98 protein-coding genes, 1 pseudogene and 1 riboswitch (1 of these 100 only partly in view) are annotated in these 115,343 nt (G+C 73.0%); of the genes and pseudogenes, 66 read left to right on the top strand and 33 right to left on the bottom strand.

Features of this window, described 5'->3' with window-relative positions; all coding sequences use genetic code 11:
• The first annotated feature begins 550 nt into the window (after positions 1-550).
• The 11 genes from rpe (at position 551) to HDA32_RS18635 (ending at position 11,138) form a co-directional block, all read left to right on the top strand.
• Entirely contained in the window at positions 551-1,219 is a 669-nt protein-coding gene (gene rpe / locus HDA32_RS18685; RefSeq protein WP_179644428.1) for a ribulose-phosphate 3-epimerase, read from the top strand.
• Between the two features lie 132 nt (positions 1,220-1,351).
• Positions 1,352-2,353: a phosphatase PAP2 family protein gene (locus HDA32_RS18680; protein ID WP_179644426.1), complete on the top strand. Its 1,002-nt coding sequence runs from the start codon at positions 1,352-1,354 to the stop codon at positions 2,351-2,353.
• A gap of 85 nt (positions 2,354-2,438) precedes the next feature.
• Positions 2,439-2,569, top strand: a riboswitch (FMN riboswitch).
• Between the two features lie 101 nt (positions 2,570-2,670).
• Complete coding sequence (locus HDA32_RS18675; protein WP_179644424.1) at positions 2,671-3,288, top strand: riboflavin synthase; 618 nt, start codon at positions 2,671-2,673, stop codon at positions 3,286-3,288.
• A gap of 107 nt (positions 3,289-3,395) precedes the next feature.
• Positions 3,396-4,919: a GTP cyclohydrolase II gene (gene ribA / locus HDA32_RS18670; RefSeq protein ID WP_179644422.1), complete on the top strand. Its 1,524-nt coding sequence runs from the start codon at positions 3,396-3,398 to the stop codon at positions 4,917-4,919.
• A 48-nt stretch (positions 4,920-4,967) separates the two neighbouring features.
• Entirely contained in the window at positions 4,968-5,483 is a 516-nt protein-coding gene (gene ribH, locus HDA32_RS18665) for a 6,7-dimethyl-8-ribityllumazine synthase (protein ID WP_179644421.1), read from the top strand.
• 73 nt (positions 5,484-5,556) lie between these two features.
• Entirely contained in the window at positions 5,557-6,030 is a 474-nt protein-coding gene (locus HDA32_RS18660) for a PH domain-containing protein (protein ID WP_376766970.1), read from the top strand.
• A 491-nt stretch (positions 6,031-6,521) separates the two neighbouring features.
• The gene (locus HDA32_RS18655; RefSeq protein ID WP_179644419.1) at positions 6,522-7,028 is read left to right on the top strand and encodes a hypothetical protein; all 507 of its coding nucleotides are present in this window, start codon (positions 6,522-6,524) and stop codon (positions 7,026-7,028) included.
• A gap of 118 nt (positions 7,029-7,146) precedes the next feature.
• On the top strand, positions 7,147-8,088 hold the full coding sequence (locus HDA32_RS18650) for an AAA family ATPase (RefSeq protein ID WP_179644417.1): 942 nt from the start codon (positions 7,147-7,149) through the stop codon (positions 8,086-8,088).
• A 3-nt stretch (positions 8,089-8,091) separates the two neighbouring features.
• Positions 8,092-9,231: a vWA domain-containing protein gene (locus HDA32_RS18645; RefSeq protein ID WP_179644416.1), complete on the top strand. Its 1,140-nt coding sequence runs from the start codon at positions 8,092-8,094 to the stop codon at positions 9,229-9,231.
• Positions 9,224-10,348 (top strand): XdhC family protein, encoded by a 1,125-nt coding sequence (locus HDA32_RS18640; protein WP_179644414.1) that lies wholly within the window; start codon positions 9,224-9,226, stop codon positions 10,346-10,348. Before HDA32_RS18645 ends, HDA32_RS18640 begins: the two co-directional genes overlap by 8 nt.
• Positions 10,349-10,535: 187 nt before the next feature.
• Positions 10,536-11,138, top strand: coding sequence for a nucleotidyltransferase family protein (locus HDA32_RS18635; RefSeq protein ID WP_179644413.1), 603 nt, complete (start codon positions 10,536-10,538; stop codon positions 11,136-11,138).
• Positions 11,139-11,509: 371 nt separating this feature from the next.
• Here HDA32_RS18635 and HDA32_RS18630 read toward each other — a convergent pair whose 3' ends face one another.
• Both HDA32_RS18630 and HDA32_RS18625 read right to left on the bottom strand, forming a co-directional pair.
• The gene (locus HDA32_RS18630) at positions 11,510-12,442 is read right to left on the bottom strand and encodes an aldose 1-epimerase family protein (protein WP_179644412.1); all 933 of its coding nucleotides are present in this window, start codon (positions 12,440-12,442) and stop codon (positions 11,510-11,512) included.
• Positions 12,442-15,081, bottom strand: coding sequence for a protein kinase domain-containing protein (locus tag HDA32_RS18625; protein WP_179644411.1), 2,640 nt, complete (start codon positions 15,079-15,081; stop codon positions 12,442-12,444). The genes HDA32_RS18630 and HDA32_RS18625 overlap by 1 nt, the downstream gene beginning before the upstream one ends.
• 243 nt (positions 15,082-15,324) lie before the next feature.
• Here HDA32_RS18625 and HDA32_RS18620 point away from each other — a divergent pair, with 243 nt between their 5' ends.
• The gene (locus HDA32_RS18620; protein WP_179644410.1) at positions 15,325-16,527 is read left to right on the top strand and encodes a CaiB/BaiF CoA transferase family protein; all 1,203 of its coding nucleotides are present in this window, start codon (positions 15,325-15,327) and stop codon (positions 16,525-16,527) included.
• A 122-nt stretch (positions 16,528-16,649) separates the two neighbouring features.
• Here the strand turns inward: HDA32_RS18620 and HDA32_RS18615 are convergent, their stop codons facing one another.
• Positions 16,650-17,195, bottom strand: a complete 546-nt coding sequence (locus HDA32_RS18615; RefSeq protein ID WP_179644408.1) for a YceI family protein — start codon at positions 17,193-17,195, stop codon at positions 16,650-16,652.
• Between the two features lie 126 nt (positions 17,196-17,321).
• Here HDA32_RS18615 and HDA32_RS18610 point away from each other — a divergent pair, with 126 nt between their 5' ends.
• From HDA32_RS18610 to HDA32_RS18595, 4 genes are all read left to right on the top strand, one after another.
• Complete coding sequence (locus tag HDA32_RS18610) at positions 17,322-17,798, top strand: MarR family winged helix-turn-helix transcriptional regulator (protein WP_179644406.1); 477 nt, start codon at positions 17,322-17,324, stop codon at positions 17,796-17,798.
• 62 nt (positions 17,799-17,860) lie between these two features.
• Positions 17,861-18,565 (top strand): SseB family protein, encoded by a 705-nt coding sequence (locus tag HDA32_RS18605; RefSeq protein ID WP_179644404.1) that lies wholly within the window; start codon positions 17,861-17,863, stop codon positions 18,563-18,565.
• Between the two features lie 215 nt (positions 18,566-18,780).
• The gene (locus HDA32_RS18600) at positions 18,781-19,347 is read left to right on the top strand and encodes a maleylpyruvate isomerase mycothiol-dependent enzyme family protein (protein WP_312863238.1); all 567 of its coding nucleotides are present in this window, start codon (positions 18,781-18,783) and stop codon (positions 19,345-19,347) included.
• A 107-nt stretch (positions 19,348-19,454) separates the two neighbouring features.
• Positions 19,455-20,258, top strand: a complete 804-nt coding sequence (locus tag HDA32_RS18595; RefSeq protein ID WP_179644403.1) for a prepilin peptidase — start codon at positions 19,455-19,457, stop codon at positions 20,256-20,258.
• A 195-nt stretch (positions 20,259-20,453) separates the two neighbouring features.
• On the opposite strand, the pseudogene HDA32_RS32110 reads toward HDA32_RS18595, so the two are convergent.
• Positions 20,454-20,888 (bottom strand): annotated as a pseudogene (locus tag HDA32_RS32110) (DedA family protein); the annotation flags it as partial.
• A 199-nt stretch (positions 20,889-21,087) separates the two neighbouring features.
• Here HDA32_RS32110 and aroC point away from each other — a divergent pair.
• The 8 genes from aroC (at position 21,088) to HDA32_RS18550 (ending at position 28,127) form a co-directional block, all read left to right on the top strand.
• Positions 21,088-22,266, top strand: coding sequence for a chorismate synthase (aroC, locus tag HDA32_RS18585; protein WP_179644402.1), 1,179 nt, complete (start codon positions 21,088-21,090; stop codon positions 22,264-22,266).
• A gap of 205 nt (positions 22,267-22,471) precedes the next feature.
• Positions 22,472-22,996 (top strand): shikimate kinase, encoded by a 525-nt coding sequence (locus tag HDA32_RS18580; protein WP_179644400.1) that lies wholly within the window; start codon positions 22,472-22,474, stop codon positions 22,994-22,996.
• Positions 22,993-24,072: a 3-dehydroquinate synthase gene (aroB, locus tag HDA32_RS18575; protein ID WP_179644399.1), complete on the top strand. Its 1,080-nt coding sequence runs from the start codon at positions 22,993-22,995 to the stop codon at positions 24,070-24,072. The genes HDA32_RS18580 and aroB overlap by 4 nt, the downstream gene beginning before the upstream one ends.
• A 208-nt stretch (positions 24,073-24,280) precedes the next feature.
• Positions 24,281-24,844: an elongation factor P gene (efp, locus tag HDA32_RS18570; protein WP_179644397.1), complete on the top strand. Its 564-nt coding sequence runs from the start codon at positions 24,281-24,283 to the stop codon at positions 24,842-24,844.
• Between the two features lie 40 nt (positions 24,845-24,884).
• Positions 24,885-25,298: a transcription antitermination factor NusB gene (gene nusB / locus HDA32_RS18565; RefSeq protein WP_179644396.1), complete on the top strand. Its 414-nt coding sequence runs from the start codon at positions 24,885-24,887 to the stop codon at positions 25,296-25,298.
• 37 nt (positions 25,299-25,335) lie between these two features.
• Complete coding sequence (locus HDA32_RS18560; protein WP_179644394.1) at positions 25,336-26,121, top strand: methyltransferase domain-containing protein; 786 nt, start codon at positions 25,336-25,338, stop codon at positions 26,119-26,121.
• A gap of 64 nt (positions 26,122-26,185) precedes the next feature.
• Positions 26,186-27,457 (top strand): DNA polymerase IV, encoded by a 1,272-nt coding sequence (locus tag HDA32_RS18555; RefSeq protein ID WP_179644392.1) that lies wholly within the window; start codon positions 26,186-26,188, stop codon positions 27,455-27,457.
• Positions 27,458-27,731: 274 nt separating this feature from the next.
• Positions 27,732-28,127 carry an SCO2097 family morphological protein gene (locus tag HDA32_RS18550; RefSeq protein WP_179644390.1) on the top strand — a complete coding sequence of 132 codons (396 nt, stop codon included), beginning with the start codon at positions 27,732-27,734 and terminating at the stop codon, positions 28,125-28,127.
• A gap of 238 nt (positions 28,128-28,365) precedes the next feature.
• Here HDA32_RS18550 and HDA32_RS18545 read toward each other — a convergent pair whose 3' ends face one another.
• From HDA32_RS18545 to HDA32_RS18535, 3 genes are all read right to left on the bottom strand, one after another.
• Positions 28,366-30,705 (bottom strand): transglutaminase TgpA family protein, encoded by a 2,340-nt coding sequence (locus HDA32_RS18545; RefSeq protein ID WP_179644389.1) that lies wholly within the window; start codon positions 30,703-30,705, stop codon positions 28,366-28,368.
• Between the two features lie 29 nt (positions 30,706-30,734).
• Positions 30,735-31,955, bottom strand: coding sequence for a DUF58 domain-containing protein (locus HDA32_RS18540; protein WP_179644387.1), 1,221 nt, complete (start codon positions 31,953-31,955; stop codon positions 30,735-30,737).
• Between the two features lie 135 nt (positions 31,956-32,090).
• The gene (locus HDA32_RS18535) at positions 32,091-33,083 is read right to left on the bottom strand and encodes an AAA family ATPase (RefSeq protein ID WP_179644386.1); all 993 of its coding nucleotides are present in this window, start codon (positions 33,081-33,083) and stop codon (positions 32,091-32,093) included.
• Positions 33,084-33,424: 341 nt separating this feature from the next.
• Here HDA32_RS18535 and mraZ point away from each other — a divergent pair, with 341 nt between their 5' ends.
• The 19 genes from mraZ (at position 33,425) to HDA32_RS18440 (ending at position 55,481) form a co-directional block, all read left to right on the top strand.
• Complete coding sequence (gene mraZ, locus HDA32_RS18530; protein WP_179644385.1) at positions 33,425-33,856, top strand: division/cell wall cluster transcriptional repressor MraZ; 432 nt, start codon at positions 33,425-33,427, stop codon at positions 33,854-33,856.
• A gap of 359 nt (positions 33,857-34,215) precedes the next feature.
• The gene (gene rsmH, locus HDA32_RS18525) at positions 34,216-35,172 is read left to right on the top strand and encodes a 16S rRNA (cytosine(1402)-N(4))-methyltransferase RsmH (protein ID WP_179644384.1); all 957 of its coding nucleotides are present in this window, start codon (positions 34,216-34,218) and stop codon (positions 35,170-35,172) included.
• A gap of 99 nt (positions 35,173-35,271) precedes the next feature.
• On the top strand, positions 35,272-35,838 hold the full coding sequence (ftsL, locus tag HDA32_RS18520; protein ID WP_179644383.1) for a cell division protein FtsL: 567 nt from the start codon (positions 35,272-35,274) through the stop codon (positions 35,836-35,838).
• Between the two features lie 67 nt (positions 35,839-35,905).
• Entirely contained in the window at positions 35,906-37,876 is a 1,971-nt protein-coding gene (locus tag HDA32_RS18515; protein WP_179644382.1) for a peptidoglycan D,D-transpeptidase FtsI family protein, read from the top strand.
• Between the two features lie 69 nt (positions 37,877-37,945).
• On the top strand, positions 37,946-39,556 hold the full coding sequence (locus HDA32_RS18510) for a UDP-N-acetylmuramoyl-L-alanyl-D-glutamate--2,6-diaminopimelate ligase (protein WP_179644381.1): 1,611 nt from the start codon (positions 37,946-37,948) through the stop codon (positions 39,554-39,556).
• Positions 39,557-39,822: 266 nt separating this feature from the next.
• Positions 39,823-41,235 carry a UDP-N-acetylmuramoyl-tripeptide--D-alanyl-D-alanine ligase gene (locus HDA32_RS18505; protein WP_179644380.1) on the top strand — a complete coding sequence of 471 codons (1,413 nt, stop codon included), beginning with the start codon at positions 39,823-39,825 and terminating at the stop codon, positions 41,233-41,235.
• Entirely contained in the window at positions 41,232-42,287 is a 1,056-nt protein-coding gene (gene mraY, locus HDA32_RS18500) for a phospho-N-acetylmuramoyl-pentapeptide-transferase (protein ID WP_179644379.1), read from the top strand. Before HDA32_RS18505 ends, mraY begins: the two co-directional genes overlap by 4 nt.
• Positions 42,272-43,720, top strand: coding sequence for a UDP-N-acetylmuramoyl-L-alanine--D-glutamate ligase (gene murD, locus HDA32_RS18495; protein WP_376766969.1), 1,449 nt, complete (start codon positions 42,272-42,274; stop codon positions 43,718-43,720). The genes mraY and murD overlap by 16 nt, the downstream gene beginning before the upstream one ends.
• Positions 43,721-43,966: 246 nt before the next feature.
• Positions 43,967-45,265 carry a putative lipid II flippase FtsW gene (gene ftsW, locus HDA32_RS18490; RefSeq protein WP_179644377.1) on the top strand — a complete coding sequence of 433 codons (1,299 nt, stop codon included), beginning with the start codon at positions 43,967-43,969 and terminating at the stop codon, positions 45,263-45,265.
• On the top strand, positions 45,262-46,422 hold the full coding sequence (murG, locus tag HDA32_RS18485; RefSeq protein ID WP_179644376.1) for an undecaprenyldiphospho-muramoylpentapeptide beta-N-acetylglucosaminyltransferase: 1,161 nt from the start codon (positions 45,262-45,264) through the stop codon (positions 46,420-46,422). The genes ftsW and murG overlap by 4 nt, the downstream gene beginning before the upstream one ends.
• Positions 46,419-47,879, top strand: a complete 1,461-nt coding sequence (gene murC / locus HDA32_RS18480) for a UDP-N-acetylmuramate--L-alanine ligase (RefSeq protein WP_179644375.1) — start codon at positions 46,419-46,421, stop codon at positions 47,877-47,879. Before murG ends, murC begins: the two co-directional genes overlap by 4 nt.
• Positions 47,880-47,928: 49 nt before the next feature.
• Positions 47,929-48,645: a cell division protein FtsQ/DivIB gene (locus HDA32_RS18475; RefSeq protein WP_179644373.1), complete on the top strand. Its 717-nt coding sequence runs from the start codon at positions 47,929-47,931 to the stop codon at positions 48,643-48,645.
• A 387-nt stretch (positions 48,646-49,032) separates the two neighbouring features.
• On the top strand, positions 49,033-50,463 hold the full coding sequence (gene ftsZ / locus HDA32_RS18470; RefSeq protein WP_179644372.1) for a cell division protein FtsZ: 1,431 nt from the start codon (positions 49,033-49,035) through the stop codon (positions 50,461-50,463).
• Positions 50,464-50,581: 118 nt separating this feature from the next.
• Positions 50,582-51,304: a peptidoglycan editing factor PgeF gene (gene pgeF / locus HDA32_RS18465; RefSeq protein ID WP_179644370.1), complete on the top strand. Its 723-nt coding sequence runs from the start codon at positions 50,582-50,584 to the stop codon at positions 51,302-51,304.
• 1 nt (position 51,305) lies between these two features.
• Positions 51,306-52,052 carry a YggS family pyridoxal phosphate-dependent enzyme gene (locus tag HDA32_RS18460; RefSeq protein WP_179644369.1) on the top strand — a complete coding sequence of 249 codons (747 nt, stop codon included), beginning with the start codon at positions 51,306-51,308 and terminating at the stop codon, positions 52,050-52,052.
• 121 nt (positions 52,053-52,173) lie between these two features.
• Entirely contained in the window at positions 52,174-52,698 is a 525-nt protein-coding gene (locus tag HDA32_RS18455; RefSeq protein WP_179644368.1) for a cell division protein SepF, read from the top strand.
• A gap of 39 nt (positions 52,699-52,737) precedes the next feature.
• Positions 52,738-53,031 carry a YggT family protein gene (locus HDA32_RS18450; RefSeq protein ID WP_179644367.1) on the top strand — a complete coding sequence of 98 codons (294 nt, stop codon included), beginning with the start codon at positions 52,738-52,740 and terminating at the stop codon, positions 53,029-53,031.
• 128 nt (positions 53,032-53,159) lie between these two features.
• Positions 53,160-54,035 carry a DivIVA domain-containing protein gene (locus HDA32_RS18445; RefSeq protein ID WP_179644366.1) on the top strand — a complete coding sequence of 292 codons (876 nt, stop codon included), beginning with the start codon at positions 53,160-53,162 and terminating at the stop codon, positions 54,033-54,035.
• Between the two features lie 54 nt (positions 54,036-54,089).
• Positions 54,090-55,481, top strand: coding sequence for a hypothetical protein (locus HDA32_RS18440; RefSeq protein ID WP_179644365.1), 1,392 nt, complete (start codon positions 54,090-54,092; stop codon positions 55,479-55,481).
• Between the two features lie 339 nt (positions 55,482-55,820).
• On the opposite strand, the gene ileS is transcribed toward HDA32_RS18440, so the two are convergent.
• The gene (ileS, locus tag HDA32_RS18435; RefSeq protein WP_376766968.1) at positions 55,821-59,021 is read right to left on the bottom strand and encodes an isoleucine--tRNA ligase; all 3,201 of its coding nucleotides are present in this window, start codon (positions 59,019-59,021) and stop codon (positions 55,821-55,823) included.
• A gap of 380 nt (positions 59,022-59,401) precedes the next feature.
• Here ileS and HDA32_RS18430 point away from each other — a divergent pair, with 380 nt between their 5' ends.
• From HDA32_RS18430 to HDA32_RS18415, 4 genes are all read left to right on the top strand, one after another.
• Positions 59,402-59,662 carry a divalent-cation tolerance protein CutA gene (locus HDA32_RS18430; protein ID WP_179644363.1) on the top strand — a complete coding sequence of 87 codons (261 nt, stop codon included), beginning with the start codon at positions 59,402-59,404 and terminating at the stop codon, positions 59,660-59,662.
• Between the two features lie 228 nt (positions 59,663-59,890).
• Positions 59,891-60,295, top strand: a complete 405-nt coding sequence (locus HDA32_RS18425) for a TraR/DksA family transcriptional regulator (protein ID WP_312863237.1) — start codon at positions 59,891-59,893, stop codon at positions 60,293-60,295.
• Positions 60,296-60,345: 50 nt separating this feature from the next.
• A complete protein-coding gene (locus tag HDA32_RS18420) occupies positions 60,346-61,101 on the top strand; it encodes a signal peptidase II (protein WP_179644361.1) in 756 nt (251 codons plus the stop codon).
• Complete coding sequence (locus HDA32_RS18415) at positions 61,094-62,020, top strand: RluA family pseudouridine synthase (protein WP_179644360.1); 927 nt, start codon at positions 61,094-61,096, stop codon at positions 62,018-62,020. The genes HDA32_RS18420 and HDA32_RS18415 overlap by 8 nt, the downstream gene beginning before the upstream one ends.
• 17 nt (positions 62,021-62,037) lie before the next feature.
• Here the strand turns inward: HDA32_RS18415 and HDA32_RS18410 are convergent, their stop codons facing one another.
• From HDA32_RS18410 to HDA32_RS18390, 5 genes are all read right to left on the bottom strand, one after another.
• On the bottom strand, positions 62,038-63,072 hold the full coding sequence (locus tag HDA32_RS18410; protein WP_179646787.1) for an alcohol dehydrogenase catalytic domain-containing protein: 1,035 nt from the start codon (positions 63,070-63,072) through the stop codon (positions 62,038-62,040).
• Positions 63,073-63,277: 205 nt separating this feature from the next.
• Positions 63,278-64,942 carry a thiamine pyrophosphate-dependent enzyme gene (locus tag HDA32_RS18405; RefSeq protein ID WP_246335088.1) on the bottom strand — a complete coding sequence of 555 codons (1,665 nt, stop codon included), beginning with the start codon at positions 64,940-64,942 and terminating at the stop codon, positions 63,278-63,280.
• 106 nt (positions 64,943-65,048) lie between these two features.
• Entirely contained in the window at positions 65,049-65,363 is a 315-nt protein-coding gene (locus HDA32_RS18400; RefSeq protein ID WP_179644358.1) for an AzlD domain-containing protein, read from the bottom strand.
• Entirely contained in the window at positions 65,360-66,082 is a 723-nt protein-coding gene (locus HDA32_RS18395; protein WP_179644357.1) for an AzlC family ABC transporter permease, read from the bottom strand. The genes HDA32_RS18400 and HDA32_RS18395 overlap by 4 nt, the downstream gene beginning before the upstream one ends.
• Positions 66,083-66,167: 85 nt before the next feature.
• The gene (locus HDA32_RS18390) at positions 66,168-67,031 is read right to left on the bottom strand and encodes an AraC family transcriptional regulator (protein ID WP_246334411.1); all 864 of its coding nucleotides are present in this window, start codon (positions 67,029-67,031) and stop codon (positions 66,168-66,170) included.
• Between the two features lie 220 nt (positions 67,032-67,251).
• Here HDA32_RS18390 and HDA32_RS18385 point away from each other — a divergent pair, with 220 nt between their 5' ends.
• From HDA32_RS18385 to HDA32_RS18375, 3 genes are all read left to right on the top strand, one after another.
• Complete coding sequence (locus tag HDA32_RS18385) at positions 67,252-67,653, top strand: GNAT family N-acetyltransferase (RefSeq protein ID WP_179646786.1); 402 nt, start codon at positions 67,252-67,254, stop codon at positions 67,651-67,653.
• A gap of 168 nt (positions 67,654-67,821) precedes the next feature.
• Positions 67,822-68,481, top strand: a complete 660-nt coding sequence (locus tag HDA32_RS18380; protein ID WP_179644355.1) for a PaaI family thioesterase — start codon at positions 67,822-67,824, stop codon at positions 68,479-68,481.
• A gap of 143 nt (positions 68,482-68,624) precedes the next feature.
• Entirely contained in the window at positions 68,625-70,430 is a 1,806-nt protein-coding gene (locus HDA32_RS18375) for an AMP-dependent synthetase/ligase (RefSeq protein WP_179644354.1), read from the top strand.
• 60 nt (positions 70,431-70,490) lie between these two features.
• On the opposite strand, the gene HDA32_RS18370 is transcribed toward HDA32_RS18375, so the two are convergent.
• Entirely contained in the window at positions 70,491-70,772 is a 282-nt protein-coding gene (locus HDA32_RS18370; protein ID WP_179644353.1) for an isoamylase early set domain-containing protein, read from the bottom strand.
• Positions 70,773-71,617: 845 nt separating this feature from the next.
• On the opposite strand from HDA32_RS18370, the gene HDA32_RS18365 reads away from it, so the two are divergent.
• The 3 genes from HDA32_RS18365 to HDA32_RS18355 all read left to right on the top strand — a co-directional run bounded on the left by HDA32_RS18365 (position 71,618) and on the right by HDA32_RS18355 (position 74,608).
• The gene (locus tag HDA32_RS18365) at positions 71,618-71,956 is read left to right on the top strand and encodes a hypothetical protein (RefSeq protein ID WP_179644352.1); all 339 of its coding nucleotides are present in this window, start codon (positions 71,618-71,620) and stop codon (positions 71,954-71,956) included.
• Between the two features lie 373 nt (positions 71,957-72,329).
• A complete protein-coding gene (locus HDA32_RS18360) occupies positions 72,330-72,716 on the top strand; it encodes a hypothetical protein (protein WP_179644351.1) in 387 nt (128 codons plus the stop codon).
• Positions 72,717-72,979: 263 nt separating this feature from the next.
• Complete coding sequence (locus tag HDA32_RS18355) at positions 72,980-74,608, top strand: CHAT domain-containing protein (protein ID WP_179644350.1); 1,629 nt, start codon at positions 72,980-72,982, stop codon at positions 74,606-74,608.
• A 20-nt stretch (positions 74,609-74,628) separates the two neighbouring features.
• On the opposite strand, the gene HDA32_RS18350 is transcribed toward HDA32_RS18355, so the two are convergent.
• The 3 genes from HDA32_RS18350 to HDA32_RS18340 form a co-directional block, all read right to left on the bottom strand.
• Positions 74,629-75,249: an FMN reductase gene (locus tag HDA32_RS18350; RefSeq protein WP_179644349.1), complete on the bottom strand. Its 621-nt coding sequence runs from the start codon at positions 75,247-75,249 to the stop codon at positions 74,629-74,631.
• A complete protein-coding gene (locus tag HDA32_RS18345; RefSeq protein WP_179644348.1) occupies positions 75,246-76,379 on the bottom strand; it encodes an LLM class flavin-dependent oxidoreductase in 1,134 nt (377 codons plus the stop codon). Before HDA32_RS18345 ends, HDA32_RS18350 begins: the two co-directional genes overlap by 4 nt.
• A gap of 510 nt (positions 76,380-76,889) precedes the next feature.
• Positions 76,890-77,237 carry a CU044_2847 family protein gene (locus tag HDA32_RS18340; protein ID WP_179644347.1) on the bottom strand — a complete coding sequence of 116 codons (348 nt, stop codon included), beginning with the start codon at positions 77,235-77,237 and terminating at the stop codon, positions 76,890-76,892.
• A gap of 435 nt (positions 77,238-77,672) precedes the next feature.
• Here HDA32_RS18340 and HDA32_RS18335 point away from each other — a divergent pair, with 435 nt between their 5' ends.
• Complete coding sequence (locus HDA32_RS18335; protein WP_246334410.1) at positions 77,673-77,960, top strand: DUF397 domain-containing protein; 288 nt, start codon at positions 77,673-77,675, stop codon at positions 77,958-77,960.
• Between the two features lie 77 nt (positions 77,961-78,037).
• Here HDA32_RS18335 and fxsT (HDA32_RS18330) read toward each other — a convergent pair whose 3' ends face one another.
• From fxsT (HDA32_RS18330) to HDA32_RS18315, 4 genes are all read right to left on the bottom strand, one after another.
• Positions 78,038-82,678: an FxSxx-COOH system tetratricopeptide repeat protein gene (gene fxsT / locus HDA32_RS18330; protein ID WP_179644346.1), complete on the bottom strand. Its 4,641-nt coding sequence runs from the start codon at positions 82,676-82,678 to the stop codon at positions 78,038-78,040.
• Positions 82,675-83,883, bottom strand: a complete 1,209-nt coding sequence (locus tag HDA32_RS18325; protein ID WP_179644345.1) for a MoxR family ATPase — start codon at positions 83,881-83,883, stop codon at positions 82,675-82,677. The genes fxsT (HDA32_RS18330) and HDA32_RS18325 overlap by 4 nt, the downstream gene beginning before the upstream one ends.
• A gap of 23 nt (positions 83,884-83,906) precedes the next feature.
• Entirely contained in the window at positions 83,907-86,132 is a 2,226-nt protein-coding gene (locus HDA32_RS18320; protein ID WP_179644344.1) for a VMAP-C domain-containing protein, read from the bottom strand.
• A gap of 154 nt (positions 86,133-86,286) precedes the next feature.
• Entirely contained in the window at positions 86,287-87,003 is a 717-nt protein-coding gene (locus HDA32_RS18315; protein WP_312863236.1) for a YdcF family protein, read from the bottom strand.
• Positions 87,004-87,206: 203 nt separating this feature from the next.
• On the opposite strand from HDA32_RS18315, the gene HDA32_RS18310 reads away from it, so the two are divergent.
• Positions 87,207-87,494, top strand: a complete 288-nt coding sequence (locus HDA32_RS18310; RefSeq protein ID WP_179644343.1) for a DUF397 domain-containing protein — start codon at positions 87,207-87,209, stop codon at positions 87,492-87,494.
• Between the two features lie 41 nt (positions 87,495-87,535).
• Here the strand turns inward: HDA32_RS18310 and fxsT (HDA32_RS18305) are convergent, their stop codons facing one another.
• From fxsT (HDA32_RS18305) to HDA32_RS18285, 5 genes are all read right to left on the bottom strand, one after another.
• The gene (gene fxsT, locus HDA32_RS18305; protein ID WP_179644342.1) at positions 87,536-92,422 is read right to left on the bottom strand and encodes an FxSxx-COOH system tetratricopeptide repeat protein; all 4,887 of its coding nucleotides are present in this window, start codon (positions 92,420-92,422) and stop codon (positions 87,536-87,538) included.
• Entirely contained in the window at positions 92,419-93,558 is a 1,140-nt protein-coding gene (locus tag HDA32_RS18300; RefSeq protein ID WP_246334409.1) for an AAA family ATPase, read from the bottom strand. Before HDA32_RS18300 ends, fxsT (HDA32_RS18305) begins: the two co-directional genes overlap by 4 nt.
• Complete coding sequence (locus HDA32_RS18295) at positions 93,558-95,102, bottom strand: VMAP-C domain-containing protein (protein ID WP_179644341.1); 1,545 nt, start codon at positions 95,100-95,102, stop codon at positions 93,558-93,560. Before HDA32_RS18295 ends, HDA32_RS18300 begins: the two co-directional genes overlap by 1 nt.
• Positions 95,099-95,479: a hypothetical protein gene (locus HDA32_RS18290; RefSeq protein ID WP_179644340.1), complete on the bottom strand. Its 381-nt coding sequence runs from the start codon at positions 95,477-95,479 to the stop codon at positions 95,099-95,101. Before HDA32_RS18290 ends, HDA32_RS18295 begins: the two co-directional genes overlap by 4 nt.
• 442 nt (positions 95,480-95,921) lie before the next feature.
• The gene (locus HDA32_RS18285; RefSeq protein WP_179644339.1) at positions 95,922-96,920 is read right to left on the bottom strand and encodes an effector-associated domain 2-containing protein; all 999 of its coding nucleotides are present in this window, start codon (positions 96,918-96,920) and stop codon (positions 95,922-95,924) included.
• Between the two features lie 368 nt (positions 96,921-97,288).
• Between HDA32_RS18285 and HDA32_RS18280 the strand changes: the two genes are divergently transcribed.
• The gene (locus tag HDA32_RS18280; protein ID WP_179644338.1) at positions 97,289-97,600 is read left to right on the top strand and encodes a chorismate mutase; all 312 of its coding nucleotides are present in this window, start codon (positions 97,289-97,291) and stop codon (positions 97,598-97,600) included.
• 22 nt (positions 97,601-97,622) lie between these two features.
• Here the strand turns inward: HDA32_RS18280 and ligD are convergent, their stop codons facing one another.
• The 3 genes from ligD to HDA32_RS18265 form a co-directional block, all read right to left on the bottom strand.
• Positions 97,623-98,537: a non-homologous end-joining DNA ligase gene (gene ligD, locus HDA32_RS18275; RefSeq protein ID WP_179644337.1), complete on the bottom strand. Its 915-nt coding sequence runs from the start codon at positions 98,535-98,537 to the stop codon at positions 97,623-97,625.
• A 442-nt stretch (positions 98,538-98,979) separates the two neighbouring features.
• The gene (locus tag HDA32_RS18270; protein WP_179644336.1) at positions 98,980-100,254 is read right to left on the bottom strand and encodes an endonuclease/exonuclease/phosphatase family protein; all 1,275 of its coding nucleotides are present in this window, start codon (positions 100,252-100,254) and stop codon (positions 98,980-98,982) included.
• A gap of 156 nt (positions 100,255-100,410) precedes the next feature.
• The gene (locus tag HDA32_RS18265) at positions 100,411-101,415 is read right to left on the bottom strand and encodes an AraC family transcriptional regulator (protein WP_179644335.1); all 1,005 of its coding nucleotides are present in this window, start codon (positions 101,413-101,415) and stop codon (positions 100,411-100,413) included.
• A 562-nt stretch (positions 101,416-101,977) separates the two neighbouring features.
• On the opposite strand from HDA32_RS18265, the gene dnaE reads away from it, so the two are divergent.
• Together dnaE and HDA32_RS18255 are read left to right on the top strand one after the other, a co-directional pair.
• Complete coding sequence (gene dnaE, locus HDA32_RS18260) at positions 101,978-105,502, top strand: DNA polymerase III subunit alpha (RefSeq protein ID WP_179646782.1); 3,525 nt, start codon at positions 101,978-101,980, stop codon at positions 105,500-105,502.
• Positions 105,503-105,671: 169 nt separating this feature from the next.
• Positions 105,672-106,469, top strand: coding sequence for a PadR family transcriptional regulator (locus tag HDA32_RS18255; RefSeq protein ID WP_179644334.1), 798 nt, complete (start codon positions 105,672-105,674; stop codon positions 106,467-106,469).
• 89 nt (positions 106,470-106,558) lie between these two features.
• Here the strand turns inward: HDA32_RS18255 and HDA32_RS18250 are convergent, their stop codons facing one another.
• Entirely contained in the window at positions 106,559-107,077 is a 519-nt protein-coding gene (locus HDA32_RS18250; protein WP_179644333.1) for a DinB family protein, read from the bottom strand.
• Between the two features lie 145 nt (positions 107,078-107,222).
• Here HDA32_RS18250 and HDA32_RS18245 point away from each other — a divergent pair, with 145 nt between their 5' ends.
• On the top strand, positions 107,223-107,789 hold the full coding sequence (locus HDA32_RS18245) for a hypothetical protein (protein ID WP_246334408.1): 567 nt from the start codon (positions 107,223-107,225) through the stop codon (positions 107,787-107,789).
• 27 nt (positions 107,790-107,816) lie between these two features.
• On the opposite strand, the gene ybaK is transcribed toward HDA32_RS18245, so the two are convergent.
• From ybaK to HDA32_RS18230, 3 genes are all read right to left on the bottom strand, one after another.
• Positions 107,817-108,311 carry a Cys-tRNA(Pro) deacylase gene (gene ybaK / locus HDA32_RS18240; RefSeq protein WP_179644331.1) on the bottom strand — a complete coding sequence of 165 codons (495 nt, stop codon included), beginning with the start codon at positions 108,309-108,311 and terminating at the stop codon, positions 107,817-107,819.
• A gap of 100 nt (positions 108,312-108,411) precedes the next feature.
• Complete coding sequence (locus tag HDA32_RS18235; protein WP_179644330.1) at positions 108,412-109,089, bottom strand: LON peptidase substrate-binding domain-containing protein; 678 nt, start codon at positions 109,087-109,089, stop codon at positions 108,412-108,414.
• 102 nt (positions 109,090-109,191) lie between these two features.
• Positions 109,192-109,752 carry a ferritin gene (locus HDA32_RS18230; RefSeq protein WP_179644329.1) on the bottom strand — a complete coding sequence of 187 codons (561 nt, stop codon included), beginning with the start codon at positions 109,750-109,752 and terminating at the stop codon, positions 109,192-109,194.
• A 281-nt stretch (positions 109,753-110,033) separates the two neighbouring features.
• Here HDA32_RS18230 and hisD point away from each other — a divergent pair, with 281 nt between their 5' ends.
• The 7 genes from hisD to hisF all read left to right on the top strand — a co-directional run.
• On the top strand, positions 110,034-111,338 hold the full coding sequence (hisD, locus tag HDA32_RS18225; RefSeq protein WP_179644328.1) for a histidinol dehydrogenase: 1,305 nt from the start codon (positions 110,034-110,036) through the stop codon (positions 111,336-111,338).
• Entirely contained in the window at positions 111,335-112,429 is a 1,095-nt protein-coding gene (locus HDA32_RS18220; protein WP_179644327.1) for a histidinol-phosphate transaminase, read from the top strand. Before hisD ends, HDA32_RS18220 begins: the two co-directional genes overlap by 4 nt.
• 63 nt (positions 112,430-112,492) lie before the next feature.
• Entirely contained in the window at positions 112,493-113,086 is a 594-nt protein-coding gene (gene hisB, locus HDA32_RS18215; protein WP_179644326.1) for an imidazoleglycerol-phosphate dehydratase HisB, read from the top strand.
• Positions 113,086-113,244: a CG2302 family histidine operon protein gene (locus HDA32_RS18210; RefSeq protein ID WP_179644325.1), complete on the top strand. Its 159-nt coding sequence runs from the start codon at positions 113,086-113,088 to the stop codon at positions 113,242-113,244. The genes hisB and HDA32_RS18210 overlap by 1 nt, the downstream gene beginning before the upstream one ends.
• 32 nt (positions 113,245-113,276) lie before the next feature.
• Positions 113,277-113,912, top strand: a complete 636-nt coding sequence (gene hisH / locus HDA32_RS18205) for an imidazole glycerol phosphate synthase subunit HisH (RefSeq protein ID WP_179644324.1) — start codon at positions 113,277-113,279, stop codon at positions 113,910-113,912.
• Between the two features lie 94 nt (positions 113,913-114,006).
• A complete protein-coding gene (gene priA / locus HDA32_RS18200) occupies positions 114,007-114,735 on the top strand; it encodes a bifunctional 1-(5-phosphoribosyl)-5-((5-phosphoribosylamino)methylideneamino)imidazole-4-carboxamide isomerase/phosphoribosylanthranilate isomerase PriA (RefSeq protein WP_179644323.1) in 729 nt (242 codons plus the stop codon).
• Positions 114,736-114,936: 201 nt separating this feature from the next.
• Positions 114,937-115,343, top strand: partial view of an imidazole glycerol phosphate synthase subunit HisF gene (gene hisF, locus HDA32_RS18195; RefSeq protein WP_179644322.1) — the 5' portion only. 364 nt of this gene lie beyond the right edge of the window; the window shows 407 of its 771 coding nt (coding positions 1-407); it begins with the start codon at positions 114,937-114,939; its stop codon lies beyond the right edge, outside the window.

Below are 115,343 nucleotides of genomic sequence, written 5' to 3'. Positions count from 1 at the left end.
CACCATGGTTTCGGCCCGCGCCCAAAGCTGCGGCGTGCGGTTGTGTCCTTGGGCCGGGGTTCAAACTCCTGTGGCCGAGGTCGGCGGGCGCGGCGGCCCGCCGCCTTGGGCGCGCACCGAAACCCCGATTGTGGCCTGGAGCCCAAGCAGGCGGCGTGGGTGGCGCGGCGCCGGGGTGATCCCTGTGGGGGGCCTTCGGCCGCGCGAGAGGATCGCCCGGTCACCGCGGACCCCTCCTTCGGCTGAGGCTTCAAGACCCCCGGTGGTCGAGGTTGAAACTCAAGGTCAAGATCGACGAGACGACCACTGCAAAACGGACATCGTGCGTGCCGTCCCGGACCCGCCACCGGCCTCGGCGCCGCTTTTCCCTCAAGGCCACCCGTCGCCCGACCGACCGGCAAGGCCGCACAGCGGACCTTGGCCGCCTGACCACCGGCCACCACCCGACCCCGCTTCCGCGAACCTCGGTGGAAGACCGCTGGAGGTCCTGCCGGGTGCCTCAGGCTCGGCCGCTGAAGGCGGCCACGGTGGCCTGGCTAGACTCGGAATCGTGGCAATCCAGATCTCACCCAGCATCCTCTCCGCCGACTTCGCCCATCTCGCCGATGAGGCCGCGGCGGTCGCGGACTCCGCCGACTGGCTGCACGTCGACGTCATGGACAACCATTTCGTGCCGAACCTGACGTTGGGGCTGCCGATCGTGAAATCCCTGCGCAAGGCCGCCGCGCTGCCGCTGGACTGCCACCTGATGATCGAGGATCCCGACCGCTGGGCCCCGGCCTACGCCGAGGCGGGCGCCGGCAGCGTCACCATCCACGCCGAGGCGGCCAAGGCGCCGGTGCGCACGCTGCGCACCATCCGCTCCGAGGGGGCCAGGGCCGGCCTCGCGCTCAACCCGGCCACGCCGGTCGACCCCTACGCCGACCTCCTGCCCGAGCTCGACATGCTGCTGCTCATGACGGTCGAGCCGGGCTTCGGCGGGCAGAGGTTCCTCGACGTCGTGCTGCCGAAGATCCGCCGTGCGCGCGAACTGGTCGGCACCCGCGACGCCGCCGTGTGGCTGCAGGTCGACGGCGGCGTCAGCGCCGAGACGATCGAGCGCTGCGCCGAGGCGGGCGCCGACGTGTTCGTGGCCGGCTCCGCGGTCTACGGGGCGCAGGACCCCTCCGCCGCGATCGACGCCCTGCGCGCCCAGGCCGAACAGGCCGTCGGCCGGTAGCACGCCGGCCAGGCGCGCGTGACCGGCGCCACCGTCGATCCACTATCCTCGTCTCCTGCTTGGTTTGCCCGTGAGGGGTGGCGGCAGGCCACCGAGGCGCGTCCCGGGCCCCGACGATGCGCGAGGTGAGGAATGGAAGCGATCTGGGAGGCCGAGAGCGGGGCCGTAAGCCGGCTGCAGGAGATCGGCGGCTGGTCCGCACCGCCGTTCTCCGCGCTGTTCGCGAACGGGTTCGACCTGCTCTACCTGGTCGCCGTGCCGCTGCTGCTCTGGTGCGTCAGCACGGGCTGGGGAACCCGGCTCTCACTGCTGCTCACCGGCGGGTCACTGGTCAACGGCCTGCTGAAGACCGCCCTGCACGCCCCTCGGCCCTCGTGGTACACCCTCAGGGTGAGCCCGCTGGTGCCGGGAACGACTTTCGGCGCGCCCGCCGGTGCGGCGCAGGGCGCGGTGACGCTGCTCGGCTACGTCGGGCTCAAGACCGACCGCCGGTGGGCCCGCCCCGCGGCCGCCGCGCTCATCGTGCTGGTCGCCCTGGCAGGCGTCCACCTCGGCGCCGCCTTCTTCAGCGGCACCCTGCTCGGCCTGGTCGTCGGCGCCGTGCTGCTGTGGCTGGTGCTGCGCTACGAGGCCGCACTGCTGCGGTGGTGGCGGGCGCGCCCGCTGCGCACCCAGATCGCCTGCGCGCTCGCCCTCTCCCTGGCGGTCCCGGTGACCGCCGCGGTCTGGCAGGCGGTGGTCTGGGGCGGCTGGACGGCGCCGCGCGGGTGGACCGGGACGGTCCCGCCCGACGCCGCGACCGCCACGCTGCAGCACGTCTTCGTGCTCGGCGGGGCGCTGTTCGGCCTGCTCGCAGGTTTCTCGCTGCTCGCGGCGCGGGGCTGGTACAGCGCGGAGGGATCGCTGGTGTCCCGCGCCTCGCGCTATGTGACGGGCAGCACCGGGATCCTGCTGATCCTGGTGCTGCACGTGCTGGTCCCCGTCCCGGGAGGCGCCGCAGGCCTGCTCGTCTCCTACGTCCTCCACGCGCTGCTGTCGCTGTGGATCGCCTTCGGGGCCCCGGAGCTGTTCGTCCGGACCCGCCTGGCCGACCGCCCGCTCCGTGCGGAGGCCGGGGAGCCGGTCCCGCACTGAGGCCGCGGGGCGCCGTTCCGGCCGACCCCGGTGGATGCCGGGAATACCCCCGCATGGCACACTTGTTCACAGAGACGTTCGAAAGACGCGTGCTCCGGGGTCGGTGAAAATCCGAACCGGCGGTGACAGTCCGCGACCCGGCCGAAGCCATCGGCCGGTTGAACCGGTGAAATTCCGGTACCGACGGTGAAAGTCCGGATGGGAGGCAGCGCGCGCGGGACCGCTCGACCCTGCGATCACGGGTCACCGGTCTCTCGACGGCATTCGCCGTCCTGCAGCATCCCCGGAGCCTGACCAGGTAAAGGGGATGGCTCCACGTGTTCACCGGAATCGTAGAAGAGCTGGGCGAGGTCGTCGCGATCGAGCCCGTCGGCGACACCGCCGGCGAGGCCGCCAGGCTGACGATCCAGGGCCCCACCGTCACCTCCGACGCCGCCCACGGCGACTCCGTTTCGGTCAACGGCGTATGCCTCACGGTCACCGAATCCGCCGACGGGCGCTTCAGCGCCGACGTCATGAAGGAGACGCTGGACCGTTCCAGCCTGGGCGACCTCGCCGCCGGCTCCCCGGTCAACCTGGAGCGCGCGGCCAGGATCTCCGCCCGCCTCGGCGGCCACATCGTGCAGGGCCACGTCGACGGCACCGGCCGGATCCTGGAACGCGTCCCCGGAACGCGGTGGGAGACCGTCCGGATCTCGCTGCCCGACGGCCTCGCCCGCTACGTCGTGGAGAAGGGATCCATCGCCGTGGACGGCGTGAGTCTCACCGTCGCCTCCGTCGACCCGGGATCCTTCACGATCAGCCTGATCCCCACCACCCTCGACCTCACCACCCTGGGCCGCAAGGCCGCGGGCGAACCGGTCAACCTGGAGGTCGACGTCGTGGCCAAGTACGTGGAGCGGCTGGTCACCGCGGACGAAGGCGGCGCCCGATGAGCGGCGCGCCCACCGGAGCCCTCCGGCGCACGCGCGCCGGGGCGCAGGCCAGCGAGCACACCCCCGACCGGCAAGTCCCGACCAGCAGCACAGCCCAAGGAGCAGCCATGTCGATCGCCGAGGAGCAGTCCGAGGCACTCATCCCGCTGGACGACGTCACCGAAGCGGTCGCCGACATCGCCGCCGGCCGCCCGGTCGTGGTCGTGGACGACACCGACCGCGAGAACGAGGGCGACATCATCTTCGCGGCGGATGCGGCAACGCCGGAGCTGCTGGCCTTCATAATCCGCTACACCTCCGGCGTGGTGTGCGTGCCCATGCTCGGCGAGGACCTGGACCGGCTCGACCTCCCGCTGATGACCTCGGTCAACGAGGAGAGCATGCGCACCGCCTACACCGTCACGGTGGACGCCCGTTCCGGCGTGTCCACCGGCATCTCGGCCGCGGACCGCGCCCACACCATCCGGCTGCTCGCCGACGCGCGCACCGTCCCCGGCGACTTCGTCCGGCCGGGCCACATCCTGCCGCTGCGCTACCGTCCCGGCGGCGTGCTCGTCCGCCGCGGTCACACCGAGGCCGCCGTGGATCTGGCCCGGCTGGCCGGGCTGCGGCCGGCCGGCGTGCTGGCCGAGGTCGTCAACGACGACGGGACCATGGCGCGGTTGCCGCGGCTGCGCGAGTTCGCCGATGAGCACGGGCTCAGGCTGATCTCGGTGGAGCAGCTCGCCGAGCTGCGAGCCGACGAGCGAGCGGAGGCGTCGGTGCCTGTTCGCGGAGCGAGTGTCGCTGCGGCGGTGGAGCGGAGCGAGGAGGTGAGCGCGAGTGGGGGTGCCGAGCTGCGAGCCGACGAGCGAGCGGAGGCGTCGGTGCCTGTTCGCGGAGCGCGTGTCGCTGCGGCGGTGGAGCGGAGCGAGGAGGCGGACTCGTCGCGGGCCGACACCCTTGTCGACCGGGTCGTGGAGACCCGCATCCCCAACCGCTACGGGGAGTGGCGGGCGGTGGGCTACCGGAGTCCGAGCGACGGCGCCGAGCACGTCGCGCTGGTCTACGGCGACCTCGGCGACGGCACCGATGTGCTGACCCGGCTGCACTCCGAATGCCTCACCGGTGACGCCTTCGGCTCGCACCGCTGCGACTGCGGCACCCAGCTCGACGCCGCCATGGCCGGCATCGCCGAGGAGGGCCGCGGCGTGCTCGTCTACCTGCGCGGCCACGAGGGGCGCGGCATCGGGTTGCTGCACAAGCTGAAGGCCTACCGGCTGCAGGACTCCGGGATCGACACCGTCGACGCCAACCTGGAACTCGGCCTGCCGGCCGACGCCAGGGAGTTCGGCGCGGGAGCCCGGATCCTGGCCGACCTCGGGGTGCGCTCGGTCCGGTTGCTGAGCAACAACCCGGGCAAGGTCGAGGGGATCTCCCGGTACGGCGTCAGCGTCACCCGGCGGATCTCGATGCCCACCGTCGTCACCGCCGACAACCTGCGCTACCTGCAGACCAAGCGGGACCGGATGGGGCACGACCTGCCCGGCCTGTTCGCCGAACCCCGGCGGGCCGCGGCGCAGGCCGACCCGGTGTGGCCGGGAGCGGCCGGCGGACGGCCTCCGTCCTCCGGCGAAGCCGCGGTCAACTGACCGCACCCGCCATCCGATCATCCGACACCTGCAAGGACCGGGAGAATCATGAGTGGAGCCGGACGCCCCGAGCTGGCGGTCGACGCCTCGGGGCTGACCCTGGGCATCGTCGCGACCCGGTGGAACGCCGAGATCGTCGACCCCATGCTGGAGCGCGCGCTCGCGGCGGCCGAGGAGTGCGGCGCCGCCGCGCCGACCGTGGTGCGCGTCGCCGGTGCCGTGGAGATCCCCGTCGTCGCCCAGGAGCTCCTGCGCGGCCACGACGCCGTGGTCGCCCTGGGCGCGGTGATCCGGGGCGGCACCCCGCATTTCGAGTACGTCTGCCAGTCGCTCACCCAGGGGCTCACCAAGGTCGCGCTGCGCGAATCCGGCCCCGTTGCCAACGGTGTGCTGACCTGTGACACGCTGGAGCAGGCGCGCGATCGGGCCGGCCTGCCGGGGAGCCGCGAGGACAAGGGCCGGGATGCCGCCGTCGCCGCGCTCGACACCGCCCTGGTGCTGCGCGGGCTGCGCCGCACCGGCGTCCCCGCCGGCCGACCGGCGCGGGATGCTTTGCAACGGTGATCCGCGGTGGCACCGTGGGCAGGAGGAGTTAGGGAGAGCCGTGCGGCCGGGAGACGTGGGGAAAGAGGACGCCGTGGACGAGGCCGCGGACCGGCCGGTGCCGGAACTGCCCGTGACGTGGCGGCCGCGCAACATGCGCGTCGTCGCCTACGGCCTGGCCGCCCTGTCGCTGGTGACCATGGCCGTGCTGGCGGTCATCATGCCGCCCGAGTGGGGGCTGCAGGACCGCGTGCTGCTGTTCCTGTTCGGCGTGCTGTGCGTGGGGGTGCTGCACCTGCTCGCCCGGCCGCGCGTGGCCGCCACGGAGGAGGGGGTCACGGTGGTCAACTGCATCAGGACCCATGTCCTGGTGTGGCCCGAGATCATCGACGTGCGCATGCCGGTGGGGGAGCCGTGGCCCACCATCGACCTGGCCGACGGCTCCACGCTGGCGGCCATGGGCATCCAGAGCAACGACGGCGCCCTGGCTGAGCGCAATCTGGCCCGGTTCCAGGTGCTGCTGCACGAACGGGGCGAGGCCGAGGAGCCGGGGCGGCGCGGATTCTGACCGGTGTCCGGCGATCGGGTTCGCGCAGGGGGCGGCTGTCGCAGTGTGCGCAAGCCGCCGGCGGCGCAGCGGATCCGGGCCTCGAAAGTCCCGCCTCGCCTCGCGGACGCAGTGGTCGGAGCTCGGTGAGGAAGCCGGAATGCGAAAAGGCGGACGTGGAATTCCCGCCTTTTCTTGAATTCTCCGAAACCGAATCGGCGCGGGCCGCGTCATACGGTTATGGACGTCGAGATCCGGGACAGAAAGCATCGCCGGTACCGCAGGGTCGACCGAGTGGCCGCGCTGATCTGGTTCGTCATCGTGGTCCTGGCCGTCATCTCGTTGATCGTCGACTGACGAAAGACCGACCCGCACCGGGGCGGCCGCGCCGCGGCCGCTCTTTTGCGTTGCCGAGCCGCCTCGCCGGGTTCTCCGCGGAAGTCCCACCGGAGCAGAAAGGGGAAGGCGCCGTACGGGTGCGGCGGGCAGGGACCGAGGAAAGGAATCGGAGAATGCGCGACCCCGCAGCGGAGCCCGAGCGGCCGGCGTTCCGCATGACCGATACCGCCAGGCTGAAGGCGCAGGCGTGGAGCGCCGTCGGGATCGGGGCGGTGTTCGCGCTCATGGGGGTGCTGATGGCGGCGGTGGTCCTCACCGGCGTCGACCCGGCCGCGCTCGCCGCCGAACCCGTCGCGGTCGCGGTCGTGGCGCTGGTCTTCCTCGGCGGGGCGTCGCTGCTGCCGCTGGGACTCCTCCAGGCGCGCGTCGTGCGGGAGGCCGAGGTCCGGCTGACGCCTGAGGGCGTCGTCCAGCGGGCGACGCGCACTCGGGTGATCCCGTGGCCGGAGATCCTCGACGTGCAGGTCGTCTCCCGCGGCTTCGCCTGGAGGGTGCGCCTGACGCTGACGCAGGGGCGCACCGCCACGCTCGTCGCGCCCATGACCCGGCGGCCGCCGCCGGACCGGCAGTTCGCGCGGGAGGTCGGCACGCTCCGCGAATGGTGGGAACGGCACCGCTGAGGGGTAGGTGCCGGACTGTGCCGAACTACGAGTCCCGCACGCCGATTTTGGAGGAACATGATCATTACCGGTGTGCTCCGCAGCGCATAGCCTGGCTTCAAGCGGCAGGAGGGTGCGCATGAGCAGTGTGACCGAGACGGCGACCGCCGCGGTCGCCACGCCGGAGCGGCTGGCCGAGCTGCTGGACGACCAGGACTACCTCGCCGATGACGGCGCGGCCACCGCCTGCTTCCTCGCCCTGAGGATGGGCCGCCCGCTCTTCCTCGAGGGCGACGCGGGAGTGGGCAAGACCGAGCTGGCCAAGGCCGTGGCCGCGGTGCTGGGCGGCTCGCTCATCCGGCTCCAGTGCTACGAGGGCATCGACGCGGCCCAGGCCCTCTACGACTGGGACTACCCCCGCCAGTTGCTGCACCTGCGTGCGGCCCAGGCGGCCGGCGTCGAGGAGGTCACCGAGCTGGAGTCCGGCCTCTACGATCGCCGGTTCCTGCTCGCCCGTCCGCTGCTGCGCGCGCTTGAGGGCGGCGGGAACGCGCCCGGCGTGCTGCTCGTCGACGAGATCGACCGCGCCGACGACGAGTTCGAGGCGTTCCTGCTGGAGTTCCTCTCCGACTTCACCATCTCCATCCCGGAACTGGGCACCGTGCGCGCGGCCGTCCCCCCGGTCGTGGTGCTGACCTCCAACCGCACCCGCGAGGTCCACGACGCGCTCAAGCGCCGCTGCCTCTACCACTGGATGCCGCACCCCGACTTCCGGCGCGAGGTCGACATCATCCGGCGCCGGCTGCCCGGGGCCACCGAGCGGCTGGTCCGCGATGTCGCGGCGGCCGTCCAGCGGCTGCGCGACCCGGCCGCCTCGGGCGTCGACCTGCTCAAGCCGCCCGGTGTCGCCGAGAGCATCGACTGGACCGCGGCGCTGCTCGCGCTGGGCGCGCGCGAACTCGATCCCGACCTCGCGGCCCGCACGCTGGGCGCCCTGGTCAAGCACCGCGAAGACCACGAGGGCGTGCGGCGCCGGCTCTCGGCCCTGCTCAACGGGCACGGCTCCGAGGCCGCGGGGTAGCCGATGCCCACCGGAGCCCGCGACATCACCGAGACGATGCTCGGCTTCGTGCGCGCGCTGCGGGCCGGCGGGGTGCGCTCCGGCACCGGGCGGGCGCGGGCGTTCTTCGACGCCCTGGACGCGCTCGACGTCACCGATCCCGAGGCGGTCTACTGGGCCGGCCGCCTGACGCTGTGCTCGGGCCCCGCCGACCTGCGGCGCTACGACGCCTGCTTCGCCTACTACTTCTCGGCCGACCCGCTGCGCCCCGCGGCCCGGACCCCGCCGGTCACCGTGCTGCGCCCGGTGATGTGGCCCTCGGGGCGCGACCGGACCCGGGGCGAGGACGACCCCGACCCCCAGCACCTGGCCGCGGCCAGCGACGCCGAGGTGCTGCGCTCCCGCGACATCGCGACCCTCACCGAGGGGGAGCGGGCCGAGGTCGCCCGGCTGCTCGGCCTGCTGGCCACCCGCCGCCCGCACCGCCGCACCCACCGCACCGCCCCGGCCAGGCGCGGCCGGCTCGATCACCCGCGCACCCTGCGCGCCACCCTGCGCCAGGGCGGCGAGCCGCTGCGGCTGCTGCGGCGGGACAGGACCACCCGGCCGCGCCGCGTGGTGCTCCTGATCGACGTGAGCGGCTCGATGTCGCCCTACGCCGACGCCCTGCTGCGCCTGGCGCACGCCGTCGCCCGCGGGCACCCCGGCCACACCGAGGTCTTCAGCGTCGGCACCCGGCTCACCCGGCTCACCCGGGAGATGCGCGTCCGCGACCCCGATGTCGCCCTCGCCGCCGCGGGGGCGGCCATCCCCGACTGGAGCGGCGGCACCCGGCTCGGCGTGGAGCTCAAGGAGTTCCTCGACGTGTACGGGCAGCGCGGGATGGCGCGCGGCTCGCTCGCGGTCATCGCCTCCGACGGCTGGGAGCGCGGGGACGCCGCCCTGCTGGGGACCCAGATGGCGCGGCTGTCCCGACTGGCCCACCGGACCGTCTGGGCCAACCCGCACAAGGCGCAGCCCGGCTACGAGCCGCTGACCGCGGGGATGCGGGCGGCCCTGCCGCACGTCGACGACTTCGTGTCCGGCCACAGCCTGGACGCGCTGGAGGAGCTGGCCACCGCCGTCATCGGCGGGCGGGTCAAAAGAGGAGGAGCAGGTGCGTGACATCCGCAACGCCATCGCCGATCTCTACGCGACCGGTGAGACATTCGCCCTCGCCACGGTGATCGACACCTACCGCAGTTCTCCGCGCGAGGCCGGGGCCGCCATGGCGGTGAGCGCTTCGGGGGAGGTGATCGGCAGCGTCTCCGGCGGCTGCGTGGAGGGCGCGGTCTACGAACTGGCCCAGGAGGTCATCCGGACCGGGACGCCGGTGCGCGAACGCTACGGGGTCAGCGACGACGAGGCGTTCGCCGTCGGTCTGACCTGCGGCGGGACCCTGCACGTCCTGGTGGAGCCGATCGACCCGCCGCGCCATCCGCAGCTCGGCGAGATCATCGCGGCGGTCAACGAGCACCGGCCGGTGGCCGTGGCGACCGTGGTCTCGGGGCCGGGCCCACTGGGTGCCCGCAGGATCGTCTGGCCGGAGCGCGCCGAGGGCGGACTGGGCACCGAGCGCCTGGACGCGGCCGTCGACGACGACGCCCGCGGCATGCTCGCCCAGGGACGCACCGGGACCCTGCGCTACGGCGCCGACGGCCAGCGCCGCGGCGACGAGCTGGAGGTGTTCGTGCAGTCCTTCGCCCCGGCCCCGCGCATGCTCGTCTTCGGCGCCATCGACTTCGCCGCCGCCGTCGCCAACATCGGTTCCTACCTGGGCTACCGGGTCACGGTGTGCGACGCGCGACCGGTCTTCGCCACCTCCAAGCGCTTCCCGCAGGCCGACGAGGTGGTGGTCATGTGGCCGCACCGATACCTGGCCGAGATCGAGGCCGAGATCGACGAGCGCACCGCGATCTGCGTGCTCACCCACGATCCCAAGTTCGACGTGCCCGTGCTGGAGGTGGCGCTGCGCTCCCGCGCCGGCTACATCGGGGCCATGGGCAGCCGCCGCACCCACGACGACCGGATGGCCCGTCTGCGCGAGGTCGGCGTGGCCGAGCGGGACCTGGCGCGGCTGCGCTCGCCGATCGGGCTGGACCTCGGCGCGCGCACGCCGGAGGAGACCGCGGTGTCCATCGCCGCCGAGCTCATCCAGACCCGCTGGGGCGGCAGCGGCCGGCCGCTGACCGCGGTGGACGGGCCGATCCACCACACGCCCCTGGTGGCGGCCCCGGTCTGACCGGGCGCGGGGCGGGGGGAGCCCCGCACGCGGAACCCGGCGACCGGAAGCGGTCACCGGTGCGGGTGAGAAAGTGGACGGCCCGGGGTAACCGGTCACGTCATCGGGTTGATAGGGGAGGTAACGGGCGCTCTGTCCCGATCGGGGCCGCGCTCCGGCACCCCGCGGACCGTGGCATCATCGCGGCATGACGACACGCGATCGCGGGGGAGAGGGCCGATCGGTCGCCGGTCTCCTGCTCGCCGCCGGCCGGGGCAGCCGACTGGGACGGCCCAAGGCACTGGTCGAGCTGGCGGGGGAGCGCCTGGCCGACCGGGGCGTCCGCATCCTGCGCGAGGGCGGTTGCGCGCCGATCTACGTGGTGACCGGCGCCGCCGAGGTCACCGTGGAGGGCGCCGCCGGGGTGCACAACCCCGACTGGACCAGCGGGATGGGGTCCTCGCTGCGCGCCGGGCTGCGGAGCCTGCCCGAGGGGGTCGACGCCGTGGTGATCGCACTGGCCGACCAGCCGCTGGTGACGGCGGCCGCGATCGAGCGGCTCGTCTCCGCCTACGAGGGGGGAGCCCGGGCCGCCGTGGCCACTTACGCCGGCAACCCGCGCAACCCCGTCCTGCTCGGCCGGGAGCACTGGCCCAGCGTCCACGCGCTGGCCGAGGGCGACGTCGGGGCCCGGCCGTTCCTGCGCGCCTACTCCCACCTCATCACCCCGGTCGCCTGCGACGGGGTCGCCCGCCCCGACGACATCGACACCCCCGAGGACCTGGACCGCCTGCGCGAGCTGCTCTCCTAGGGCGGCCCCCGCCCCGTTCCTGCCGCGTCGATCTTGACCTTGGGTTTTGACCTCGGCCATCGGGGGTCGTGAAGCCTCAACCACAGGAGGGATCCGCGGTGGTTGGGCGACGGTGCACGCCGTCCCCGGCCTCAGGGGGTCGTGAACCTCAGCCCAAGGAGGGACCCGCACGCCATCCCTCCTGGGGCGGGCCTACACGACCCCCCGGAGTCGAGGTGGAGGGGATCCGCCCGCACGCCGTCCCTCCTGGGGCTGGACTTGAAGACCCCCTGGGGTCGAGGTTAAAACTCAAGTTGGCCTTATGGGGGTTATCGCAACGTTTTCAGGCCCGATAAGGACAAGATCGGCGAGTCTCGGTAAGCCCCCGGAGACTACTCCAAAGGATCGGTGCGCAGGATTCCGTAGGTCGACTCCGACGACGCCCCGGGGGCCAGCACGATCAGGTCCTCGCCGGAGGCGAACGCGTTCGGCGGGCAGGTCATCGGCTCCACCGCGATGCCGCGCCGGTTGATGCCCGACTCGGGCCGGTCCGCGCTGAACACCTGCAGCCAGCCGTAGCTCGCGTCGGCCCACAGCGCCACGCAGATCGTGTCGTCGGAGAGGAACGCCCACGCCCGGCCGTCGGACTCGCGGACCAGGTCGGTGAACGCCGTGTCGAGCTGCGTCCCGCCGAACCGCCGGGGCCGCAGGAAGTCGCAGGGGGTCCCCTCCACCGGGCGCGGCGGGCCCGCGGGCAGCAGCCGGTCGTCCACGGGCAGGTAGGACGAGGCGGGCAGCCGCAGGACGGCGTCGTCGACCGGTTCACCCAGGGTGAGGAAATCGTGCGACCCGTTGCCGTAGGGGGCGGGGGAGTCGCCGATGTTGTGGGCGGCGATGCGCACGGTGAGCCCGGTGTCGGCGGCGAGCTCGTAGGCGACGTTCAGTTCGAGTCGGAACGGGTACCCCCGCGCGCCCTCGAGCGTGTAGCCGAGCTCGACCCGGTTCTCCGTGTGCTTCAGCGGCTCCCACGGCTTGGTGCGGGTGAGCCCGTGGATCGCGGTGTCGTAGGCCGGTTCGGTGATGTCGAGCCGGTGGACGGCGCCGCCGAAGGCGTAGCGCCCGCGGTCGATCCGGTTCGGCCAGGGCAGCAGCACCTGGCCCTGGGAGAGTTGGGGGCCGTCGGCGGGGCGGTAGCTGAGGATCAGGTCGCGGTCCCGCCACGTCAGGGAACGCAGCGTCGCTCCCCGCCCGTCCACGATCGCCTGGTAGCCGTCGGCCTCGATGCGGTACTCGCCGGGCGCTTCACCTGCTGAATGCGTGTCCATCAACCAGTGATCATACTCACTGGGATCAGCACGCCCGTACCCAGGTAGAACAGTCCGCCGGCGAGCAGGCGCACGGCCATCACGATCGAACCCGCCACGGCCAGGCGGTAGGCCATGAGCTGGGTTCTGGCCTTGCGGCGCCGGTTGGCCGCTGTGCGGCCGAGCAGCCACAGGGCGAGGCCCAGGGCCACGGAGAACCACCACACCAGGCCGACCCCGCCGGGGATCAGCGCCATGGCGCCGCGGGCGAGTCCGGACAGCGCGCTGATCGGGGCGCTGCCGGCGAACGCGGTCAGCGCGTCCAGCGCCGAGGTCAGGGCGGGCGTGTCGCCGGACAGGCCGCGGGACTCCCACAGCCACAGGCCGACGCCGTCGAGCACGCCCAGCAGCCCGGCCGGGTAGGCGAACCTGCGGCAGCGGCCGGCGCCCATCGCGCGCTGGATCTGGCGCATGCCGCGGTTCACCCGCTCGGCCTCGGCCGCACGGCGGCGCTCGGCCCGGCGGTGCTCGGAGGCGGTCAGCGGCCGCCCGTCGGCGGAGTAGGGCGGAGGACCCGCGGGGTCGTGCGGCGGGGCGCCGCGGGGCCCTGACAGCCGTTCGCGCAGGCCCGCCCACCCGGCGCCCGCAGCGTTGACCGTCCGTTCCCACAGGCCCCGGCGGCGCGCGCGGCTGTCCTCGCGGTCGCGGTCCCGCTGCAGGGCGCCGGCCCGCGCCGCGCTCGGCAGCAGCAGCACGGCGGTGACCAGCGCGGCGTTCGCGGTCACCTCGCCCCGCCGCCCGCGCAGGCCGATCCCGCGCTGCTCCCGCCACCACGGCGTGCGCGGGGCGTCGCTGCGCTGCGCCGGGTGCCAGGACTGCGCGCGCAGCAGCCGCCGGTGGCGCGCAGGGGCTTCGGGATCGAGGACGAGCTCGACGGCGCGCGCCCACGCGGCGTCCCATTCGTGCGCGCCGGGCCGGTCCGGCCCCTGGGCATCGGTGCGCGCCAGCCGGTCGACGGTCGTCTCGACCTGCCGCATCACCAGCGGGACCTCGTGCTGGACCCGCTCCAGCAGGGCGCACCGGTTGGTGCCCTCGGCGCGGCATCCGGGATGGTCGCACCAGTGCCGGGCGGCGAAGCCGAGCGCGCCCAGTTCGACGGCCTCGCGCAGCGCGGCGTGTCGGCTGCCCTCGCCGGTGGCGAGCGCGAGCACGCCCTCCGCGCTGACCTCGTGGCCCCGGTAGCGTGGCGGCATGCCCGGGACGAACCGCGCGGCCAGCGCGCTGATGGCCAGGTGCGCGCGCTCGGGGTGCTCCTCCAACTGCGTCAGATGGCCGCGGTCGAAGGTGAAGTCGCGGACCTCGCGGTCCAGCCAGGTGCGCAGGATCCGGCTGTGCGTGCGCAGCCACACTTCGCCCTTGTCGGAGCGGTCCAGCAGGTCGAAGGCGAGGCTGGGCGGATCGTCGTGGGAGACGTCGGCGAACCTGATGGGGGCGTGCCTGCGCGCCTTGACCACCTGCGGGCGCTCGCCGGCCAGCCACTGCACGACCTCGGCGTGGCCCCAGCGCGCATCGGGCACGGGGGTGAGCAGGCCGCGCGCCAGCAGCCGCCAGCGCTCATCGGTGATGGCGGAGACGTCGACCTCGGTGGTGCGCGCGGTCAGCCAGTTCTCCCCCCGCGCCGGCCGCCGGCCGGTCATCAGCTCGTGCACCATCACGCCCAGCGACCACCACGCCGCGGGCGCCTCGCGGCGGCCTTCGACGACCTCGGGGGCCGCGTAGTCCTCGGTGATGGCCAGTCCGCCGTAGACCCGGCTCATGGTGGCGCGGACCGCGCCGCCGAAGTCGGTGAGCGCGAAGACCGGCGGGTCGAGCCGCCGCACCAGCAGGTTCTCCGGTTTGACGTCGGTGTGGTTGTGCTGCAGCGACTCCTGCCAGTGGTGCAGGCACTCGGCGACCGCGGCGACGATCAGGCGGGCTCGGTCCTGCGGCAGGGGCGCCTCGTCGATCAGGGCGCGCAGCGATCCGTCGGCGAAGTACTCCTGGGCCTCCCAGGCCAGCTCCTCGCCCCAGGAGCTGCGGGCGTGGCCGTAGCCGTGGATGGCGGGGGCGTGCGGGTCGGCGGTGCCGCGGGCGCGCAGCCGGTCGAGCAGCTCCCGGTTGATGTCGTGGCCCGGGCGGTAGACCTTGAGCGCGATCCTGCGCGCCGGGGCGCCGTCGGCCCGCCCGGCCGCACCGGTCCTCTCGACGGGCTCGGCGAGGTAGACGACGGCCTCCCCGCCGGAGCCGATGTGGTCCAGGACATCGTAGTCGCGCCGCAGTTCGGCGGGGATGGCGTAGTCGAGCTCCCCGGCCGGGCCCACCACGACCCGGGAGACCAGTCTGCTGAACCACTCCAGCAGCGGGCGCAGCACGCGGCGCCACCACGGCGGGTCGGCCGCCGCGCCGCGCGCGGGGGTGTCGAGGCGGCGGGTGCGCGGCTGCGCGGGCAGCGTGGCCGTGCGTTCGGCCTCGACGGGAGCCGCGGCCCTGGCGCCGCCCGGCCGCAGCACGGCGGTGACCCAACGCGTCCGGCCCTGACCGCGGTCGAGCCTGGTGGTGGGCGCCACGGGTTCGACCTTGCGCGTTGGCGAGGTCGGGTCGGAGGGCTCGGATGTGGCCATCTGCAGGCGCTGTCTTTCGGCTGGTCGGCTGTTGGACGCGAACGTCGGTGCTCTCCAGGGTAGGCGAGGCCGACTCGCCGGGTCGCGCGCGATCGTCCGGGTATTTCCCTTAGGGGACCGGCCTTGTCGGGGGATGGGGGCGTTGGTTACATTGGCTCATTGGCTAGGCCAATTTTCCGGCGCCGCGCCGCGTCCGGAAGAACCCGGGGTCCGGCCGGAGTCTTCTTCGAGGAGGGGTTGTCAATGACGAACGCCGGCGGACCGCTGTCCGGCATCGTGGTGCTGGATCTGTCGCGCGCCCTGGCCGGGCCGCACGCCGCGATGCTCCTCGGCGACCTGGGCGCACGGGTCATCAAGGTGGAGCAGCCGGGGACCGGCGACGACACCCGGGGCTGGGGGCCGCCGTTCGTCGGACCCGACGACGAGCCGATCAGCACCTACTTCCTCTCGTGCAACCGCAACAAGGAGTCGGTCGAGCTGGACCTGAAGTCCGACGACGGCCGCGAGCAGCTCACCCGGCTGGTGCGGGCCAGCGACGTGCTCGTGGAGAACTTCCGCCCCGGCGTGCTGGACCGGCTGGGCTTCTCCATGGAGAGGCTGCACGAGCTCAACCCCCGCCTGGTGATCTGCTCGATCAGCGGGTTCGGCCACGACGGCCCCGAAGGCGGGCGGGCCGGCTACGACCAGATCGCCCAGGGCGAGGCCGGCCTGATGAGCATCACCGGTCCCTCGCAGGAGGAGCCCACCAAGGTCGGGGTGCCCATCGGCGACCTGCTCGCCGGGCTGCACGGCGCCTACGGCACGCTCAGCGCCCTGTACGAGCGGGAGCGGACCGGAGAGGGCCGGGTGGTGCGCACCTCGCTGCTGTCCTCCATCGTCGGGGTGCACGCCTTCCAGGGGACGCGTTGGACCGTGGCGGGGGAGGTCCCCCGGCCCATCGGCAACCACCACCCCTCGATCGCGCCCTACGGCGCCTACTCCTGCGCCGACGGCATGCTCCAGGTGGCGGTCGCCAGCGAGGGGCAGTGGGCCAAGTTCGCCGGCCTGCTCGGCATCGACGCGGCCGACCCGCGCTTCGCCCGCAACGCCGACCGGGTCGCCAACCGCCCGGACCTCAACGCCGAGATCGAGGCGGTGCTGGCCACCGCGCCCCGCGACACATGGCTGGCCCGCATCGGCGAGGTCGGCATCCCCTGCGGCGCGATCCGCACCGTCGACCAGGTCTACGAGTGGGACCAGACGCGCTCGCAGGGCCTGCTGCTCACGGTCGACCACCCGGTGCTCGGCGCGATCGACCTGCCCGGCCCCGCCGTGCGCTTCGACGCCCGCTCGCAGGAGGGCGCCGAAGGCGCTGCCGGCCGCTCCGAGCACCTGCCGCCGCCCACTCTGGGCGAGCACAACGACAGCGTCCGCGCCTGGCTGGACGAACTCGACGCCCGCGGCTAGCGCGGGAACGCGCGGGCTCCCCGGTCCGCGGAGAACGGCTGACGGGGCCGCCGGTGCACGCACCGGCGGCCCCGCTGCGCGCAGCGGGGCCGTCACCGGGCCGGAGCCGCAGGGAGAGGGGCTCAGCCGTCCTGGCGGGTGAACTCGGCGTCGATCTCGATCTTGATCTTGTCGCCCACGACCACGCCGCCGCTCTCCATCGGCGTCTCGATGTCCACGCCGAACGCCTTGCGGCTGATCTCGGTCTCGGCGTGGAAACCGGCGCGCTGCATGCCGTAGGGGTCGACGGTGGCGCCGTTGAACTCCATGGCGAGCTCGACCGGGCGGGTGTTGCCCTTGATGGTGAGGTCGCCGGTGACGACGAGGTCCTCGCCGTCCTGGCGGATCCCGGTGGAGACGAAGGTGAACTCCGGGTGGTCGGCGGCGTCGAAGAAGTCGGCGGAGCGCACGTGCTCGTCGCGCTGCTCCTGGTTGGTGTTGATCGAGGAGGCGTCGATGGTGGCGCGCACCGAGGACTGGGCGGGGTCCTCGGGGACGGTCAGCGTGGCGTCGAACTTCTCGAACCGGCCGCGCACCCTGCTGACCATCATGTGCCGGACCGAGAAACCGACCTCGGAGTGGGCGGCGTCGATCTGCCAGGTGCCCGGGAGTATCTGCTGCTGGACCATGGTGTCTCCTGTGGTCGTCGGAGTCGGGCGGGACGTCCCCGCCGCCGGACGCGGCGGCGAGAAACTTTCTTCGAAAGAATCTTTCTAGGAAAAAGGATAGTCGGAAATCATGGACGCGCAAGTACGATGTCCGACATGAGCGAGGTCGACTGGCTGGACGCCGACGAGCAGCGAATCTGGCGGAGCTACCTCGTCGTCAACTCCCTGCTGGAGGAGCGTCTCGACCGCGATCTGCAAAGACGCAACGGTCTCACCCTCGTCGAGTACGGCATCCTGGTGCACCTCTCGGAGGCCGAGGGGCAGCGGATGCGCATGCGCACCCTCGCCGACACCGTGATCGTCTCCAAGAGCCGCCTCTCCCATCAGGTGGCACGCCTGGAACGCGACGGCCACGTGCGCAGGGAGAGCTGCTCGGAGGACCGGCGCGGCTCCTGGGCCGTGCTCACCGCCCAGGGGGAGAAGGCGCTGCGGGAGGCCGCGCCCGGCCACGTCGCCGCCGTCCGCGCCGGCCTCTTCGAGCGGCTCAGCGACGAGCAGGTCAAGCGGCTCGGCGAGATCATGGAGATCGTCGAACGCGGCCTGCGCGGCGACGAACCGCGGTGACCGCCCTCTTTTGACCTGATCCGCCCACCCGCGCCCACCCGGAGCAAGTAGAGTCACGTGTCGTGACGGGACCCAGCATCATCGGCGCACGCAACTTCCGCGATGACGACGGAAGCGCCGACCCCCAGGTGAGTGAGAAGCTGGCGGCCTACGCCGAAGGCGCCGTCGGCGACCGCCAGGTACTGGCCGTGCTCGCCCCGTCCCGGCTCCTGGTGCCGGTGGTCACCGTCCCGACGGAGGTCGAAGAGGGCGCCGACGGCCTCAAGCGGGACAAGAAGAGCGAGGTGGCGCTGCCGATCCTGGTCGGCAAGGACGGCCGCAGGGGCGTGCTCGCCTTCACCTCCGTCGAGACCGCCGGACTCTGGCGCAAGGACGCCCGGCCGGTGCCCACGAGCACGGTGGAGGCGTGCCAGGCCGCCGTCGAAGAGGGGGCCGACGCCCTCGTGGTCGACATCGCGGGCCCGGTCACCTACGCCGTCCAGGGCCGGTTCCTCACCGCCCTCGCCGAGAAGGGGGCCGTCCCGGCGCCCAAGGAGGACCCGCAGGTCCTGGCGATGATCTACCGGATCACCCACACCGAGTTCGGGATCGAGCGCGTGCGCATCCACGACTCCGAGCGCGCTGACATCGGCGTGCGCCTGGAACTGGACCGGCGCGACGACGAGTCCCTGCGCCGGGTCGCCCAGCGCCTGGCCGACGAACTCGCCCCGATGCTCCCCGGGGGCGTCGAACTCAGCGCCGTGGTCCGCGCCAGGCGCGAGGACTGACCGGGCCGGAGGGGCCGCGGCTCCGGCGGCGCTCCGCGGCGGCCGATCCGCGGGGATCCCCGAACCGGGCGGGGCGGGGCCCCTCTAGCCTGTCGCCCATGCGACGTCGCGCAGTACTGTCCGCGCTGAGCGCGGAGACCGGGATCCTGCTCGAACGGCTCGCGGCCCTCGGCGCCGCGGACTTCCGCCGACCGACCCGGTGCGAGCCCTGAGACGTGGCGGCGCTGGCCGCGCACACCCTCGGCGCGCTGCACCGGGTGGCCGTGATGCCGGCCGAGCCGGCCCCGGAGCGCGCGGAGAGGTCCGCGGTCGACTACTACAGCCCGGACGCCCGGTTCTCCTCCGAGGTCAACGACGACCGGGTACGCAGCGCGCAGGAGGCTGCGCGGGGCCACGCCGACCCGCGCGGGATCGTCGCGCGGGGCGAACGGGTCTGGCGGGAGCTGCGGCCGCAACTCGACGCCGCGCCCGAGAACCGGGTCGTGCGGACCCGGCACGGCGATGCGATGCTGCTCACCGACTTCCTGGCGACGCGGGTCGTCGAGCTCGTCCTGCACGGCCTGGACCTGGCCGACGCGCTGGAGCGCGCCCCGTGGACGGCACCGGAGGCCCTGGCCGTCGTGGAGGGGCTCCTGACCGAGCGGGCCGACAAGGAGGCGCTGGCGCGCACCGGGCTCAGCGGGCTGCGCCTGGTCAGGGCCGCGACCGGCCGTGAACTCCCCGGCGACCCCGGACGTCCGGCCCTGGCCGGAACCGGCGTGCACGACCTGGCCCTGGGGTGAGTCTTCACGGCAGGCGGGTTCCGCCGATCCCGGCCTTACCTTTTCCGGCGCCCCGGCACGGAGGAAGCGGAGGAACCGGTCGGCCGCGATGTCCTAGAGTTCGGCCCATGCCCCCCTCCCTCGCGGCCGTCCTCACCGCCGTGGTCCTGGCCGTCCTCGGCGGCGCGGCCGGCGCCTTCGCCGGGCGCGTGGTCCCGCTGTTCCACGACTACGAGCCCGGACCCGACGACGCGGGGCCGCCGCCCCCGTGCTGCCCGCACTGCGGCGCCAGGGTCGCCTGGCGCCGGTGGGCCCCGCTGCCGGGGCGCCTGGTCGGCACCGGGCGCTGCGCGGCGTGCGCGGTCCGGGTGCGCGCACCGATCGCCGCGGTCGCCTCACTGGCCGCCGCGGCACTCGGTCTGCTGGGGCTGCTGCGCCCGGAATGGTCCCCGCTCGAACTGCTCGCGTTCGCCTTCTTCGGACTCTGGGGCGTGCTGCTCGCCGTCATCGACGCCCGCACCCGCCGGCTGCCCAACCCGCTGGTCCTTCCGGCCTATCCCGTGGCGCTGGTGCTGGTCGGCCTGGCCTCGCTGACCGCGCGGAACGGATACGGGCACCTGGTGGGCGCGCTCATCGGGATGGCCGGCCTCGCGGCGTTCTACTGGCTGCTGTGGTTCATCTACCCGGCCGGCATGGGCTGGGGCGACGTCAAGCTGTCGGGGCTCCTCGGGCTGTACCTCGGCTGGACCGGGCTCGGCGCCGTGGTCTCCGGCACCTTCGCCGCGTTCCTGCTCTCCGCCTGCTTCGGGCTCGTGCTCATCCTGCTGGGCAGGGCCACCCGCAAGACCCAGATCCCGTTCGGCCCCTTCATGCTCATCGGGGCGTTCGCCGTCATCCTCCTCGGCGACCCGCTGCCCGCGCTGCTGGGGTAGCCGCCGGATCCGCGCGCCCCCGCGGCCCCCGCCGCGGACGCCGCCGGTGAACATCAGCCCCAGCCCCAGCACCAGCAGCACCCCGGTGATGACCGTCAGGCCGCCGCCGTCCGGCCCGACGGAGGCGCGGAACAGCGCGCCGGCCCCGGCGAACACCAGCGTCCAGACCGAACTGCCGATCATGGCCCACAGAAGGAAGCGCCGGAACGGCATCCCCACCGTGCCCGCCAGGATCGGCACGATGGCGTGCACCACGGAGACGAACCGGGAGCCGACGATCGCCATCCCGCCGTCGCCGGCGCGCCGGCCGCAGCCCGGGCAGCGCCGCAGCCCCGGGACCGGCGCCGCGCCGCCGCCCGCGGTGCAGCGGCCGGCGGAGTGTGCCAGCAGGTCCTCGGCGTGCCGCCAGTAGCGCTCGCTGATGAGGCGGCCCATCCGGCCGCGGCGGAAGCGGTCGCCGAACCTGCGGCCGATCAGGTAGCCGCCGCTCTCCCCGGCCAGGGCCCCGGTCAGCGTCGCGGCGCAGACCAGCGCGAACTCGGCGGGGTCGGTGGCGCTCGCCCCCGCGAGCACCACCACCGGGTCCCCCGGAACGACCAGGCCGACCAGCGCCGTCGTCTCCACCGCCATGAAGACCAGAACCACCCCGGCCACCAGGAACGGGGGAAGGTCGGCGATGGAGTCGAGGATCGCGTCCAGAAAACCGGTCATGCCGAGGATTCTTCCGGATCCGGACAAGACGCGGACAACCGGAAACGGCGAAGATCAGGGAGCGACCGGGGTTTGCCCCGATGTCTCGGCACCCCTCGGGGCATGGAAAGATCGAGGCATGTTGCGCTGGCTGACCGCAGGGGAGTCCCACGGACCGGCACTCGTCGCGATTTTGGAGGGCCTTCCGGCCGGCGTGTCCGTCACCTCGGACGACATCGCCGCCGCGCTGCGCCGCCGCCGCGCCGGGTACGGCCGGGGCGCCCGCATGAAATTCGAGCAGGATCAGGTCTCCGTCGTCGGGGGCATCCGGCACGGCCGCACGCTGGGCGGCCCCGTCGCCATCGAGGTGGGCAACACCGAGTGGCCCAAGTGGGAACAGGTCATGTCGCCCGACCCGGTGCCGGCGGAGGAACTCGACGGAGTGGCCCGCAACGCGCCGCTGACCCGCCCGCGGCCCGGCCACGCCGACCTCGTCGGCATGCAGAAGTACGGCCACGACGAGGCCCGGCCCGTCCTGGAGCGCGCCAGCGCGCGCGAGACCGCCGCGCGCGTGGCCATCGGCGAGGTGGCCCGCCGCTTCTGCCACCAGGCGCTGGGCGTGCGCATCCTCAGCCACGTCGTCTCCATGGGCGAGGTCGCCGCGCCGGAAGGCCTGCTGCCCGGACCCGACGACCTGGAACGCATCGACGCCGACCCGCTGCGCTGCTCCGACCCCGAGACCAGCGCCCGCATGGTCGCCGAGGTCGACGACACCAGGAAGAGCGGCGACACCCTCGGCGGCGTCGTCGAGGTGCTCGCCTACGGCCTGCCGCCCGGCCTGGGCAGCCACGTCCACTGGGACCGCCGCCTCGACGCCCGGCTGGCCGGGGCGCTCATGGGCATCCAGGCGATCAAGGGCGTGGAGCTCGGCGACGGCTTCCGCACAGCGGCGCGGCGCGGCTCCGTCGCCCACGACGAGATCGAGCCCGGCCCCGACGGCGTGCGCCGCCGCAGCAACCGGGCCGGCGGCGTCGAGGGCGGCATGACCACCGGCGAACCGCTGCGTGTGCGCGCCGCGATGAAGCCCATCGCCACCGTGCCGCGCGCGCTCGACACCGTCGACGTCGCCACCGGCGAGGTCGCCCAGGCCCACCACCAGCGCAGCGACGTCACGGCGGTCCCGGCCGCGGGCGTGGTCGCCGAGGCCATGGTCGCGCTGGTCCTGGCCGAGGCCGCGCTGGAGAAGTTCGGCGGCGACTCGGTGGCCGAGACCGGCCGCAACCTGCGCACCTATCTGGACTCGCTGGCCATCGGCTAGGGAGTGTTCGACGAAGGCCTCCGGATGCGCCTACCGTGTGCTGCTCCGCAGGCTCCGCGGCTTCGCACAGCGGGGCCCCGCCTGGTGGTCGCGAGCCCGGAACGGTGCGAAAGACACGACCCAGCGGCTCACGCCCGGCGGCCGGAGCGGGGCCCGCGAAGGGCCTCCGCGTGAACGAAGGCCCCGCGTGGAGAGGGATTTTCAGATGAGCAAACCGATCGCGGTCATCATCGGCTCGCCCGGCTCGGGCAAGTCCACCGTGGGCCTGGCGCTGGCCGAGCGGCTCGGCGTCGCCCTGACGGACACCGACGCAGAGGTCGAGGCGCGGGCCGGCAAGCCCATCACCGAGATCTTCGTCGACGACGGGGAGGCGGCCTTCCGCGCGCTGGAGCGCGAGGTCGTCTCCGAGGCCCTGGCGAGCGCCACCGGCGTCGTCGCGCTGGGCGGCGGGTCCGTCCTCGACGAGGCCACCCGGGCCGACCTCGCCGGTCACCACGTGGTCTACCTGCAGGTGGAGTTCGCCGACGCCGCCAAGCGCGTCGGCCTGGAGCGGGCGCGGCCGCTGCTGCTCGGCAACCCCAGGGCCAAGCTGAAGGCCCTGCTGGAGGAGCGGCTGCCCATCTACGAGGAGCTGGCGAAGGCCACGGTCTCCACCAGCTCCTACCATCCCGAGGAGGTCGTCGACGCGATCGTCGATGCGCTCCCCCAACCGGAGAACGGATCGCGATGACGGCCACGCGGATCGGTGTCGGCGGCACCTCGGCCCCCTACGACGTCGTCGTGGGCAGCGGCGTCCTCGGCGAGCTCCCCGCTCTCGTGGGCGACCGGGCGGCCCGGGTCGCGGTGATCCACCCTGAGACCCTCGGCGAGGTGGCGCGCCCGGTGTGCGCGGCCCTGGAGGCCGCCGGGCGCACCGTGCACCCGATGCCGGTGCCCGACGGCGAGGCCGCCAAGACCGTCGCCGTGGCCGCCGACCTGTGGGCGCGGCTGGGGCGGGCCGGCTTCACCCGCAGCGACGTCGTGGTCGGCGTGGGGGGCGGCGCGACCACCGACCTCGCCGGGTTCGTCGCGGCGTCCTGGCTGCGCGGCGTGCGCGCGGTCCTCGTGCCCACCACGCTGCTGGGGATGGTCGACGCCGCCGTGGGCGGCAAGACCGGGATCAACACCGACGAGGGCAAGAACCTCGTGGGCGCGTTCCATCCGCCCGCCGGGGTCCTGTGCGACATGGCGACGCTGCCGACCCTGCCCGCCGCGGACTACATCGGAGGCCTGGCCGAGATCATCAAGGCCGGGTTCATCGCCGACCCGGTCATCCTCGACCTCGTCGAGGCCGACCCCGAGGGCGCCGCCCGCCCCGAGGGCCGGCACACCCGCGAGCTGGTCGAGCGGGCGATCGCGGTCAAGGCCGAGGTGGTCTCGGGCGACCTGCGCGAGAGCGGGCGGCGCGAGATCCTCAACTACGGCCACACGCTCGGCCACGCCATCGAGCGCGCCGAGAACTACACCTTCCGGCACGGCTACGCCGTCGCCATCGGCATGGTCTTCGCCGCGGAGCTGGCCGGCCTGGACGGCCGGATCGACGACGCCGTCATCGCGCGCCACCGCACCGTGCTCGCCTCGGTCGGGCTGCCCACCGGATACGCGGGCGAGGCGTGGGAGCGGCTGCGCGACACCATGCGCGTGGACAAGAAGGCCAGGGGCGCCACCCTGCGCTTCGTCGTGCTGGACGGGATCGGCGAGCCGACGATCCTCTCCGGCCCCGCCGACGACCTCCTCGACGCCGCCTACCGGCGGCTGAGCGCCTGATCCGGTGCGGCCGGCGCACGCCCGCACCCCGAACACCCACTAGACTCCTGGGTGGAACGGTTTCGGCTCTTCGACCGGCGCCCGACTTTCGTCAGGGATGGCGCCGCCGACCGGGACCCCGTGTTCCGCGCCGCGCGTCGCATCGCCTCCGGGGCGTGGCCGCGGCATCCTATTCGACTTTGCCTGACCGCTGGGAGAGACGACCGAAGTGGCCACGACGAACGACCTCAAGAACGGCACCACCCTGAAACTCGACGGCGGCGAGCTCTGGAGCGTCGTGGAGTTCCAGCACGTCAAGCCCGGTAAGGGCGGCGCGTTCGTCCGCACCAAGCTGAAGAACATCACCTCCGGCAAGGTCGTCGACAAGACGTTCAACGCCGGCGTCAAGGTCGAGGTCGCCAACGTCGACCGCCGTGACATGCAGTACCTCTACAACGACGGCGAGTCCTACATCTTCATGGACACCCAGACCTACGACCAGCTCTTCGTTCCGAGCGAGGTCGTCGGCAAGAACGCCGGCTACCTGCTGGAGAGCGCGGTCGTGACCGTCGCCGTCAACGAGGGCAACCCGCTCTACATCGAGCTGCCCGCGGCCGTCGAGCTGGAGATCTCCCAGACCGACCCCGGCCTGCAGGGCGACCGCTCCACCGGCGGCACCAAGCCGGCCACGCTGGAGACCGGCGCGGTGATCCAGGTCCCGCTGTTCATCAGCACCGGCGAACGCGTCAAGGTCGACACCCGCACCGGCGACTACCTGGGCCGCGTCAACTGATGACGCGTTCCTTCACCGCACGATCCCTGGCAGGAGACCGATGAGCGGCGCGCGACGCAAAGCCCGCAGACGCGCGGTCGAGGTACTGTACGAGGCTGAGCTGCGCGGTGTCTCCGTGGCCAAGGTGATCGAACGGCGGCGCGCCCAGACCGAGCCGCCGATCAACGAGTTCACCGAGCAACTGGCGGCCGCGGTCGACGAGCGCCGCGAGCGCATCGACGAACTCCTCAACACATACGCCATCGGCTGGACGCTGGAGCGCATGCCGGTGGTCGACCGCAACGTCCTGCGGATGGGCGCCTACGAACTGCTGTGGGCCGCCGACATCCCCGACGGCGTGGCCATCGCCGAGGCGGTCGCGGTGGCCAAGGAGCTGTCCACCGACGAGTCGCCGACGTTCATCAACGGCCTGCTCTCGCGGCTGATGGAGAACAAGGCGTCGCTCGCGCCCTAGCGTGGCCCCGTCCGCGGGGGACAGGAAGGACTCGTACGTGACTGACAAGGCCGGCGCCGCGATCCCCGCGTCCACCACCGGACCGCAGCGCGCCCCGAGCGTGGCGCGCACCGCGGTGGTCTGGGAGGTGCTGCGCGGGGCGCTGGCCAGACTGAGCGCGGAGTCCGACTCCCCGCTGGAGATCGTCGACGCGGGCGGCGGCACCGGCGGCGCCGCCGTCCCGCTCGCCGAGCTCGGCCACAGCGTCACGGTGGTCGAGCCCAGCCCCGACTCGCTGGCGGCCCTGGAGCGCAGGGCGGCCGAGGCCGGCGTGCGCGTGCGGGCGCTGCAGGGGGAGACGCGCGACCTGCCCGAGCTCCTCCCCGCCGGGCACGCGCACCTGGTGCTCATGCACAACGTGCTGGAGTACGTCGACGACCCGCTCGCCGCGCTGGTCGACGTCGCCGGCGTCACGCGCCCCGACGGCGCGGTCAGCCTGCTCGCCACCAACGTGGTGGCCGGGGTGCTGCACCGCGCGATCGCCGGCCACCTGGACGAGGCGCTCCGGCTGCTCAGCGCCTCCGACGGCCGCTGGGGCGAGGCCGACCCGGTGCCGCGCCGCTTCACCGCCGAGCAGATCGTCCGGCTCGCCTCCCAGGCCGGACTGCCCGACACCGAGGTCCGCGGCGTGCGCGTCTTCGCCGACCTGCTGCCGGGCCGGGTCTTCGACGGCGACCCGCAGGCCGGCCGCACGCTGATCGAACTGGAGCAGGCCGCGGCCGTCCACCCGGAGCTGTCCGGGATCGCCACCCAGTTGCACGTGCTCGCGCAGCGCCCGCGGTAGGGCCCGGAGCGGCGATGCCCACCGCGGCCGGTACACCGCGACGCGCGGGACGCATACTGGTGCCATGAGCCGACGCCAACTGGAACGCGGAACGGCGATGCGGGGCGTGGTCGGCCCCGACGGCATCGAGGCGCTGCGTCCCGACACCGCTCCCGACGCCGGCTGCCACATCCTGCACATCGACATGGACGCGTTCTTCGCCAGCGTCGAGCAGCTCCGCAACCCCGGGAGCCGCGGCAGGCCCGTCATCGTCGGCGGCACCGGCGGCCGGGGCGTCGTCGCCTCGGCGAACTACCTCGCGCGCCGCTACGGCGTGCACTCGGCCATGCCCATGGGGCGGGCCCTGCGGCTGTGCCCCGACGCGGTCGTCTTCCCGCCCGACGGCGGCGCCTACCGCCGCGCCTCGGAGGCGGTCATGGACATCTTCCGCTCCGTCACCTCCGAGGTGCAGCCGCTCTCCCTGGACGAGGCCTTCCTCGACGTCTCCGGGGCCCGGCGGCGCCTGGGCGACCCGGTGCGCATCGCCGAGCTGGTCCGGCGGCGCGTCAGCCGGGAGCAGGGGCTCACCTGCTCGGTGGGCGTCGCGGCGACCAAGTTCGTCGCCAAGCTCGCCTCCACTCAGTGCAAGCCCGACGGGCTGCTGCTCGTCCCCACCGAGCGGGTCACCGGTTTCCTGCACCCGCTGCCGGTGGGCGCATTGTGGGGCGTGGGGGACAAGGCCGAGCAGGCGCTGGCCCGGCTGGGGCTGCGCACCATCGGCGACGTCGCCCGCGCCCCGCAGGAGACGCTGCGCCGCGAACTCGGCTCCGCGCTGGGCGACCGGCTCGCGGAGCTGTCGTGGGGGCGGGACGAGCGGACGGTCGTGACCGAGGCGCCCGACAAGAGCGTCGGCGCCGAGGAGACCTTCGCCGCCGACATCGCCGACCCCGAGACCATCCGCCGCGAGCTGCTGCGGCTCGCCGAGAAGGTGGCCCGGCGGCTGCGCGCCGGCGGCCAGGTGGGGCGCACCGTCGTGGTGAAGCTGCGCCGCTCCGACTTCAGCACCGTCACCCGCTCCCGCACGCTGCCGGGGCACACCGACCTCGCCCGCGAGATCAACGCCGCGGCCCGCGGGCTCTACGCGGCCGCCGGCCTGGAGCACGTGCCGCTGCGGCTGGTGGGGGTGCGGGTGGAGGGGCTGGCCGACGCCTCGGAGGTGCACCGCCAGTTGGCCCTCGGTGAGCCGGAGACCGGGTGGCGCGAGGCCGAGCGGGTCATGGACGAAGTGGCCAGGCGCTTCGGCGCGAACGCCATCCGGCCCGCGGCGTTGGCCGACCGTGACAAAAATGACGTATGATCCGGCAACTTCCGGCGGCCGCGGCGCGTTGGAGTAAGTGGGATGGTCATTGCCATTCAACGGGGATTCCCCTGGTGATAAGGGACTTTGGAGGGGGCGTTGGAACCGGTGTTTCGGGCCGACGGTGAGGGTAGGGTGACCCATGTGGGCCATCCAGACGCGGATCTTTTCTTTTCACCGGGAGCTAAGTCACCGTATTCTGGGCATATCACTGGCCATCAGGTTGTTGTTCAGTACCCGTTGCCCCAGTCGGGGACTGTCATTGGGAGGCGCCGTGCCGCTCTCTGAACACGAGCAGCGCATGCTCGCCCAGATCGAGCAGGCGCTGTATGCCGAGGACCCGAAGTTCGCCAATACTGTTCGTCAGACGAACCCGCAGGTCCACTACAAGCGCTGGATCATCAAGGCGTCGATCGGGTTCGTCGTGGGCGTCTGCCTCCTCATGGCGGGCGTGATCGTCCAGCAGCCGGCGATCGGCGCCATCGGGTTCATCGTCATGCTGGCCTGCACCCTGTGGGGTCTGTCCGGATGGCGGCGGGTCTCCGGAGGCGGCCCCGTCGACGCGGGGACGCCGGCTCCCCAGACGAAGCAGCGCCGCCAGCAGCGCCCCGGGATGATGAACCGCTTCGAGGAGCGCTGGCGCCGCCGCCAGGAGGGCGGCGACCACTAGGTTCCACGGCCTCGGCGGCCTCCTGATCCGACCGCGCGTGCCCGCTCACGGCAGAGCCCGTGAGCGGGCACGCGCGTGTCGGAGGCGCTGCCCCGGTCGTATTCGTGGTGCTTCTCTCGGCGACCTTGACCTTGTCGGGGTTATCGCAACGTTTTCAGGCCCCATAAGGCCAAAATCGGCGCCGGAGGCCGCACAGCGGACCGTTCCCGGCGGGCGCGCCACCCGACTTCTGTGAACTTCAGTGGGCCGACACCCCGGCCCCGCGGGGGTGTCGGGGGCCGCGGCCGGTCGGGGCGGTGAAGAGCGACTTCGGCAGCAGCCTGGCCAGCAGCCGGGCGCGGGGCTCGCAGGAGGCGTGCAGGGCCGCCCGCACCGTCGCGCCGTCCTCCTCCAGCGTCTCGGCCGCGCCGGGCACCGGAGCGTAGCGCGCGCTCTCCTCGGCCGCGACGATCCGCCGCAGCGCCTCCCTCGCCGGTTCGGGCAGGCGGCCGCGCGCCTCCAGGCGGCGGCCCACCGCGCGCGGGCTCTCCGCCGGGTTCCAGCCGATCCCCAGGTCCACGGCGTCGTCGCGCAGCTCCAGCCACGCGGCGCGCGAGCGCGCCGGCGCGCTCGCCGCCCGGGACCAGCGCAGCCGCCGGACGAGCAGCCGCACCAGCGCCGGCGCGGCCGGCAGCAGCGCCGCGACGCAGACCACGAGCACCGCGGGCCACGGGCCGCCCGTCTCGGAGCCGGCCCCCTCCGACGCGGTGTCCTGCGCCTCGGGCGCCCGCCCCGGCGTGGCCGAGGGGTCCTGCTCCTCCTGCTCCTCCTCCCCGGCCGGCTCCTCGGGCTCGTCGCCGTCGGCGGGGCCCTCCGGCGCCGGGCGCTCGACCGGAGCGGGTACCGCGTAGTCCGGCACGTTCGCGCTGTCCTGCCCCGCCGAGGAGGAGGGCGTCGGCTCGAACCGCAGCCAGCCGTGGCCCTCGAAGTACAGCTCCGGCCAGGCGTGGGCGTTGCGCTCGGTCACCATCCACCGGCCATCGGGCATCTCCTCGCCGGAGGTGTAGCCCACCGCCACCCGCGCGGGGATGCCGGCCTGCCGCGCCATGACGGCCATCGCGGCGGCGAACTGCTCGCAGTAGCCGATGCGGCTGTCGAACAGGAAATAGGGCAGCGGGTCGGCGCCGCGGGGGATGCCGGGCGGTTGCAGGTCGTAGGTGAACCTGCCGTCGGTGAACCAGTCCTGCAGCGCCACCGCGCGGGCGTGCGGGCCGGAGGCGTCGGCGACGATCGACTCGGTCAGCGCGTCCACCCGCGGGTCCATGCCCTCGGGCACCTCCAGGTAGCGCTCGTCCACGGCCGTGCCGGAGAAGGGCGCGGCATCGGCGAGGTCGCCGCGGTCGGGGTCGGGGGCCGCCGCGGTCACCTCGTAGGTGAGCCCGCCGGCCTCGCTCCGGGTCGAGAAGACCATCAGCGTCTCGGGGTCGACGAACCAGTCGCCGGCGACCGACACCGTGCGCGCCGGATAGGGCAGCGGCAGGAAGTCCATCCGCTGGGCGGCGCTCGACACCGTGATCTCGGTGGTCGCCGCGTCATCCGCCGACCCCCAAAGTCCGGGCGGCTCGGGCAGCGGCGAGTCGTCCAGCCGGTCCCGCGGTGACGCCTGCACCGGCGACATCGTCCAGTTCTCGCCGTCGAACGTGTCGAGCACGTGCATGCGCAGGTACTCCGGCCTGGCCTGGGAGGTCTGGTACTCCAGGACGCGCCGGTCGGCCGGCGAGGTGAGGTCGCGCCGCAGCGTCACCAGCGGGTGCGTGGTGGCCACCGTCTCGCCGTTGCCCCGGGTCCCCGAGGCCAGCGCGAACACCGCGTCGTTGACCAGCCAGGGAGCGGCCATCGGCAGCACCAGGGCCAGCGCGACCGCGAGCACGGCGGTGCGGACGCTGGTGAACAGGTGGCGGCCGGCCCCGCGGTCGGCGCTCCGGCGCCGCGATCCGGGCGGGCCCGCGGCCGGGCGGACCGGGATCCCCCAACCCGAGGCCCGGTCCCAGCCGTCGACGGTCAGCAGGAGCAGGTAGCCGGCGCAGGCCAGGGCGAACGCCATCCAGCCGATGCCCTCGTTGTGCACCGACAGCGGGACGAACAGCAGCGCGAGCAGGGCCAGACCGCTCAGCGCGGCCGCCCGCAGCGTCACGGCCGCGAAGTCGACCAGGATCGCGAGGAAGCCGATGCACAGCGCGGTCACCAGGCCCACCCCCTCGGAGGCGCGCACCGGAGTGGGGTTGAACCGGATCTCGGCCAGACCGGCGCCGGTCAGGCCACGCATCGCCTCGATGGAGTCCGGGGTGGGGACGAACCCGAGCAGCGCCGACTCGGAGGCGTGCATCCAGTTCAGGGCGGTGACCACCACCAGGGCCTGCGTGAGCGGCAGCAGAACCCCGGGCAGCCGCGCGGCCCGGCAGACCAGGCCGGTCGCGCTCACGCACACCACGGCCAGGACCGCGCCGCCCCACCAGCCCGGGTCGGCGAACAAGGGGTGCAGCAGCGGCAGCGCGCACAACGTGGTCGCCATCGCCGCGAGCGTGATCCGCACCTTCACGTCTGGTCTCCCTGTTCGGCGGTGCCCGCTCACCCGGCGCGCGCGGCGAGGCCGCGCCAGGCTCCGGGCAGTTCCTGGGCGGTGTCCGGTTCGAGCACGCGCCATCCGGCCCCGGTCAGCAGCTCGCGGGCCCGCTCCCGCGCGGCGGGGGCCGGCCAGGCCGCCCCCCGGCACAGCACCGCGACGCAGCGGCCCTCCCGCGCGCCGCGCAGGCCGGCGAGCGCCTCGGCCTCGCCCTCGCCGACGGCCCCGAGCACCGCGATGGCCAGGCCTCTGCCCGTCGCGGCGGCGTTCTCCAGCATTGCGATCCCGGTGTGCAGGCCGGTCGACGACGACGGCCGCGCGACGGCGAGGGCGTCGAGGACCGCGTCCTCCCGGCGCAGCGCGGTGATCTCGGTGTCGTTGGTCAGGAAGCGCAGCTCCTGGCCGCGGCCGAGCAGGTGCACGGCGATCGACCCGGCCATGCTGACCGCGGCTTCGAGGGAGGAATCGGGGCCGGCGCCCGCGTGCGCGCTCTCCCGCAGGTCCAGCAGGACAGCGCTGTGCTCGCGCCAGGGCTGCTCCTCCCTGCGGACCATGAGCTCCCCGCGCCGGGCGGTGGAGCGCCAGTGCACCCGGCGGACGTCGTCGCCGTGCCGGTACTCGCGGGGCACGGCGTCGTCCTCTCCCGAGCTGGACATGGAGCGGGCCCGGCTCTCCCCGCTGTCGGCGGAGTCGCCCCTGGGCACCGGCCCCGGCAGCGCCACGATGGTCGGCGTCACCAGCAGCGCCATGCTCGCCCCGACGTGCCGGACGAGCTGCACGCAGCCCAGCGGGTCGCGGAAGTGCAGCGCCACCGGGCCGATCGGGTAGCGCCCGCGCACGTGCGAGCGAACCCGGTAGGTGAGCTCCCGGCTCTGGCCGGGGCGCAGCCGCCCGGCGTTGAAGCGGGGCGGTTCACCCAGCGCGTAGGGCAGGGTGTCGGCCACCAGCACGGTGCCCGTGGGCAGCACCGGCGAGGCGTTCGTCAACCGGATGAGCACCCGGGAGTCGCCGCCGGCCATGACTCGGGCGGGGGCGAGGGCGCGGGTGTGGGTGACGTTGCGCGGCACCCGGGCCACGGTCAGCGCCGAGATCACGGGCAGCGCGACCACGAACACGCCGACGCGCAGCAGGTCGCGCTCGCCGACCAGGAGCGCACCCACCGCGGTCGCGATGCCCACGCACAGGAAGACCCTGCCGCGCAGGGTCAGGGAGCGCAGCAGGATCACGTCGCCGCCTCGGGCGGGGCCGGACGGAGCGGGGACCGATCCTCGTTCATGGGATACCTGGGGTGGGGACGTGGGCGGTCGGCGCGGTCGCCGCCCCGCCGGGGACGGGGGCGGCGGCCGCGCCCGCGGACGGTTTCAGCGGCGGTCGGGGACCGGCAGGCGGGCGACGAGGTCGCTGACGACCTGCTCGGGCAGGCGGCGTTGGAGCTGGGCCTCTGGGCTGGGCAGCAGCCGGTGGGCCAGGACGGGGACGGCGAGGTCCTGGACGTCGTCGGGGACGACGTAGTTGCGGTCGCCCAGCGCCGCATAGGCGCGGGCCGCACGCACCAGGTGCAGGGTGGCGCGCGGGGAGGCGCCCAGGCGCAGGGCCGAGGAGGTGCGGGTGGCCGCGACCAGGTCGACCGCGTAGCGCCGGATCGCGGGGGAGACGTGGACGGTGCGCACCCGGTCGATCATGGCGCGGAGGTCGGGGGTGCCGGCCACGGGGCGCAGCCGCTCCAAGGGGGAGGCGGAGCCGTGGGTGTCGATCATGTCCAGCTCGGCCTGGGCCGAGGGGTAGCCGATGGCGATGCGGGCCATGAACCTGTCGCGCTGGGCCTCGGGCAGGGGGTAGGTGCCCTCCATGTCCACCGGGTTCTGGGTGGCCACCACCATGAACGGCCGCTCCAGCGGCCGGGTGGTGCCGTCGACGCTGACCTGCCCCTCCTCCATGCACTCCAGCAGGGCCGACTGCGTCTTGGGGGAGGCGCGGTTGATCTCGTCGCCCACGACGATGTTGGCGAACACCGGGCCGGGCTGGAACTCGAACTCGCGCCGCTGCTGGTGGTAGGCGCTGACCCCGGTGATATCGCTGGGAAGCAGGTCGGGCGTGAACTGGATGCGGTGCACCGTGCAGTCCAGCGACCGGCCCAGCGCCTTGGCCAGCATCGTCTTGCCGACGCCGGGGATGTCCTCGATGAGCAGGTGCCCCTCGGCCAGCAGCACGGTCAGCGCGATCCGCACGATCTCGGACTTGCCCTCGATGACCGTCTCGATGGCCGACCGGATCCGCTCGGCGGTGCCCAGGACCGCGTCGACGTCGTCCCGGGCTCCGTCGCCGTGCACGTTAAACCGCGTGTCGAGTGACACGTGTCCCCTCCCGCCGCGCCTGCCCTGTCGCCTTGAGGCTAGGCGTAAAGCAGGGGTTTGCAAACCAAAACGACCGATCTGGACGGTCCCCGCCGGTCTCCGCGGCCGGCGGCTCCCTCCGCGACTCGCCCGAGCCGCGCCGTGGGACATTTTCCCAGGTCGTCCGCCAACGCGGCGCGCCGAACGGCGTTCCACTCCGCTCCACCCGCCCTGACCTGCGTGTTTCTTAATGATCTTGAGTCGTGGCGGGGGTTGAATCTGTTGACCGTGGGGGATAGTGGAGTACAGTGGGGCACCGTGGAGCAGGGGACTGCTCCACGGGGGACGTGGAGGTGGGGCCGGTGTTTCTCGGCACCCACTCCCTGCGCCTCGATGAGAAGGGACGGCTGTTCCTTCCGGCGAAGTACCGCGACGAACTGTCGGGGGGGCTGGTGATCACGAAGGGCCAGGAGCGCTGCCTCTATGTCTTTCCCGTGCACGAGTTCCAGCGCATCACCGAGGCCCTCCGATCAGCTCCCGTCACCGCCAAAGCAGTGCGCGACTACAGTCGCGTCTTTTTCGCCAGCGCGTCCGATGAGGTCCCCGACAAGCAGGGGCGGGTCACCGTCCCGTCCGGCCTGCGCTCCTACGCCGGTCTGGACCGGGACGGAGTGGTCATCGGGGCCAACACGCGCCTGGAGATCTGGGACGCACAGGCCTGGGCCGCTTACGAGGCCGAACAGGAACAGGTATTCGCGGATCTGTCGGAGGAGGTGTTGCCGGGGGTGCTGTGACTGCGCGGCATCGCCGCGTCGGCCTCGACAACCGGCGCCGCGATCCGGAGGAGTCACGACCAGTCAAGCCCTGTCTGGTTCGGGCCTTCAGACGCGACCGCGTGCTAGCTGACGCATCTTCCCCGGCGCCAGGTGGCCGCCGCGAGGATTCCCGCGCGGCGAAGATCGCGTCTGGAGGCCAGACCGGACGGGCCGCCCCGGGGCCGACCGCCCATTGGGACCTCCCGCCTCCGCGCCATGCCGACCGGCTGCGCGAACGGCGACGCCCAAGCGGACGTCCGCCATTCGGGGCCGTAGGAGACCACGCCGGGCCGCGCGCGGCGGTTCCGGAGCAACGAGGGGGCAGGGGCAGCGTGTTGATGGGCGATGCGGAGGCCGCGCACATCCCGGTCATGCTGGACCGGATCGTGCGGCTGCTCTCACCGGCCCTGTCCGCGCCGGGGGCCGTCGTCGTCGACGCGACGCTGGGCCTGGGCGGCCACTCCGAGGCGCTGCTGTCCGCCCACCCGGGCCTGCGCCTGGTCGGCGTCGACCGCGACCCCAGCGCGCTGGCCCGCAGCGAGCGGCGGCTCGCCCCCTTCTCCGACCGCACGGACTTCGTCCACGCGGTCTACGACGACGTCCCCGGGGTGCTCGACGACCTCGGCATCGCCGAGGTCCAGGGCGTCCTGCTCGACCTCGGCGTCTCCTCGCCCCAGCTCGACGAGGCCGACCGCGGCTTCGCCTACTCCTACGACGCGCCGCTGGACATGCGGATGGACCGCACCCAGGCCCGCACGGCGGCCGACGTCGTCAACACCTACTCCGCGGCCGAGCTCGCCCGGATCCTGCGCGTCTACGGCGAGGAGCGCTTCGCCGGCCGCGTCGCCCAGGCGATCGTCCGGGCGCGCGCGGGCGCGCCGATCGACTCGACCCGGCGCCTGGCCGACCTCGTCCGCGACGCCATCCCCGCCGCCACCCGCCGCACCGGAGGCAACCCGGCCAAGCGCACCTTCCAGGCGCTGCGCATCGAGGTCAACGCCGAACTCGCCATCCTGGAGCGCACCCTGCCCGCCGCCGTCTCCCGGCTGGCGGTGGGCGGGCGCATCGCCGTGCTGTCCTACCACTCGCTGGAGGACCGCATCACCAAGCGCGCACTGGCCGCGCTCGCCACCGACACCACACCGCCCGACCTGCCCGTCCCCCTGCCCGACCGGCAGCCGGAACTGCGGCTGCTGACCCGGGGGGCCGAGTCGCCGCCGGAGGAGGAGAACGTCCGCAACCCCCGCGCCGCGTCGGCCCGGCTGCGGGCCGCCGAGAGGATCCGGGAGCCGTGAGCGGGCGGTTCCGCGGTGAAGGAGGAACGCGTTCCCCGCGGCCCCGCGGCGGCAGGGCCGCAGGGGGGCGAGACGAGTGACAGGGATTCGGGAGGCCGCATGAGCACCGCGACCGAGGGCCAGGCACGCCGCGGCGGGGAGCAGACCGGGTCGGCCGTTCGCGCGGGCGGCAGGACCGCTGCGCGCCGCACCGCGGCGCCCGGGTCCGGGACCCCCCGGACTCCCCGGACCGGTCGGGTCGGTCGGCCGCGCCCCGTGGCCCGGACCTCCACCGGGCCGGCCGTCCGGGAGCGCGCGGGCGCGGGCCACGCGCCGAGGGTGCCGTTCGTGCTGCTCATCCTCGCGCTGCTCGGCGGCGCGATGATCTGCCTGCTGGCGCTGCGCACGGTGCTCACCGAGGACACGTTCACCGCCAGCCGCCTGCTGCAGGAGAACAGCGAGCTGTCCGACCGGGAGCAGGCGCTGCGCGAGCGGGTGCTGCACGCCGAATCCCCCGAGGTGCTGGAGGAGAGGGCCCGGGAGCTCGGCATGGAGCCCGGCCGGGCACCGTACCTGATCGACCCGGAGACCGGCGAGATCATGGGCGGCGGGGGGACCGGGTCGGCGCAGGACCTGCCCGGAACCCAGGAGCAGGCCGACGCCGGCTCCGCCGAGGGCCGGGAGTGACCGGCTCGTTGCGACCAGAGCACAGGCCGGCGGGCTCCGCCGTCGGCACCACCCCCCGGAGCCAGTTGTGAGCGCACCCCGCGACCCACGTCCCCGCGACCCCCGCAGACCAGGGGCGTCGGCGCGAGGCGGCAAGGGGCCGTCCTCGCGTTCCTCCGGCGCCCAGGGGCGCCCCCGCCGGCCCGCCGACCCGGCGAAGCGGCGCTCGCCCCGCCAGGGCCGCACGGCCGCCGCGGCGGGTCCGCCGCCGCGGCGGCCGGCCCGCGCGCCCTCCGGCGGCGGGAGCGGCCGGATCCCCCCGCTGCGCCGGCGGTTCCGCCGCGGCGATCCCGGCCGGCGCATCAGGATCGCCGTCGTCCTGATGGCCGCCGTGCTGCTGGTCTTCGCCGGCCGGCTGGTGCAGATCCAGGGCATCGACGCCGCGACGTACGCGTCCAAGGCCTCCGACATGCGCCTGGCGACGATCGACATCCCCACCACGCGCGGTGAGATCACCGATGCCGACGGCAACGCCTTCGCGATGTCGGTCGAGGTCCACACCGTCTACGTCGACCCGGTCGACGTGGACCCCGACGAGCGCGACCGGGTCGTCGAGGAGCTGTCCGAGCGCTTCGACCTCGATCCCGGCGAGGTGGCGGCCAAGGTCGACGCGGAGCCGAGCCGCTACCAGGTGGTCCAGAAGGAGGTCCCGCCGAGGCAGTGGAAGGAGCTCGACGCGCTGGACCTGCAGGGCGTCGCCGCCCACCCCGACTACAAGAGGGTCTATCCCGAGGAGAGCGGCGCGGCCAACCTGGTCGGCTTCGTCGGCGCCGACAACCACGGCCTGGAGGGCCTGGAGAGCGTCATGGACGACACCCTCGCCGGCGAGCCGGGCAAGCAGCAGGCCGAGATCAGCCCCGGCGGCACCCGGATCCCGATGGCCGGGGGGCTGGCGAAGGAGCCGGTGCCGGGCCGGGATGTCCGGCTCACGCTCGACCAGGACATCCAGTGGCACGCCCAGCAGGCCCTGGCGGACCGGGCCGAGGACCTGGACGCCGAGGGCGGCAGCGCGATCGTGATGAGGCCGACGGGCGAGATCCTCGCGATGGCGAACCACCCGACCTACGACCCCGACGACATCGCCGCCTCGACCCCCGAGGAGCGCGGCAACGGGGCCGTGGCCGACGCCTTCGAGCCGGGCAGCACCAACAAGGTCATCACCGCGGCCGGCGCGCTGGAGGAGAACCTGACCACGCCCGACACCGTCTACACGGTGCCCTACGCCATCCAGCGCTACGACCAGACCTTCAGGGACTCCCACTACCACGAGACCCAGCGGCTGACCCTGAACGGGATCATGGCGACCTCCAGCAACACCGGCACGATCCAGGTCGCCGAGCAGCTCGGCGCCGACCAGTTGTACAACTACCTCGGCAAGTTCGGCTTCGGCAAGCCCACCGGCCTGGACCTGCCGGGGGAGAACGCCGGCATCCTCACCGACCCCGACGACTGGTGGGGCACCCAGCTCCCGTCGATCTCCTTCGGCCAGGGCATCTCGGTCAACGCGGTGCAGATGGCCAGCGTCTACGCCACGATCGCCAACGACGGCGTCCGGGTCGAGCCCACGGTCGTCGCCGGGACCGTCGACGAGGCGGGCGAGTTCACGCCGTCGGAGGACCCCAAGAAGGAGCGGGTGGTCAGCGCCGAGACCTCCGACCAGCTCAAGCTGATGCTGGAGGCGGTCACCGGCGAGCACGGAACGGCCCAGCAGGCGCAGATCCCCGGCTACCGCGTGGCCGGCAAGACCGGCACCGCCAACCGGGTCGACCCCGAGACCGGTGGCTATGAGGGGGGCGGCTACACCAGCATGTTCGTCGGCATGGTCCCGGCCGGCGACCCCGAGCTCATCGTCCAGGTCGTGCTGCACGACCCCAAGGAGGAGTACTACGGCGGCGAGGCGGCGGCCCCCGTCTTCACCGACGTGATGTCGTTCTCGCTGAAGACGATGCAGATTCCGCCGACCGACACCGAGGCGCCGGGGATCCGGCTGTTCGAGTAGCGGACCCGCGCGCCGCCGGATTAACCCCGTGCAGGTCCCAGCCGATAACCTCTCGACGTGCCACCGGAAATGCGACCTGACCAGAACCAGCTCCGCCCCTTGTCCGAACTCGCCAGGCTGCTGGGATCGGACGGCTTCCTCACCTGCATGGATCCCGCCGAACCCCCGCTGAGCGCCGACGCCGGCGCCGCGGTCGGCACGGGGGACGACGGCGGCGTGGGCGACGTGACCGAGACGACGATCACGGGCATCACGCACGACTCGCGCAGGGTCCGCCCCGGTGACCTGTACGCGGCGCTGCCCGGGATGACGGCGCACGGCGCCGACTACGCCGGGCAGGCGGCCGACGCCGGGGCCGTGGCGATCCTGACCGACCCGACCGGCTACGACCGCGCGGCGGCCACCAAGCTCCCGGTCCTCACCGTCTCCGACCCGCGCGCCCGCCTCGGCGAGGTCGCCGCCTGGGTCTACGGCCACCCGGCCGACGAGCTGCTGCTGATCGGCACCACCGGCACAGCGGGCAAGACCACCATCAGCTACCTGGTCGAGTCGGGGCTGCGCGCCGCAGGCCTGCGCACCGGCCTGATCGGAACCGTCGAGATGCGGGTGGGCGACGAGCGGGTCGACTCCTCGCTGACCACACCGGAGGCCACCGACCTGCACGGCCTGTTCGCCGTCATGCGCGAGCGCGGCGTCACCGCCGCGGCCATGGAGGTCTCCAGCCACGCGCTGGCGCTGGGCCGGGTCGGCGGCGCCCACTACGACGTGGCCGTGTTCACCAACCTGTCGCAGGACCATCTGGACTTCCACTCCGACCTGCGCGAGTACTTCGACACCAAGGCGAAGCTGTTCGCCCCCGAGTACGCCAGGATCGCGGTGATCAACCGCGACGACCGGTTCGGGCGCGCGCTCGTCGACATGGTGGCCGCCCGCGGCGAGGTGCCGGTGACGACGTTCTCCGCCGAGGGCGACCCCGAGGCCGACTGGCGCGCCGCCGACGTCGTGCTGGGCGCCGAGGGCAGCACGTTCCGGGTGGTGGGCCCCGGCGGCATGGAGGCCGAGGCCTCGGTGCGGCTGCCCGGCCCGTTCAACGTCTCCAATGCCCTGGCTGCGGTGGTCGGGCTGGTCGAGGCCGGCATCCCGCTGGCGGCCGCCCTGGAGGGCGTCGCGGCCGCGCCCGGCGTGCCCGGCCGGATGGAGCGGGTCGACGAGGGGCAGAACTTCACCGCGCTCGTCGACTACTCGCACAAACCCGGGGCGATCGAGGCGGTGCTGACGTCGCTGCGCCCGGTCACGGAGGGCCGGCTGACCATGGTCGTGGGCTGCGGCGGCGACCGCGACCGCGCCAAGCGCCCGCTCATGGGGGAGGCCGCGGCCAGGCTGGCCGACGCGGTGGTCCTCACCAACGACAATCCGCGCAGTGAAGATCCGATCACGATCCTCACCGCCATGCTGGAGGGCGTCGCGGCGGTCCCCGTCGCGCAGCGGGCCGACATCAGCGTCGAACCCGACCGCGCCACCGCCATCGAACTGGCCGTGGAACGGGCCAAGCCCGGCGACGTGGTGGTCGTGGCCGGCAAGGGGCACGAGCGCGGCCAGTACGTCGCAGGTCAGGTGCTGCCCTTCGACGACAGGGAGGCGCTGCGCGACGCGCTGCGCTGGCGCGCCGGCGGACGGTAGGGGCCGACCCGGCGCGGGGAACCCCGCCCCGGGAGTCCCCGCGCGTCCTCGTGGCCACCGATCTCACTCGCGCCACATTCCGTCCAGCGCGCAACTCCGGTAACCAAACATGTTCTAAGGTAGGTCCGGCAATTGCAGCCCGGCACCGTGGCGTCTCCACGCCCCCTTCGGCTCACGCACAGTGCTTCTGGATTTCCCGTATTCCATGCTGTCCGCAGTCAGGGCGCCCAAGGCGCGGTGGACCGGGCCCGACATGAGGAGTGGATTTGATCGCGCTGACGCTCGATCGGATCGCTGAGATCACCCAAGCGCGCACACGCGGATCGGCGCAGCCCACGGACAGTGTCACCGGCCCGGTCGTCATCGACTCGCGGCAGGCAGGCCCGGGCTCGCTCTTCGTCGCGCTGGGTGGCGAGCGGGTCGATGGCCATGACTTCGCCGACGCGGCCGTCGCGGCCGGTGCGACGGCGGTGCTGGGATCCCGGCCGGTGGCGGCCCCCCAGTTGCTGGTCGACGGAGGCGACGCCGAGGTCGTGGCCGCGCTGGGACGTCTGGCGAGGGCCGTGGTCGAGGAGCTGCCCGGAGCCGACGTCGTCGGCGTCACCGGATCATCGGGCAAGACGACCACCAAGGACCTGTTGGCGCAGGTGCTGGGCCGCCTCGGCCCCACCATCGCGCCGGCCGGCTCGTTCAACAACGAGATCGGCCACCCGCTGACGGTGCTGCGCGCCGATGAGAGCACCCGGTTCGTCGTCCTGGAGGTCGCGGCCCGCGGCATCGGGCACATCGCGCACCTGTGCTCCATCGCGCCGCCGAGGGTCGGCGTCGTGCTCAACGTGGGCAGCGCCCACATGGGCGAGTTCGGCAGCCGCTCGGCCATCGCCCAGGCCAAGGGGGAGCTCGTCGAGGCGCTTCCGGGCGCGGAGCAGGGCGGTGTGGCCGTCCTCAACGCCGACGACGACGCGGTGATCGGCATGGCCCCGCGCACCGGCGCCAGGGTCGTCTCCTTCGGACTGGCCGAGCACGCCGACGTGCGCGCCCGCGACGTGGAGCTGGACGGCTCCGGTCGCGCGGGCTTCACGCTGGAGCTGGGCGGCCGCAGCGCGGCGGTCCGACTGGCCCTGGTCGGAACCCACCAGGTGCACAACGCCCTGGCCGTGGCGGCCGTGGCGGCCGAGTCCGGCATGGACGTCGAGGAGATCGCCGCCGCGCTGGGCGAGGCCGGACCGGTCAGCCGCTGGCGGATGGAGGTCACCGACCGCTCCGACGGCGTCACCGTCGTCAACGACGCCTACAACGCCAACCCCGAGTCCATGGGGGCCGCCCTGCGCACGCTGCAGGTGCTGGCGCAGCGGCGCCGCTCCTTCGCGGTGCTCGGGCACATGGCGGAGCTGGGCGACACCCACGATGCCGAGCACGAGCGCATCGGCCGGCTGGCCGCCGAGACCGGGGTCGACGTGCTCATCGCCGTCGGGGAGCAGGCGGCGCCCATCGCCGACGGCGCGCGAGGCGCCGCCGCGTGGCGGGGCGAGACCCTCCGGGTCGCCGACGCCGAGCAGGCGGCCGCGGCGCTGCGCGAGCGGCTGCGGCCCAAGGACGTCGTCATGGTGAAGGGATCGCGCGTGGCCGGGCTGGAACAGGTAGCCGAGCAGCTCACCTCCGAGGAGGCCGCCAAGTGACCGGTATTCTCGTCGCCGCGGCGCTCTCCCTCCTGGTCTCCCTGCTGACCATGCCGATGGTGATCAGGATCCTGTACCGGTTCAAGTTCGGCCAGGAGATCCGCGACGACGGCCCCGAGGGCCACAAGACCAAGCAGGGCACGCCCACCATGGGCGGCATCGTCATCATCATCGGCGCCGTCATCGGCTACTTCGGCGCGCACCTGGCGGCGCTGACCCGGCCGACCGTGTCCGGCCTGCTGGTGATGTTCCTGTTCGTCGGCCTGGGCTGCGTCGGCTTCCTGGACGACTTCATCAAGATCTACAAGCGGCGCAGCCTCGGCCTGCGCAGCAGCGCCAAGATGGCCGGGCAGGTGATCGTCGGCGTCGGCTTCGCCGTCGGCGTCACCCAGTTCCCCAACAACTACACCTACACCCCGGGTTCGACGCACCTGTCCTTCCTGCGCGACTTCGGGCCGCCGCTCATGATCGTGGTGTTCGTGATCTGGGCGCTGATCCTCATCGTCGCCACCTCCAACGCGGTCAACCTGGCCGACGGCCTGGACGGCCTGGCCACCGGCGCCACCATCCTGTCCCTGGTCGCCTACGTGATCATCGGCAACTGGCAGTTGCGCCAGAGCTGCGTCAACGCCCTGGAGCCCAACTGCTACACCGTGCGCGACCCGCTGGACCTCGCGGTGGTCGCCGCGGCCGGCCTCGGCGGCTGCATCGGCTTCCTCTGGTACAACGCCCCGCCGGCCAAGATCTTCATGGGCGACACCGGCTCGCTGGCGCTGGGCGGCCTGCTCGTCGGCCTGGCCATCACCACCCGCACCCAACTGCTGCTGCTGATCATCGGCGGCCTGTTCGTGCTCATCACGCTGTCGGTGATCGTCCAGGTCGGCTCCTTCCGGCTGACCGGCAAACGGGTGTTCCGGATGGCCCCGTTGCAGCACCACTTCGAACTCAAGGGCTGGGCCGAGACCACGATCGTGATCCGGTTCTGGATCATCCAGGGCCTGTTCGTCGGCATCGGCATCGGCCTCTTCTACCTGGAATGGATGCCGCGGTAACCATGGGCACCACGTTCGACAGCGCCGAGGACCTGGCCGGCCGGGCGGTCTGCGTGACCGGGCTGGGGGTGTCCGGCCCGCCCGTGGTCTGGGCGCTGCTGGCCTGCGGCGCGCGCGTGACGGTCGTCGACGGCCGCACCGACGAGGCGACCCTGCGGCTGGCGCGGGGGCTGCGCGAGGAGGGCGCCGAGGTGGAGCTCGGCGACGACGGCCCCCAGGCCCTGCCCGAGGGCGCCGAGCTCGTCGTCACCTCTCCCGGCTGGCGGCCCGAAGCCCCGCTGCTGGCCGCGGCGGCGCGGGCCGGCATCGAGGTCATCGGCGACGTCGAACTGGCCTGGCGGCTCAAGCCCGCCGGCCAGATCTGGCTGGCCGTCACCGGCACCAACGGCAAGACCACCACGGTGCGGATGCTGGAGGCGATCCTGCGCGCCGACGGCCGCAGGGCCAGGGCCGTGGGCAACGTCGGCACGCCCGTCATCGAGGCGGTGCTGCCCGATGCCGACGGCGCGGCCGACGACGTCCTCGCCGTCGAGCTGTCCAGCTTCCAGCTGCACTGGTCGTCGTCGCTGCGCCCGCACGCCGCGGTCGTGCTCAACGTCGCCCCCGACCACCTCGACTGGCACGGCGGGCTGGAGCCCTACGCCATGGCCAAGGGCAGGGTCTACGCGCCCGGCACGGTCCGCGTGGTCAACTCCGCCGACGCGTGGTCGCGCCGCCTGGCCGCCGAGCACGGCGACCCGGCGGCCCGGCTGGTCGGCTTCAGCCTGGACACCCCGCGCCCCGACGAGCTCGGCGTCGTGGAGGACCTGCTGGTGGACCGCGCCTTCGTCGCCGACCCGCGCAGCAGCGCGGACGAGCTGGCGAGCCTGGCCGACGTCGTTCCGGCGGCCCCGCACAACGTCGCCAACGCGCTGGCCGCGGCCGCGCTGGCGCGCTCCGTCGGCGTGGCGCCGGAGTCGGTGCGCGCCGGCCTGGCGGCCTTCGCGCCCGAACCGCACCGGATCTCCCACGTGGCCGACATCGGCGGCGTGGCCTACGTCGACGACTCCAAGGCCACCAATCCGCACGCGGCGGCGGCGTCACTGGCGGCCTATGAGCCGGTCGTGTGGGTGGCGGGCGGCCTGCTCAAGGGCGCCGACGTCGAGGACCTGGTGGCCGCGGCGGCCCCGCGGCTGCGCGGCGCCGTGCTGCTGGGGGCCGACCGCGCCCGGCTGCGTACGGCCCTGGCCGCGCACGCCCCCGGCGTCGCCGTGGTCGACGTCGAGCGAACCGACGAGGGCGCGATGGCCGAGGCCGTCGCCGCGGCGGCGGGGCTCGCCCGCCCCGGCGACACGGTGCTGCTGGCGCCGGCCGCCGCGTCGATGGACATGTTCGCCGACTACAACGCGCGCGGTGACGCCTTCGCCGCCGCAGTGCGCGAACTGCGGGCCTGACCCCGCGGCCGGGCCCGGGTCGGCGGAGGTATCCGGCGTCACACCAGAAAAAACCCAACACGCGGGTAATGTCCGACGGGCCGGGGGCCCCTGCCGCCAGACTTGGTCGACGCTGGGACAACCACGGCGCGGGTAGGAGTGGCACATGGCGGTACCGGTCTCTTCCGCCACCGGGACCGGACGCGGCCGGAAACCGGTGACCCGGTTCCTCCGGTCGGCGGGACCGGACGCGGCCGGGAGCCGGGGATGACGGCCCTGAGCGGACTGTGGGCCCTGCCGCGCAGGCTGGACCGCCCGCTGACGTCCTACTACCTGATCTTCGGCAGCAGCGCGCTGCTGGCCGCGCTCGGCCTGGCCATGGTGCTCTCCTCCTCGATGGTGGACTCCTACACCGAGACCGGGTCGGCGTTCTCGCTGTTCCAGAAGCAGCTCATGGCCGCGGCGATCGGCCTGCCGCTGATGGTGCTGGCCTCGCACATGCCGCTGAAGGTGTTCCGGCTGGTCGGCTACCCGGCGATGCTCGCCTCGGTCGCGCTGCTGGTGCTCACCGTCTTCCACGGGCAGGAGTACTACGGTGCGACGCGCTGGCTGGAGATCGGCGGCGTGACGGTGCAGGCCTCGGAGCCGGCGAAGCTGGCGTTCGCGCTGTGGGGCGCCACCGTGCTCGCCCGCAGGGAGGAGCTGCGGCAAATGGTGGAGTGGCGCCAACTGCTGTTCCCCCTGCTGCCGGGGTGCGGCGTGCTGGTGCTGCTGGTGCTGCTCGGCAACGACCTGGGCACCACGTTCGTGCTGCTGGCGATCTTCCTGGCGCTGCTGTGGGTGGTGGGAGCCCCGGGCCGGCTGTTCATCGCCATGTTCGGACTGGTGGCGCTCCTGGTGGGGATCATGATCGCGGTCGAGCCCTACCGCATGGCGCGGCTGACGTCCTTCCTCAATCCCGAGGCCGACCCGCACAACACGGGCTTCCAGCTGCTGCACGGCTTCTACGCCCTGGGCACGGGCGGCCTGTTCGGCGTGGGGATCGGCCACAGCAGGGAGAAGTGGGGCTTCCTGCCGCACCCCGAGAGCGACTTCATCTTCGCCATCATCGGCGAGGAGCTCGGCCTGATCGGGACGCTGATCGTCGTCGGGCTGTTCGGTGTCCTCGGCTACGCTGGGCTGCGCGTGGCGTCGCGGGCCGACGGCCCGTTCGTGCGGCTGGCCGCGGCCTCGGTCACCTCGTGGATCGTGGTCCAGGCGCTGGTCAACATCGGCACGGTCATCGGCGTGCTGCCCATCACGGGCATCCCGCTGCCCCTGGTCTCGGCCGGAGGCTCCTCCCTGATCCCCACGATGCTGGCGCTGGGCATCCTGCTGGCCCTCGCCAAAAGGGAGCCCGACGCCCGCAGGACGCTCGCCGCTCGCGGTCCCGGCCGCGTGCAAAGGGCTCTAAGCTGGCTTGGCCTGGACGATGTCGGCGAAGGCGGGAAAACCGCCCCCGGCGCCCAGGACAGAAACGGATCGCGTCCCACGCAGGTTCAAGCGAGGAGGAATCGGCGACGATGAGGGTAGTCCTCGCCGGAGGCGGCACGGCCGGGCACATCGAGCCCGCACTGGCCCTGGCCGACGCGCTGCGGCGCGTCAATCCCGACACCCGGGTCCTGTGCCTGGGCACCGAACGGGGACTGGAGACCCGGCTCGTCCCCATGCGGGGCTACGAGCTGGGGGAGATTCCGGCGGTTCCGCTGCCGCGCAGACTGACGCCGCAGCTCCTGTCGGTCCCGGGCAAGCTGGCCAACGCCATCGGCACCGCCTCCGGCCACCTGGAGCGCATGGGCGCCGACGTGCTGGTCGGCTTCGGCGGCTATGTGGCCACGCCGGGCTACCTGGCGGCCCGGCGACGCCGGATCCCGATCGTGGTGCACGAGGCCAACCCGCTGCCGGGCCTGGCCAACCGGCTCGGCGCGCGGCTGACCCCGCACGTGTTCACCGGGCACCCCCACACCGAGATCCGCAACGGCCGCTACATCGGCATCCCGTTGCGCGAGCAGATCTCCACGCTGGACCGGCTGGCGGCCGGCGACAAGGCCCGCGCCCACTTCGGGCTCCGCCCCGACCTGCCCACGCTGCTGATCTTCGGCGGCTCCCAGGGGGCCCAGGCCGTCAACCAGGCCGCCTTCGACGCCGCCGACGACTTCTGCCGCGCCGGCGTGCAGGTGCTGCACGTGGTCGGGCCCAAGAACGCCGACGAGCCCGAGGACCGCACCCGCGACGGCGTCCCCTACGTGGTGGTGCCCTACGTCGACCGGATGGACCTCGCCTACGCCGCCGCCGACGTCGCCATGTGCCGTTCGGGCGCGATGACCTGCGCCGAGCTCACCGCCGTGGGCCTGCCGGCCGTGTTCGTGCCGCTGCCCATCGGCAACGGCGAGCAGCGCCTCAACGCCGAGCCGATCGTGCAGGCCGGCGGCGGTCTCATGGTCGACAACTCCGATCTGACCCCGCAGTGGATCCGGGAGCAGATGCTGCCGCTGCTGACCGACACCGACCGCGTCGTCGCCATGTCGGAGGCCGCGGCCAAGATGGGCCGCCGCGACGCCGACGCCGATCTGGCGCGCGAGGTCATGGCCATCGCCCGCGGCGAGAAGGCCACCCCGAAGATGCCCGTCGACGACTCCGACGACGGCCTCGACCTCTACGACGACGGCAAGGACGCCCGATGAGCCTGGTCCAGCCCACTGATCCGGTCGAGGTCGGCAGGCTCGGCCGGGTCCACTTCGTCGGCATGGGCGGCGTGGGCATGTCCGGCATCGCCAGGGTGCTGCTGCAGCGCGGCGTCGAGGTCTCGGGCAGTGACGCCAAGGACGGCCCGCTGCTGCGCCAGCTCGCCGAGCTGGGCGCGGTGACCCACGTCGGGCACGCCGCGGGCAACGTCGGCGACGCCGACACCCTGGTGGTGTCCTCGGCGGTCCGCGAGGACAACCCCGAGCTCGCCGAGGCCCGCGAACGCGGCCTGCGGATCCTGCCGCGCGCCGCGGCCCTGGGCGCGCTGCTGCTGGACCGGCGCGGCGTCGCGGTGGCCGGCACGCACGGCAAGACCACCACCACCTCGATGCTCACCGTGGTGCTGCAGCACCTGGGGGTCGAGCCCGGCTACGTCATCGGCGGCAGCCTCGTCACGACCGGGCTGGGCGCCGACGCCGGAGCGGGCGACGTGATCGTGGTCGAAGCCGACGAGAGCGACGGCTCCTTCCTGATGCTCCGGCCCAGGATCGCGGTGGTCACCAACGTCGAGGCCGACCACCTCGACAACTACGGCGGCCTGGAGGAGATCCACGCCAACTTCGCCGCCTTCGTCGACCGGGTCGCCGAGACCCTGGTGGTGGGCATCGACGACCCCGGAGCGCGCAAGGTCGCCGAGGTCGCCAGGGAGCGCGGCCGGCGGGTGCGCACCTACGGCGAGGCGCCCGAGGCCGAGTACCGGGTGAGCGACGTCCGGGCCGACGGCTTCACCACCTCCTTCACGCTGACCGCGCCCGGCTCCGAACCGGTGCGCTGCGCCATCGCGGTGCCCGGGCGGCACAACGTGCTCAACGCCGCGGCGGCCGTCGCCGCGGCCGACGAGCTCGGCCACGACCCGGAGGTGGCCGCCGACGGGCTGGCCCGCTTCACCGGGGCCGCCCGGCGCTTCGAGTTCAAGGGCGAGGCCGGCGGCGTGCGCGTCTACGACAGCTACGCCCACCACCCCACCGAGATCGCGGCCGACCTCACAGCGGCGCGGGCCGCTTTGGAGAGCGAGGCGGGCCGGCGGGAGACGGGCGGCGCACGGGGCAGGGTCGTGGCGCTGTTCCAACCCCATCTATACAGTCGCACCCGGATCTTCGCCACCGAGTTCGCCGAGGCGCTCACCCTGGCCGACGAGGCCGTGGTGCTGGCGATCTACGCGGCCAGGGAGGACCCGGAGCCCGGCGTCACCGCCGAGCTCATCACCGGCCGAGTCGGGCACGAGCGGGTGCACCACCGCCCGGACAAGGCCGGCGCCGTCGTGCAGGTCGCGGACCTGGCGCGGCCCGGCGACATCGTGCTGACCATGGGCGCGGGCGACGTCACCGAACTCGGCCCCGAGATCGTCGAGGCACTGGGCGGCTCCGGTGGCCCGAGGCCGGGGGACCCGGCCTGAGGGATCTCGTGACCCCGGGGCCGGCACGGCGGGACGAGGGAGGCATGCGGTGGAGGGTTCCGAGGAGGCCGTCGCCCGGGCGCGCCGCTCCGACCCGTGGAAGGCCGCCTTCGTCGTGCTGCTCATCGTGGCGGTGCTCGCCGTGGTCACTTGGGTGCTCCTCGGCTCGCGGCTGCTCGTCGTGCGCGACGTCGAGGTCACCGGAGCCGGCCGGTTGGACTCCGGCGAGGTGGTCTCGGCCGTCGACGTGCGCACCGGCACCCCTCTGGCCCGGGTCGACACCGCCGCGGCCGCGGCCCGGGCGGAGGAGCTGCGGCTGGTGGAGTCGGCCACGGTCTCGCGGGGGTGGCCGGCCACGCTGCGGGTGGAGGTCGTCGAGCGCACGCCTGCCTTGAGCGTCCGGGTCGGCGACGGCTACCGGCTGGTGGACCACGACGGCGTCCACATCGAGGACACCGGCGAGCCGTCCCCGGGCCACCCGCTGGTCTCGGTCACCGGGGAGGTCGAGGGCAACCCCGCCGTCGCCGAGGCCGCGGCCGTCGTCGAGGGCCTGCCCGCCGCGATCCTGGACGACGTCGAGGAGATCGAGGCGACCGACCGCTCCGAGATCACCCTGCGGCTGGGCAACGGGGCGAGCGTGATGTGGGGCGACAGCGAGCGCACCGAGAAGAAGGCCGGGATCCTGGAGATCCTGATGCGCGAGCACCCGCCGAGCGAGGAGCGGCGCTACGACGTCAGCGCCTCCGATGTGGCCGTCGTCAAATGACGACCGGCGACGGCGGCCGGTGCGATGACATGCGCGACGCGCCGGGCGCGCGCATCGCCTCCGTGCGCGACACGCCGATAGGCTGAGCTCGTCATTAGTTGCCCGGTGGCGGGACCTCGGCCTACTGTCGGAAAGCACCACCTTTAGTTGACATAAGTATGGACTTGCACCATGAGGCGAGCGCGGGCGGACAGCTCGGACGCACTCGCCGACCCCCGATCCCCATGGGACCGTGACCGGCCGGTGCCGGCCCCGGGATCCGAAGCGATAACCGAGAACACTGCAGAACCGGACAGCCAGTGAACCGGTCCGGCGGTGGGGCGGAGGAACGCCCCGTGGCGGCGGACCGGCACAGTTGGCAAGAAGCGAGCGGAAAGGCCCCTCGTCGTGGCAGCACCGCAGAACTACCTCGCGGTCATCAAGGTCGTCGGCATCGGCGGCGGCGGTGTCAACGCCGTCAACCGGATGATCGAAGAGGGACTCAAGGGCGTCGAGTTCATCGCCATCAACACCGACGCTCAGGCGCTGCTCATGAGCGATGCCGACGTCAAGCTCGATGTCGGCCGCGAACTCACCCGCGGACTGGGCGCGGGCGCCAACCCCGACGTCGGCCGCAAGGCCGCCGAGGACCACCGCGAGGAGATCGAAGAGGTCCTCAAGGGGGCCGACATGGTCTTCGTGACCGCGGGCGAGGGCGGCGGCACGGGCACCGGCGGCGCGCCGGTGGTCGCCAACATCGCCCGATCGATCGGCGCGCTGACCATCGGCGTGGTCACCCGCCCCTTCGGCTTCGAGGGCAAGCGGCGGGCCACCCAGGCCGAGTCGGGCATCGCGATGCTGCGCGAAGAGGTCGACACGCTCATCGTGATCCCCAACGACCGGCTGCTGTCCATCTCCGACCGCCAGGTCAGCGTGCTCGACGCGTTCAAGGCCGCCGACCAGGTGCTGCTGTCCGGTGTTCAGGGCATCACCGACCTCATCACCACGCCCGGCCTGATCAATCTGGACTTCGCCGACGTCAAGTCGGTCATGTCCGGCGCCGGATCGGCCCTCATGGGCATCGGTTCGGCCCGGGGCGACGACCGCGCGGTGGCGGCGGCCGAGATGGCGATCTCCTCGCCGCTGCTGGAGGCCAGCATCGACGGCGCCCACGGCGTCCTGCTGTCCATCCAGGGCGGCTCCGACCTGGGCCTGTTCGAGATCAACGAGGCGGCCCAGCTGGTCGCCAACTCCGCGGCCCCCGAGGCCAACATCATCTTCGGCGCCGTCATCGACGACGCGCTGGGCGACGAGGTTCGGGTGACCGTCATCGCCGCGGGCTTCGACGAGCCCAGGGTGGAGGCCGCTCTCCCCCCGAAGGCGGCCGCGGTGCCGCCCGATCCCGCCCCGCGGGAACCGGTCGCCCCGCCGCCGGCCCGGCCGGAGCGCCCGGTCCAGCCGCCGGCCGCCGAGGCGCCGGCCGCGCCCTCCAGGCCCGAGCCGGTGCGGCCGGTCCGCGAGGAGCCGCAGGCCCGCCCCGCCCCGGCGCCGGTGAGCGAGCCCGAACCCGAACCCGAGCCCGAACCGGCCCCGGAGCCGCCGCGGGCCGAGGAGATCTCCGAGCCGGAGCCGCAGGAGCAGGCCGAGCCGGAACCGGCCGTGGAGGAGGAGCCCTACCAGACCCCCAACATCCGTGCGGTGGGCGACAACGGCTACGGCCCGGTCCGCCGGACCGGGACGGAGAGCCCCTTCTCCCGCTCCAGCGAGATCCCCACCCCCCGACGCCGGGTGATCTTCGACGAGGGCGACGACCTGGACGTCCCGGACTTCCTGAAGTAGCGGCGGCAGCGCGGGCGCCCGCGCTGCCGCGATCCCCACCGATTCGGCGGCGCGCTTCGCTGAACCGCCGCCGAACGGCTTTCCTCCCCTCCCTCTCCCAGGAGAAGCAGTCCCCACGATGAGTGCCGTGATCGAGCTGGCGCCGGGCTATCGGGCCGGCTTCACCCAGCGCTATGACGGGGGCGTGAGCGCAGCGCCCTACGACACGCTGAACCTCGGGACGGGGGTGGCCGACGACCCCGAGGCCGTGGCGGAGAACCGCAGGGCCGCGGCCGCCCGGTTCGGTTTCGACCCGGAGCGGGTCGTCTGGATGAACCAGGTGCACAGCGCCGACGTCGCGGTCGTGGCCGAGCCCGGCGAGGTCGAAGCGGTGGACGGCGTCGTCACGACCCGTCGTGACCTGGTGCTGGGCGCGCTCGCGGCGGACTGCCTGCCGATCCTGGCCGCCGATCCGGTGGCGGGCGTGACCGCTGCGGCCCATTCGGGCCGGCTCGGGACGGCCAAGGGCGTCGCGACGGCGCTGGTGCGGGAGATGGTCGGCCAGGGCGCCGACCCGGGGCGCATCGCCGTCGCGCTGGGCCCATCGATCTGCGGCGAATGCTACGAGGTGCCGCCCGGAATGCAGGAGGAGGTGCGGCGCGCCGTGCCGGAGGGAGCGAGTCGCACCCGCAAGGGGACCACGGGGGTCGACATGCGGGCCGGTGTCACCGCGCAGTTGCGCAGGGCCGGAATCGGTCAGATCGTCGCCGACGAGCGCTGCACGCTGGAGACCCCCGAACTCTTCTCCCACCGCAGGCAGGCGCCGACGGGGCGCCTCGCCGGCTACGTGTGGCGGTCCTGACGTGGCCGGGGATGCGGACCGCGGGGCGGACCCGGTGCCGCGCGCCGAGCTGATCGCCGCCAACCTCGCCGACGTGCGCGCACGGGTGGCCGCGGCCTGCGCCGCGGCCGGACGGCGGCCCGAAGATGTGAAGATCATCGCGGTCACGAAGACCTATCCGGCCTCTGACGTGCGCATCCTGGCCGGGCTCGGCATCACCGACGTCGGGGAGAACCGGGACCAGGAGGCCGCACCGAAGGCGGCGCAATGCGGTGATCTCGGTCTCAACTGGCACTTCGTCGGTCAACTCCAGACGAACAAGGCGCGCTCGGTGGCGCGCTACGCCGATGTCGTCCACTCGGTGGACCGCGACCGGCTGGCCAGGGCGCTGGGCGCCCGGGCCCGCGCCGAGCGGCGCGAGCTGACCTGCCTGGTCCAGGTCAACCTGGACCCGGAGTCGGTGGAGGGCGTGCTCGGGCCGCGCGGGGGAGCGGACCCGCGCGACGCCATGGCCGTCGCCGCGGCCATCGACGCCGAGGAGGGCCTGCGGGTCGGCGGGGTGATGGCGGTCGCGCCGCGCGAGGGGGAACCGGGTGAGGCGTTCGACCGTCTGAACTCGGTCGCCTCTCGGGTCCGGGATCGCTACCCTCGTGCCACGGTGGTCTCCGCGGGGATGAGTGGCGACTTCGAGACCGCGATCGCCGGGGGAGCGACACACCTGCGTCTGGGTGCGGCGTTGCTCGGCGACCGCGAGCCGAACGTGGGGTAATGTCCCCACATGGACCTTGGCGCCCATGCTGTGGAGTTCGCCCGTCGAGGCGATTTTTTTCGGTGTGGGCCGGTGTAAGTCATCTGCGGTGCAGCACCACAGGGACGACGGAGGGCAAGAGATGGCCGGCGCGATGCGCAAGATGGCGGTCTACCTCGGCCTCGTGGAGGACGACCGTTACGATCACCGCTATGCGGATGAATATGATGACTTCGAGGACTTCGATGAGGGTGTCGACGACCGGCGTGACCGAGACCTCGAACTCCGCGGCGACCCCAGAGCCGACTCAGTGACGAGAGCGGACGATTACCCCGTGTCCCAGGGCGAACGACGCACCGTCACCCATAGCACTCCCGCGACCGCCGATCTCGCGCGAATTACCACGCTGCATCCCCGCACCTATAACGAAGCGCGTACTATCGGAGAGCATTTCCGGGAAGGCATACCGGTGATCATGAACCTCACCGAGATGGTGGACAGCGACGCCAAGCGTCTGGTCGACTTCGCGGCGGGGCTGATCTTCGGCCTGCATGGCAGTATCGAGCGCGTGACGAACAAGGTGTTCTTGTTGTCCCCGGCCAATGTTGAGGTGACCGCTGAAGACAAAGCACGCATCGCTGAGCGAGGGTTCTTCAATCAGAGTTAGAGCAGCACAGATGTCCAGTGATTGGGTCGGGGAACGACTGTGAGTATCGTCCAGAGCGTGCTCGCCACCGTCCTGTACCTCTTCCTGTTGGTACTCATCGGACGGCTTGTCTTCGAGTTGGTTCAGTCGTTCGCTCGATCCTGGCGACCAAGCGGATTCGTACTGGTTCTGGCCGAGACGACGTACACGATCACAGACCCACCGTTGAGGTTCCTGCGTCGCTTCATCAAGCCGGTACGCCTGGGGAGTGTGGCGTTGGACCTGAGCTTCACCGTCCTCTTCCTCTTGGTGATGATCCTCATCCAGTTCGTGTGGGCGATCCCGACCGTGTAGCCGCCGCAAATGTCGGAAAGTTGTGCATTGGTTCCGATATGTGGTCTTGGTCATGATCTGGGTTGCCGCAAAGTCACGATCAGGTAGCGTCCCTACGGACAGAGTCCAAGCGCGCCAAGGAGACGAACATGCCGCTGACACCCGCGGATGTACGGAATAAACAGTTCAGTACGACCCGGCTACGGCCGGGGTACGACGAAGAAGAGGTCGACGCCTTCCTCGACGAGGTCGAGTCCGAGCTGGACCGGCTGATCCAGGAGAACGAGGAGCTGCGCGGGAAGCTCGCGGAGTGCCTGCGCGGGAAGGTGCCCCCGGCGGGCATGAACGACTTCCAGCCCCAGGAGCCTCAGCAGCAGCAGATGCCTCCGGAGCCGCCGCCGCAGCCCGAGCCACCGCGCCCTGAGCCGGTCAAGCAGCCCGAGCAGATGCCCGCCATGGCCAACATGGGCCTGCCCGGCGCCGAGGAGAACATGGACACCGCCGCGCGTGTCCTCGCCCTGGCCCAGCAGACGGCCGACCAGGCGATCTCCGACGCCCGCCGCGAGGCCGACGAGACCCTCGGCCGCGCCCGCCACGAGGCCGACGACATCCTCGGCAAGGCCCGCCGCCAGGCCGAGCAGATCGTCAACGAGGCCCGCGCCCGGTCCGAGAACCTCGACCGCGACGCCCAGGAGCGCCACCGCCAGGTCATGGGATCGCTGGTGCAGCAGCGCGAGGAGCTGGAGCACAAGGTCAGCGAGCTCAAGGACTTCGAGCGCGAGTACCGCAGCCGGCTCAAGGACTACTTCGAGCGCCAGCTCCGCGAGCTCGCCGAAGGGGCCAACGAGCCCAACGGCCCGAACACGACCGGCGGCTTCCAGACGATGGCGCCCACGGGCGGTTCACCGTCGCTGCAGCACGCCGGCCCGGGCAACGGCGCTCCCGGCAGCAACCCGTTCGCCCAGCCGGAGCCGGCCCAGCACGGCGGTTACCACCCGGGCGACGCACCGCACGAGCGTCGCTGACGGTCGGCACACCATGATGTGAACCCTTGAGTCCGTGAAAAGGCACCCTCTCCAGTGATCACCGTTTGCCTCGTCCTCGTCGTAGCGGCGTTCATCGTCATCGGCGTGGCACTGGCGCTCGCAGAGCTGACCTTGGTCTACATCGCCTTCGGGTTGGCCGGGCTCTCGATCGCCCTGCTCGGGGTCGAGGTGGTCCGCAACCGGCGGAACCTGGTGGGCCGGGAACGGGACGATCGCAGAGACGTGCAGATTCCGGTGGCGGCGACCCGGACGGACGGTTTGGGGAAGGCGTCCGTCCGCACCGCCTCCATCGGAGCGACCGGCTCAGCGGTGCCGGTCGCGGACTCATGGGAGAACAGAACGTCCGCACCCGCACCGGCCGCCGAGCCGGTGCGGGCGGCCGCGTTCCGGGAGCCGGCCCAGTGGCGGCTCCCGCAACCCCCGGACCCCCGGGACGGCGAAGCGGGCGAAGAGGCCCCTCCGGCCTCGGTCGCCGCCCAGTGGGCGCCGTTCCCCCGAGAGGAGCCGCGCGGCCGTGCCGACTCCGCCGCCGACGACGAGGTCCGCGAGCCGGACGAGCCCGGCGGGCCGCACGATTCCCACGAGATCCACGAGGCCCGCGAAGAGCCGTACCGACCGCACGAGGTCCGCGACGAGGAGCCCCACGAGGCCCGCGAACCCGATGCGACCCGGGCGGAGCCGCAGGAGGAACCCGGACCCGCCCCCGAGGAGGAGCCGCCGGAGGGCGCCGCGGCGCAGCGGTCCGAGGGCGCCTTCCGCTACTCGGTCCCCGAGACCCCGGCACGGCCCGCGCAGCACTGGAGCCGGAGCGAGTCGATCGGCGAGTCCGCACCGGAGACGGCCGGGACGGCCGCTCCCGATGCACCTGCCGCCGCCGGAGAATCCGAGAGCCCGGCCGCCGAGGAGCCGGAGTCCGTCCGGGCCTTGAGCGAGGAGCGCCCCGCCCCCGAGCGGCCCGAGGCCGCCGAGGAGTCCACGGTGGCCGAGGAGGCGGAGCCCGCCGAGGAGCCCGGGAGCGCCGCGGTCGCCGAGGACCCAGAGAGTCCAGAGGACGCCGCGGTCGCCGAGGGCGGTGCGGAGTCCCGTCCGGAGCCCGCCGCCGAAGAGTCGGAGGCGCCTGCGGCGGAGGAGCACCGGACCGAGCCGGACGGGGAATCCGTAACTCGGGCCGACGAATCCACGGACATCGAGGCCGTGGAGCCGCAGGAGCCCGCAGAGCCCGCCGAATCGGGACGCCCGGAGCCCACCGCCGAGTCGGAGCCGCCGAAGAGCACCGACCCGGCCACCGAATCCGAGCCGGAAACGGTCGAGGAGCAGACCCCGGACCCGGAACGGTCCGAGGCGCCCCCGGCCGAGTCGGCCGAAGCCGAACCGAACCCGGACCGGACCGCAGTCCTCACCTTCCCGGAGAAACCGCAGGAGTAGGCGCGCGGGTGGGCCCCTCTACCTCGCCCCCTGAGGCCGGGGACGGGCGTGCACCGTCGCCCGGTCACCGCGGATCCCTCCTTGGGTTGAGGCTTCACGGTCCCAGTGGCCAAGGTCAGAACTCACGGTCGAGATCGGCGAGAGAACCACCTGTCACCCGGTCGACCACAAGGCCGCACCGCGGACCTTGGCCGCCTGGTCACCGACGACTCATCAAGTTCTGACCGCTGCGTTCGCGGGGCGAGACGAGACTTCCAGGGCTCGGACCTGCTGAGCGGCGACCGCGAAGGGCCGGCCTCCTATTCCGGGGTCGGCCCTTCGCCGCCGTTTCCCGTGCCGCTAGGCCTTGCGGAGCCAGAAGGTCACGCCGAAGTCCGCTGACCGGGTCACGTGGGCCTCGCCCTCGGGGGCGCCCTCGGTGAAGGACTCGGCCAGCACCTCGGCGCCGATCGTCCCGGCGTGCTCGGTGACGGCCCGCGCGGTCGTGGCGTCGGTGGCCGACCACCACAGGTCGATGCGGTCGGAGATGTCCAGACCGCTGGACTTGCGGGCGTCCTGCACCAGGCGGACCATCTCGCGGGCCAGGCCGGCGCGCTGCAGCTCCGGGGTCACCTCAAGGTCCAGCGCGACGGTCTCGCCCGCCTCCGAGGCCACGGCCCAGCCTTCGCGGGGCTGCTCGGTGACCAGCACCTCCTCGGCGCTGACCTCCACCGGCTCGCCCTCGACCTGGATGTGCGCCCAGCCGGTCGAGCGGACCTGCTCGACCAGGCCCTTGGCCTCGGCCGCCTGGATCGCCTCGGCCACCACCGGTGTGCGCTTGGCGAACCGCTTGCCCAGCGCCCGGAAGTTCGGCTTGACGGTGTAGTCGACCAGGTCGCCGCCGACAGCGGAGAGCGGGTCGAGCTGGACGACGTTGAGCTCCTCGGCGATCTGGGCGCGAAGCTGCTCCGGCAGCGAGGCGAACCGCGCCGCGCCGACCAGCACCCGGGCCAGCGGCTGCCGGGTGCGCACGCCGGAGTCGGCGCGGGCCGCACGGCCCAGCTCCACCAGGCGGCGGGTCAGCGCCATCCGCTCCGACAGCTCGACGTCGATCAGCTCCTCGCGCACCCGCGGCCAGTCGGCCAGGTGCACCGACTCCGGCGCGTCCGGGCGGCGCAGCGCGGCCCACACGTGGTCGGTGAGGAACGGGACCATCGGGGCCATCAGGAGGGTGACGGTCTCCAGGCACTCGAACAGCGTGGCGAAGGCCGATGCGCCCTCCGGCGTGGTCGCCCCGGCCCAGAACCGGCGGCGGGAGCGCCGCACGTACCAGTTGGACAGGTCGTCGACGAACGCCGTGAGCGCGCGGCCGGCCGCCGCGGTGTCGAACCGCTCCAGTGCCTCCTCCACGCCCTTGACCACGCGGTTCAGCTCGGAGAGCAGCCAGCGGTCCAGCAGCGGGCGGTCGGCCGGATCCGGCGCCTCGGCGAGCCGGCCGTGGTCCCAGGTGTCGCCGGCGTTGGCGTAGAGGGTGAAGAAGGAGACCGTGTTGTAGTAGGTCAGCAGGACCTTGCGGACGATCTCCTCCAGTGCTGCGTGGCCCACCCGGCGCGGCATCCACGGTGAGCCGCTGGCCGCCATGAACCAGCGCAGCGCGTCGGCGCCGTGCCGCTCCATCACCGCCATGGGCTCCAGGACGTTGCCGAGGTGCTTGCTCATCTTGCGGCCGTCCTCGGCGAGGATGTGGCCGAGGCAGACCACGTTCTCGTAGGAGGACCGGCCGAAGACCAGCGTGCTGACGGTCATCATCGAGTAGAACCAGCCGCGGGTCTGGTCGATGGCCTCGCAGATGTACTGGCCGGGGAAGTTCGCCCGGAACACCTCGTCGTTGTGGTGCGGCGCGCCCCACTGCGCGAACGGCATGGCCCCGGAGTCGAACCAGACGTCGATGACCTCGGGCACCCGCCGGGCCTCCAGGCCGCACGGCGTCCCCGACGCGTCGGCCTGCGGGCAGGACAGCACCACGTCGTCGACGTAGGGCCGGTGCGGGTCCAGCGCGCTGAGGTCGCGGCCGGCCAGTCCGCCGAGCTCGGCGAGCGAGCCGACGACGGTCGCGTGGTCCTCGGAGCAGGTCCACACCGGCAGTGGGGTGCCCCAGTAGCGGCTGCGCGACAGCGCCCAGTCGACGTTGTTGCGCAGCCACTCGCCGTAGCGGCCCTCCTTGATGGTCGCGGGGAACCAGTTGGTGCGGGCGTTCTGCTCCAGCAGCCGGTCCTTGATCGCGGTGGTCTTGATGTACCAGGACGGCAGCGCGTAGTAGAGCAGGGGGGTGTGGCAGCGCCAGCAGTGCGGGTAGCTGTGCTCGTAGGCCAGGTGTTTGAAGAGCAGGCCGCGTTCGGAGAGGTCGTCGACCAGAGCGGCGTCGGCGGTCTTGAAGAACTCGCCCCCCACCAGGTCGAGGTCGGCCTCGAAGGTGCCGTCGGCCCGCACCGGGTTGACCACGGGCAGGCCGTAGGCGCGGCAGACCGCCATGTCGTCGGCGCCGAAGGCGGGGGACTGGTGCACCAGGCCGGTGCCGTCCTCGACGGTGACGTAGTCGGCGAGCACGATGTAGTGCGCCGGCTCGTCGAAGGCGACCAGCTCGAAGGGTCGCTGGTAGGTCCAGCGCTCCATCTCCGCGCCCTCGAACCGCTCGCCGGTGAGCTCCCAGCCCTCGCCCAGCGCCGCCTCGACCAGGTCCTCGGCCACGATCAGCCGCTCGGTGCCGTTGGTGGCCACGACGTAGCCGACCTCGGGGTGCGCCGCGACGGCGGTGTTGGACACCAGCGTCCACGGGGTGGTGGTCCACACCAGCAGCGACGTGGGCCGCTCGGGGTCGGCCAGCGGGCCCGAGGTCACCGGGAAGCGCACGTAGACCGAGGGGTCGGTGACGGTCTCGTAGCCCTGGGCCAGCTCGTGGTCGGACAGCGTGGTGCCGCAGCGCGGGCAGTAGGGGCTGATCCGGTAGTCGCGGACCAGCAGGCCCTTGTCCCAGATGGCCTTCAGCGACCACCACACCGACTCCACGTACTCCGGGTCCATGGTGCGGTAGGCCTCGTCCATGTTGACCCAGTAGCCCATGCGCTCGGTCATCGCGGTGAAGGCGCCGACGTTGCGCAGCACCGACTCGCGGCAGTGGGCGTTGAACTCGGCGACGCCGAACTCCTCGATGTCCTTCTTGCCGGACAGCCCGAGTTCCTTCTCCACGGCCACCTCGACCGGCAGGCCGTGGCAGTCCCAGCCGGCCTTGCGGTTGACGTGGAAGCCCTTCATGGTCTTGAACCGCGGGAACACGTCCTTGAACACCCGCGCCTCGACGTGGTGCACGCCGGGCTGGCCGTTGGCGGTCGGGGGGCCCTCGAAGAACACCCAGTTCGGGCCGCCGCGGGTCCGTTCGAGGGAGCGTTCGAAGATCTTCTGCTCCGACCAGCGGCGCAGCACCTCGTGCTCGACGGCGGGCAGATCGATCTGGGCCGGCAGCGCGGGGAACGGCCGGGATGCGGGGCGTTGCTCGTGCGACACCTGGCGTACCTCTTTCATCAGGGTCCGGTCACCTGATGGAGGGACGAGGCCACGGCCCCGCGGTACCACCCTCCTTGGGAGCGCCGACCGTCGGCGCGCCCCGCTTCGTTGCTGCCGCTGCCGGTTCTACTGGGCCGTCCGCGCCGATCACCGGCGGCGTGGCCGTTCCTCCGGCGGCTCCGGGGTGATCTTCCCGACGGTCATGCCCCCGGGCTTCCACCCTCCCCGGGTCGCTCCTGGCTGTGTCCGGCGGTACTCGTCCCCATCTACGCCTCGCTGGCACCGAGAATAACGCAACCGCGGGCCCGGACCGATCCGTCTTCCACGGTGGTCGGCGCGGCCGGGCATACTTGCCTGCCGGGACGAATGAGGGAGGCACGATGACGGATCAGGCGACAGGTGCGGTGCTGGTGACGCTCCCGGACCGCGACGACGCCGAGGAGCTGGCCGAGCAGCTGCTGGCGCAGGGCTACGAGCCGTGCGCGCTGCACCGCGACATGCTGGCCGGTGAGGACGACGCCGAGGACGTCGACTGGGTGATCGAGGTGCGCACCGGCCCGCACGGCGGTTCGGCGGCGCTGGACCAGCCCCACCTGGCCGCGCTGGCCGAGAGCTACGATGGGTTCGCCGCCGCTGACTGATGTCCGGCGATCGGGTTCGCGCAGGGAGTCGGCTGTCGCAGTGCGCGCAGCGCCGGCGGCACAGCAGGTCCGAGCCCTGGAGATCTCATCCCCGACCCGCGAACGCGGCGGTCGAAGCTCGATGAGTGGGCCGGTGAGCCGTTCGCTGTGTCGCGCCGTGGCTGATTGCCCGGCCCGATTTCGGCGTTTATGCTTCCCCGGACAAAGTTCAGGGAGGGGGATGCGAGCGTGACCGAATCCGCCGATCTCCCCGTCCGCCCGGGGGAGGACCCCTGGGGCGAGGCGGAACTCGCAGAGGTGCGCCAGGGGCTGGAATCCGAGGTCGCGCGGCTGCGCGCCGACATCGCGGCCGCCGAGTCGGAGCTGGCCGAGCGGCTGTCGGACTCCGTCGACGGCGCCGGTGACGACCCCGCCGACATCGGGGCGAAGGCATACCAGCGCGAACACGATCTGGTGCTGGCCTACAATGTGCGTGACCTGCTCGCCCAGAACGAGCGGGCGATCGAACGGATGGACGCCGGGACCTACGGCGTCTGCGAGTCGTGCGGCCGGCCCATCGGCAAGGCGCGGCTCCAGGCGTTCCCGCGCGCCACACAGTGCGTGCAGTGCAAACAGCGCGAGGAGCGTCGCTGAGCAGGACAGACAAGCCCGGGAAGGACCACTCCGGGAACGAGGGCCGCAAGGTGAACGAATCCGCCGCGGCCGGGCCGCGGCGGTCCATTTTTCTACTGGCCGTGGCGCTCGCCGCCCTGGTGGCCGACTTCGCCACCAAGGAGATCGCGCTGGCGCGGTTCTCGCCGCACGATCCGGTGGAACTGCTGAACGGGTTGCTGAAGCTGACCCTGGTCTTCAACCCGGGTGCCGCCTTCTCCATCGGCACCGGGGTGACCTGGGTGTTCAGCCTGGTCATGATCGCGGTGATTGCCTACATCCTCGCAGCGGCGCGCAAGGTGCGCAGCGCGTGGTGGGCCGTCACGCTGGGCCTGATCCTCGGCGGGGCCGCGGGCAACCTCGTCGACCGCGTCTGGCGGCCCGACTCCCCCCGGGACGTCTCCGCCTCGCTGGTCGGCTCCGGCGCGCAGGGGAGCTGGCTGGAGCGGCTGTTCTCGCCGCCGGCCCCGCTGCACGGCCACGTCGTCGACTGGATCCAGATCCCCAACTGGCCGGTGTTCAACATCGCCGACTCCTGCATCGTCTGCGGCGGCGTGCTCGCGGTGCTGCTGGCGTTCAGGGGCGTCAACATCGACGGAACCCGGGAGTCCGACCGCGACCGCGAGGACACCGGGGAGGCGAGCTCGGGCGGCGACGCCGGGGACGGGCCGCGAGCGGCGGAGCCGAGGCGCGACGACCCCGCCGACCAGGAGCGCGCCGACGGCGCGCAGCCTCCCGAGGCCCCGCCCGCGGCCCCACCGGCGAGCAAGGAGGACGGCCGTGAGTGACCATCGCAGCATGCCCGTGCCCGACGGCCTCGAGGGCGACCGCCTCGACGCCGCCATCGCGCGGATGTTCGGCCTGTCGCGCACCCGCGCCGCCGAGCTGATCGCCGAGGGCAGCGTGCTCGTCGACGGCTCCGGCGCGGCGAAGTCCGACCGCGTCCAGGCCGGGACGTGGCTGGACGTCACGCTGCCCCCGCCGCCGACCGCGCCGGTCCCGCGGCCCGAGCCCGTGCCGGGCATGCGGGTCGTGTTCGAGGACGCCGACATCGTCGTCGTCGACAAGCCCGTCGGGGTCGTCGCGCACCCGACCGTCGGCTGGACCGGCCCTTCGGTGCTGGAGGGCCTGCTGGCCTCCGGCGTCCAGGTGACGACGAGCGGCGCCGCCGAGCGGCAGGGCATCGTGCACCGGCTCGACGCCAACACCACCGGCGTGATGGTGGTGGCCAAGAGCGAGATCGCCTACAGCGTCCTCAAGCGCGCCTTCAAGGAGCGCACGGTCGACAAGCGCTACCACACCCTCGTGCAGGGCCACCCCGACCCGCTGCGCGGCACGGTCGACGCGCCGATCGACCGCCACCCCTCGGGCGACGGCCGGTTCGCGGTGGTCGCGGGCGGGCGCCCGTCGGTCACCCACTACGACACGGTGGAGGCGTTCCGGGCGGCCAGCCTGCTGGAGATCAAGCTGGAGACCGGCCGCACCCACCAGATCCGGGTGCACATGGCGGCCATGCGCCACCCCTGCGTCGGCGACCACCTCTACGGCGCCGACCCCACGCTGGCCGACCGGCTCGGCGTCCGCCGCCAGTGGCTGCACGCGGTGCGGCTGGGCTTCGAGCACCCCACCGAGGGCCGCCCCGTGGAGTTCGAGAGTCCCTACCCCGACGACCTGGACAAGGCCCTGGGCCTGCTCCGCGAGGACTGACCCTCCCGCGGTCGGCCTCAGGGCCGGATGACGATGCGGACCGGGGTGCCCTCGTGCTCGGCCAGGTGCCGGACGCCGTCGTGCACCCGGTCCAGGGGCAGCACCTCGCTGACCGAGCGGCTCAGGTCCAGGCGGCCGTGGTGCACCAGCCGGACGAGCCGCTCCAGGTCGCGTCTGGTGTAGCCGAGGTGCCCGAGCACCCGGTGTCCGCTCAGGGCGAACACGTCCTCCCTGCCCAGCTCGACCGGGTCGGGCGAGACGCCCATGAGGACCAGGCGGCCGTGCCGGGCCAGCGCGGCGTTGGCCTGCGGGACGGTCGCCGACCGCGCCACGCCGTCGATCGCCACGTCCAGGCCGCGGCCGTCGGTCAGCTCGCGGATCCGCCGCACCGTGTCCTCCCCGCGCGGGTCGATGGCGTGGTCGGCCCCGACCTCCAGGGCGCGTGCGCGGGTCTCCTCGATCGGGTCCAGGGCGATGATCGGGGCCGCCCCGAGCATCCGCGCGATCTGCACGGCGTGGGTGCCCAGCCCGCCCAGCCCCCAGATGCCGACCGACTCCGCCGCCGCCAGCCGGGCCGTCCCGGTGATGGCCGCGTACGGGGTGGAGACGGCGTCGGCGAGGACCGCGTAGTTCACGAGGTCGGCCTCCCGCGGCAGCTTCACCAGCGCCGCGACCGGGACGACGACGTACTCGGCCCAGGCCCCGTCGTAGTGGAAGGCCATGATCTCCGGGTTCAGGCAGTCGTCCATCGGATGGCCGCGGACGCAGTCGGCGCACCGGCCGCAGGCCCGGCCGGCGGCCATGAGCACCGGGTCGCCCTCGTCCCACCCCGGGGTCGGCGCCCCGAGCGCCGCGATGTGCCCGGTCGCCTCGTGCCCCGGGGTCACCGCAGGCAGCGGGCTGGGGATGTACCCCTCGATCAGGCCGAGGTCGGAGTGGCAGATTCCGCACGCGGCGACCTTGACCAGCGCCTCGCCGGGCCGGGGCACCGGAACCGGGACGTCGGTGACCTCCATGGTCGTGGTCTCGGTGTCGAAGCGTGCGGCCTTCATCGTCTCCACGCGCCTTCCTCCCACTCCTGCTGCTCGGGTCCGGGGCCGCCCGCCCGCGCCCCGGCGGTGACGGGCCCGGGGCGGACCGTGATCACTGTAGGCCCGTGCCGGCGGGGAGGGGCGGACGGGGTGCGGGAGTGTCGACGGGGCCCGGCCCGGTGCGGTCCGGACCCGTGCGTCGGCCCGGCCCGGACCGCACCGCGGGTCAGCGGCCGTGCCCGCCCAGCAGCCCCGACATCGTCGCCCCCGGGCTGATCGCATCGGGGTCGGTGCGGGCGTCGATCAGGGTGGGGCCCTCGGCGGTCAGCGCGTCGGAGAGGGCCTTGTCCAACTCCTCGGGCGTGGTGGCGGTCGCGCCGCGAGCGCCGAGGCCGCGGGCGTAGGACGCCAGGTCCAGCGGCCCGCTGATGTCGGTGGCCGCGGTGCGGCCCAGGGCGCGGGCCTGGTGCATGGCGATCGTGCCGTACAGGCCGTTCTGGAACACGATCACCGTGATCGCCAGCCCCAGCCGCGCAGCGGTCTCCAGCTCCTGGCCGGTCATCAGCGCGCCGCCGTCACCGGCCACGGCGACCACGGTGCGGTGCGGCTCGGCCAGCTTGGCCGCGACGGCGGCCGGCACGGCGTACCCCATCGCGCCGCTGGTCGGGGCGAGTTGGGTGCGCGGGTGCCGGTACCACCAGCCGCGGTGCAGGAACGCCGCGAAGTTGCCCGCGTCGTTGGTCAGCACCGCGTCCTCGGGCAGCATGCGGCGCATGGCCTGCACCACGGCCCACGGGTGCAGCCGGCCGCCCGGGCGCTCGGCGGCCTCCGGGGGCGCCGTCGTGGTGTCCGCCCACGCCTGGTGGGCGCCGCTCCAGTCGCGTTCGGGGACGCGGCCCTGGACGCGGGTGAGCGCGAGCAGCGCCCGCCGGGCGTCGGCGACCGCGCCGAGCCAGACCGGGGTGACCGCCCCGACCTGCGCCGGGTCGATGTCGATCTGGGCGACCGTCGAGGGCTTCCCCGGCGACCGCTCCTCGGGCAGCCGGTAGGTCTGCGTGGTGATCTCACTCAGCCGCGAGCCCACGATCAGCACGGCGTCGGCCTCCTCCAGCGCGCGCAGCACCGGCTTCGGGCAGCCCAGGCCCAGGTGGCCCAGGTAGAGCGGGTGGTCGTTGGGGAAGACGTCCTGGCGCCGCCACGAGCTGTAGACGCCGGCGCGGAACCGCTCGGCCGCCGCCACCAGGGCGGGTCCGGCGTCGCGGGCGCCCCCGCCGGCGATGATCACCGGCCGTTCGGCCCGCGTCAGCCACGCCGCGATCCGGTCGCGCTCGTCACCGCCCAGCGGCGGCCGCGGCGGCTCCGCCACACCGGGCAGCGCGCCCGGCCGCGCGACCCGCTGCCCGAACAGGTCGCCGGGGACGGCGATCGCCACCGGGCCGGGGCGCCCCGTGGTGGCGGTGCGGATCGCCCGGGCGGTCGTCTCGGCGAGCCGGTCGGCGCGGGTGACGGTGGTCGCCCACTTGGTGATGGGGGAGTAGAACGCGGTGAGGTCGACCTCCTGGAACGCCTCCTTGCCCAGGTGGTCGGTCTCCACCTGGCCCAGGAAGACGATCATCGGCGTGGAGTCCTGCATCGCGGTGTGCACCCCCACCGCGAGGTTGGACGCGCCCGGCCCGCGCGTCGCGGCGGCGACGGCGGGGATCCCGGTGAGCTTGGCGTCGGCCTCGGCCATGAACCCGGCGCCGTTCTCGTGCCGGGTGGAGACCAGCGTCATGCCCGGGTGGTGCTCCAGCGCGTCGGCCAGTTCCAGGAAGCTCTCACCGGGCACGGTGTAGCAGCGCCGGATTCCGGCGGCGGCCAGAACCTCCACGACCTGCTCTGCCGCTGTCATCGAGGCGAAGGGGGCATCGGGCACGTCAGGGTCCTTCCATCGTCGCAAGGTCCGCATGGCTTCTCGGGACCCAACGCTGCCACCTCGCCGGAGCGTAGGGAAGCACTCACCCCGCGCCCAGCGCGCGCAGCCCCGCCGCTGTGGCGGCGGCCGCGACGATCACCAGCAGGAACGGCGCCCGCAGCAGCAGCGCCAGCACGGCAGCGCCCAGTCCGGCGAGGCGGGGGAGGTCGACGACCAGCTCCCGGCCGTCGGCGACGGCCTGCAGCGCGATCAGCGCGGCGAGCAGGGCGATCGGCACGGTCATGGCGAACCGGCTCACCGCCGGATGGTCCAGCAGCCGGCGCGGCGCGGCCAGCCCGGCGAACTTCAGCAGGTAGCAGCCCGCTGCCGTGGCGAGCACGGCGATCCACAGGGTCACGACCGCACCCGCCCGTCGGTCGCGGGGCCCTTGGCGGCGGGGCCCATGCCGACCAGGGCCGCGGCCGCGGCCAGCAGCACCGGGACGCCCGACGGCAGCAGCGGTGTCGTGCCGAGCGCGATCGCCGCGCCCAGCAGCGCGACCGGCACCGCCCGGCCGCCCTCGGTCAGGCGGGGCCACAGCAGGGCGAGGAAGATCGCCGGGCCGACCGCGTCCAGGCCGAACACGTCGGGGTCCCCGATGCTCTCGGTGGCCACGGCGCCGACGAGCGTCGTGGTGTTCCACATCACGAACAGCGTGGCGAAGGTGACGGAGAAGCCGGTGCGGGCATCGGCGCGGCCGGTCTGGGCGAGCGCGACGGCCGTGGTCTCGTCGATGACGCCGTGGGCGGCGACGGCCCGCCGAGCGCCCCGCCAGCCCAGCAGGTCGGCCAGGCGCAGCCCGTACAGCGTGTTGCGGCCGCCGAGCATGAGCGCACCCAGGGCGCCCGCGGCCAGGTTGCCGCCGCCGGCGACCACGCCGACCAGGGCGAACTGCGATGCGCCGGTGAAGCAGAGCAGGCTGAGCGCGCACGCCTGCGCCACGGAAAGTCCGGCGGTCACCGCGCTGGTCCCGAAGGCCAGGCCGGAGACGCCGACGGCGAAGCCCACGCCCAGCGCGTCGCGGACCGGCGGGGAGGGGGCGGCGAGAGTGGAGAGGGAGAGGGCGGAACGGTTCACGTGACCCGACGCTAACCGCCGGGCGCCCGCACGGTCTTGAACGTTCTTGCGCCGCGCCCGCCGACCTCGGCCCCTGGAGCCGGGGTCAAGACTCACGTTCAAGATCGGCGGAGTTCCCCGGCAGGACGTCGCGGCGGTAGGCGCCGGGAGGCAGCCCCAGGTGCCGCTTGAAGTGCCGGGTCAGGTGCGACTGGTCGGCGAACCCGACCAGGGCGGCCACATCGGCGGGGGAGCGGCCGGAGCCGAGCAGGGCGCGGGCCTCGTGCACCCGCAGTTGGTTGAGGTAGGCGTGCGGGGGCAGCCCGTAGGCCGCGCGAAACGCCCGGAGCAGGGCGAACGGCGTGGCGCCCACGGCGGCGGCGAGCTCCTCCAGGCTGGGCGGGTCGACGAGGCGCACCTGCAGGATGTCGCGCGCCTCGGAGACCGCGCCGGGCGAGCCGCCCGCCGGCCGCAGGCCCGGCGCGGTGCGCGCGTGCCGCTGCAGGAGCCGGGCCAGTCCCCGCCGGGTGAGACTGGAGGCGCTCAGCCGGTCGCCCTGCTCGGTGGCCAGGTGCGCCCGGCGCAGCAGGTCGGCCGTTGCGGGGTCGTCCAGCACCGAGGTGCGGAAGGCCGGCGGGCCGGGGACGCCGATCTCGGCCGCCACCGCCGAGACCAGCTCCACGCTCGGGTACATGACCCGGTACCGCCAGCCTTCGGGCACCCCGGCGTGCCCGGTGTGCACCTCGTGCGGTTCGACCAGCGCGAGCCCGCCGCGCCCCACGCGCTGGGTCTCGCCCCGGTAGGCGTACTCCTCGATTCCGGCCTCGATGAGGCCGATCGTGTAGGTCTCGTGGATGTGCCGGTTGAACGTGTGCCGGACGAACCTCGCCCGCATCAGTTCGACGTCGGGCAGGCCGGGATGCCGCCAGTAGCGGGGCCGGTCCTCGCTCTCCTCGTCGATCGGGGTCATCATCCCAGGTTAGGTCGTGTCCGCCCGGTCCGGTTTGCCGAGGCGGCCGTGGGTTCACTGCTTCCTTGGCCGGAGTCTGCGGGGTCGGGCCGCCGTCAGCCTCGGCAGCCCTGTTCGAGTACAGGGAGACCTGTGGGACACCGGTCGGCTTCCGGGCCTCGACTTCGCGGCATTGGAGCTAACCTCGGATGTCGTGTTGAGCATCGTCATCGCCGAGAGCATGCGCGACCGCGCGGCCGTCTTCGTCATCCGGGGCGCCGTCTTCGTCGCCGAGCAGAACGTCCCGATCGAGGAGGAGTGGGACGACCGCGATCCGGAGGCCGACCACTTCCTGGCCCGTGCCGACGGCGTCGCGGTGGGGACCGGGCGGCTCGTCGCCGACGGGGCCGAGGGGATCCTGGGGCGGCTGGCCGTGCTGCAACGGGCGCGCGGGACCGGTGCGGGCTTCGCCCTGGTCCGGGCGGTCGAGGAGCGGGCCCGCGAGCGCGGCCTCAAGGCGATCGAGCTGCACGCCCAGACCCACGCCATCGGCTTCTACACCAGGCTCGGCTACGTCGCCTACGGCGACGAGTTCGACGACGCCGGAATCCCGCACCGGCACATGCGCAAGGAGCTGTCCTGAGCCCGGACCGGCCCGCTGCCGGTCCGGTCGCGGCGCGTGGTGTCGGCAGGACCACACCGCGACGGCCGTCCGCGGATCGTCCCCGAAGCTACCACCGAGTAAGATTCGGTTCTGTGGCGCGGCGGGAATCCGCCGACGACGGACGACGAAAGAGCTGATGAGAAACTCATGACGGTCGAAGCACAGCCGGTCGCGGAACTCCCCGATCCCGCCGATTTCGGACTCGCGGTGGTGCCCGAGGACGAACTCCCCAGCGAGCTGCTGACCCTGGTCGGCCGGGTCCACGAGCTGGCCGACGCCGTCGCGCACACCGAGGCCGACCCCGCGGAGCTGGCCGAGGCGAGCGCCGCCGTGGCCGCGCTCACCGAGCGGCTCGGCGCCAGGCGCCGCGACATCGGTGCCATGGTGCGCCGGCAGCGGCCCGGCGGCCGCACCGAGTACGGCACGCTGGCCAACATCGTCTCCGGGCCCGTCAATCCCGCGGCCCCGCCGCTGGTGCTGGAGCGCACCGATGAGGGCGTGCGCGGCGAGGTCGTGCTCAACGGCACCTACCAGGGCCCGCCCGGGCTGGTGCACGGCGGCTGGCTGGCCGCGCTGCTCGACGAGGCGCTCGGCACGGCCGCGGGCGCGGCGGGGATGCCGGGGCTCACCGCCAACCTCGACGTCGACTACCGCAGACCGACGCCGTTGAACGCGCCGCTGACGGTCGCCGCGCGCGTCACCGGCACCGAGCGCCGCAAGGTGTTCGTCTCCGCCGAGATCCGCCACAACGGCGAGGTCACCGCCGAGGGCACCGCGATCATGGTGCGGATCGCGCCGATCGGCTGACGCCCCGGCCCCCGGCCCCGGACCCCGCACGGCCGCCGCGGAAGAGGGCCGGGGCCCGGGCTCCCGGCACTATGGCGCAGATCATCTCCGCGCGGCGGCTCCGGCGGCCTGACGGGTTACGGCTGTCCGATATAGGTGGAACGGTGACCGAACTTTCCGTCCCCGCTCTGGCCGAGCCCCCTGAACGAGGAGGGCTGGCCGAGCCCCTGTTCGCCAAGGCCGGGGCCGACCCCGATCGGGCGATGCTCGGCCGGGCCGACGGCGGCCGATGGCGCGACGTCCGCGCCGCCGACGTCCGCGACGAGGTCGTCGCCGCGGCCAAGGGCCTCATCGCCCGCGGAGTCGGCCCCGGCGACCGGGTCGCCCTGATGTCGGGCAACCGCTACGAGTGGACGGTGCTGGACTACGCCGTCTGGGCGGCCGGAGCGGTCTCGGTCCCGATCTACCCGTCGTCCTCGGCCGAGCAGGTCCGCTGGATCCTCTCCGACTCCGGCGCGGCGGCGTGCCTGGTGGACGACGCCGAGCGCACGGCGCTGGTCGAGGGGGTGCGCCCGGACCTGCCCGATCTGCGCCACGTCTGGACGATCGAGGACGGCGCGCTCGCCGCACTGGCCGAGGCCGGCGGCGAGGTCCCCGACGCCGAGGTCGAGCGGCGCCGCGGCGGGGTGCGCCCGCAGGACCCGGCCACCATCGTCTACACCTCGGGCACCACCGGGCCGCCCAAGGGCTGCGTGCTGACCCACGCCAACTTCTTCGCCGAGGTCGACAACGTCGTGGCCGTCCTGCCCGAGCTGTTCGAGGCCAAGGCCGACGGCACGCCGCCCTCGACCCTGCTCTTCCTCCCGCTGGCGCACGTCTTCGGCAGGATGGTGCAGATCGGCGCCGTCCACGCCGGGGCGCGGCTGGGCCACACGGCGAGCGTCCGCAGCCTTATCGCCGACCTCGGCGCGTTCCGGCCGACCTTCCTGCTCGCGGTGCCCTACGTCTTCGAGAAGATCCACGGCGCCGCCCGCGCGAAGACCACCGGCCTCAGGCGCCGGATCTTCGACGCCGCGGCCGCCACGGCGGTCGCCTACAGCAGGGCCCTGGACCGGGGCGGACCGGGACCGCTGCTGCGGCTGCGCCGGGCGCTGTTCGAACCGCTGGTCTACCGCAGGCTGCTGGACGCCCTCGGCGGGCGCGCCACGCACGTCCTGTCGGGCGGCGGCGCGCTCGACACCCGGCTGCTGCACTTCTACCGGGGCGCCGGGCTGGAGGTCATCGAGGGCTACGGGCTCACCGAGACCACCGCCGCCGTGCTCGCCAACCTCCCGGGCCGGGTCCGCCCCGGCAGCATCGGCGGACCGCTGCCCGGCGTGTCGGCGCGGCTGGCCGACGACGGCGAGCTGCTGGTGAAGGGGCCGCAGGTCTTCTCCCGCTACTGGAACGACCCCGAGGCCACCGAGGGGGCCTTCACCGACGGCTGGTTCGCGACCGGCGACCTCGCCGAGGTCGCCGCCGACGGGTCCGTGCGCATCGTCGGCCGCACGAAGGAGATCCTGGTCACCGCGGGGGGCAAGAACGTGGTGCCGGGGCCGATGGAGGAGCGCGTGCGCGCCCACGCCCTGGTCGGCCAGTGCATGGTGGTGGGCGACGACCGCCCCTTCGTCACCGCGCTGGTCACCCTCGACGCCGAGGAGCTCGAAGGCTGGCGCGAGGCCAACGGCAGACCGGCCGGCGCCACGGCCGCGGACCTGGCCGACGACCCCGATCTGCGCGCCGAGGTCCAGCGGGCCGTCGACGCGGCCAACCGCGAGGTCTCCCGGGCCGAGTCGATCCGCGCCTTCACGATCCTGCCGGCCCCCTTCAGCGAGGACGACGGGACCCTGACCCCCACCCTCAAGCTCCGCAGGCACGCCATCCTGCGGCGCGACCGCGGCGAGGTGGAGCGGATGTACGCCGGACGCTGAGCCCCGCGCCGGATGTGGTGCGGGGCCGCGCCCGCCGGAGCGGGGCGGCCCCGCACCCGTTCACACCTGCAGCCGGCCGCCGTCGTGGTGCAGCGCGTCGGCGTCGGTGTCGTCGAACCACACGCCGTCGTGGCCCAGGTAGCGGAAGTGCAGCATCGTGCTCGTAGGAACGGTGACCACGGCGCTGCGGTGGCCGTTGCTGCGCTGGGTCAGCGGATGGGAGTAGGGGTCCCATCCGTTGAAGTCGCCGACCAGCGAGACCGGTCCCGGCGGCTCCTCGGCCGGAAGCGAAAAAGTGATCTTGACGTGACCGTCCTTGCCCTGCTTACCACGCTTGATCATGAATGGTTCCCCCGTGAAATACCTGCCCGGCGCAACCGCCGAGGTGATGGGCGCACACCCGTCACCGCCGTGCGCGGCGGCGTGCGTGCACGAATCCAGTGTCGTTCATCCGGGCCCCGAAAGCCGGTAAGGACACACCGCAGGTGATTCGTCCCGTCCTGACCGCGATCGGGCGGAGAAGGGGCCGGGACGTGTCCGGTTGTGGCCTGACCGCCATCGGTAAAAAGTTGAAAGTCATACGTCACCGACCCATCGCTCCTGGTCAGCAGGGGATGGTCGGTGCGTCCGGCGACTCCGCCGCCGATGAATGTGGCGTTCGCCATGCCCCCGCGGAATTCGACCGTGGAAACGGACGGGGAAAACGCCTTACGCTCTGCGCGGTGTCTGTTCCGGTCCTTTTGCGCCGACGTGCGGGAACCGAGGGAAAGGGGTCGCCGGACCGGGCGCCGCCGGTATCCGGTTCTGAATTCGACCGCCATTCGGTCTCGGCGCGGCAGGTCCGGTGCGGCAGGTCCCGACATGGCGGAGCGGTGTCCCGGAAAGGGGACCGATCCGTGATGCGGACGGAACCGCCGAACCCTCCACCGCCCCCTCCCGCCACCATGACGTGGCCCGGTCGGCCGAGCCGAACAATCGAGGCGGACGCCGAGGCCGGCCGGGCCACCCCCCATCGGCGGGACGGCCGAAGGCGGCCCCGTCGCCCCGCCCCGCCGGGCCGCGGCCACGGGCTCCGGGAGCCCGGCCGGGCCGCGTTCCCCCGGGTTCCGGGCGGCTGGGGAACCTCGGCCCTTGCGCCGGAGGAGCGGTACGAGGGCGGACTGAAGGGGCTGGTCGAGGAGCGCCTCGTGCCCAGGAGGGCGGTCTTCTGGCCGGCCGACGTCGCGAGTGCCGGAGACCCGCTGGCGCTGGGGCCGGGGACCGGGAAGGCGAGGACCGCCGAGTACTTCGCCGCCTTCCGCGAAGGCAGGCGGACCGGGCGCATCGCCGGAAGGGGATTCCGCCGCCAACGCGCCGCGATGCCGGAGCTGCTCTCGATCCGCTACGAGGCGATGTCGGACTTCTTCCTGGCGATCCCCGCCATGCGCGAGAACGACTGGCACAACCCCTACACCATGGACGACATCCGCGTCCGAGCCCCGGAAATCCCGCCCCGGCCCGCGAACGCGGCGGTCGAAGCTCGATGAGTCATTCAGGAACCGCTATCCGGAGCAGAGCGAATGACCGCGTGAATCCGATTCGCCTTCCGCTCGCCTTTCTTCCCCGATTTCGGCTCCGACCGGAACCGGTCCGCCTTTCGCGGAGTATGATTCGTTTCCCTGCCCCCCTAGATCGTTGACGGGAGTCGGGAGGCTGCGGCCGCAGCCTCCCGTTCACCACCGCATGACCTGGGAAGGCCGCCGTCAGCGCGCCGGCGGACGCTTCGCGCCTGACGACAGCCCCACCAGGCCCGCAGGACCACAGCAGGACCTGGAAACAGTCCCCGCCTTCCCCCAACACCGATCCAGTCCCCCATTCCCCTCCCGATGTCGACCGCCATGAGACATGAAAGAAGGCGCCATGCGGCCCGCACTCGTCGCCGACGTGTCCGAGGAGATCGTGGACGACGTCCTCGGGGACGGCATCGAAGAGATCGACCAGCGTTCGCTCAGCGCGCTGGTCGACGTGACCGTGGCCGTCTCCCAGGTCGCCTCGAACACGGTGGCCGTCGTCGTCGCGGCGGAATCGATCCGGGAGTTCGCTCGCAGGGTCACCGATACCGTGTTCCGCCGCACGCGCGACGAGCCCGAGCAGAATCTCACCTTCTCTCTCAAAGCCCGGAAGAAGGGCGGCGTCGTGGTCTGCGACATCGAGATCTCGGCGGAGGGCGTCGTCTCGCCGGACCTCGACGCGATCACCGGTTTCCTGCGGTCCGCCATCGAGGAGCAGGCCGGCGATCACGCCTGAAGCATCCGCCCCGCGTCCCTCCGGCAGTCTGAAAGGCAGGCGGATCCGTGCCGCTGTTGGCAGAGAAGGCCGAAATGCGGCTGAGCCGCCTCGACGAGGTCGCCCGCGAGATGAGTGCGGGCCGTACGGATCGGGTGGCGTGGGCTCGGGAGGAGAGTTGAGACCTGTGCAAGTCCCTGCTTCGGTCACCGCAGATCCTGCGCGACGAAGGGGAGATCGGGTTCCAACTGCTCCGTGCGGCGAGGCATGCCCTGTGCCACGCGGTGCTCGCCCGGCACTGGGTCCGGGCGGCCGTCTGCGGCAGCGCCGCGGGCAGCGGCGCCCGGCTCGCCGAACTCAGGTCGGCCAACGAACCGGCCCGGGCCGACACGGACTTCTTCCGCCGCGTCGGCTATGAGCTGAACCTGGTCGCCGAGCTCTCCGGCTACGCGGCCCACAAACTCGGCATGCCGTTCAACGCCCCCATGTTCTTCGAAGGCGTCAGCGCGCTGACCCTGGAGGACCGGGCCATGCAGCGTGTCCTCTGGGGGCGGGTGACCGACGACGGGGCCGCCGCGGAGATCACGCAGACGGGCTTCTCCGTGTTCTCCGCGGCCCCTCGCGAGGTTCTCCGTACGCTCTGGGCGCGGTTCGGCCCGAAACGCGAGTACACCGGAGCGGCCATGCGGGCCAAGGCCCTCGCCACGCTGCGGCACAGCCTCGCCCGGCAGCGCAGGGACACATCGGGTTTCGGCAACGTCTCCCACGTCGGAGCGGTCCGGCCTGAGGCGGCGGCGACACTGTGTGCCGAGCAGACCGGCGCCACTCTCGTCTACATCTCGACGAGTCTGCACGCCGGATACGCGGTCAAGGTCCCGCCCGGCGATCCGGAGAAGGCGGAGAGCGTCGAGCTCCCGGACCTGGCGGTCCGGCAGGGCCTGCAGGAACTCGTCGAGGCCGTGCGCAAGCAGTTCGACGCCGCCGGACGCAGCGAGTCGGCGGCCACCGAACTGCTGCGGCGCGTGGGATCTCTGGTCGTCGAGCCCGTCCTCCGGAGATGGCCGGAACTGCGCGACACCAGGGTCGTCCTCGTCCCGGTGGGCGAGACGGGACTTCTCCCGCTCTTCGGCGCACTGGTCGACGACCGCCCGGTCGGCTCGTTCCTGGACCTGACGGTCGCGCCCTCGGCGCGAACGATGCTGCTGTCGTCCGTGTGGCCGGAGAACGACCGCCGCGAAGCCCTCGTGGTCGCCGACCCGACGCTGCACCGTCAGGGGACGTCCAGGATCCCGCACGTCCTGCCGGAGGTCCGGCGCGTCGCTGAGGTCCACGGGGCCCGCCCCCGCGTCCCGGCCGCGCTGCTGGAGCCGGGGTTCCGCCCGGTCCGCCTCCCGCACCGCAGGATCCTGGAGGAGTTCCTGGACGGTGAGCCTGGCCCCGCCGCCCTCAGCGGCCACGAGGACCTCCTGGAGCGCATGGCCGGGGCCACCGACATCCACTTCGCCTGCCACGGCCGGATCGACGACGGGAACTCGCTCGACTCGAGCCTGCTCGTGGACGCCCCGCTGCGGCTGGAACAGATCCTGCGCCGGCGGGTCCGCTCCGGCGCACTCGTGGTGCTGTCCGCCTGCGAGGTCGGCGGGATCAGCAGGGAGGCCCCCGGCGAGCAGCTCGGCTTCCCCTCGCTCCTCCTCGCGGCGGGGGCCCGCGCCGTGGTGGGCCCGCTGTGGCCGATCCCGGACTCCAGGGAGACCGCGGGCTTCATGGCCGACCTCCACCGGCTCACCCGCCGCATGCCCTCCAACCGGGCCCTGGGCCACATCATGGAGTCGGCCCGGACATCAGGAGTCTCCTCACTCCTCTGGGCCCCAATGGGCCACTTCGGAACCCCTCGAACCCCACCCCTCCGATGACCCCGTCCCTCCGGGGCCGCCTATCGGGGGCCGGCGAGGAGGTCTTCGAAGGGGGTCGGGTCGTCGAAGGGGTCCTTCGGCACGATCGAGGCGCGGTCGGTGACCAGGGCGGCGAGTTCGGCGGCGGCCCTGTCGATCCGGTCGGTGAGCGCGCCACCGCCGCCGTCGCCGCTTCCCCAGTCCTCGGACGCGGCGTAGACCGCGGTCGGCACAACGACGGAGCGCAGGTAGGAGAACATCGGGCGCACGGCGTGCTCCAGCGCGAGCGAGTGCCGCGCCGTGCCGCCGGTGGCCGCGATCAGCACGGGCTTGCCGGCCAGCGACTCGGGTTCGAGCACGTCGAAGAACGTCTTGAACAGGCCGCTGTAGGAGGCGGTGAAGATCGGGGTCACCGCGATCAGCCCGTCGGCCTCGACCACGCCGTCCAGCGCCCCGCGGAGGTCTCCGGAGGGGAAGCCGGTGAGCAGGTTGTTCGCCAGGTCGTGGGCGTGGTCGCGCAATTCGATCACGTCGGTGCCCGAATCGGCTCCCTGCTCCTGCAGGGAGCGGGTCGCGGCCTGCGCGAGCCGGTCGGCCAGCAGCCGCGTGGACGACGGCTGACTCAGCCCGGCGGAGACCACGGCCAGCTTGCGGGGTGTCATCGGTTCGCCTCCGTCTGCTCGGTCTGCTCGTTGGTGTCCCGGGCGGTGTCCCGGGCCGCCGCGGCCGCCGCTCGCAGGACGGCGTGCGTCGGCGCCTCGGGGACGTGCTGCGGGCGCAGGGAGTCCAGCTCCTTGCGCAGGACCGGGACGACCTCCTCGCCGAGCAGGTCGAGCTGCTCCAGAACGGTCTTGAGCGGGAGGCCGGCGTGGTCCATCAGGAACAACTGGCGCTGGTAGTCGCCGAAGTGCTCGCGGAACGTCAGCGTCTTGTCGATGACCTCCTGCGGGCTGCCGACCGTCAGCGGCGTCTGCTCGGTGAACTCCTCCAGCGACGGGCCGTGCCCGTACACGGGCGCGTTGTCGAAGTAGGGCCGGAACTCGGCGACGGCGTCCTGGGAGTTCCTGCGCATGAACACCTGGCCGCCCAGTCCGACGATCGCCTGGTCGGCGGTTCCGTGCCCGTAGTGCTCGAACCGCCTCCGGTACAGATTGATCAACCGGACGTAGTGCTCCTTGGGCCAGAAGATGTGGTTGGCGAAGAAGCCGTCGCCGTAGTAGGCCGCCTGCTCGGCGATCTCCGGGCTGCGGATGGAGCCGTGCCAGACGAACGGCGGCACGCCGTCCAGGGGACGCGGGGTGGAGGTGAAGGACTGCAGCGGGGTGCGGAACCTCCCTTCCCAGTCGACGACGTCCTCGCGCCACAGCCGGTGCAGCAGGTGGTAGTTCTCGATGGCCAGCGGGATGCCCTGGCGGATGTCCTGGCCGAACCACGGGTACACGGGGCCGGTGTTGCCGCGGCCCATCATGAGGTCCACCCGCCCGTCGGCGAGGTGCTGCAGCATCGCGAAGTCCTCGGCGATCTTGACGGGGTCGTTCGTCGTGATCAACGTGGTCGAGGTCGACAGGATGAGCCGCTGCGTGCGTGCGGCGATGTAGCCGAGCATCGTGGTGGGGGAGGAGGGCACGAAGGGCGGGTTGTGGTGCTCCCCGGTGGCGAAGACGTCCAGCCCCACCTCTTCGGCCTTGAGCGCGATCGTGACCATCGCCTTGATCCGCTCGGCCTCCGACGGCGTCCGCCCGGTCGTCGGATCGGTGGTGACGTCGCCGACGGTGAAGATCCCGAACTGCATGCCGACTCCTCCGCGAGAGACTTATGTGACTAGGAAGTAGTCTAGATTTCAACTATCGGTGCCAACCCTAGCAGTCGGCGATCTATTCCAGGGCGAGCGGTGTGGGGAGGAGTGAATCTACGGTGCAAAGGAGAAGGGGTAAGAGTGGGACACCGTTGCGGTCGCCCGGCTCGATGGAGACGTGCGGCGCCGACGCAAGGCCGGCGCACCGGAGGCGCGCCCTGCTGGACTGAGACCCGGTGGTCAGGTGTCCGCGCGCGGGGGACACGGCGGACACGGGGACGCGGCCGACCGGGTGGCTGCGGTCCTTCGCGCCTGGACCATCCCGCACCGAAGCGCTACGCGGCGGGCCGCGACCGCCGGGTGTTTTCAAAGGTCATCCACGTATTTCAGCGTCTGCCATCGCGGTCGGTGCCATTCCAGGGGAGTGGTCGATGAGCATCCGCGTCGCGGCCCGGTCTTCTTCGGGAGGTCACGGCAATGGCCCGGGACGGGCGGGGATCCTCGCCTCTACCGGTTTTCGGTGGTTTCGGGATCGCTTGGGTCGGGGCGGCGCCAGGTCAGTTCGATGCTGAGGTTGCCCTCCACGCTGCTCTTGGCGATGATCGCGCCGGCTTCGGCGCTGAGCACGATCCCCATCTGCACCGTGATCTCGTCGGGGCCGATCGGCATTTTCCGCAGTTTGCGCAGCGCGGCCGTTGACACGTGCCGGACGCGCTCCAGCGCCTGCTCGAAGGTGACCGTCGCGTCGCTGATCACGGCGCCGGCTCCGGCGTCGACGAGGCCGGGTTCGGCCTCCGGCGCGGTCACCAGGATTTCGCCGCCGTCCTCGGTGGTGAATCGAATGAGCTCCGCCATGGCGGCACCCTGCTTTCGAAAAGATCATCCGGTAATGCCGATACTGCCAGGTGAACTGGGATAACGCGGCCGAATGGGCGAGTGGTCGAGGAGCGGGCCGGGGAGTCGAGGGGAGCGGAAAGGGCCGCGGCCCCGAGATCGGATCACGGCCGACGCGGGACCGCCGCTCCCTTTGGAAGATTCATATCGCGCGGCAGTCTATATGAAAACCGATGAACGGGGGATATAAAAGACAATCGAGAGCCAACCGGAAACGGAATATGTCGCACAGAGCGCTTGACCGGTGGGAACGGCCCCGCCCGAGCCCCGTCGGGGCGTTCGCATGCCACCTGGCATGCCATGCGAACAGGGCCGCACGTTCCCGCCCCGACGTCGGGAGTGAGGGCAGCCGACCGCGATGCCCCGGACGCGCAGCAGAGTGGAACGGCGGTTCCCATGACCTATGACGAGACGCCCGAAGACCCCTTTTGGGCCATGCCGAAATGCGGGCCGGTGAACGGGCCCGAACCGGCGGCGCGCGCAACGGAGCGGATGCGGCCCGGCGAATGGGTGAAGTCGAGTTACAGCCAGCCGAGCGGGGGCAATTGCCTGGAGACCGCGCGGCTCGACGCGGCCACCTGGGGAATGCGCGACTCCCGCGACAGGACCGGCCCGCACCTGGAGCTGAACCGGGACGCGTGGCTGGCCTTCATCGCGACGGTGCGCCGGGACGGCTGGGACTGACCGCGAACCCGCTCGCCGCCCTACGACGACGGACAGCGGCGAGGTCCCGGCGTGCGTCGGTGCGCCGGGACCCGCGGTTACAGCCCCATGGTGAAGATGTCGCAGTCGGCGCGGACCCTCTGCTCCAGGGACAGCGTGGCCGGGTGTTCGGTGCCGAAGACCTCCCGGTAGCGGCGCATCAGGTCGGCGAACTCCGATTCGGGCACCGATCCCGGATCCAGTGCCTCGCGGCTGAGCGCGAGGTTGCGGTGGGCCGCGAGCGCCACGGGGTGGTCGCTCGGCAGGGATTCCTCGCACAACCGGACCGTGTGCTCGTCGAGGTCGCGCGCGGCCTCCGACTCGCCCAGCGCGGCGAGGTCGCAGCCGAGGTTCACCGCGCAGGAGATGGTGTTGCCGTGTCCGGCGCCCAGCGTCTCGGTCAGCGTCTTCAGCGCGTCGGTGTTGAGCGCACGGGCTTCGGGGGCGCGGCCGGCGTTGCGCAGCAGGATCGCCAGGTTGGTGTCGACGCACGCGCTCTGCGGATGCCGCGGACCGTAGAGCTTGTGGTAGGCGTCCTTGGCGAACTGCGCCAGCTCCAGCGCCGCCGCGTGCTCGCCGGTGTGGTGCAGGTCCAGCATGTGGCAGGAGGCGGCCTGGGCGGTGTCGGGGTCGTTGTCGCCGTAGCGGTCCCGGTAGTGCCGGAGCGCCTCCTCGGAGAGCTCCCGGGCGAATCCGTGCCGTCCCGTGCGCCGCTGCGCCACCGACAGCACCAGGACGGCGGCCATCGTGTTGCTCGCCGTGTCGCCGAACAGCCGCCGCATCCGGGTGACGAGCTCCTCCATGGAGTTCCGCGCCTCCAGGTACCCCCCGGCGGCGAGCAGGTCCTGGGCCAGGGAGATGGTGGATCCGCAGCTGTTCGGGTGGTCCTCGCCGAGGGACTCCACCGAGAGCTGGTAGACCTGCTCGTCGTTGGCCAGCGCATCGGCGAACCGGCCGGCGTGGCGCAGCGCCACGCCGTAGACGTGCGCCAGGGTCAGGGCGATCGGGTCGTGCGCGCCGAAGACCCGCTTGGCGGCCGCCTGGGTCGCCTCGTTCAGTTTCAGGGCCTCGGTGAACTCGCCGCGGATCCGCAGGTCCCAGCTGAGCCGGTCGGTGATGGACAGGGTGTCCTCGTGCTCCAGGCCGTGTTCGGCCATGAGCAGGTCGCGCAGGTGCACGTCCATCTCGTAGGCCTCCTGGAAGTCGCCGAGGTTGCGCAGCAGGTCGCCGAGTTCGTAGGCCATCGCGACGGTCTGCGGGTGGGTGGCGCCCAGCGTCTGCGACCATTGCGCGTACGACCGGCGTCCGACGTTGCGCCCTCCGTTGTGGTCGCCCCACAGTGCCAGGAACCGGACGACGTTGAGCACCAGGTCGCGCGCCCAGGGCTCGTCGCAGCGGTAGATCTCGGAGACCCGCACGTGCGGCAGCAGCGCGGCGTAGCGCGGCCACTCGGCCGGTGACTTGGGGTCGCCGGGGTCGGCGTTGGCCAGCAGCAGGTGGGCGCAGTGCCTGCGGTCCACGCTCTCTTGCGGGCTCATCTTCTGGGTCAGCGTCCACTGCACCAGCCGGTGCATCTGGATGGTGCCGTCCCGGTGGTCCAACCGGGCCAGCGCGAACTGGTTGATCTCGCGCAGCGCCCGGCCGATCCTGATCGGGTCGCCCAGGGCCCTGGCCAGTTCCGGCGGCGCCGGGACGTTGCGCGCCGAGGTGAAGAACCGGCGCGGGATCGGCGCGGCGGCCAGGAAAGCGCAGACCTGCAGCAGCTGCAGCGCCGCCGGATTGCTCTGCTCCAGTCGCTGCAGCGACACGTTCCACGCCGCCGCGACCGGAAGCTCGTACTGGGTCGGCGCCGGGCCGGAGAGGAGTTCGGCCGCCTGCGCCTCGAACAGGCTGAGGTACTCCGACGCCGGCATCCCGGTCTGCATCAGCCACACGGCGGCCTGCTCCACCGCCAGGGGGAGGTGCCCCAGGACATCGCCCACCTCGTCGGCGTCGGCGTCGGCGAGGTCGGGTCGGCGCAACTGGATCAGCGCGCGGCTCTCCTCGGGCTTGAAGACGTCGACCTCCAGCGCGCTGGTGATGCCGGCCCAGTCGGAGTTGCGCGAGGTGACCAGGATCCGCCCGGGCCCGTTGGTCGGGAAGAACGGCTGGACCTGCGCGGGGTCGTCGGCGTTGTCGAACACCAGCAGCCAGTTGCGGTAGGGCCGGCCCAGCCGCAGCGCCTCGATCACCGCCGGTACGGCCTTGTCGGCGTCGTAGCTCACCGGGAGCTGCAGCTCCCGGGCCAGTTCGATCAGCGCGGGCATGATCTCGCCGGTGCTGGAGGAGGGCACCCACCAGATGAGGTCGTAGCTGCTCTGGTGGCGGTAGACGTACTCCAGCGCCAGCTGGGTCTTGCCGACGCCGCCCATCCCGTGCACGGCCTGCGGGAGCACCGCGGTGGTGCCCTCGCTGAGCCGCTGGTGCACCTGGTCCAGCTCCGACTCCCTGCCGGTGAAGTTGTGGTTCTTTGGGGGGACGTTTCCCCAGATCAGCGGCGGATCATCGGGCCCGCGCCCGCCTTCTGGGGCAGGCGGAATCGAGCGCACGGCAGCCATACCAGCTCCAGTGGGGGTCGGGGAATGGGGACGCCGCGCCTCCGGCTCCTCGGGTGTCTCCGAGGCCGGCGGGGCGGGATCGGGCGCGCCCTTCACGGACGTGTCGGGCAGGACGGTGTTCATGTCGGGCATCTCCGGATCGTGGGTGGACGGATCGGGTCCACCCGCGTCGGGACCGCGAGGTGCCGGGGACCGAGGATCTGAGTCGGGTGTGAGACCAACGGCTGTGGCCAGCCTCCTGGAGACGTTCAGGTATGACCCGGACACCGAGCGTAGTGAAACGGAGACGGCGGTCGCGTGCCGCGACGCCTCGGCTGGAACCGCGTCCAGGGCGCCCAACTGCCGCGGATCTGCGAGAACGGACTCCAGCGAGGCCAGCCAAGGAACATGTTCTCGGAAGTGTGTCGTCCAGGTGACCAGCGTGCGCAGGATCTGCGACCGGCGCCCCCAGGACAGCAGCTCCTCCCTGACGCCGGGCAGGAAGTCGAAGGAGACCCGGTCGCCGCGCCGCGCGTCCTGCTCGGGGCGCTCGCGCTCCAGCAGCCCGCCGCAGAAGACCTCGGAGAGGTGGGAGGGGCCGGACTCGGGGAGCATGGCCCTCTGCACCACGCGCATCGCCGGAAGGCTGAGCGGAACGGCGGCCAGCAGCACGGCGAGCCGGAAGGCGAGGTCGGAGGCCTCGGAGCGGAACCCGCGCACCAGGTCCTGCGGGTGCGCGGCTCCGGGCCGCTCCGGAGCGTCGTCGCCATCCTCGGCGTCGTCGTTGACGGCGTCGGGGCCGCCGTCCGCAGTGCCGCCGGCCGGATCGGCGAACAGCACGCGCGCGCGGTAGTCGGCGGCGGGGGCGTCGTCGGCCACGTAGTGCGCCCAGCGGAGCAGTCCGGCCCCGTGCAGGGGCACCACGGGGATCGCGACGCTGCCGCCGGCGGGCAGCGCGCGCCACGGCGGCCGCTCCGCGGGGTCGGTCAGCCGAGCGGTGTAGGCGCCGTTGGGCGCCAGCAGCCCCGGATCGCCGCCGCCGGGGCGGCTGAGCACGGCCCGGCGGGTGGCGGCCGAGGTCCGGTGCCAGTGCGAAGGCGGCAGCACGCTCAGCAGGCACACGCAGCGCCGCGCACCCCACTCGGCCAGCCACCGCTGCACGGCGCCGGAGCGCCAGCCGGGCCCCACGGCGTCGCTGAGAACGAGGACGACGTCGCGCCGGTCGGTGTCGGCGACGAGTTTGGCGATCTGGCGCGGGGGGCGGTCGGCGGCCGCCGCGCTGTCGAAGTGCTGGATCCGCACCTGTTCGAACGGGCCGCGGGTCTGCAGCAGTTCGACCACCGCCGCGGTCTCGGGCTCGTGCACGAGCATGGACAGCCCGTCGTCGACGAGCAGCAGCAGTCCGTGGGCGCGCTCGCGGGCGGGTTCCCAGACGGGCAGCCACAGCCGGTCCCGCGCGGCCCGTTCGGCCGTCGCCTCCTCGTCGAGGTCGCGTTCGTGGCGCGAGGGGACGCTGCGCTGGAACACCCGCAGCGCGCGTTCGAGGCCCAACTGGTCGATGGGGGGCGGGACGCGCAGATCGGCGGAGGGGGCGAAGAGGTCGACGACCGCGCCGTGCCCGGGGCGGTCCTCCTGCGCGTCCGCGGGGGCGGCACCGGTGCGGTCGCCGGGAGCCGGCTCCCGGCGCTGGAGCAGATCGGCGCGGGCCCGTCGGCGGGTGCCGGAACCGACGGACGCCGGATCGGGCGACTCGGCCGGTGGCCTCGGTCGCGCGTCGGCCGCGCCGGAGTCCTGCGGTGCGCTCCCGGGTGCCTCGGCGTCCTCGGCCGGCCGCTGCGGCCCGGGCGGGGCCGTCCCACCCTGCGGCGCAGGGGAAAGGGGTGCGGCCGAGGACCCCGAGACGGTGCCGGCGTACGGACCGTCCAGGCCCACATTGATCTTCGCCGCATTGATCTCCGGGTCGGCCCGCTCGGACTCCCTGTCCGCGATCTGCGCCGCGAGCCAGACGGTCTCGGCGATCTGCCGCGAGGTCGGCGCGGCGTCATCGGGGCGCGGCGCTGCCGTGGACCCGCCGGAACGTGCGTCCGAGGAGTCCACGGACCGGAGAACGCGTGCTCCGCTCATCCGCTGCCCGGCTCCGTCTCGGTCAGGCGTTGCCAGAGGAGGTCCAGCACCTTGCTCCAGGATGGGCTGGAGTCGCCGGCTCCAGAAGTCGCGAGATAGATGGAGTTGAGTAACTGATCGGTGGCCAGCCCGCCGCGCTGCTCCTGGTACTCCAGGAAGCGCTGGACGAGCGCCTTGGCCTCGGCGGCGTTCTTCTCCGCCTCGGGGTCGTCCAGGCTGAGCCGCTGCGCGAAGTGCGCGGCCACCATGTCGCCGAGCTGCCTGCCGTCGGGCGGGTCGAGCTCCAGCGGGAGGCAGCGCCGGCGGAAGGCCGCGGGGAACTCCCGTTCGCCGTTGCTGGTCATGACGATGATCGGGAAGGCGCGGCAGCGCACGTGGCCCTGCGCGACGGCGGCGGTGCCCCCGGGGTCGTCGGTGTGCACCGTCACCTCCGGCTGCCGGGCGCGCAGCCGGAACAGCTCGGTGATGCGGTACTCGCCCTCCTCGAAGACGTCGAGGAGGTCGTTGGCGAGGTCGAGGTTGCCCTTGTCCAGCTCGTCGATGAGCAGTACCCGCGGGGTCTGGTACGGCAGCAGCGCGGTGCCCAGCGGACCCAGTTGGAGGTAGTCGCCGATGCCCTGGCCGGAATCGGCGGCCGCGGTCTCGAGCCCGACCGCGGGTCCGGCCCCGGCGGCGGAGGGGCCGGGGGCGGCGGCCGGGCCGGAGAGGCCGTCCTGCGGCCCGCCCGGCAGTCCGGCGCGGTCGGCGGCGATGTCCTGGACCCTGGCGATCGGGTCGTAGGCGTAGAGCCCGGACAGCAGGGTGCTCCTGCTGGTGATCGGCCAGCGCAGCACCCGGCCGAGCCGGAGCTCGCGGCTGATCCGGTAGGCCAGGCTGGACTTGCCGATGCCGGGCGCGCCCGTGACGAGCAGCGGCCGGCGCAGGTAGAGGGCGGAGTTGACCGCGTTCAACTCGGCGAAGTCGCTGTACTGGGGCGGCGTCCGGCGCAGGGGGCCCAGGCGCCGGGTCAGCTCGGCCTCGTCCTCGGGCGGTGCCGGCTGGAGCGGTCCGCCCCGGAAGTCGCGCCACGGCGGCGGCGCGGGGAGGAGGTCGGCGAGCGTGGCGTCGTGCAGCGGCCGCCCCGTCCCCTGGTAGATCCACCAGGCGGGGCGCTGGGCGTCTCGATCGTCGGGCCGGCGTCCGGGGCCGTTCGAGGGGAGGACCATCAGCGGATCCTTCTAGGCGGTCATCATGCCGGCTCGCTCAGCCGGACACCGGTCTGCAATGGTCGGTCGGGGTCGTCCCAAAAAAGCGAGATATCGCGCCCGGGCGCATCGTCCTCCTGAGAATCTACCGAAAACGCCTCGAGCCGCAAGTCCCGTATCGACTTTTTCAGGGTGAATATCCCGTCGTGTCCGCTCGCCCCGATCATTCCTTTCAGGAAGTCGCGGAAAGCCGGACCGGAACGGTGTTCCCTGTCCCAAATGAGTACTGAAATACCGGCGTACAGGGTCGCGAACAGCTCCTTCCTGCCGCGGTCGTGGTGCGGCGGTGCGCTCAGCACGCCGGCCACCGAGTCGCGGTCGCGCATCAGCCGCGCCATCAGTTCGCGGTCATCGCGGTAGCCCCGCTCGGGAATCCAGTGGATCGGGGGGGTGCGTCCGGAGCCGGCCGGTCCGGGGCCGGCCAGCGTCCGCCAGCGCCGGCTCCGCTTGCGCAGCGGGGCCAACTGCCTTTCCAGGCCGCGCACGACCACGTCGTATTCGATTCCGATGGGAACGGTCGGCATCCCGTCGGCGATCGTCAGCGGCCACAGGTCGACGTCCAGCCCCATGAGGTCCCTGGAGAGGGCGAACTCCAGGACCAGGTCGCGGTCGAAGTGGTGCGCCCAGCCGGTGTCGGCCTGGGTGATCAGCTCCGGCACCCGCCGGGCGAGATCGGCGACGCTGAGACTCTCGGTCGCCATCGGCTGGGGCTCCCAGCGGACCGGGTTCGTCTGACGCCATGGCGTCAGGGCGCAGGGCGCGGTCGCGATGTCCCCCGCGCCCTCCTCCTCGGTCTCGATCTGGAAGATCAGGTAGAGCGGCAGATGGTCCCGCCCCGGCTTGCGAGCCGAGCGCAGCTCCTCCAGCCGCTCCATGACATCGGTGACCCCGGCCGCCTCCAGCAGGTCGGCCTGTCCGGAGATCCAGTCGCGCAGCCGGTCGACGCGGTGCGCGCCCGCCGGTCCGCCGGCCGCGCCCGCGCCGACCGCGTCGCCTTCGGTCAGCTCGTCGAGGACCATCTGCGCGAAGAGCAGGTAGGGCGGGACCCCGTGGTCGGCCATGCAGTCCAGCAGCAGCCGGAAGGCGCCCCAGGCGTCGGGGAAGCCGACGGCGTGGATGTCGGCGCCGGCCTTGGCCGCGGCGATGCTGAAGACGTCGCGCAGCGAGGGGAAGTCCAGGCCGGACAGCAGCTCCTTCACGCGCTGCTCGGCGTCGGCGCTGAAGAGGCGGTCGGTCGTCGGAGCGGACAGCCGGTTCAGCAGCTCGTGCGCCGGGCTGTCGGGGAACAGGAAGGAGACCGCCCTGCGCAGCGCGTAGCGCCCGCCCTGCGCCTGCCAGCACTCCTCCACGATGTCGAAGAGGTGGGCCCGCATGTCGGGGGCCGGCGCGGCGTCCAGCGGCCGGGGCAGATTCCGGTTGACCATCCTGACCAGCCGTGCCCGGTCCGATGCGCCGGCCAGAGCGGTGATCCTGGCCAGTTCGAGGCAGACCGCCTCGATCGGGGAGCCGTGCCCGCCGTCCCCGCCGTCCGCGCCCGTGGCCGGGGCCAGCAGGTCCCGCAGCCCGGGCCAGGCGTCCCTGATGAGTTCCAGCGGGAGCATGAAGCCGAGTTTGGAACCGGGGTCGGTGTAGGAGGTCGTGGCCAGGCCGATGACCGCTCCCGTGCGGGCCTCGCGGACCCCGGCCCCGCTGTAGCCCCTGCTGATGGCCGCGCCCGACCCGGTGCGGCTCTCCAACTGGATGTAGCCGGGGCGTGCGCCGCCCTTGTCGTGCATGCGGTTGTAGGACCAGACGGCGCCCTCGCCCCTGCCGGGGTAGCCGCACACGTCGACCTCCCGCCGGTCGGGATCCCCGCAGCAGTGCAGCGGGGCCGGCCCGAAGACGTCGGGCGCGGGATGCTCCAGCCGGAGCACGGCGATGTCCCACGGGGAGGAGTCGACGAACCAGGCCCCGGGGACCACCGATGCGCGGGCCCGCCAGCCCGCGTGCACCGACGGGCTGTCGATCAGCACCGCCTCGTCCTCCGACGGATGCGGCCACGGCACCGTCCGCGCCTGCGCGGAGCGCGGACGCAGCGCGGCGTTGACCACGTGGGCGCAGGTCAGAATCTGGTCGCCGGCGATCAGGACGCCGGACCCCGCGACCTCCTTGCCGTCCGGCCGCAGAACACGCACCGCCCACGCCGGGGACGTCCTGGGGGATGCGGACAAGCTCGCCTGCCTCTTCCCTGTTGTGGCCGGGCCTCGGCGGGCCTTTGCGCGGCCCGCAATACCGATGAAACGCCATATGGGTCCCATGCCTCAAGGAATCCGCGCCTCACGGGCCAAAAGTGGCCACGGAGAAGGGGGGACCGGGGCGGTGCGGTCAGGGCCGGGGCGTCTCCGGCGCGACGGCGTGGTCGGTGAAGCCCCGTGCGATCAGGCGGGCGCACGCCGCGCGCACCTCGTCGGGGATCGGCACCGGTGCGCTCCAGCCCCGGTCGGCGTAGGCGGTGAGGCGCTGCAGGTCCCCGACGAGGAAGTGGACCAGTTCCACCTCGGAGCGGAGCCCGTCGGGATAGCCGTCGTAGCCGCCGGAGAAGCAGCGGAAGGCCCACTGCACGCCGGGCCAGTGCACGGCGGCGGTGGCCAGCGCGCGCCGACCCATGTAGGGCTTGGCGGTCACCACGGCGCTGCGCACGTCCAGTCCGTGCCCGGCGGCGAGCGCCCGGCCGAACGCGAAGTTCTCCCCGGTGTTGGTGGCCCGCCGCTCCAGCAGCATCGCCGCCTCCGGCACCCCGGCGGTCTCCCGCGCCACGTCGGCGAACTCCTCGGCCTCGGAACGCTCCCAGCGGGCGTGCCCGCCGCCTCCGGAGGTGCGCCGGCCGCGGTTCCCGGACAGGATCAGCAGCGGCGCGGCCCCCTCGGCCCACATCCGCCCGGCGTATTCGGCCACGCGCAGGTCGTGGCTGCCGAGCGCGAGGACCACATCGGCGGGCCGGTCGCCGCCCTCGTGCGCGGGCGCCTCGTGGAAGTCCCACAGCATCCGGGCGTCGGCCCGGGTGCCGGCGTCGATGCCCGCGCTCATGAAATCGGTGTTCACGGTGCGCCTTCCGTAGGGCTGGGAATTCTCTCTGGAATCGGTCCGCGGCGAAAAATGCCCGAATGAGATCCTAACGCGGACGGGTATATCCACCTTATGGGTCGAAGAAGTACTGTCTGCGGGATCGCGCGTTATGGGAGGCGCCGGCGGTGACGCCGCCTCACGGTAGTTCCCGGCGATCGCACCGAGGCCGAGAGATGTGAATGGACAACGAGCAGGTATCGCCCGGCACGGGTTCCGGCGCGCGATTGGACGGTGCGGCGGGCGGAGTGCGGGACCGGGTGCGCGGCCGATCGGCCCCGGCGCATTCCGAGGCGTGGGTGAAGTCCCGGTACAGCGAAGACGACGTCAACTGCGTGGAGGCCGCGAGAGGTGGTCCGGCATTCACGGAGATACGCGACTCCCACGATACCAGCGGCCCGATTCTGCAATTCCCGCACGGCGAATGGAGCTCGTTCGTCACCGCGGTCAGGAGCGGCGCGCTCGCCTGAACCGGGATCGGAGGACCATCGGCCGAAGACCCGGTGGCCGCTTAGATGACGCTCATCAGGTAGATGTCGCAGTCGGCCCGGGTCCTGCGGGGGACGGACAGGGTCGCGGGGTGCTCGGCGCCCATCACCCGCTCGTAGCGCAGCCGCACCTCTTCGAGGTCGGCGTCGACGCCGGTCGTCCCGTCCGCGCCGCCGTCCGCGGCACGGTCCGCGGCGCCGTTCAGCGCCTGCCGGTCCAGGGCGAGGTTGCGGGCCGCGGCCAGGGTCAGCGGGTGGTCGGCGGAGAAGACGCGCCTGCAGCGGGCGACGATGTCGGCGCCGCGCAGCGCAGCCTCGTCGATCGACCCCAGCGCCGCCTGGTCGCTGGCCGTGTTGATCGCGCACACCACGCTGGTGGGGTGGTTCTCACCGAGGGCGCCCACCAGCGCCGGCAGCGCCGCGCCGTCGAGCTCCCAGGCCTCCTGGACGCGGCCCAGCCGGCGCAGGACGAGCGCCAGGTTCACCTCGGCGGCCAGTGCGGTGTGGTGCCCCTCGCCGAAGCGCGAGCGGTAGCTCTCGGCGACCTGTCCGGCGATGCGCAGCGCCTCGTCCAGGCGGTCGCTCTGGGCCAGCGACAGGGTGTGGCAGGCCTTGGTCAGCACGGTGTTGCCGTGCTGCTCGCCGTAGCGCTCCAGGCTGCGCTCCAGCGCCAGCCCGGACGTCTGCACGGCCGCCCCGTACCGCCCGCTGCGCCGCTGGGCCACCGACAGGGAGCGCAGCGCCGCCAGGGTGTGCGGGCCGCTCTCCCCGAAGACGCGCCGGGCGTCCTCGGTGAGCTCGGCCAGCGCCGCGAGCCCGTCGCGGTAGCGGCCGGTCTCCAGCAGGTCCACGCCGATGGCGTTGCGGATCGAGAACGTGCGCAGCGCATCGGGGCCCAGCAGCCGCATCGCCTGCGGGTGGAGCCGCTGGTCGATGTCCAGCGCACGGCTGAAATCGCCGGAGATCCGCAAGTCGCTGGTGTAGGAGTGGCCGGCCTCGACCGTGGCGGGGTCCTCCTCGCCCAGCAGGTCGCGGTAGCGCCGGTAGAGCGACTCGCTCAGCTCCAGCGCGCCGGGGACGTCACCTCGCAGCCGCAGGTCATAGACCAGCTCCTGGGCGGCGTCGAGGGTCTCCTCGTCGTCGGCGCCGCGCTGCTCGGCCAGGATCTCGTGGGTGCGCAGGCTCAGCCGGTAGGCGTCGTCCAGCCGGTCCAGGCGGCGCAGCGCGGGCGCCAGCGCCAGCGAGGCGCGCAGGGTCTGGGCGTGGTCGGCGCCCAGCTTCTCGGTCCAGTGGGACACCGCCCACTCGCCCAGCCGCGCGCTCTCGCCGTAGTCGCCCCACGCGCGCAGGAACTGCACCTGGTGGATGACCAACTGGCGCGCCCAGGGGTCGGCGCAGTCCACCGCGGCCGAGACCCACACGTGCGGCAGCAGCTCGCTGTAGCGCGGCCATTCGCGCGCGGCGTGCGGATTGTGCGGATCGTGGTTGGCCAGGAGCATGTGGGCGCAGTGCCGCAGCGCGTCCTTCTCCTCCCGGCTCAGCGGGATCTGCAGCACCCGCTGGACCAGGCGGTGCAGCTGGATCGTGCTGTTGGCGAGGTCGCGGTGGGCGAGCGCGTAGCGGTCGACGGCGCGCAGCGCCCGGCCCAGTTTGATCGGGTCGCCGAGCATCTCGCCGAGCTCAGGGGGCGCCGGCACGCTGCGTGCGCTGAGGAAGAGCGCCCGCGGGATGGGCTGGGCGGCCAGGAAGGAGCAGACCTGCAGCAACTGCAGCGCCCCGGGGCTGCTGCGCCGCAACTGCTCCAGCGACACGTTCCACGCCGCGGCCAGCGAGGTCGGGTAGCCGCTGATCGGGCGGCTGCTCTTGAGCAGCTCCGCCGTCTTGTCCCGGAACAGGCGCAGGTACTCGGCGGCCGGCATCATCGTCTCGCGCAGCCAGACCGCCGCCTGCTCGACGGCCAGCGGGAGGTCCTCCAACTCCGCGGCGATCAGGTCGGCGTCGCCGTCGGAGAGTTCGGGCCCGCGCTTGCGCAGCAGTTCGACGCTCTCGGCCCGTTCGAAGACGTGGACCTCCAAGAACCGCGAGCTGGAGTCGCGCCACGCGCCGTCGCGCGAGGTGACGATGATGTCGCCGGGGCCGTCGGTGGGCAGGTAGGGCCGCAGGGCCTCGGGGTCGCCGGCGTTGTCGTAGACCAGCAGCCAGTTCCGGTACGGCCGGCCGCTGCGCAGCGCCTCCAGGACCAGCGGAACGGCGGTGCTCGCGCTCGGGTCGGAGCCGGGGCCGACTCCGGGGACGATCCTGTGGCACAGGTCGATCAGCGACTGCTGCACCTGCCCGATGTGCTCGGCCGGGATCCACCAGATGAGGTGGTAGTCGCCGCGGTGGCGGTAGAGGTACTCCAGCGCCAACTGGGTCTTGCCGACGCCGCCGAGGCCGTGCAGCGCGGTCGGCACCACCGCCGTGGTCCCGGAGCGGACGTGGGACTCCAGTTCCCCCAGCATCGCGCCCCGCCCGGTGAAGCGGTCGTTGCGCTGGGGCACCGTGCCCCAGACCGCGGGGAGCGCGCCGGGCGGCGGATCGGGCGTTCCGGCGGGGTGTCTGCTCATGGCCACGTCTCCTCCACCGGACGGGGGATGGAACGCCGGCTCGGCATCCGAGGGCGGTGTCCGCGTCTCCCGGTTCTGCGCCGGCGGAAGGTCTGCGCGGGAACTCGAAATCGTCACGTCGTCGTTGTCCCAGTTGTCGCGGAGCGGTTCCTCGGAAGGCTTTCCGGCCGGTCCAGCCGGTCCAGCCGATTCAGACGGCTCGGCCGGCTCGGCGCCGGATACGGAATTCGCCGTCCCGGAGGCCGCGTCGAATTCACGCCATACTAAAGGAGCGGGCACGCCGGAATCCGAAGGCTCGCTCCGCCGGTGAATACGCGGCGGTTCGCCGTTTCGGCCGGGTCCCGGTCGGCGGCGGGGAGCGGGGGATTTCTCGCCGGCGTCCGGGGCCGCTCGCTGGTCGGCGGGTTGACCGGTGATGTGGTCGGCGATGTGGTCGGCCGCGCTGTGATAGGCCCCGCCCAGTGCCCGAAGTGCGGCGATAACGGTGTGCGCGAAAGGCCGCTCGATCCGGGTCGGCGCCCTCGGCGGCGATTCCCGGACGGGATCGCGCAGAATTCTCCCGAGTTGCGGGAACCACGGCACCTGCGCACCGAAATGGTCGGTGACCGCGCGCATGACGGAAAGGGTCCGGCCGCGCCGCCCGCCCCGGGCGATGAGCGCGGCCCGCACGCCGTCGTGGAACTCCAGCGCGAGCGTGGCCGGCGACGACAGCGCCCCTCGATCGGCGTCGGCGTCCAGCCAGTACACCAGTTCCCCGTAGAGCACCTCGGTGAGGTGCGAGGGCCGGCACCCTGGCAGCATGCGCTGCACCATCCGCATGATCGGCAGGGAGAGCGGGACCGCTGCCAGGCACACCGCCAGTTCGAACGCGGTGGGCGAGGCCGCGGCCCTGAACCGGGAGACCCTGGCGCCGCCGGACGGGTGCGCGGGCGGCAGGCCCTCGGGCGGTGCGCCCTGCTCGCCGGACGGCCGTGCCGGGTCCCCGCGCGGATGCCTGCGGGCGAGCAGCACGGGGCCGACGTGGGCCCGGGAGCCGCGGGTCGCGAAACGGGCCCAGCGGTGCAGCGAGTCCCGGCCGAGTTCCAGCACGGGCACCGCCACCGCGCCCTCGAACACCCCCGCTGCCATCGCGGCCGGCAGCGGCGCCCGCGACGCCGCGGCGTAGCGGTGGTTCGGCGGGACCGTCCCCGGCGCTCCGGAGCCGGGAGCGGTCAGCTCCGCCCGGTGCAGGCGCAGGCCGGTGTCGCGCCACTGCTCCCTGCGCAGCAGGTGCACCACGCCCAGGGCGCAGCGGCGGCCCCATCGCGACAGCCAGGACTGCACGCCCTCGCTCTCCCAGCCGGTGCCGACCCCGTCGGTCAGCGCCAGTGCCAGCTCCCGGCCCTCGGAGCCGGTGAACAGCCGCTCCGGATCGTCCGGCAGAGGGCCGCGGATCTCGATCCGCTCGCTGTCGGTCTTGTCGGAGTCGAACCGGACGACGGTGACGCGCCGGAACACGCCCAGGCCGGTGACGAAGCCGATGAACTCCTCGGCCAGCGGCCGGTGCAGCAGCATCGATGCGCTGTCGTCGAGGAGGAAGGTCAGGTCGAAGGCGCGCTGCCTGCGGGGGCGCTCCCGCGGCAGGACGCGCACGCCGGGCGCCCCGCGTGCGGGGCGCCCCTCACCGCGGGGGCCCTGGAGCGCGTGCAGGAGCCGCTCGGCGAACCCGGCGGCCGTCGCCTCCTCGTCGAACTCGGCGCGCGCGGGGTCCTCGCGCCACCGGCGCAGCGGCCGCAGGGCCCGCTGCAGGCCGTGGTGGTCGGTGAGGGCCCGGTCCAGGCCGGCGCCCGGCCCGAGCGGGGCCGCGACGTCGGCGCCGTCGGCCAGGTGCGGCGCGGCCTTCGGGGCGGGCAGCAGCGCGGGCCGGGGGCGCGGCGGATCGGGGGAGCGCTCGGCGGGCCGCCCGGACGGCTCCCGGAGGCGGTCGCGCGGCGCCGGGCCGTCGGCCCGCCCGCCTCCCGGGCCGTGCGCCCGGTCGCCGGCTTCGGTGCGCTCCCGTAGGGGCGGCGGCTCCCGCCGGGGCGCGGCCGGGGGCTCCGGGGCCGCAGCGCCGGCGGGGCCGGGGCCCGCTTCGGCGGCCGCCCGGTGCGCGGCCAGCCACAGCCGGTCGGCGATGTCCTCGCGCCACAGCGGGGGCCGCGAGGGACCGCCGGGCGCGGGGAAGGCGGGGGACGGCGCGGGGGAGGGGCCATCGGGGGCACGGTCGGACGGGCGGCCCGATGCCGCACCGGGCGCGTTGCCGTCGGGGTGGTCGGCACTGTTCAATTCGACCCCGCCAGCCGGTGCCATAGGAGCGTCAGGACACGGGAGAACCACTCCTCGTCCCATGGTTCGCCGCCGGAATCGCGCATGGAAGTGGCGAGGAAGACCGAGTTCAGTAGCTGGTCGACGGCGAGTCCTTCGCGCGAGCGGCGGGCCTCGATGAACCGTGCGATCAGCTCGCGGTCACCGGCCCCCTCCGGCCGGTCCAGGTGCGCGGCGATGATGTCGGCGAGCTGCTCGGGGTCGGGGTCGTCCAGGTGCAGCGCCAGGCAGCGGCGCAGGAACGGCGGGGGGAACTCGCGCTCGCCGTTGCTGGTGATGACGATGAACGGGAAGGCCGAGCAGGTGACCGCGCCGCCCCGGACGGCGGCCGTGCCCCCGGGGTCGTCGGTGCGCACCTCGGCCTCGGGCGTGGTCTCGCTGATCCGGGCGAGCTCGGGGATGCGGTAGGAGCCCGTCTCCAAGACGTCGAGCAGGTCGTTGGCGAGGTCGATGTCGCTCTTGTCGAACTCGTCGATGACCAGGACCCGCGGCCGGGCGTGGGCGAGCATGGCCGTCCCCAGCGGGCCCAGCCGGATGTAGGAGCCGATCGGGTGGCGCTCTCCGGCCGCGCCGTCGGCGCCGGGCCCCGGACCCGCCGCCGAGATGTCGTGCACCCGCGCGATGGGGTCGTATTCGTACAGCCCCGACCGCACGGTGCTCCTGCTGTTGATGGACCAGCGCAGCACCCTGCCCAGGCCCAGCTCCCTGGAGACGCGGTAGGCCAGCGTGGACTTGCCGACCCCGGGCCGGCCCGTGACCAGGAGCGGCCGCCGCAGGTAGAGCGCCGCGTTGACCGCGTCGATCTCCTTGGGGTCGCGGTGCCGCGGCGCCGGATTGTCCGCGGGGCCCAGGACGCGTTCCATCTCCGGGTCGGGCGCGGTCGGGCCGGGCAGTGCGGGCCCGCCGTGGAAGCGCCGCCACGGGGGAGGGGGCGGCAGCGCGTCGATCGGCGACGGCGACCGGCCGGGGCGGCCCGAGCCGCGGTAGATCCACCAGCCGGGGTCCGCCCGCTCCGCCGGCCGGGCGGACCGGTGGCCGTCACCGGTGGGCCCGGGTGCGTCGGGGTGTCCGTCGTCGGATGCTGAGGAATGAACCATCAGCGGGTCCTCCTGGCGCGCCTGCCGGTCAGTGAGAGCGAATAGGGGGAATTCTGGGAATTCAGATCGGAGAGGGCCGCGAGATCGTCATAAATCAGACAAATAAGATAGCTGAGACTGTGATCGTACTCTCTCCCGCCGCCGCTTAGGAAGGAATCGGATCCTCCCGAGCGGAGTCTGCGGAGGCGGGCGGGCAACGAGATTATGCCCGGCCGGTTCACGGGCTCGCCGGAGTTTCCCGCGATTTCGGTGATGAACGACCGCAGACGGTCGTCCATGTCGCCGGTGCACCACAGCACGACGGGCACCCCGTACATCAGCGCGGTGCGCAACTGCTCGTCCCCCTCGGGCAGATCGGGGCGCGTGCCCAGCACGCAGACCGCGATCGCGTCGTCGCCGGCCAGCCGGTCGGGCAGCGGCGCCCCCGAGGCGTCGTCGCTCCAGTGCGTGGTCGCGCGGCCCCGGTGCAGCTCCTCCCACCGCCCGCGCAGCCGGATGAGGCTGGGGCGGTAGTCCGGGTCGTAGAGCCGGTCCCAGTTCCGCACCACGATCTCGTGCCCGGCTCCCAACGGGGCCAGCCGCGGGACCGAGGCGCTGTGCGGCCGGGCCGCGGGCAACGGGACCGGCAGCAGCGAGTAGGGCAGGATCAGCTCGATGCCGAGGTGGTTGCACTCGCACCTGTGCCACAGCTCCGCTTCCTCCCGGCGGGCCAGTTCGGCCACGTGACGGGTGAAGTCGGCGTGCGGCACCCGGACCGACCCCCCGGAGACGGTCGCCTCGCCGCCGTCGGCCGGATGGCGCAGCCAGTGCGACACCTGGTAGTCCGGCGGGTCGCCCGGGTCGGCGCCGTCCAGCGGCTCGGCGCGGACGATGAGCCACGCGGTCCCGTCCGGCTCGGGCGCGTCGCCCGCTGCGCCGCGCCCGGGGCGTGCGCGCAGCCGGGCGATCTCCGCGGCGAAGGCCCGGCTCTCGGGGAGGGCGTCGACCCAGGAGCGCAGCCGGGCCGCGATCTCGCACCGCTGCAGCGCGATCTCCTCGGCGAGGACGATCCGGCGCGGCGGCGCGCCGTCGTCGTCCAGCATGTCCCCGACGTCGAGGAAGGCGTCCCACGCGGTGTGCAGCAGGTGGCGGTCGGAGCGGGGCTCCCTGCGGTCCCGGGTGGCGGCGCGGTAGGCCGGCCGGATCTCGTCGAAGCCGATCCCGGTGAGGAGGGCGCGCAGGGCCCGGACGGCCGACTCGCCGGCGTGCTCGTCGTCCAGGTGGTCGGCGAGCACGGCGCGCACCCGGTGGACCTCGGTCAGCCCGTCCTCCAGCGGCGCCAGGTTGTCCACCAGCCGCCCGACCGCCCGCAGCCGCGCAGGGGAGGTGCAGCAGAACTGCGCCACGTGGTGCCCGAGCGCCCACGCGCCCTCCTCGGCGGAGAACTCGCCGGGGAAGTAGCCGTCGAGGTAGCGGCAGAAGGGCCTGCGTCGGTCCAGGTCGAGCAGCAGCCCCAGCCGCCCCAGGGCCGAGCCGAACCGCTGGACGCCGTCGTGGAAGCTCATGGCGGCCCACCCGCCTCCGCGGCGCCCGTATCCGGGGTCCGCGTCCCCGGCCCCTCCGCCTCCGGGGCGTCCGCGCCCAGCAGCGGCGCCGCGGCCGCCCAGATGGCGCGCATCGCGCGGCTGCCGTCCTCCAGGCGGTCCAGGACGGCCAGGCTCGTCCCGAGGGCGCCGATTCCCCGGTACTGCTCGGCCACCTGCACGAGGTCGTGTGCGAAGGCGCCGGGGGCCGCGTCGAGGCGCAGGCGCTCCCTGAGGACGGGGTGCAGCAGGCTGCAGAAGGCGGTCCGGCGGTCCGGGAGCTCGATCGTCGCCGCTCTGCTCAGCGCCCGGGCCAGGGCGATCTGGTGTTCGACACGAGAGCGACGCTGATATGCCACTATTGTCCGCCCCCCTTTCTCGATGGCCGGACCGCCGCCGAACGCCGCTTTTACGTCGAAAAAGGACTGCTCTTAATTGTTGTCTGTTATTACTATATCGGCGCCTGCGTCACGAATCACTATGGAGAACTCGGGGACGAATGGGGCGGGAGTCGGATAAACACCGACTGCATACTGAATATGCATCGGGCCCGGGCTGTGAGCGGCGGATTCCCGAAGGCCGCGGCGGGAGTGCGGCCCGCCTCGCCCACGAGCGGTTCACGGACCGGCCGCGGCCGCACCTCGCCGCCGAAGCGGTGGGCGGGGTCTCGCACGCGCGGTCACCGATGGGTTTCGGTCGCGAGGCGCGCACGGAGACCTGCACTGCACAGGTCGGTGAGACGGCGCGCTCTCGCGACGGCCTCCTCAGCGGCCGGGCGCGCGGGCACCCCCCGCCCTCTCCTCACCGGGCCGCGTCGCGCCCGGGGGCCAGGAAGGGCTCCGCCGCGCTCCAGACCCCACGCATGGGCGCGGAGTCCTCCTCCAGGGCGGCCAGCGTGGAGAGCGCGGCGAGCAGCGCGCCGTCGTAGTCGTCGCAGCACTGGACGAGACCGTGGGCGAAGACGTCGGTCTGGGCGCCCGCGGCGACGCGGCCGCGGATCCTGGCGTCCAGGTAGCGCACGAAGACGGAGCGGCGCTGCGGATCGGTCAGCGTCGGGACCTCGCCGAGCGCTCTGGCCAGGGCGATGCGGGCCGCGATCCGGGGCGGCGGCGCGGACGCCGCCCCGCCGCGGCCCCGGGCCGCCAGCCGGTGGGCGACCGCGGGGCAGGCCCCGGCGATCAGCTCCATCGGTATCATCCAGCCGGTCCGGTGATCGGTGCCCCGGTAGGCGTGCGACACCAGCCCGATGACCGCCCCCGAGGCGAGGTCCTGCGCGCCGGCGCCGCTGAACCCGGCCGTGACGCGGGCCCCGGCCGCGCGCTCGCCGTCGATCTGCACGCACCCCGGGTACGGGCCGCCGGGCCCCGCCGGAACGGTGTAGGCCCACAGGCCCAGCGGCACCGCCCGAGGGTAGCCGCAGGCTCCGATCCGGCCGTTCGCGCCCTCCGACCGCCCCAGTCGGGCCGCCCGCAGCGCATCGGGCACGGGACCGGTGGTGATCCGCAGCACCGCGACGTCCCACGGGCTGCGGCCGACGAACCAGCCGTCGCGGGCGACGCGGGCGCGGGCCGACCACCCCGGCGCCGCCGACGGGGAGTCGAGCAGGACCTCGCGGCCGGGCGGATCGGCGGGCACGGCGGCGTCCAGCACGTGCGCGCACGTCAGCGCCAGACCGGCGTGATCGGCGGAGTCGGCGCGGCCGGCGTCGACGAGCACGGCGGCCCCGAGCGGGAGGGCGCCGGCGTCGGCCAGGACCCGCAGCTGCCAGGTGGCCGGTGGGCGTCGGGGGGCCTCTGCCACTGTGCTCCCGGTCCTCTCTGCGGCGCTGCGGGGCCGCGTTCGCGCGGGGGCCCGGCCGCCGCAGTGCGGCGCGACCGGGGATCGGGGCCCGGCCCGCCCTCGGCGGCCGCTCCCGATGGGTGTTCCCGGTTCCGGTCCCGAGGTACCGTGCGCCGCGACGGGATATACTCGCCGCCGTGTACCGCCGTTATGACGTGTTTAGCAAGCCGGCTCCGGAGCAGCCGGCCGCTCGCACGTAGCCCGCGGCGAATCCGGAGTCGGCTCCAGAGCGTGAAGGCCACGGCCTTGCGCTCTTTTTGTTTTCCACCAGGCGGCCGACCCGCTCAGCTCGACGGACGGTCGCCGTGACGTCCGAGGAGACCCCGCCAGTGCCAGCGTCCGCAGCCACCCCCGCACCGTCCATCGCCGAACTGCGCACCCGCATCGACGCGCTCGACGCCCAACTCGCCGACCTGCTGGAGCGCCGCGCTCTGCTGGCCGCCGACGTGCAGCGGCTCAAGCCCGTGGGCGGGTTCGCCGACCGCGACCCCGAGCGCGAGCGCCGACTCGTCGAGGCCATGGCCGCCCGGGCCCCGCGCCTGGGGCCCGATCGCATCGCCCGCATCATGGCCGGCGTCATCGAGGCCGGACTGGAGGCCTCGGAGGAGGAGCGCGTGCAGGAGGAGGACGAAAGCCCCTAGCAGCGCGGCCGCGCGCCCGGAATCATCGGTCCAGGTGTCGCAGCCGCTTGGCGACGGCGGGCAGTGAGCAGGCCCGCCGTCCCATGCCCCGCCACGGGTCGGCCACCTCCTCGATGCGGCGGCCGATCCCGCGCACGGTCCACTGCCGCGCCGACGCCACCTCGTCGAGCTCCTCCCAGTGCAGCGGCGTCGCCACCGGGGCCCCGGCCAGCGGCCGCACCGAGTACGGGGCCACGGCGTGCTGGGCGTAGGAGTTGCGCAGGACGTCCACGAACAGCCGGCCGCCCCGCTTGTCCTTGCGCACCTCGGTGGTCAGGCGGTCCGGGTGGCGTTGGGCGAGCCGGTCGGCGATGCCGTGAGCGATCTCGCGGCACTCGTCGAAGACCAGCCGGCGCCTGACGGGCACCACCACGTGCAGGCCGCGCGAGCCCGTGGTCATCAGGAAGGCCGGAGCGCCCAGCTCCTCCAGCAGCCGCCTGGTGTCGCGGGCGGCCCTGCGCACCCCGGGGAAGTCGTCGCCCGGAGGGTCCAGGTCGATGATGACCCGGTCGGGCCGGTTCAGGTCGTCGGCCCGGCTCAGCCACGGGTGCAGCGTGATCACCGCCTGGCCGGCCAGCCAGACCAGCGTGGCGGTGCCGTTGGCGACCACCATCGTGGTGCTGCCCTTCTCGCGGGGCACGGTGACGCCCTCGACCCAGTCGGGTGCGTGGTCGGCGCGCCTCTTCTGGAAGAAGCCCTCGCCGTCGATGCCGTCGGGGAAGCGGTGCAGCGCCAGCGGGCGCCCCTTGACGTGCGGCAGCATCGCCGGGCCGACGCTCCGGTAGTGGGCCGCGAGGTCGCGTTTGGTGATCCCGGAGGAGCCGAACAGCTCCTTGTCCGGATTGCCGATGTCCAGCCGCCGCCCGCCGACGCGGACCGACTCCCCGCGCGCGCCCAATGTCCACGCTCCCGTCCTCGTCGCACCCGGTCGCCGCCTGGTGCCCCTTCCTGCTCGCCCACCGCAGACCCCTGCCCCGAAGCCGGGAGCGCATGCGCACCCTTGCGGCTCCCGGCCGCGGTCACCGGGGCGCGGAGCCACGTGGGGCCCTGGAGGCCGCCTTCGCCTCCGTGTCCGTCGGCCACGCGCTACCGTCGCAGACGCCCCGGCCCCGTCTCATGAGCGGATCCACCCAATCCGGCGTTTGCGATCCGCTCGGTCCCGGCGTGCCGCCTGATCGAGGCTCGACCGCCGCGTTCGCCGGGCGGAGCGGGATCTCCAGGGCTCGGGTCCACTGTGCCGCCGGAGCTGCGCGCACCGCGGCAGCCGACTCCCTGTGCGAGCCCGACCGTCGGACATCAGCGGACATCAGTGAGTACAGCGGTTCGTTCCGGCGCGCCGGTCAGCGGCGGTGCAGGTCCAGCCAGGTCAGGCGGTGGTCGGAGGAGGGGAAGGGGTGCTCGCCGGTCAGCCGGGACAGCGGGTCGTCAGCGGTCGGCCAGAACACGCCGCCGCGCACCGGCAGGCCGCGCGAGGGCAGGACATAGTCCACGCGCAGGTTGCCGGGGGCCGGGTCGTCGGCGAAGTCGGCGGTGTCGGCGGCGGCCGGACCGGAGTGGCCGGTGTTCGCGCCGCCCTGGTCCTCGGCCGCCTCGGCGGCCCCTTCGCTGCGCGGCAGCACGGTGCCGTTGACGCGGGGGGCGCCGAGCAGTTGCGAGACGGCCTCGGGGTGGCCGTCGCCGTCATTGGGGTCGGCGTTGAGGTCGCCGGCGACGACGAACGCCGATCCCGGCCTCAGGCCGCCGCGCCGGCCCTCGTCGTCGTAGATGTAGCGGCCGCGGCCGGGGGTGACGTAGTCGGCCCAGAACCGGATCTCGTCGTGGTTGCGGGCCACGTTGCGGCGCTCGGGGCCGTCGAAGGCGGGCGGGGTCGGGTGGGCGACCAGGAAGTGCACGCTGCGCCCGCGGCCGACGCGCACGGGGACGTCCCAGTGGCTCTTCGATGACAGCCGCAGCGCCTCCAGCTCCTCGGCCGAGTAGAAGTCCGCGCCGGTCTCCGGGTCCGTGGGCAGCAGCGCGCCGGGCATGTCGGCCCACCGGAACTCCTGGAAGGTGCGCACCCGGTCGGTGTCGATGGGGTACCTGGAGTAGACGACCATCCCGTACTGGCCGGGGAAGGCGCCGAATCCCAGCGCGTCGTCGCCGTAGCCCGCCTCGCCGGGTTCGGTGACGGCGCGGCCGTCGTTGTCGAGGTCGAACCCCGAGGCGACGCCGGTGTTGGAGGGCGCGGTGTAGCGGTAGGGGTAGTCGACGGCCCTGGCGCCGTTGTGCCCGACGGACAGGTAGTTGTCCTGGAACAGCCGGGCGGCGGTGCCCTCGTCGTCGTGGTCGAACTCGTTGATCAGCAGCACATCGGGCCGGGCGCGCTGGATGATCTCGGCGACGTTGCGGGCCTGGGCGTCGTCGCGGGTGGACAGGTCCTCGATCAGCTCCCCCTCGGCGGGGCGGTTCAGCGAGGCGTTGAAGGTGGCGAAGCGGACGCCTGCGCCGGAGGAGCCGGGGGAGCGGGCCGGTGCGTCGCCGGTGTCGGCGGCGGCGGGCGCGGCACCGAGCAGGAGCGCCGCGGTGAGCGCGGCGGACAGCGCCGCGGGCGGGAGGAGGCGGGGACGGGAGCGCATGGGGTGCCCTTCTCGGTCTCTCGGTCACTGGGCGAAGGAGCGGGAACCGACGGGGGTGCCGTCGCGGACCGTGTCTCGTCAGGGTCGTGTCTAGCGCCGCCGGACCAACCGCGGCGCTCGCCGGTGTGGCGGGGCGGTGAACGGCGGGGCGGCCGGTCAACCGCGCCGGACCATATCGCGGGGGGACAGCCCGGTCCAGCGCTTGAAGGCGTGGTTGAAGGCCGCGCTGTCGGCGTAGCCCAGCCGCGCCGCGATGTCGGCGACCGGGGTCCTGCGGGCCAGCAGCTCCAGCGCCCGGGACCGGCGGGCCTCCTCCAGCAGGTCCCGGAAGGACGCCCCGTGCTCGTTCAGCCGGCGCCGCAGGGTGCGCGGGCTCAGGGCCACCGCGCGGGCCACCGTCTCCAGGTCCACCGAGGCCAGGTCGTGCGCGATGTGCCGGCGGACCGCGGTGACGACGGCCGCCTCGCTGCGGCGCGCGGTGATCCGCTGCGCCTCCTGCGCGCACCACCGGTGGGTGTGCGGATCGGCCTGGGGCAGCGGCCGGTCGCAGTGCTCGGGCGCGATGAGGACCTCGTCGTGCGCCGAGTCGAACTCCAGTGAGGGGCCGAACACCTCCTCGTAGGGGGCGGCGTTCTCGGGCTGGGGAAAGCTGGTCCGCAGCGCCTCGAAGGGGATGGACTCGCCCAGGATCTGGTGCTGGACGGTCCGGATCGAGGCGGCGTCGCGTTCGAGGGCGAACCGGCGGGCCCAGGCCGGCAGGTGCTCCGCCGTCAGCCGCCAGCGCAGCAGCCCGCCCTCCAGTCCGAAGTCCCAGTGGCACAGCGCGAAGCTGCCCGGCAGGGTCCGGCGGGCGTAGTCCACCGCATCGCCGAGGGTGGCGCTGGAGGCGAGTCCGAGGCCCCAGACGCCGAACGTCGTGAAGTGGTAGCGGCGGCCGGCGATGAGCCCCAGGTGCGGCACGTGCGGCAGGGCCTCCAGCAGGTTGCGGATCACCCCCAGTTCCTGCTCGGCCTCGATCTCCCGCATCGGATCGGTGAGCAGCTCGGGTGTCATGCCGGTTCCGGCGAGGCACGCCTGCGGCGTGAGGCCGTGCTCGCTGCCGACGCCCGTCAGCACGAGTGCGGTGTTGACGCCCCGCCGGGGCAGTGCCGCTGCTCCCATCAGTGGACCCTTCCGTGGCCGGAACTATCAAGTATCAGGCCACGGATCCGGTGGCGGCCAGCGCGTGCGCCGATTTATGTTGGACGCGTTCCGCGCAATGGGGAGGAGAAGTGTCGGGAGGGGCATGACTCCGACGTGGGAGGGGCCTTCCCAAGCGCCGGGGCCGGGGTGTGCGCGCCGCACCGTCCGGCCGAGGCGTCGCCGCGGACGACGCGCGACCATCCGTCGCGCCGCGGGCCCTGAGCCGTTCTTGAGGGGGATACGGTCCGGGGCCCGCTTTTTCGTGCCACCGCGACCGCGCATGGTCCGCGGCCTCCTCCCCGCGGCGCTTCGCGCCGGCTGCGAGCGCGCTCCCGCCCCTCCCGTCCGCCCCGTCCGGCACCGGCGGCCCGGTGCGCCCTCCTCGCCGCGGCCGGCCCGACACGCCGGTGGCACGGCGCTCATCAGGGCGAGCGCGGCGCGTGCGATTTCCGACCCCGCGAACCGGGTCCGCAGAGGCCGTGACGGGCATAGGCTCGTGAGTCACCACCAGTCCACCGAGCCGCAATGGGGTAATCGCGTCATGGCCGACTCCTTCGTCCACCTGCACGTTCACACCGAGTACTCGATGCTCGACGGAGCGGCCAGGCTGAAGCAGTTGTTCGAGGTGGCGCAGGCGGAGAAGATGCCGGCCGTCGCCATGACCGACCACGGCAACATGCACGGCGCCTTCGACTTCTACACGCAGGCCCGGGCCGCCGGCGTCACCCCGGTCATCGGCGTCGAGGCCTACGTGGCGCCGGAGTCGCGCCACCACAAGAAGCCGGTCCGGTGGGGCGACCCGGGCCAGAAGAGCGACGACGTCTCCGGTGGCGGCGCGTTCAACCACATGACGATGTGGGCGCAGAACAAGGAGGGCCTGCACAACCTCTTCAAGCTGAACTCGCGGGCCTCCATCGAGGGCCACTTCCGCAAGCCCCGCATGGACATGGAGCTCATCAGCGAGTACGCCAAGGGGATCATCGCGACGACGGGGTGCCCCTCTGGCGCGGTGCAGACCCGGCTGCGGCTCGGCCAGTTCGACGAGGCCATCAAGGTCGCGGCCCGGTACCGCGACATCTTCGGGCCGGAGAACTACTTCGTCGAGCTCATGGACCACGGCCTCGACATCGAGAGCCGGGTCCGCGACGGCCTGGTGGAGATCGCCAAGCAGCTCGGCCTGCGCTTCGTCGTCACCAACGACTCGCACTACACCTACGAGAACGAGCGCGACGCCCACGACGCCCTGCTGTGCATCCAGACCGGGTCGCAGTTGGCCGACCCCAACCGGTTCAAGTTCGGCGGCTCCGGCTACTTCCTCAAGACCGCCGACGAGATGCGCGCCATCGACACCTCCGAGGCCTGGCAGCAGGGGTGCCGCAGCACGCTGGAGATCGCCGAGATGGTCGACGCCTCCGGCATGTTCGACTACTACGACCTCATGCCGAAGTACCCCATCCCCGAGGGGGAGACCGAGGAGGGCTTCTTCCGCAAGGAGGTCCTGCGCGGCCTGGAGCGGCGCTTCCCCGACGAGGTTCCGGACAACTACGTCAAGCAGGCCGAGTACGAGATCGACGTCATCGTCCAGAAGCGCTACCCGTCCTACTTCCTCGTGGTGGCCGACTTCATCAACTGGTCCAAGGAGAACGGCATCCGGGTGGGGCCGGGCCGCGGCTCGGCCGCGGGATCGCTGCTGGCCTACGCGCTGGGCATCACCGACCTCGACCCGCTGCCGCACAGCCTGATCTTCGAGCGGTTCCTCAACCCCGAGCGCGAGTCGCCGCCCGACATCGACATCGACTTCGACGAGCGCCGACGCGGCGACGTCATCCGCTACGTCACCGAGAAGTACGGCCAGGACAAGGTCGCCATGATCGCGACCTTCGGCACCATTAAGGCCAAGGCCGCCGTCAAGGACGCCTCGCGCGTCCTGGGCTTCCCCTACGCGCTGGGCGACCGCGTCTCCAAGGCGTTCCCGCCCGCCGTCATGGGCAAGGACATCCCGCTCTCGGGCATCTTCGACGAGAAGCACTCCCGCTACAGCGAGGCGGGCGAGCTGCGCAAGCTCTACGACGAGGACACCGACGTCAAGCAGGCCATGGACCTCGCCCAGGGGCTCGAGGGCCTGATCCGCCAGACCGGCGTGCACGCGGCCGGCGTCATCATGAGTTCGGAGACCATCACCGACCACATCCCGGTGATGCGCCGCGACTCCGACGGCGTCATCATCACGCAGTTCGACTACCCGACCTGCGAAACGCTCGGCCTGATGAAGATGGACTTCCTGGGCCTGCGCAACCTCACCATCATCGACGACTGCCTGAAGAACATCGAGGCCAACCGGGGCGAGAAGGTCGACCTGCTCCGCCTGCCCCTGGACGACGAGAAGGCCTTCGAGCTCCTGGGCCGCGGCGACACCCTCGGGGTCTTCCAGTTCGACGGCGGGCCGATGCGCTCCCTGCTGCGCCAGATGCGCCCCGACCACTTCGAGGACATCTCCGCCGTCGGCGCGCTGTACCGCCCGGGCCCGATGGGCGCCAACTCCCACATCAACTACGCGCTGCGCAAGAACGGCCAGCAGGAGATCACCCCGATCCACCCGGAGCTGGCCGAACCGCTCAAGGACATCCTGGGCACGACCTACGGCCTGATCGTGTACCAGGAGCAGGTCATGCAGATCGCCCAGCAGGTCGCCGGGTACACGCTCGGACAGGCCGACCTGCTGCGCCGGGCCATGGGCAAGAAGAAGAAGGAGGTCCTGGACAAGGAGTTCAAGCCCTTCAGCGAGGGCATGAAGGCCAACGGGTTCTCCGACGAGGCGATCAAGACGCTGTGGGACATCCTGGTCCCCTTCTCCGACTACGCCTTCAACAAGGCGCACAGCGCCGCCTACGGCCTGATCTCCTACTGGACCGCCTACCTCAAGGCCAACTACGCGGCCGAATACATGGCGGGCCTGCTGACCTCGGTCGGCGACGACAAGGACAAGAGCGCGCTCTACCTCAACGAGTGCCGCCGCATGAAGATCAAGGTGCTGCCGCCCGACGTCAACGAGTCCGACTCCACCTTCACCCCGCGCGGCTCCGACGAGATCCGCTTCGGGCTCTCGGCGATCCGCAACGTCGGCGGCAACGTCGTCGACGGCATCGTCAAGGCCCGCACGGAGAAGGGCAAGTTCGGCGGCTTCGCCGACTTCCTGGACAAGGTGCCGGCCCAGGTCTGCAACAAGCGGGTCGTGGAGTCGCTGGTCAAGGCCGGGGCATTCGACGAGTTCAGCCACCCGCGCAAGGGCCTGGTGATGGTCCACGAGCAGGCGATCGACGCCATCATCGGCCACAAGCGCGCCGAGGCGGCCGGGCAGGACTCCCTGTTCGGCGGCATCGCCGAGCCGGAGTCCGGCATCCAGGTGGTGCCCGACATCCCCGAGGGGGAGTGGGACAAGACCACGCTGCTGAGCTTCGAGCGGGAGATGCTCGGCCTCTACGTCTCCGACCACCCGCTGCTCGGCCTGGAGGGGCTGCTGTCCTCCAGCACCGACTGCGGCATCGCCGAGCTGGCCGACCGCCCCGACGGCACCATGGTCACCGTCGGCGGTCTGCTGTCGGGGCTGACCCGCAAGGTCACCAAGCAGGGCAACTCCTGGGCGATGGCCAACCTGGAGGACCTGGGCGGCGCCATCGACTGCATGATCTTCCCCAACACCTACCAGCTGTGCTCGCAGGTCCTGGCCGAGGACGCGGTGCTGTTCATCAAGGGCCGCCTGGACCGCCGCGAGGACACGCCCAAGCTCATCGCCATGGAGGTCATCCAGCCCGACCTCTCCCAGGTCGGCCAGGAGCAGCCGGTCGTGGTGTCGATGCCGCTGGGCCGGGTGCGCAGGGAGACGATCACCGAGTTCCGCGACATCCTCACCCGCAACCAGGGGCAGACCCAGGTGCACCTGCAGGTGCACAACGGACCGCGGACCACGGTGTTCGCCCTGGACGACCGGTTGCGGGTCAGCCCTTCGCCGGAGCTGATGGGCGACCTCAAGGCGCTGCTGGGCTCCAACTGCCTCGGTGGCGTGTAGCCGCGCCCGCGCCCGCGACGGGCCCGCCGCTCCCGGTAGGGGGTGGCGGGCCCGTCGTCGTTTCCGGGGGGATCCGGAGAAGGCCGTTGACCGCGGTAGATTAGCGATATATCGTAGAAGTATCTCGATACCAGGTGACCTATCGAAGGGTAAAAAGGGGGAGTGTGCGATGGCGGCGATGGCGATGCCGTGGAAGTGGGGCGGCGATCCGCGCCGGACGGAGGGCGGCTGGGAGGTCCCCGAGGGCGAGGAGGGCGCACGAGGGGGGCGGCGGGGCCACCGCCACTGCGGCCCGCGCCCGTTCTGGATGGCCATGGGCGGCGGTCCGCGCGGCGGAGGGTTCCACCCGCCGCGGCCGCCGGGCGGGCCGTGGGGCGGCCAGCCCCCGTTCGGTCCCGGCGGCAGCCCGTTCGAGTTCTTCTTCGGCGGCGGCCGGGGTCCGCGGCGGGGGCGCGGACCCCGGGCCCGGCGCGGTGACGTGCGCACCGGGATCCTGCTGCTGCTGTCCGAGGAGCCGCGCAGCGGCTACGAGATCATCCGGGAGGGCCGGGAGCGCAGCCGCGGCGCGTGGCGGCCCAGTCCGGGCTCGGTCTATCCGATGCTGCAGCAGTTGGAGGACGAGGGCCTGGTGCGCCCGGCCGAGAGCGCGGGCGGCGGCCGGCGCCGCCCGTTCGAGCTCAGCGACGAAGGCCGGCGCTACGTCGAGGACAACGCAGGGGAGCTCACCCCGCCGTGGGAGGCCGTGGCCGAGGAGTTCGAGGACACCCACGCCGACTTCGCCGAGATCAGCGGGCTGGCCGCGCAGTTGTCGGCGGCGGCGGTCCAGGTGGCCCAGGCCGGCACGCCCGAGCAGTCGGCCAGGGCCAAGCGGCTGCTGGCCGACACCCGGCGCGGGCTCTACCGGATCCTGGCCGAGGACGACGCCGCGGACGCCGGCGACGGGGACGACGAGGACGCCGACGGGTGACGCCGGAGGCCGGGCGGCGGGCGCTCGTGCGTGGAGAGCGGCGCCAGGGTCGGCGGCGGATCCGGGCGGGCGCGCACGGAGCCCGGCCTTCAGTCGCCGGTCACGCCGTCGGCCATTTCCCTGAGGACGTCGAGGTGGCCGTTGTGCCGGGCGGTCTCCTCCAGCATGTGCAGCAGCACCCAGCGCAGCGTGGCCGGCTGCTCGCCGGGAGGGGAGCGCCGGGCCGCGCCGCACAGTTCCACCCGCGCGGCGATCCCGCGGGAGCGCTCGCACTGGGCGTCGTACTCGTCGAGGAGGTCGGCCAGCGGGCGCCGGGCTCCGAGGCGCCACTCGGCGTCGGGGTCGTCGGAGGTGTAGGGGCCCCGGTCGGGCAGGCCGAGCAGCATGACCTCGAACCAGAGGTGCTCCACCCAGCGCAGGTGCGAGACGATTCCGCCGATCGACATCAGAGGTGACGCGCTCAGCGGGGCCGCGGCCGCGAGCGAGGGATCGAGCCCGGCGCATTTGTACCTGACGGTGGCGCGGTGCCGGTCGAGCCACGCGTTGAGGAGGGTGCGCTCGTCGGCGGCCGCCGGCGGGGCGATGCGGGGATCGATGACGGTGCTCATGCGGCCATTGTCATGACCCGCCCACCCCGGCACCACTGGTTTTCGGGTCCGCGGCAGGGGATACATTCGATGCGCGCGCCGATCCGGCGCGATGTCGGTGACGCCGGAGACCGGGGAGAGGGCGGAACAGGATGGGCCTGCGGTGATGGGGCGACAGCTCGCCATGGGGGGCGCGGCACTGGGCGCCGTCACGGTGCTCGGCGTGCCGCTGGGGCTGCTGTGGTGGATGATCGCGCCGCGCGCCGAGGTGACCGCGACCGGGTCGGGGACGACGCTGCCCTACCCGGTGTCGGAGACCTTGTTCGCGGCCGAGGGCTACTTCGCCATCATGACGCTGGTGGCCGGGCTGGTGTGCGGCTACGTCGGCTACGTCGTGCAGTACCGCTTCGCGGCGTGGCTGCGCGCGGACCTGCGCCTGGCCACGCTGCTCGGCCTCGCCGTCGGCGCGGTGGCCGCCTCGCTGATCGCCTGGGGCATCGGCGTCGCCCTCGACGCGGGCGACTACGAACGCGCGCTCGCCGCCGCGGAGCGGGGCGACGTCATCTCCTCCGGCCTGCAACTGCGTTCCCACAGCGCGCTGCTGCTGTGGCCCTTCGTGGCGGTTCTGCAGTTCGGCCTGTTCGACGCCGTGAGCATCTGGCGCCACGACCTGCCGCACCTGCGCACCGACGCCTCCGAGCACGGGAGCGCCCCGGCCGAGTGGCCCCGGTGACGCAGCCTCCGAAGAGGCGCGTCGGCCCTATCCGGCCGCGGTCCCGATCGGGCCGCGGGTCGCCCGGGTGAGCCGGATCAGGTCCTGCGGCGCCAGTTCCATCTGCAGGCCGCGGCGGCCGGCGGAGACGAAGATCGTGTCGTGCCCGGTGGCGGAGGCGTCGATGACGGTGCGCAGCCGCTTGCGCTGGCCGAGCGGGCTGATGCCGCCGCGGACGTAGCCGGTGGCGCGCTCGGCGTCGGCGGGGTCGGCCATGACCGCCTTCTTGCCGCCGGTCACCGCAGCCAGCGCCTTGAGGTCCAGGGCGCCGCCGACCGGGACCACGCCCACGGTCAACGTGCCGTCGACCTCGGCGACGAGCGTCTTGAACACCCTGTCGGGGGACAGCCCGAGGGCGTCGGCGGCCTCCTCGCCGTAGGAGGCACCGCCGGTCCGGTCCTCCGATGCCGCGTAGGCGTGCAGGCTGAATTCGATCTTCGCGCGGCTCGCCGCGGCCGTCGCCGGTGTGCCCTTCCCGCTCACTGCTGCTCCGGCCTCCTCGTCGCCGCGGTCCGCCCCTTACGGCGTTCGACCTTACCGGTACCGCCGGGAGCGCGGCGCCGACCGGGGCGGCCCGCCCGGGTCAATTGAGGTTGACCTCGCGGCGCATGAACTGCCCGGCCGGCAGGGTGGGCAGCGACGTGAGCACCCGGTTCTCGCGGCGCAGCAGGTCGCAGGCCAGCTCCAGGCGGGCGGAGGCGTGTTCGGCCTCCAGCAGGTCCTGCTTCTCGCGCTGGTCCAGGACCATGGCCGCGGAGACGGCGTAGGACAGCGGCAGCGGTTCGGCCGGGAACTCGTCCGGTGGTTCGGCCGGGATGCCGATGCCCTTGAGCCGTTCGCAGTAGAGGGCGAACAGCCGGCCGACCCGCTCGGCGCGGGCCTCGGCGTCGGCCCCCAGCTCGTCGGGCAGGTGGGTCGTCTCGGCGCGCAGGTAGGGGTGCTCGTCGTCGGCGTCGACGAACGCGTCGACGCGGAAGCGCCCGCCGCCCTCCACGACGACGTCGAAGCGCCCGTCGTCGTGCCGGTGGACGGTGTGGACCTCGGCGATGCAGCCGACCTCGGACAACTGGTGTGCCGAGGTCTCGCCGACCTCGTGGCCCAGTTCGATGCCGACGATGCCGAACCGCCGCGGCTCATCGGCCGGGAGATCCAGCAGATCGGTCATGAGCCTGCGGTAGCGGTCCTCGAAGACGTGCAGCGGCATCGTCAGTCCGGGGAACAGCACGGACCCGAGCGGAAACAGCGGCAGCCGATGGGGCATTGAACAAGTATGCCCAAAACTCGCCGAAGTGCCTGGGGACGACCCGCGCTTCCCCCGGAGCCGTGGCGGGGGAAGCGCGCGGACCGCGGAGTGCCCGGGGCCCTAGCTCAGCGAGGGTCCCGCGGTCTCCGGGGCGGTGGCGTCGCCGGTCTCGTCGGGCATGTCGCGGGCGACGAAGCCCTCGACGTCGAAGAGGTTGCCGTTGGCGCGGTCGATGACGGCCAGCAGCGTCGACATCTTGGCGACCTCCTCGACCTGCTCCTTCAGGAACCACTGGAGGAACTGCTCGCCGATGTGGTCGCCCTCGTCGCGGGCGACCTTGGCCAGCAGGTTGAACTGGTCGGTCACCTCGCGCTCCTGGCGCAGCGCGAGCGCGACGAGGTCGCGGGCGGTGTCGAATTCGTTGCGGATTTCATCGATGCCCGGAATTGTGGTGGGCACGTCGTTGTCGATCAGGAAGCGCACGATCATCATCGCGTGGTCGCGCTCCTCCAGTGACTGCCGGTAGAAGACCCGGGCCAGTTGCGGGAGGTCGTGGTCGTCGAACCAGACGGCCAGCGCGATGTACTGCTGCGACGCGGTGAACTCGTGTCGTACCTGGTCGAGCAGGAGGCGATGGAACTTGGAGAGGCCGTGGTCGGTGCTGTGCGTCGTGGCGGTCATATGACAACAATAGCGCACAGGCAAACAATTAACGATTAATGCAGAGGTAATATCGGCCACTTAGGCAAGCCTTTCGGAATGCTTTTTAAGGTAAGGCGTCCCAAAGTTAGGAAAGGCTTATTGAAGTGCTTTGTGGTGAGGCTTCCCCAAAGGCCGCCCGCAGGGCGGGGCGCCGCGGCGTCCGGCGGGCGGGCCCGGACCGGGAGCGGTCGGCCGTCCACGCGGCCGTGTGATCGGTCACCGCAGGTGGGGACGGGGGCTCAGCCCCCTAGAATGAAACGGTGATCTCCCGAATCGATCTCCGAGGAAACCCCGGCGACCCGCGAGACCTGCTGCCGCGCGCCGAGTTCGACGTCGAGGCCGCGCTGGAGAAGGTCCGCCCCATCTGCGACGACGTCCGCCATCGCGGCGTCGAAGCGCTGATCGAGCTCACCGAGCGCTTCGACGGCGTGCGGCTCACCGACGTCCGGGTTCCCCGCGAGGCCGTCGATTCCGCACTGGCCGGCCTCGACCCCGCCGTGCGCGCCGCACTGGAGGAGTCGATCCGCCGCGCCCGCCTGGTCCACCGCGACCAGCGCCGCGAGGACGTCACCACCCGGGTCGTCCCCGGCGGCACCGTGACCGAGCGCTGGGTCCCGGTCGACCGCGTCGGCCTGTACGTGCCCGGCGGCCGCGCCGTCTACCCCTCCAGCGTCGTGATGAACGTCGTGCCGGCCCAGGAGGCCGGCGTGGCCTCGCTGGCCGTGGCGTCCCCGCCGCAGGCCGACTTCGGCGGCCTGCCGCACCCCACGATCCTGGCGGCCTGCGCGCTGCTGGGCGTGGAGGAGGTCTACGCCGTCGGCGGCGCCCAGGCCGTCGCGATGTTCGCCTACGGCGCGGGCGAGTGCGACCGCGCCAACCTGGTCACCGGTCCGGGCAATATCTGGGTCGCCGCGGCCAAGCGCCTGCTCAAGGGCGTCATCGGCATCGACTCCGAGGCCGGCCCCACCGAGATCATGGTGCTCGCCGACGGCACCGCCGACCCCGGCCACGTCGCGGCCGACCTCATCAGCCAGGCCGAGCACGACGTGGTGGCCGCCTCCGTGCTGGTCACCGCCTCCGAGGGGCTGGCGGCCGCGGTCGAGGCCGAACTCGGCAAGCGGGTCGCGGCCACCCGGCACAGCGAGCGGGTCGCCGAGGCGCTCGGCGGCCGGCAGTCCGGCATCGTGCTCGTCGACGACCTGGAGCAGGGGCTCGACGTCGTCAACGCCTACGGCGCCGAACACCTCGAGGTCATGACGGCCGACGCCCGCGGCGTCGCCGACCGGGTGCGCAACGCCGGCGCCGTCTTCCTCGGCGCCTTCGCCCCGGTCTCCCTGGGCGACTACTGCGCCGGATCCAACCACGTGCTGCCCACCGGAGGCTGCGCCTGCCACTCCTCGGGCCTGAGCGTGCAGACCTTCCTGCGCGGCATCCACATCGTCGACTACGACCGCGCCGCGCTGGCCGGGGTCGCCCGCCACGTCGTGGCACTGGCCGAGGCCGAGGACCTGCCCGCGCACGGCGAGGCCGTCACGGCGCGCATCCCCCGAGAGGAGCAGGCGTGAGCGAGTTCGGCCTGGAGGACCTGCCCGTCCGCGACGACCTGCGCGGCCGCACCCCCTACGGCGCGCCGCAGCTCGACGTCCCCGTGGCGCTCAACACCAACGAGAACCCCTACGCCCCCTCGCCGCGCCTGGCCGAGGCGCTGGCCCGCGCCGTCGCCGACGTGGCCATCGGGCTCAACCGCTACCCCGACCGCGACGCCACCCGGCTGCGCGCGGCCCTGGCCGGCTACCTCGGCCACGGCCTCGGCGCCGACCAGGTGTGGGCGGCCAACGGCTCCAACGAGGTGCTGCAGCAGATCCTGCAGGTGTTCGGCGGGCCCGGCCGCACGGCCATGGGGTTCGAGCCCTCCTACTCGATGCACCCGATCATCACCGGCGTCACCAACACCGGGTGGACCGCGCTGCCGCGCGCCCACGACTTCGCCGTCGACGCCGAAGCCGCGGTGGCCGCCATCACCGCGAACCGGCCCGACATCGTGTTCCTGACCTCGCCGAACAACCCCACCGGCACGGCGCTGCCGCTGGAGGTCATCGAGGCCGTCGCGCACGCCGCGCCGGGCGTGGTCGTCGTCGACGAGGCCTACGCCGAGTTCCGCCGCGAGGGCACCCCCAGCGCGCTGTCGCTGCTGCCCGCGCACCCGCGCCTGATCGTGTCGCGCACCATGTCCAAGGCGTTCGCCATGGCCGGCGCGCGGCTGGGCTACCTCGCGGCCCACCCGGCGGTCGTCGACGCCCTGCAACTGGTCCGGCTGCCCTACCACCTCTCGGCGGTGAGCCAGGCCGTGGCCGGCACCGCGCTGGAGTTCGCCGACGAACTGCTCGGCGCGGTCAAGCAACTGCGCGAGGAGCGCGACGACCTGGTGGAGTGGCTGCGCGGGCACGGCTTCACCATCGCCGACTCCGACGCCAACTTCGTGCTGTTCGGCGAGTTCGACGACCGCAGGGCCGTCTGGCAGGGGCTGCTGGACCGGGGCGTGCTCATCCGCGAGACCGGCCCGCCGCAGTGGCTGCGCGTCACCGTCGGCACGCCCGAGGAAATGTCGGCGTTCCGCGAGGCGTTGCTCGATGTGACCGGCGGGCGCCGGCGCTAGGGACCGACCGTCCCGCACGCACCACCACGACAGTCACCGACCAGGAGAGTTCGGAAAATCCACATGAGCCGCATCGGCCGCGTCGAACGCACCACCAAGGAGACCAAGGTCCTCGTCGAGATCGGCCTCGACGGCACGGGCGTCGCCGACATCTCCACCGGCGTGGGCTTCTACGACCACATGCTCGACCAGCTCGCCAAGCACGGCCTGTTCGACCTGACCGTGCACACCGAGGGCGACCTGCACATCGACTCCCACCACACGATGGAGGACACCGCGCTCGCGCTGGGCGCGGCGTTCAAGGAGGCGCTGGGCGACAAGGTCGGCATCCGCCGCTTCGCCGACGCCAAGGTGCCGCTCGACGAGGCGCTGGCCGAGGTCACCGTGGACGTCTCCGGGCGCCCCTACCTGGTGCACTCCGAGCCCGAGAACATGGCGCCGGTCATCGGCCGCGACTACGACACCACGATGACCCGCCACGTCTTCGAGTCGTTCGTGGCCCAGGCCCGCGTCGCCCTGCACGTCCACGTGCCCTACGGCCGCAACGCCCACCACATCGTGGAGTGCCAGTTCAAGGCGTTCGCCCGCGCGCTGCGGTTCGCCTGCGAGCGCGACCCGCGCGTCACGGGGGTGCCCTCCACCAAGGGCGCGCTGTAATGGCCGACCTCTTCCCGATCCTGCTCATCGCGCTGGGCGGGCTCCTCCTCGGCGGCGGCATCTCCATGTGGAAGACGAACAAGGCCATCGCCGCGGGCCTGGCCGTCTGCGCGGTCATCGCCGTCGCGGCCGGTGTCCTGCGGGCCGACTACCTCTAGCAGCAATCACGTACGGAAAGGCGCGGTCGCACGTGCAGCCACGCGTCATCATCTTCGACTACGGATCGGGCAACCTGCGCTCGGCGCAGCGGGCCGTGGAGCGAACCGGCGCCGAGGTCACCGTCACCGGCGACCCGCGCGCCGCCCTGGAGGCCGACGGCCTCCTCGTCCCGGGGGTCGGGGCGTTCGAGGCCTGCATGACCGGGCTGCGCGCGGCCGGCGGGGACCGGGTCATCGGCAGGCGGCTGGCCGGCGGCCGGCCGGTGCTGGGCATCTGCGTGGGGATGCAGGTGCTGTTCGAGCGCGGAGTGGAGCACGACGTCTCCACCGAGGGCTGCGGTGAGTGGCCCGGCACGGTCGAGCGGCTCCGGGCGCCCATCGTGCCGCACATGGGCTGGAACACCCTCGACGTCCCCGAGGGCTCCAGGCTCTTCGCAGGCATCGAGCCGGACGAGCGCTTCTACTTCGTGCACTCCTACGGCGTGCGGCGCTGGGAGCTGCACCCCACCAGCGGCCACATCGCGCCGCCGCTGGTCACCTGGTCGACGCACGGCGAGCCGTTCGTCGCCGCCGTCGAGAACGGCCCGCTGTGGGCCACCCAGTTCCACCCGGAGAAGTCCGGCGACGCCGGTGCCAGGCTGCTGGCCAACTGGGTCGCCACGCTGTAGCGGAACCCGCCCCGGGGGCGTCTCCTCCCGGGCCCGTTCCCGCAGGCTCTTTCGAACACCTCCCGCATCTCTTTTGAAACGAAGGTCCGCATCCATGGCGTCCACTCTTGAACTGCTGCCGGCCGTCGACGTCGCCGGCGGCCAGGCCGTCCAGCTCGTGCAGGGCAGGGCCGGATCCGGCGGCCGGTACGGCGATCCCCTCCAGGCCGCGCTGGGCTGGCAGAACGCCGGAGCGGAGTGGATCCACCTGGTCGATCTGGACGCGGCGTTCGGCCGCGGCCACAACCGGGAGCTGCTGACCGGGATCGTCGGCGACCTGGAGGCCAGGGTCGAGCTGTCGGGCGGCATCCGCGACGACGAGTCGCTGGCCGCCGCGCTGGCCACCGGCTGCACCCGCGTCAACATCGGCACCGCGGCGCTGGAGAACCCCCAGTGGTGCGCCAAGATCATCGCCGAGCACGGCGACCGGATCGCCATCGGGCTGGACGTGCGCGGCAGCACGTTGGCCGCCCGCGGCTGGACCCGCGACGGCGGCGACCTGTACGAGACGCTGCAGCGCCTGGAGTCCGAGGGCTGCGCCCGCTACGTCGTGACCGACGTCAACAAGGACGGCACTCTCAAGGGCCCCAACCTGGACCTGCTGCGCGCGGTCTGCGAGCGCACCGACAAGCCCGTGGTGGCCAGCGGCGGCGTCTCCAGCCTGGAGGACCTGCGCGCCATCGCCACCCTGGTGCCCGAGGGCGTCGAGGGCGCCATCATGGGCACCGCCCTGTACGAGGGCGCGTTCACCCTGGAGGAGGCGCTCGAGGCGGTGAGCGGCTGATGACCGGAGCGGGAGGGACGTGGCGAGTGGAGTCGTCGGTGCCGGTGCGCGTGCGCCTCTTGCATCGGCGGCGGAGCGAGGAAGGACCGGTGAGCGACTGATGACCGGAGCGGGAGGGACGTGGCGAGTGGAGTCGTCGATGCCGGTGCGCGTGCGCCTCTTGCATCGGCGGCGGAGCGAGGAAGGACCGGTGAGCGACTGATGACACTGGCGATCAGGGTCATCCCGTGCCTGGACGTCGACGCCGGCCGGGTGGTCAAGGGCGTCAACTTCCAGAACCTGCGCGACGCCGGCGACCCCGTCGAGCTGGCCCGCCGCTACGACGCCGAGGGCGCCGACGAGCTGACCTTCCTCGACGTCACCGCCTCCAGCGGGGACCGGGAGACCACCTACGAGGTGGTGCGGCGCACCGCCGAGCAGGTCTTCATCCCGCTGACCGTCGGCGGCGGCGTGCGCACCCCCGACGACGTCGACCGCCTGCTGCGCGCCGGCGCCGACAAGGTCGGCGTCAACACCGCGGCGATCGCGCGGCCCGAGCTCATCGCCGAGATCGCCCGGCGGTTCGGCCGCCAGGTGCTGGTGCTGTCGGCCGACGTGCGCAGGACCGC

This window comes from Spinactinospora alkalitolerans (assembly GCF_013408795.1).
Lineage (GTDB): Bacteria > Actinomycetota > Actinomycetes > Streptosporangiales > Streptosporangiaceae > Spinactinospora > Spinactinospora alkalitolerans.
Note: the sequence above shows the minus strand (reverse complement) of the source record. Positions and strands in the feature narration are given on the sequence as shown.

Excerpts from the sequence above, each read along its gene's own strand:
- HDA32_RS18680 (WP_179644426.1), top strand. The coding sequence starts at position 1,352 with ATGGAAGCGATCTGGGAGGCCGAGAGCGGGGCCGTAAGCCGGCTGCAG.
- ribA (WP_179644422.1), top strand. The coding sequence starts at position 3,396 with ATGTCGATCGCCGAGGAGCAGTCCGAGGCACTCATCCCGCTGGACGAC.
- ribH (WP_179644421.1), top strand. The coding sequence starts at position 4,968 with ATGAGTGGAGCCGGACGCCCCGAGCTGGCGGTCGACGCCTCGGGGCTG.
- HDA32_RS18655 (WP_179644419.1), top strand. The coding sequence starts at position 6,522 with ATGCGCGACCCCGCAGCGGAGCCCGAGCGGCCGGCGTTCCGCATGACC.
- HDA32_RS18650 (WP_179644417.1), top strand. The coding sequence starts at position 7,147 with ATGAGCAGTGTGACCGAGACGGCGACCGCCGCGGTCGCCACGCCGGAG.
- HDA32_RS18645 (WP_179644416.1), top strand. The coding sequence starts at position 8,092 with ATGCCCACCGGAGCCCGCGACATCACCGAGACGATGCTCGGCTTCGTG.
- HDA32_RS18635 (WP_179644413.1), top strand. The coding sequence starts at position 10,536 with ATGACGACACGCGATCGCGGGGGAGAGGGCCGATCGGTCGCCGGTCTC.
- HDA32_RS18630 (WP_179644412.1), bottom strand. The coding sequence starts at position 12,442 with ATGGACACGCATTCAGCAGGTGAAGCGCCCGGCGAGTACCGCATCGAG.
- HDA32_RS18625 (WP_179644411.1), bottom strand. The coding sequence starts at position 15,081 with ATGGCCACATCCGAGCCCTCCGACCCGACCTCGCCAACGCGCAAGGTC.
- HDA32_RS18620 (WP_179644410.1), top strand. The coding sequence starts at position 15,325 with ATGACGAACGCCGGCGGACCGCTGTCCGGCATCGTGGTGCTGGATCTG.
- HDA32_RS18615 (WP_179644408.1), bottom strand. The coding sequence starts at position 17,195 with ATGGTCCAGCAGCAGATACTCCCGGGCACCTGGCAGATCGACGCCGCC.
- HDA32_RS18610 (WP_179644406.1), top strand. The coding sequence starts at position 17,322 with ATGTCCGACATGAGCGAGGTCGACTGGCTGGACGCCGACGAGCAGCGA.
- HDA32_RS18595 (WP_179644403.1), top strand. The coding sequence starts at position 19,455 with ATGCCCCCCTCCCTCGCGGCCGTCCTCACCGCCGTGGTCCTGGCCGTC.
- aroC (WP_179644402.1), top strand. The coding sequence starts at position 21,088 with ATGTTGCGCTGGCTGACCGCAGGGGAGTCCCACGGACCGGCACTCGTC.
- HDA32_RS18580 (WP_179644400.1), top strand. The coding sequence starts at position 22,472 with ATGAGCAAACCGATCGCGGTCATCATCGGCTCGCCCGGCTCGGGCAAG.
- aroB (WP_179644399.1), top strand. The coding sequence starts at position 22,993 with ATGACGGCCACGCGGATCGGTGTCGGCGGCACCTCGGCCCCCTACGAC.
- nusB (WP_179644396.1), top strand. The coding sequence starts at position 24,885 with ATGAGCGGCGCGCGACGCAAAGCCCGCAGACGCGCGGTCGAGGTACTG.
- HDA32_RS18555 (WP_179644392.1), top strand. The coding sequence starts at position 26,186 with ATGAGCCGACGCCAACTGGAACGCGGAACGGCGATGCGGGGCGTGGTC.
- rsmH (WP_179644384.1), top strand. The coding sequence starts at position 34,216 with ATGGGCGATGCGGAGGCCGCGCACATCCCGGTCATGCTGGACCGGATC.
- ftsL (WP_179644383.1), top strand. The coding sequence starts at position 35,272 with ATGAGCACCGCGACCGAGGGCCAGGCACGCCGCGGCGGGGAGCAGACC.
- HDA32_RS18510 (WP_179644381.1), top strand. The coding sequence starts at position 37,946 with ATGCGACCTGACCAGAACCAGCTCCGCCCCTTGTCCGAACTCGCCAGG.
- murD (WP_376766969.1), top strand. The coding sequence starts at position 42,272 with ATGGATGCCGCGGTAACCATGGGCACCACGTTCGACAGCGCCGAGGAC.
- ftsW (WP_179644377.1), top strand. The coding sequence starts at position 43,967 with ATGACGGCCCTGAGCGGACTGTGGGCCCTGCCGCGCAGGCTGGACCGC.
- murG (WP_179644376.1), top strand. The coding sequence starts at position 45,262 with ATGAGGGTAGTCCTCGCCGGAGGCGGCACGGCCGGGCACATCGAGCCC.
- murC (WP_179644375.1), top strand. The coding sequence starts at position 46,419 with ATGAGCCTGGTCCAGCCCACTGATCCGGTCGAGGTCGGCAGGCTCGGC.
- pgeF (WP_179644370.1), top strand. The coding sequence starts at position 50,582 with ATGAGTGCCGTGATCGAGCTGGCGCCGGGCTATCGGGCCGGCTTCACC.
- HDA32_RS18455 (WP_179644368.1), top strand. The coding sequence starts at position 52,174 with ATGGCCGGCGCGATGCGCAAGATGGCGGTCTACCTCGGCCTCGTGGAG.
- HDA32_RS18445 (WP_179644366.1), top strand. The coding sequence starts at position 53,160 with ATGCCGCTGACACCCGCGGATGTACGGAATAAACAGTTCAGTACGACC.
- HDA32_RS18430 (WP_179644363.1), top strand. The coding sequence starts at position 59,402 with ATGACGGATCAGGCGACAGGTGCGGTGCTGGTGACGCTCCCGGACCGC.
- HDA32_RS18410 (WP_179646787.1), bottom strand. The coding sequence starts at position 63,072 with ATGAAGGCCGCACGCTTCGACACCGAGACCACGACCATGGAGGTCACC.
- HDA32_RS18405 (WP_246335088.1), bottom strand. The coding sequence starts at position 64,942 with ATGACAGCGGCAGAGCAGGTCGTGGAGGTTCTGGCCGCCGCCGGAATC.
- HDA32_RS18390 (WP_246334411.1), bottom strand. The coding sequence starts at position 67,031 with ATGACCCCGATCGACGAGGAGAGCGAGGACCGGCCCCGCTACTGGCGG.
- HDA32_RS18385 (WP_179646786.1), top strand. The coding sequence starts at position 67,252 with ATGCGCGACCGCGCGGCCGTCTTCGTCATCCGGGGCGCCGTCTTCGTC.
- HDA32_RS18380 (WP_179644355.1), top strand. The coding sequence starts at position 67,822 with ATGACGGTCGAAGCACAGCCGGTCGCGGAACTCCCCGATCCCGCCGAT.
- HDA32_RS18370 (WP_179644353.1), bottom strand. The coding sequence starts at position 70,772 with ATGATCAAGCGTGGTAAGCAGGGCAAGGACGGTCACGTCAAGATCACT.
- HDA32_RS18360 (WP_179644351.1), top strand. The coding sequence starts at position 72,330 with ATGCGGCCCGCACTCGTCGCCGACGTGTCCGAGGAGATCGTGGACGAC.
- HDA32_RS18350 (WP_179644349.1), bottom strand. The coding sequence starts at position 75,249 with ATGACACCCCGCAAGCTGGCCGTGGTCTCCGCCGGGCTGAGTCAGCCG.
- HDA32_RS18345 (WP_179644348.1), bottom strand. The coding sequence starts at position 76,379 with ATGCAGTTCGGGATCTTCACCGTCGGCGACGTCACCACCGATCCGACG.
- HDA32_RS18340 (WP_179644347.1), bottom strand. The coding sequence starts at position 77,237 with ATGGCGGAGCTCATTCGATTCACCACCGAGGACGGCGGCGAAATCCTG.
- HDA32_RS18335 (WP_246334410.1), top strand. The coding sequence starts at position 77,673 with ATGACCTATGACGAGACGCCCGAAGACCCCTTTTGGGCCATGCCGAAA.
- fxsT (WP_179644346.1), bottom strand. The coding sequence starts at position 82,678 with ATGAGCGGAGCACGCGTTCTCCGGTCCGTGGACTCCTCGGACGCACGT.
- HDA32_RS18325 (WP_179644345.1), bottom strand. The coding sequence starts at position 83,883 with ATGGTCCTCCCCTCGAACGGCCCCGGACGCCGGCCCGACGATCGAGAC.
- HDA32_RS18310 (WP_179644343.1), top strand. The coding sequence starts at position 87,207 with ATGGACAACGAGCAGGTATCGCCCGGCACGGGTTCCGGCGCGCGATTG.
- HDA32_RS18300 (WP_246334409.1), bottom strand. The coding sequence starts at position 93,558 with ATGGTTCATTCCTCAGCATCCGACGACGGACACCCCGACGCACCCGGG.
- HDA32_RS18295 (WP_179644341.1), bottom strand. The coding sequence starts at position 95,102 with ATGAGCTTCCACGACGGCGTCCAGCGGTTCGGCTCGGCCCTGGGGCGG.
- HDA32_RS18270 (WP_179644336.1), bottom strand. The coding sequence starts at position 100,254 with ATGCGCTCCCGTCCCCGCCTCCTCCCGCCCGCGGCGCTGTCCGCCGCG.
- HDA32_RS18265 (WP_179644335.1), bottom strand. The coding sequence starts at position 101,415 with ATGGGAGCAGCGGCACTGCCCCGGCGGGGCGTCAACACCGCACTCGTG.
- dnaE (WP_179646782.1), top strand. The coding sequence starts at position 101,978 with ATGGCCGACTCCTTCGTCCACCTGCACGTTCACACCGAGTACTCGATG.
- HDA32_RS18255 (WP_179644334.1), top strand. The coding sequence starts at position 105,672 with ATGGCGGCGATGGCGATGCCGTGGAAGTGGGGCGGCGATCCGCGCCGG.
- HDA32_RS18250 (WP_179644333.1), bottom strand. The coding sequence starts at position 107,077 with ATGAGCACCGTCATCGATCCCCGCATCGCCCCGCCGGCGGCCGCCGAC.
- HDA32_RS18245 (WP_246334408.1), top strand. The coding sequence starts at position 107,223 with ATGGGGCGACAGCTCGCCATGGGGGGCGCGGCACTGGGCGCCGTCACG.
- HDA32_RS18235 (WP_179644330.1), bottom strand. The coding sequence starts at position 109,089 with ATGCCCCATCGGCTGCCGCTGTTTCCGCTCGGGTCCGTGCTGTTCCCC.
- HDA32_RS18230 (WP_179644329.1), bottom strand. The coding sequence starts at position 109,752 with ATGACCGCCACGACGCACAGCACCGACCACGGCCTCTCCAAGTTCCAT.
- hisB (WP_179644326.1), top strand. The coding sequence starts at position 112,493 with ATGAGCCGCATCGGCCGCGTCGAACGCACCACCAAGGAGACCAAGGTC.
- HDA32_RS18210 (WP_179644325.1), top strand. The coding sequence starts at position 113,086 with ATGGCCGACCTCTTCCCGATCCTGCTCATCGCGCTGGGCGGGCTCCTC.
- priA (WP_179644323.1), top strand. The coding sequence starts at position 114,007 with ATGGCGTCCACTCTTGAACTGCTGCCGGCCGTCGACGTCGCCGGCGGC.